The sequence below is a fragment of the Kribbella sp. WER1 genome (genome assembly GCF_054189145.1).
In genome coordinates, this window is record NZ_CM135186.1 from 6,116,759 (window position 1) to 6,228,488 (window position 111,730).

General features: G+C 69.7%; 111 protein-coding genes, 2 tRNA genes and 1 pseudogene (2 of these 114 cut by a window edge). 65 read left to right on the top strand and 49 right to left on the bottom strand.

Annotated elements, in window-relative coordinates; all coding sequences use genetic code 11:
* Positions 1 to 455, bottom strand: the 5' portion of a protein-coding gene (locus ACXJJ3_RS29805) for an SAF domain-containing protein (protein WP_458165160.1). 163 nt of this gene lie to the left of the window's left edge; only the first 455 of its 618 coding nucleotides appear in the window; it begins with the start codon at positions 453 to 455; its stop codon lies beyond the left edge, outside the window.
* A gap of 57 nt (positions 456 to 512) precedes the next feature.
* On the bottom strand, positions 513 to 866 hold the full coding sequence (locus ACXJJ3_RS29810; protein WP_458165161.1) for an FmdB family zinc ribbon protein: 354 nt from the start codon (positions 864 to 866) through the stop codon (positions 513 to 515).
* Between the two features lie 187 nt (positions 867 to 1,053).
* Between ACXJJ3_RS29810 and ACXJJ3_RS29815 the strand changes: the two genes are divergently transcribed.
* Positions 1,054 to 3,594, top strand: coding sequence for a penicillin acylase family protein (locus tag ACXJJ3_RS29815; RefSeq protein ID WP_458165162.1), 2,541 nt, complete (start codon positions 1,054 to 1,056; stop codon positions 3,592 to 3,594).
* 3 nt (positions 3,595 to 3,597) lie between these two features.
* On the opposite strand, the gene ACXJJ3_RS29820 is transcribed toward ACXJJ3_RS29815, so the two are convergent.
* From ACXJJ3_RS29820 to ACXJJ3_RS29830, 3 genes are read right to left on the bottom strand one after another with little or no spacing between them, the layout of a single operon-like run.
* Positions 3,598 to 4,656: a serine hydrolase domain-containing protein gene (locus ACXJJ3_RS29820; RefSeq protein ID WP_458165163.1), complete on the bottom strand. Its 1,059-nt coding sequence runs from the start codon at positions 4,654 to 4,656 to the stop codon at positions 3,598 to 3,600.
* Between the two features lie 22 nt (positions 4,657 to 4,678).
* Complete coding sequence (locus ACXJJ3_RS29825; RefSeq protein ID WP_458165164.1) at positions 4,679 to 5,554, bottom strand: aminoglycoside phosphotransferase family protein; 876 nt, start codon at positions 5,552 to 5,554, stop codon at positions 4,679 to 4,681.
* Positions 5,547 to 6,107 (bottom strand): 5-formyltetrahydrofolate cyclo-ligase, encoded by a 561-nt coding sequence (locus tag ACXJJ3_RS29830; RefSeq protein WP_458165165.1) that lies wholly within the window; start codon positions 6,105 to 6,107, stop codon positions 5,547 to 5,549. Before ACXJJ3_RS29830 ends, ACXJJ3_RS29825 begins: the two co-directional genes overlap by 8 nt.
* A gap of 65 nt (positions 6,108 to 6,172) precedes the next feature.
* On the opposite strand from ACXJJ3_RS29830, the gene ACXJJ3_RS29835 reads away from it, so the two are divergent.
* The 10 genes and pseudogenes from ACXJJ3_RS29835 to ACXJJ3_RS29880 all read left to right on the top strand — a co-directional run bounded on the left by ACXJJ3_RS29835 (position 6,173) and on the right by ACXJJ3_RS29880 (position 16,030).
* The gene (locus tag ACXJJ3_RS29835; RefSeq protein ID WP_458165166.1) at positions 6,173 to 7,558 is read left to right on the top strand and encodes a UTP--glucose-1-phosphate uridylyltransferase; all 1,386 of its coding nucleotides are present in this window, start codon (positions 6,173 to 6,175) and stop codon (positions 7,556 to 7,558) included.
* Positions 7,555 to 8,040 carry an N-acetyltransferase family protein gene (locus ACXJJ3_RS29840; protein WP_458165167.1) on the top strand — a complete coding sequence of 162 codons (486 nt, stop codon included), beginning with the start codon at positions 7,555 to 7,557 and terminating at the stop codon, positions 8,038 to 8,040. The genes ACXJJ3_RS29835 and ACXJJ3_RS29840 overlap by 4 nt, the downstream gene beginning before the upstream one ends.
* 57 nt (positions 8,041 to 8,097) lie before the next feature.
* On the top strand, positions 8,098 to 9,321 hold the full coding sequence (glp, locus tag ACXJJ3_RS29845; RefSeq protein WP_458165168.1) for a molybdotransferase-like divisome protein Glp: 1,224 nt from the start codon (positions 8,098 to 8,100) through the stop codon (positions 9,319 to 9,321).
* Positions 9,318 to 9,800, top strand: a complete 483-nt coding sequence (gene moaC, locus ACXJJ3_RS29850) for a cyclic pyranopterin monophosphate synthase MoaC (protein ID WP_458165169.1) — start codon at positions 9,318 to 9,320, stop codon at positions 9,798 to 9,800. The genes glp and moaC overlap by 4 nt, the downstream gene beginning before the upstream one ends.
* Positions 9,797 to 10,285, top strand: a complete 489-nt coding sequence (locus ACXJJ3_RS29855; protein WP_458165170.1) for a MogA/MoaB family molybdenum cofactor biosynthesis protein — start codon at positions 9,797 to 9,799, stop codon at positions 10,283 to 10,285. The genes moaC and ACXJJ3_RS29855 overlap by 4 nt, the downstream gene beginning before the upstream one ends.
* Positions 10,285 to 10,902, top strand: coding sequence for a GNAT family N-acetyltransferase (locus ACXJJ3_RS29860; protein ID WP_458165171.1), 618 nt, complete (start codon positions 10,285 to 10,287; stop codon positions 10,900 to 10,902). Before ACXJJ3_RS29855 ends, ACXJJ3_RS29860 begins: the two co-directional genes overlap by 1 nt.
* A 97-nt stretch (positions 10,903 to 10,999) precedes the next feature.
* On the top strand, positions 11,000 to 11,797 hold the full coding sequence (gene sepX, locus ACXJJ3_RS29865; RefSeq protein ID WP_458165173.1) for a divisome protein SepX/GlpR: 798 nt from the start codon (positions 11,000 to 11,002) through the stop codon (positions 11,795 to 11,797).
* A 73-nt stretch (positions 11,798 to 11,870) separates the two neighbouring features.
* Positions 11,871 to 11,943 (top strand) — tRNA-Ala (locus tag ACXJJ3_RS29870).
* A 919-nt stretch (positions 11,944 to 12,862) separates the two neighbouring features.
* Positions 12,863 to 13,045 (top strand): annotated as a pseudogene (locus ACXJJ3_RS29875) (helix-turn-helix domain-containing protein); the annotation flags it as partial.
* A 306-nt stretch (positions 13,046 to 13,351) separates the two neighbouring features.
* Entirely contained in the window at positions 13,352 to 16,030 is a 2,679-nt protein-coding gene (locus ACXJJ3_RS29880; RefSeq protein WP_458171963.1) for an ATP-binding protein, read from the top strand.
* On the opposite strand, the gene ACXJJ3_RS29885 is transcribed toward ACXJJ3_RS29880, so the two are convergent.
* The 3 genes from ACXJJ3_RS29885 to ACXJJ3_RS29895 form a co-directional block, all read right to left on the bottom strand.
* Positions 16,018 to 16,440: a hypothetical protein gene (locus ACXJJ3_RS29885; protein ID WP_458165174.1), complete on the bottom strand. Its 423-nt coding sequence runs from the start codon at positions 16,438 to 16,440 to the stop codon at positions 16,018 to 16,020. The two genes, ACXJJ3_RS29880 and ACXJJ3_RS29885, sit on opposite strands and share 13 nt — an antisense overlap.
* A gap of 106 nt (positions 16,441 to 16,546) precedes the next feature.
* A complete protein-coding gene (locus ACXJJ3_RS29890) occupies positions 16,547 to 18,094 on the bottom strand; it encodes a S53 family peptidase (RefSeq protein ID WP_458165175.1) in 1,548 nt (515 codons plus the stop codon).
* 73 nt (positions 18,095 to 18,167) lie between these two features.
* The gene (locus ACXJJ3_RS29895; protein WP_458165176.1) at positions 18,168 to 18,740 is read right to left on the bottom strand and encodes a TetR/AcrR family transcriptional regulator; all 573 of its coding nucleotides are present in this window, start codon (positions 18,738 to 18,740) and stop codon (positions 18,168 to 18,170) included.
* An 82-nt stretch (positions 18,741 to 18,822) separates the two neighbouring features.
* Between ACXJJ3_RS29895 and ACXJJ3_RS29900 the strand changes: the two genes are divergently transcribed.
* A complete protein-coding gene (locus tag ACXJJ3_RS29900; protein WP_458165177.1) occupies positions 18,823 to 19,704 on the top strand; it encodes an SDR family oxidoreductase in 882 nt (293 codons plus the stop codon).
* Here the strand turns inward: ACXJJ3_RS29900 and ACXJJ3_RS29905 are convergent.
* The gene (locus ACXJJ3_RS29905; RefSeq protein WP_458165178.1) at positions 19,694 to 20,275 is read right to left on the bottom strand and encodes a TetR/AcrR family transcriptional regulator; all 582 of its coding nucleotides are present in this window, start codon (positions 20,273 to 20,275) and stop codon (positions 19,694 to 19,696) included. The two genes, ACXJJ3_RS29900 and ACXJJ3_RS29905, sit on opposite strands and share 11 nt — an antisense overlap.
* Positions 20,276 to 20,394: 119 nt before the next feature.
* Here ACXJJ3_RS29905 and ACXJJ3_RS29910 point away from each other — a divergent pair, with 119 nt between their 5' ends.
* The 5 genes from ACXJJ3_RS29910 (at position 20,395) to ACXJJ3_RS29930 (ending at position 26,693) form a co-directional block, all read left to right on the top strand.
* A complete protein-coding gene (locus ACXJJ3_RS29910) occupies positions 20,395 to 21,087 on the top strand; it encodes a hypothetical protein (RefSeq protein WP_458165179.1) in 693 nt (230 codons plus the stop codon).
* Positions 21,088 to 21,231: 144 nt separating this feature from the next.
* The gene (locus ACXJJ3_RS29915) at positions 21,232 to 21,648 is read left to right on the top strand and encodes a Fur family transcriptional regulator (protein WP_458165180.1); all 417 of its coding nucleotides are present in this window, start codon (positions 21,232 to 21,234) and stop codon (positions 21,646 to 21,648) included.
* 39 nt (positions 21,649 to 21,687) lie between these two features.
* On the top strand, positions 21,688 to 23,901 hold the full coding sequence (gene katG / locus ACXJJ3_RS29920) for a catalase/peroxidase HPI (protein ID WP_458165181.1): 2,214 nt from the start codon (positions 21,688 to 21,690) through the stop codon (positions 23,899 to 23,901).
* Positions 23,902 to 24,012: 111 nt separating this feature from the next.
* Positions 24,013 to 25,452, top strand: a complete 1,440-nt coding sequence (locus ACXJJ3_RS29925; protein WP_458165182.1) for a GuaB1 family IMP dehydrogenase-related protein — start codon at positions 24,013 to 24,015, stop codon at positions 25,450 to 25,452.
* A 257-nt stretch (positions 25,453 to 25,709) separates the two neighbouring features.
* Positions 25,710 to 26,693 carry a LuxR C-terminal-related transcriptional regulator gene (locus ACXJJ3_RS29930; protein WP_458165183.1) on the top strand — a complete coding sequence of 328 codons (984 nt, stop codon included), beginning with the start codon at positions 25,710 to 25,712 and terminating at the stop codon, positions 26,691 to 26,693.
* Here the strand turns inward: ACXJJ3_RS29930 and proS are convergent.
* Positions 26,690 to 28,099: a proline--tRNA ligase gene (gene proS / locus ACXJJ3_RS29935; RefSeq protein ID WP_458165184.1), complete on the bottom strand. Its 1,410-nt coding sequence runs from the start codon at positions 28,097 to 28,099 to the stop codon at positions 26,690 to 26,692. The genes ACXJJ3_RS29930 and proS overlap by 4 nt on opposite strands.
* 133 nt (positions 28,100 to 28,232) lie before the next feature.
* Between proS and ACXJJ3_RS29940 the strand changes: the two genes are divergently transcribed.
* Positions 28,233 to 29,246, top strand: coding sequence for a metallophosphoesterase (locus ACXJJ3_RS29940; RefSeq protein WP_458165185.1), 1,014 nt, complete (start codon positions 28,233 to 28,235; stop codon positions 29,244 to 29,246).
* A gap of 48 nt (positions 29,247 to 29,294) precedes the next feature.
* Here the strand turns inward: ACXJJ3_RS29940 and ACXJJ3_RS29945 are convergent, their stop codons facing one another.
* From ACXJJ3_RS29945 to ACXJJ3_RS29965, 5 genes are all read right to left on the bottom strand, one after another.
* Positions 29,295 to 31,511: an NADP-dependent isocitrate dehydrogenase gene (locus tag ACXJJ3_RS29945; protein WP_458165186.1), complete on the bottom strand. Its 2,217-nt coding sequence runs from the start codon at positions 31,509 to 31,511 to the stop codon at positions 29,295 to 29,297.
* Between the two features lie 46 nt (positions 31,512 to 31,557).
* Positions 31,558 to 32,220, bottom strand: a complete 663-nt coding sequence (locus ACXJJ3_RS29950; RefSeq protein WP_458165187.1) for a pentapeptide repeat-containing protein — start codon at positions 32,218 to 32,220, stop codon at positions 31,558 to 31,560.
* Between the two features lie 193 nt (positions 32,221 to 32,413).
* Positions 32,414 to 33,250, bottom strand: a complete 837-nt coding sequence (locus tag ACXJJ3_RS29955) for an ROK family protein (protein ID WP_458165188.1) — start codon at positions 33,248 to 33,250, stop codon at positions 32,414 to 32,416.
* Positions 33,251 to 33,270: 20 nt separating this feature from the next.
* Positions 33,271 to 34,041 carry a hypothetical protein gene (locus ACXJJ3_RS29960; RefSeq protein ID WP_458165189.1) on the bottom strand — a complete coding sequence of 257 codons (771 nt, stop codon included), beginning with the start codon at positions 34,039 to 34,041 and terminating at the stop codon, positions 33,271 to 33,273.
* On the bottom strand, positions 34,038 to 34,562 hold the full coding sequence (locus tag ACXJJ3_RS29965) for a SigE family RNA polymerase sigma factor (RefSeq protein WP_458165190.1): 525 nt from the start codon (positions 34,560 to 34,562) through the stop codon (positions 34,038 to 34,040). Before ACXJJ3_RS29965 ends, ACXJJ3_RS29960 begins: the two co-directional genes overlap by 4 nt.
* 118 nt (positions 34,563 to 34,680) lie before the next feature.
* On the opposite strand from ACXJJ3_RS29965, the gene ACXJJ3_RS29970 reads away from it, so the two are divergent.
* From ACXJJ3_RS29970 to ACXJJ3_RS30030, 13 genes are all read left to right on the top strand, one after another.
* The gene (locus tag ACXJJ3_RS29970) at positions 34,681 to 35,199 is read left to right on the top strand and encodes a hypothetical protein (RefSeq protein ID WP_458165191.1); all 519 of its coding nucleotides are present in this window, start codon (positions 34,681 to 34,683) and stop codon (positions 35,197 to 35,199) included.
* A gap of 57 nt (positions 35,200 to 35,256) precedes the next feature.
* Entirely contained in the window at positions 35,257 to 35,943 is a 687-nt protein-coding gene (locus ACXJJ3_RS29975; RefSeq protein WP_458165192.1) for a YcnI family copper-binding membrane protein, read from the top strand.
* Positions 35,944 to 35,945: 2 nt separating this feature from the next.
* Positions 35,946 to 36,458: a copper resistance CopC family protein gene (locus tag ACXJJ3_RS29980; RefSeq protein ID WP_458165193.1), complete on the top strand. Its 513-nt coding sequence runs from the start codon at positions 35,946 to 35,948 to the stop codon at positions 36,456 to 36,458.
* Entirely contained in the window at positions 36,455 to 37,441 is a 987-nt protein-coding gene (locus ACXJJ3_RS29985) for a copper resistance D family protein (RefSeq protein ID WP_458165194.1), read from the top strand. Before ACXJJ3_RS29980 ends, ACXJJ3_RS29985 begins: the two co-directional genes overlap by 4 nt.
* Positions 37,442 to 37,471: 30 nt before the next feature.
* Entirely contained in the window at positions 37,472 to 37,948 is a 477-nt protein-coding gene (locus ACXJJ3_RS29990) for a MarR family winged helix-turn-helix transcriptional regulator (protein ID WP_458165195.1), read from the top strand.
* Between the two features lie 121 nt (positions 37,949 to 38,069).
* Complete coding sequence (locus tag ACXJJ3_RS29995; RefSeq protein WP_458171964.1) at positions 38,070 to 39,602, top strand: ABC transporter substrate-binding protein; 1,533 nt, start codon at positions 38,070 to 38,072, stop codon at positions 39,600 to 39,602.
* Positions 39,603 to 40,541 (top strand): ABC transporter permease, encoded by a 939-nt coding sequence (locus tag ACXJJ3_RS30000; protein WP_458165196.1) that lies wholly within the window; start codon positions 39,603 to 39,605, stop codon positions 40,539 to 40,541. It begins immediately after the preceding gene.
* Positions 40,538 to 41,311 carry an ABC transporter permease gene (locus ACXJJ3_RS30005; protein WP_458165197.1) on the top strand — a complete coding sequence of 258 codons (774 nt, stop codon included), beginning with the start codon at positions 40,538 to 40,540 and terminating at the stop codon, positions 41,309 to 41,311. Before ACXJJ3_RS30000 ends, ACXJJ3_RS30005 begins: the two co-directional genes overlap by 4 nt.
* The gene (locus ACXJJ3_RS30010; protein WP_458165198.1) at positions 41,308 to 42,804 is read left to right on the top strand and encodes an ABC transporter ATP-binding protein; all 1,497 of its coding nucleotides are present in this window, start codon (positions 41,308 to 41,310) and stop codon (positions 42,802 to 42,804) included. The genes ACXJJ3_RS30005 and ACXJJ3_RS30010 overlap by 4 nt, the downstream gene beginning before the upstream one ends.
* The gene (locus ACXJJ3_RS30015) at positions 42,801 to 43,844 is read left to right on the top strand and encodes a pyridoxal-phosphate dependent enzyme (protein ID WP_458165199.1); all 1,044 of its coding nucleotides are present in this window, start codon (positions 42,801 to 42,803) and stop codon (positions 43,842 to 43,844) included. Before ACXJJ3_RS30010 ends, ACXJJ3_RS30015 begins: the two co-directional genes overlap by 4 nt.
* 33 nt (positions 43,845 to 43,877) lie before the next feature.
* Entirely contained in the window at positions 43,878 to 44,678 is an 801-nt protein-coding gene (locus tag ACXJJ3_RS30020) for a Rossmann-like domain-containing protein (RefSeq protein ID WP_458165200.1), read from the top strand.
* Positions 44,675 to 45,874 (top strand): MFS transporter, encoded by a 1,200-nt coding sequence (locus ACXJJ3_RS30025; RefSeq protein ID WP_458165201.1) that lies wholly within the window; start codon positions 44,675 to 44,677, stop codon positions 45,872 to 45,874. The genes ACXJJ3_RS30020 and ACXJJ3_RS30025 overlap by 4 nt, the downstream gene beginning before the upstream one ends.
* 76 nt (positions 45,875 to 45,950) lie before the next feature.
* Positions 45,951 to 46,631 (top strand): DUF1707 SHOCT-like domain-containing protein, encoded by a 681-nt coding sequence (locus ACXJJ3_RS30030; RefSeq protein WP_458165202.1) that lies wholly within the window; start codon positions 45,951 to 45,953, stop codon positions 46,629 to 46,631.
* A gap of 16 nt (positions 46,632 to 46,647) precedes the next feature.
* Here the strand turns inward: ACXJJ3_RS30030 and ACXJJ3_RS30035 are convergent, their stop codons facing one another.
* Positions 46,648 to 48,198: a dolichyl-phosphate-mannose--protein mannosyltransferase gene (locus tag ACXJJ3_RS30035; protein ID WP_458171965.1), complete on the bottom strand. Its 1,551-nt coding sequence runs from the start codon at positions 48,196 to 48,198 to the stop codon at positions 46,648 to 46,650.
* 195 nt (positions 48,199 to 48,393) lie between these two features.
* Here ACXJJ3_RS30035 and rsmI point away from each other — a divergent pair, with 195 nt between their 5' ends.
* The 3 genes from rsmI (at position 48,394) to ACXJJ3_RS30050 (ending at position 51,821) form a co-directional block, all read left to right on the top strand.
* Positions 48,394 to 49,233 (top strand): 16S rRNA (cytidine(1402)-2'-O)-methyltransferase, encoded by an 840-nt coding sequence (gene rsmI, locus ACXJJ3_RS30040; RefSeq protein WP_458165203.1) that lies wholly within the window; start codon positions 48,394 to 48,396, stop codon positions 49,231 to 49,233.
* Positions 49,234 to 49,255: 22 nt separating this feature from the next.
* Positions 49,256 to 50,821 (top strand): methionine--tRNA ligase, encoded by a 1,566-nt coding sequence (gene metG, locus ACXJJ3_RS30045; protein ID WP_458165204.1) that lies wholly within the window; start codon positions 49,256 to 49,258, stop codon positions 50,819 to 50,821.
* 88 nt (positions 50,822 to 50,909) lie between these two features.
* Positions 50,910 to 51,821: an NADP-dependent oxidoreductase gene (locus ACXJJ3_RS30050; protein WP_458165205.1), complete on the top strand. Its 912-nt coding sequence runs from the start codon at positions 50,910 to 50,912 to the stop codon at positions 51,819 to 51,821.
* A 470-nt stretch (positions 51,822 to 52,291) separates the two neighbouring features.
* Here the strand turns inward: ACXJJ3_RS30050 and ACXJJ3_RS30055 are convergent, their stop codons facing one another.
* The 5 genes from ACXJJ3_RS30055 to ACXJJ3_RS30075 are packed head-to-tail and all read right to left on the bottom strand — an operon-like array spanning position 52,292 to position 57,517.
* Positions 52,292 to 53,203 (bottom strand): phytanoyl-CoA dioxygenase family protein, encoded by a 912-nt coding sequence (locus tag ACXJJ3_RS30055; protein ID WP_458165206.1) that lies wholly within the window; start codon positions 53,201 to 53,203, stop codon positions 52,292 to 52,294.
* The gene (locus tag ACXJJ3_RS30060) at positions 53,200 to 54,471 is read right to left on the bottom strand and encodes an ABC transporter substrate-binding protein (protein WP_458165207.1); all 1,272 of its coding nucleotides are present in this window, start codon (positions 54,469 to 54,471) and stop codon (positions 53,200 to 53,202) included. Before ACXJJ3_RS30060 ends, ACXJJ3_RS30055 begins: the two co-directional genes overlap by 4 nt.
* Before the next feature lie 13 nt (positions 54,472 to 54,484).
* Entirely contained in the window at positions 54,485 to 55,294 is an 810-nt protein-coding gene (locus tag ACXJJ3_RS30065; RefSeq protein ID WP_458165208.1) for a carbohydrate ABC transporter permease, read from the bottom strand.
* Positions 55,291 to 56,205, bottom strand: a complete 915-nt coding sequence (locus ACXJJ3_RS30070; protein WP_458165209.1) for a carbohydrate ABC transporter permease — start codon at positions 56,203 to 56,205, stop codon at positions 55,291 to 55,293. Before ACXJJ3_RS30070 ends, ACXJJ3_RS30065 begins: the two co-directional genes overlap by 4 nt.
* Complete coding sequence (locus ACXJJ3_RS30075) at positions 56,198 to 57,517, bottom strand: alpha-galactosidase (RefSeq protein WP_458165210.1); 1,320 nt, start codon at positions 57,515 to 57,517, stop codon at positions 56,198 to 56,200. The genes ACXJJ3_RS30070 and ACXJJ3_RS30075 overlap by 8 nt, the downstream gene beginning before the upstream one ends.
* A 77-nt stretch (positions 57,518 to 57,594) precedes the next feature.
* Here ACXJJ3_RS30075 and ACXJJ3_RS30080 point away from each other — a divergent pair, with 77 nt between their 5' ends.
* The gene (locus ACXJJ3_RS30080) at positions 57,595 to 58,512 is read left to right on the top strand and encodes a helix-turn-helix domain-containing protein (RefSeq protein WP_458165211.1); all 918 of its coding nucleotides are present in this window, start codon (positions 57,595 to 57,597) and stop codon (positions 58,510 to 58,512) included.
* Here the strand turns inward: ACXJJ3_RS30080 and ACXJJ3_RS30085 are convergent.
* Positions 58,484 to 60,640, bottom strand: coding sequence for a discoidin domain-containing protein (locus tag ACXJJ3_RS30085; RefSeq protein WP_458165212.1), 2,157 nt, complete (start codon positions 60,638 to 60,640; stop codon positions 58,484 to 58,486). The two genes, ACXJJ3_RS30080 and ACXJJ3_RS30085, sit on opposite strands and share 29 nt — an antisense overlap.
* Positions 60,641 to 60,789: 149 nt before the next feature.
* Here ACXJJ3_RS30085 and ACXJJ3_RS30090 point away from each other — a divergent pair, with 149 nt between their 5' ends.
* The 13 genes from ACXJJ3_RS30090 (at position 60,790) to ACXJJ3_RS30150 (ending at position 70,172) form a co-directional block, all read left to right on the top strand.
* Positions 60,790 to 61,203, top strand: a complete 414-nt coding sequence (locus ACXJJ3_RS30090; RefSeq protein WP_458165213.1) for an SRPBCC family protein — start codon at positions 60,790 to 60,792, stop codon at positions 61,201 to 61,203.
* A 10-nt stretch (positions 61,204 to 61,213) separates the two neighbouring features.
* On the top strand, positions 61,214 to 62,125 hold the full coding sequence (locus tag ACXJJ3_RS30095) for a TatD family hydrolase (RefSeq protein WP_458165214.1): 912 nt from the start codon (positions 61,214 to 61,216) through the stop codon (positions 62,123 to 62,125).
* A 23-nt stretch (positions 62,126 to 62,148) separates the two neighbouring features.
* Positions 62,149 to 62,571, top strand: a complete 423-nt coding sequence (locus ACXJJ3_RS30100) for a hypothetical protein (RefSeq protein ID WP_458165215.1) — start codon at positions 62,149 to 62,151, stop codon at positions 62,569 to 62,571.
* A gap of 2 nt (positions 62,572 to 62,573) precedes the next feature.
* Entirely contained in the window at positions 62,574 to 62,801 is a 228-nt protein-coding gene (locus ACXJJ3_RS30105) for a hypothetical protein (RefSeq protein WP_458165216.1), read from the top strand.
* A 58-nt stretch (positions 62,802 to 62,859) separates the two neighbouring features.
* Positions 62,860 to 63,321: a hypothetical protein gene (locus tag ACXJJ3_RS30110; RefSeq protein WP_458165217.1), complete on the top strand. Its 462-nt coding sequence runs from the start codon at positions 62,860 to 62,862 to the stop codon at positions 63,319 to 63,321.
* Complete coding sequence (locus tag ACXJJ3_RS30115; protein WP_458165218.1) at positions 63,321 to 63,629, top strand: hypothetical protein; 309 nt, start codon at positions 63,321 to 63,323, stop codon at positions 63,627 to 63,629. Before ACXJJ3_RS30110 ends, ACXJJ3_RS30115 begins: the two co-directional genes overlap by 1 nt.
* Positions 63,630 to 63,650: 21 nt before the next feature.
* Complete coding sequence (locus tag ACXJJ3_RS30120) at positions 63,651 to 64,265, top strand: nitroreductase family protein (RefSeq protein ID WP_458165219.1); 615 nt, start codon at positions 63,651 to 63,653, stop codon at positions 64,263 to 64,265.
* A gap of 217 nt (positions 64,266 to 64,482) precedes the next feature.
* Positions 64,483 to 65,622, top strand: a complete 1,140-nt coding sequence (locus tag ACXJJ3_RS30125) for a ubiquitin-like domain-containing protein (protein WP_458165220.1) — start codon at positions 64,483 to 64,485, stop codon at positions 65,620 to 65,622.
* Positions 65,623 to 65,698: 76 nt separating this feature from the next.
* Entirely contained in the window at positions 65,699 to 66,517 is an 819-nt protein-coding gene (gene rsmA / locus ACXJJ3_RS30130) for a 16S rRNA (adenine(1518)-N(6)/adenine(1519)-N(6))-dimethyltransferase RsmA (RefSeq protein ID WP_458165221.1), read from the top strand.
* Between the two features lie 10 nt (positions 66,518 to 66,527).
* The gene (locus ACXJJ3_RS30135; protein WP_458165222.1) at positions 66,528 to 67,460 is read left to right on the top strand and encodes a 4-(cytidine 5'-diphospho)-2-C-methyl-D-erythritol kinase; all 933 of its coding nucleotides are present in this window, start codon (positions 66,528 to 66,530) and stop codon (positions 67,458 to 67,460) included.
* A gap of 31 nt (positions 67,461 to 67,491) precedes the next feature.
* Positions 67,492 to 67,746, top strand: coding sequence for a type II toxin-antitoxin system Phd/YefM family antitoxin (locus ACXJJ3_RS30140; RefSeq protein WP_458165223.1), 255 nt, complete (start codon positions 67,492 to 67,494; stop codon positions 67,744 to 67,746).
* Complete coding sequence (locus ACXJJ3_RS30145) at positions 67,743 to 68,138, top strand: type II toxin-antitoxin system VapC family toxin (RefSeq protein WP_458165224.1); 396 nt, start codon at positions 67,743 to 67,745, stop codon at positions 68,136 to 68,138. Before ACXJJ3_RS30140 ends, ACXJJ3_RS30145 begins: the two co-directional genes overlap by 4 nt.
* Positions 68,139 to 68,288: 150 nt before the next feature.
* Positions 68,289 to 70,172: a GTP-binding protein gene (locus tag ACXJJ3_RS30150; RefSeq protein WP_458165225.1), complete on the top strand. Its 1,884-nt coding sequence runs from the start codon at positions 68,289 to 68,291 to the stop codon at positions 70,170 to 70,172.
* Here the strand turns inward: ACXJJ3_RS30150 and ACXJJ3_RS30155 are convergent.
* Positions 70,156 to 71,004, bottom strand: a complete 849-nt coding sequence (locus tag ACXJJ3_RS30155; RefSeq protein WP_458165226.1) for a fructosamine kinase family protein — start codon at positions 71,002 to 71,004, stop codon at positions 70,156 to 70,158. The two genes, ACXJJ3_RS30150 and ACXJJ3_RS30155, sit on opposite strands and share 17 nt — an antisense overlap.
* A 49-nt stretch (positions 71,005 to 71,053) precedes the next feature.
* Between ACXJJ3_RS30155 and ACXJJ3_RS30160 the strand changes: the two genes are divergently transcribed.
* Positions 71,054 to 72,874, top strand: coding sequence for an ABC-F family ATP-binding cassette domain-containing protein (locus tag ACXJJ3_RS30160; protein ID WP_458165227.1), 1,821 nt, complete (start codon positions 71,054 to 71,056; stop codon positions 72,872 to 72,874).
* Positions 72,875 to 73,236: 362 nt separating this feature from the next.
* Here ACXJJ3_RS30160 and ACXJJ3_RS30165 read toward each other — a convergent pair whose 3' ends face one another.
* Complete coding sequence (locus ACXJJ3_RS30165) at positions 73,237 to 73,722, bottom strand: MarR family winged helix-turn-helix transcriptional regulator (protein WP_458165228.1); 486 nt, start codon at positions 73,720 to 73,722, stop codon at positions 73,237 to 73,239.
* Positions 73,723 to 73,819: 97 nt separating this feature from the next.
* On the opposite strand from ACXJJ3_RS30165, the gene ACXJJ3_RS30170 reads away from it, so the two are divergent.
* A complete protein-coding gene (locus ACXJJ3_RS30170; RefSeq protein WP_458165229.1) occupies positions 73,820 to 74,599 on the top strand; it encodes a methyltransferase domain-containing protein in 780 nt (259 codons plus the stop codon).
* Between the two features lie 3 nt (positions 74,600 to 74,602).
* Positions 74,603 to 74,950, top strand: coding sequence for a VOC family protein (locus ACXJJ3_RS30175; protein ID WP_458165230.1), 348 nt, complete (start codon positions 74,603 to 74,605; stop codon positions 74,948 to 74,950).
* A gap of 56 nt (positions 74,951 to 75,006) precedes the next feature.
* On the opposite strand, the gene ACXJJ3_RS30180 is transcribed toward ACXJJ3_RS30175, so the two are convergent.
* From ACXJJ3_RS30180 to ACXJJ3_RS30205, 6 genes are all read right to left on the bottom strand, one after another.
* Positions 75,007 to 77,469 (bottom strand): ABC transporter permease, encoded by a 2,463-nt coding sequence (locus tag ACXJJ3_RS30180; protein ID WP_458165231.1) that lies wholly within the window; start codon positions 77,467 to 77,469, stop codon positions 75,007 to 75,009.
* Between the two features lies 1 nt (position 77,470).
* Positions 77,471 to 78,250: an ABC transporter ATP-binding protein gene (locus ACXJJ3_RS30185; RefSeq protein WP_458165232.1), complete on the bottom strand. Its 780-nt coding sequence runs from the start codon at positions 78,248 to 78,250 to the stop codon at positions 77,471 to 77,473.
* A gap of 99 nt (positions 78,251 to 78,349) precedes the next feature.
* Positions 78,350 to 79,018 carry a response regulator transcription factor gene (locus ACXJJ3_RS30190; RefSeq protein ID WP_458165233.1) on the bottom strand — a complete coding sequence of 223 codons (669 nt, stop codon included), beginning with the start codon at positions 79,016 to 79,018 and terminating at the stop codon, positions 78,350 to 78,352.
* On the bottom strand, positions 79,019 to 80,197 hold the full coding sequence (locus ACXJJ3_RS30195; protein WP_458165234.1) for a sensor histidine kinase: 1,179 nt from the start codon (positions 80,195 to 80,197) through the stop codon (positions 79,019 to 79,021).
* A 71-nt stretch (positions 80,198 to 80,268) separates the two neighbouring features.
* On the bottom strand, positions 80,269 to 80,910 hold the full coding sequence (locus tag ACXJJ3_RS30200; RefSeq protein WP_458165235.1) for a TetR/AcrR family transcriptional regulator: 642 nt from the start codon (positions 80,908 to 80,910) through the stop codon (positions 80,269 to 80,271).
* A 59-nt stretch (positions 80,911 to 80,969) separates the two neighbouring features.
* Positions 80,970 to 81,965 (bottom strand): acyl-CoA desaturase, encoded by a 996-nt coding sequence (locus ACXJJ3_RS30205; protein WP_458165236.1) that lies wholly within the window; start codon positions 81,963 to 81,965, stop codon positions 80,970 to 80,972.
* Between the two features lie 124 nt (positions 81,966 to 82,089).
* Here ACXJJ3_RS30205 and ACXJJ3_RS30210 point away from each other — a divergent pair.
* Positions 82,090 to 82,161 (top strand) — tRNA-Gln (locus ACXJJ3_RS30210).
* Between the two features lie 1,106 nt (positions 82,162 to 83,267).
* Here the strand turns inward: ACXJJ3_RS30210 and ACXJJ3_RS30215 are convergent.
* The 3 genes from ACXJJ3_RS30215 to ACXJJ3_RS30225 form a co-directional block, all read right to left on the bottom strand.
* Positions 83,268 to 83,639, bottom strand: a complete 372-nt coding sequence (locus ACXJJ3_RS30215) for a hypothetical protein (RefSeq protein ID WP_458165237.1) — start codon at positions 83,637 to 83,639, stop codon at positions 83,268 to 83,270.
* A gap of 1,156 nt (positions 83,640 to 84,795) precedes the next feature.
* Positions 84,796 to 85,050, bottom strand: coding sequence for a hypothetical protein (locus ACXJJ3_RS30220; RefSeq protein WP_458165238.1), 255 nt, complete (start codon positions 85,048 to 85,050; stop codon positions 84,796 to 84,798).
* 50 nt (positions 85,051 to 85,100) lie between these two features.
* Positions 85,101 to 85,556, bottom strand: coding sequence for a hypothetical protein (locus ACXJJ3_RS30225; protein ID WP_458165239.1), 456 nt, complete (start codon positions 85,554 to 85,556; stop codon positions 85,101 to 85,103).
* Between the two features lie 421 nt (positions 85,557 to 85,977).
* Here ACXJJ3_RS30225 and ACXJJ3_RS30230 point away from each other — a divergent pair, with 421 nt between their 5' ends.
* A complete protein-coding gene (locus ACXJJ3_RS30230; RefSeq protein ID WP_458165240.1) occupies positions 85,978 to 86,331 on the top strand; it encodes a hypothetical protein in 354 nt (117 codons plus the stop codon).
* Between the two features lie 6 nt (positions 86,332 to 86,337).
* On the opposite strand, the gene ACXJJ3_RS30235 is transcribed toward ACXJJ3_RS30230, so the two are convergent.
* Genes ACXJJ3_RS30235 through ACXJJ3_RS30245 form a run of 3 tightly spaced genes read right to left on the bottom strand, consistent with a single transcriptional unit; the run spans position 86,338 to position 87,489 of the window.
* Positions 86,338 to 86,727 carry a VOC family protein gene (locus tag ACXJJ3_RS30235; protein ID WP_458165241.1) on the bottom strand — a complete coding sequence of 130 codons (390 nt, stop codon included), beginning with the start codon at positions 86,725 to 86,727 and terminating at the stop codon, positions 86,338 to 86,340.
* 32 nt (positions 86,728 to 86,759) lie between these two features.
* A complete protein-coding gene (locus ACXJJ3_RS30240; RefSeq protein ID WP_458165242.1) occupies positions 86,760 to 87,065 on the bottom strand; it encodes a hypothetical protein in 306 nt (101 codons plus the stop codon).
* 16 nt (positions 87,066 to 87,081) lie between these two features.
* Positions 87,082 to 87,489: a hypothetical protein gene (locus ACXJJ3_RS30245; RefSeq protein ID WP_458165243.1), complete on the bottom strand. Its 408-nt coding sequence runs from the start codon at positions 87,487 to 87,489 to the stop codon at positions 87,082 to 87,084.
* Between ACXJJ3_RS30245 and ACXJJ3_RS30250 the strand changes: the two genes are divergently transcribed.
* Positions 87,415 to 87,963, top strand: coding sequence for a GNAT family N-acetyltransferase (locus ACXJJ3_RS30250; RefSeq protein ID WP_458165244.1), 549 nt, complete (start codon positions 87,415 to 87,417; stop codon positions 87,961 to 87,963). The two genes, ACXJJ3_RS30245 and ACXJJ3_RS30250, sit on opposite strands and share 75 nt — an antisense overlap.
* Entirely contained in the window at positions 87,960 to 88,466 is a 507-nt protein-coding gene (locus tag ACXJJ3_RS30255; protein ID WP_458165245.1) for an N-acetyltransferase family protein, read from the top strand. Before ACXJJ3_RS30250 ends, ACXJJ3_RS30255 begins: the two co-directional genes overlap by 4 nt.
* On the opposite strand, the gene ACXJJ3_RS30260 is transcribed toward ACXJJ3_RS30255, so the two are convergent.
* The 5 genes from ACXJJ3_RS30260 to ACXJJ3_RS30280 form a co-directional block, all read right to left on the bottom strand.
* Positions 88,407 to 88,868 (bottom strand): NUDIX hydrolase, encoded by a 462-nt coding sequence (locus ACXJJ3_RS30260; RefSeq protein WP_458165246.1) that lies wholly within the window; start codon positions 88,866 to 88,868, stop codon positions 88,407 to 88,409. The genes ACXJJ3_RS30255 and ACXJJ3_RS30260 overlap by 60 nt on opposite strands.
* Entirely contained in the window at positions 88,869 to 89,885 is a 1,017-nt protein-coding gene (locus ACXJJ3_RS30265) for a threonine ammonia-lyase (RefSeq protein ID WP_458165247.1), read from the bottom strand. It lies immediately after the preceding gene.
* Positions 89,886 to 90,088: 203 nt separating this feature from the next.
* Positions 90,089 to 92,152 carry a DUF222 domain-containing protein gene (locus ACXJJ3_RS30270; protein ID WP_458165248.1) on the bottom strand — a complete coding sequence of 688 codons (2,064 nt, stop codon included), beginning with the start codon at positions 92,150 to 92,152 and terminating at the stop codon, positions 90,089 to 90,091.
* 156 nt (positions 92,153 to 92,308) lie between these two features.
* Positions 92,309 to 92,884: a nucleotidyltransferase domain-containing protein gene (locus ACXJJ3_RS30275; protein WP_458165249.1), complete on the bottom strand. Its 576-nt coding sequence runs from the start codon at positions 92,882 to 92,884 to the stop codon at positions 92,309 to 92,311.
* Between the two features lie 166 nt (positions 92,885 to 93,050).
* Positions 93,051 to 93,842, bottom strand: a complete 792-nt coding sequence (locus tag ACXJJ3_RS30280) for an alpha/beta fold hydrolase (protein WP_458165250.1) — start codon at positions 93,840 to 93,842, stop codon at positions 93,051 to 93,053.
* A gap of 72 nt (positions 93,843 to 93,914) precedes the next feature.
* Between ACXJJ3_RS30280 and ACXJJ3_RS30285 the strand changes: the two genes are divergently transcribed.
* Positions 93,915 to 94,832 carry a phosphotransferase family protein gene (locus ACXJJ3_RS30285; RefSeq protein ID WP_458165251.1) on the top strand — a complete coding sequence of 306 codons (918 nt, stop codon included), beginning with the start codon at positions 93,915 to 93,917 and terminating at the stop codon, positions 94,830 to 94,832.
* Here the strand turns inward: ACXJJ3_RS30285 and ACXJJ3_RS30290 are convergent.
* The gene (locus ACXJJ3_RS30290; RefSeq protein ID WP_458165252.1) at positions 94,822 to 95,148 is read right to left on the bottom strand and encodes a VOC family protein; all 327 of its coding nucleotides are present in this window, start codon (positions 95,146 to 95,148) and stop codon (positions 94,822 to 94,824) included. The two genes, ACXJJ3_RS30285 and ACXJJ3_RS30290, sit on opposite strands and share 11 nt — an antisense overlap.
* A gap of 184 nt (positions 95,149 to 95,332) precedes the next feature.
* Positions 95,333 to 95,638 carry a hypothetical protein gene (locus ACXJJ3_RS30295; protein WP_458165253.1) on the bottom strand — a complete coding sequence of 102 codons (306 nt, stop codon included), beginning with the start codon at positions 95,636 to 95,638 and terminating at the stop codon, positions 95,333 to 95,335.
* A gap of 150 nt (positions 95,639 to 95,788) precedes the next feature.
* On the opposite strand from ACXJJ3_RS30295, the gene glmU reads away from it, so the two are divergent.
* Both glmU and ACXJJ3_RS30305 read left to right on the top strand, forming a co-directional pair.
* Positions 95,789 to 97,249, top strand: a complete 1,461-nt coding sequence (gene glmU / locus ACXJJ3_RS30300) for a bifunctional UDP-N-acetylglucosamine diphosphorylase/glucosamine-1-phosphate N-acetyltransferase GlmU (RefSeq protein ID WP_458165254.1) — start codon at positions 95,789 to 95,791, stop codon at positions 97,247 to 97,249.
* Positions 97,250 to 97,283: 34 nt separating this feature from the next.
* Positions 97,284 to 98,264: a ribose-phosphate diphosphokinase gene (locus tag ACXJJ3_RS30305; protein WP_325040853.1), complete on the top strand. Its 981-nt coding sequence runs from the start codon at positions 97,284 to 97,286 to the stop codon at positions 98,262 to 98,264.
* 48 nt (positions 98,265 to 98,312) lie between these two features.
* On the opposite strand, the gene ACXJJ3_RS30310 is transcribed toward ACXJJ3_RS30305, so the two are convergent.
* A complete protein-coding gene (locus ACXJJ3_RS30310) occupies positions 98,313 to 98,789 on the bottom strand; it encodes a hypothetical protein (protein WP_458165255.1) in 477 nt (158 codons plus the stop codon).
* Positions 98,790 to 98,889: 100 nt separating this feature from the next.
* Between ACXJJ3_RS30310 and ACXJJ3_RS30315 the strand changes: the two genes are divergently transcribed.
* A complete protein-coding gene (locus ACXJJ3_RS30315) occupies positions 98,890 to 99,684 on the top strand; it encodes a DUF1932 domain-containing protein (RefSeq protein WP_458165256.1) in 795 nt (264 codons plus the stop codon).
* Here the strand turns inward: ACXJJ3_RS30315 and ACXJJ3_RS30320 are convergent.
* Positions 99,677 to 100,282: a hypothetical protein gene (locus ACXJJ3_RS30320; protein WP_458165257.1), complete on the bottom strand. Its 606-nt coding sequence runs from the start codon at positions 100,280 to 100,282 to the stop codon at positions 99,677 to 99,679. The genes ACXJJ3_RS30315 and ACXJJ3_RS30320 overlap by 8 nt on opposite strands.
* Before the next feature lie 8 nt (positions 100,283 to 100,290).
* On the bottom strand, positions 100,291 to 100,959 hold the full coding sequence (locus tag ACXJJ3_RS30325; protein ID WP_458165258.1) for a hypothetical protein: 669 nt from the start codon (positions 100,957 to 100,959) through the stop codon (positions 100,291 to 100,293).
* A gap of 286 nt (positions 100,960 to 101,245) precedes the next feature.
* On the opposite strand from ACXJJ3_RS30325, the gene ACXJJ3_RS30330 reads away from it, so the two are divergent.
* The 5 genes from ACXJJ3_RS30330 to ACXJJ3_RS30350 are packed head-to-tail and all read left to right on the top strand — an operon-like array spanning position 101,246 to position 107,862.
* A complete protein-coding gene (locus ACXJJ3_RS30330; RefSeq protein ID WP_458165259.1) occupies positions 101,246 to 101,884 on the top strand; it encodes a 50S ribosomal protein L25/general stress protein Ctc in 639 nt (212 codons plus the stop codon).
* 48 nt (positions 101,885 to 101,932) lie between these two features.
* Positions 101,933 to 102,508: an aminoacyl-tRNA hydrolase gene (gene pth, locus ACXJJ3_RS30335; protein WP_458165260.1), complete on the top strand. Its 576-nt coding sequence runs from the start codon at positions 101,933 to 101,935 to the stop codon at positions 102,506 to 102,508.
* Positions 102,505 to 106,137 (top strand): transcription-repair coupling factor, encoded by a 3,633-nt coding sequence (gene mfd, locus ACXJJ3_RS30340; protein WP_458165261.1) that lies wholly within the window; start codon positions 102,505 to 102,507, stop codon positions 106,135 to 106,137. Before pth ends, mfd begins: the two co-directional genes overlap by 4 nt.
* A 29-nt stretch (positions 106,138 to 106,166) precedes the next feature.
* The gene (locus ACXJJ3_RS30345; RefSeq protein WP_458165262.1) at positions 106,167 to 106,802 is read left to right on the top strand and encodes a hypothetical protein; all 636 of its coding nucleotides are present in this window, start codon (positions 106,167 to 106,169) and stop codon (positions 106,800 to 106,802) included.
* A gap of 22 nt (positions 106,803 to 106,824) precedes the next feature.
* Positions 106,825 to 107,862, top strand: a complete 1,038-nt coding sequence (locus ACXJJ3_RS30350) for a MazG family protein (protein ID WP_458165263.1) — start codon at positions 106,825 to 106,827, stop codon at positions 107,860 to 107,862.
* On the opposite strand, the gene ACXJJ3_RS30355 is transcribed toward ACXJJ3_RS30350, so the two are convergent.
* Positions 107,859 to 108,446 (bottom strand): dihydrofolate reductase family protein, encoded by a 588-nt coding sequence (locus ACXJJ3_RS30355; protein WP_458165264.1) that lies wholly within the window; start codon positions 108,444 to 108,446, stop codon positions 107,859 to 107,861. The two genes, ACXJJ3_RS30350 and ACXJJ3_RS30355, sit on opposite strands and share 4 nt — an antisense overlap.
* 116 nt (positions 108,447 to 108,562) lie before the next feature.
* Between ACXJJ3_RS30355 and ACXJJ3_RS30360 the strand changes: the two genes are divergently transcribed.
* Positions 108,563 to 111,400, top strand: coding sequence for a helix-turn-helix transcriptional regulator (locus tag ACXJJ3_RS30360; protein ID WP_458165265.1), 2,838 nt, complete (start codon positions 108,563 to 108,565; stop codon positions 111,398 to 111,400).
* Position 111,401: 1 nt separating this feature from the next.
* On the opposite strand, the gene ACXJJ3_RS30365 is transcribed toward ACXJJ3_RS30360, so the two are convergent.
* Both ACXJJ3_RS30365 and ACXJJ3_RS30370 read right to left on the bottom strand, forming a co-directional pair.
* A complete protein-coding gene (locus ACXJJ3_RS30365) occupies positions 111,402 to 111,692 on the bottom strand; it encodes a transcriptional regulator (protein ID WP_458165266.1) in 291 nt (96 codons plus the stop codon).
* Positions 111,689 to 111,730, bottom strand: partial view of a hypothetical protein gene (locus tag ACXJJ3_RS30370; RefSeq protein ID WP_458165267.1) — the 3' end only. It continues 420 nt past the right edge of the window; 42 of the gene's 462 nt are visible here — the last part of the coding sequence; its start codon lies beyond the right edge, outside the window; it ends in the stop codon at positions 111,689 to 111,691. Before ACXJJ3_RS30370 ends, ACXJJ3_RS30365 begins: the two co-directional genes overlap by 4 nt.

A 111,730-nucleotide genomic window follows, 5' to 3' on the forward strand; every position in this document is an offset into this window, starting at 1 on the left:
TGCGCGGCATCGGCCGTCGTACTGGAGGCGGCGTAGAGATTCACGTGGTCGCCGACGCGGAGCAGCGTGGTGATGTCGGCGTCGTCGATGTGGAACGGATAGGCGACGGACCCGGACGGCACGGCCGGAGGCGCCAGGAAGCGGGCGTCGGTCAGCGGCTCACCGGCTCTGACCGGACCACTGAGCACGCGGGTGGTCAGCGCACTGTCAGGTCTGAGCGCCCCGGCCGGGACGGCGCCCGGAGGCAGCGCGACGGTCCGCAGATCGGCTTTCGTCGGCACGGCGCCGCCGGTGAGATCGCGCGCGGCGGCGAGCACCGCGACCGTCGGCGGTGGCGCGGGGGAGAGGGCGAGTAGTCCGAAGTACACGGCGGCTGCCGCGGTGGCGCCGGCCAGCAGCCGACGGTGCCACCGGGCGGCCCGGAGCAGGTCACGGAACAGCGAGGAGAAATTCATGCCGGAGAAGGTACGAGTTTCGCCGGCACCCGCCGTTCAGTTGTCCACAGGCAGCGGTCAGGCCGCGCTGGTCCCCGAGGAGGAGGAGCCGCTGGAGGACGAACCGGAGGACGAGGAGGAGCCCGACGTACCGGACGAGCCGGACGACGTGGAGGGGGAGCTCGACGAGTCCGAGGACTTGGAGCTGCTCGAGGAGGACGAGTCGGACTTCGCCGGCACCGAGCCGTTGCCGGAGGACCGGCTGTCGGTGCGGTAGAACCCGGAGCCCTTGAACACCACGCCCACGGCGTTGAAAACCTTGCGCAGGTTGCCCTGGCAGTTCGGGCACACGGTCAGCGCGTCGTCCGTGAAGCTCTGGCGCACCTCGAGCGCTTCGCCACAGTCGGTGCACTGGTACTGGTACGTCGGCACGGTCGGTTCCCTTCAAGCCGCTGGCACTCCTACTACCCGACTGCTAATAATGCGCCAGGCGACCGAAGTATTCCAAACCCACGCTTGCTTACCTCAACTCTGCGTCCCTGTCCAGCGAACGCAGAGCAACGCAAAGTTGTGAGGCACCCCATTTGGGGAGGACGCCCGCATTCTCTACGGTTGGTCCGTGCGTCGCCTGCTTCGAGTCGTCATCATCAGCGGAATCGCCCTCGCCACGGTCCTCCTGGTGATCGCCGGTACCGCCGTCTACGTCGTCCGCCACTCGTTCCCGACGTACGAAGGAACGATCGACCTGGAGGGGCTCGACGGTGACGTGAACGTGGTCCGGGACGCCAACGGCATCCCGCAGATCTACGCCGACAGCCCGGCCGACCTGTTCGCCGCGCAGGGCTACGTCGCCGCGCAGGACCGGTTCTTCGAGATGGACTTCCGCCGGCACGTGACGGCGGGCCGGCTGAGCGAGTTGTTCGGCAAGACCGCGCTCGAGACCGACAAGTTCGTCCGGACGCTCGGCTGGCGGCGCACCGCGGAGAAGGAGCTGCCGCTGCTCAGCCCGAGCACCCGGCAGTACCTCGACGACTACGCGCGCGGGGTCAACGCCTACCTGTCCACGCACAGCGGCTCCGGCCTCAGCCTGGAGTACGGCGTCCTCTCGCTGCAGCCGGGCGGTCCGAAGAACTACACGCCCGAGCCGTGGACCGCGACCGACTCGCTCGCCTGGCTGAAGGCGATGGCCTGGGACCTCGGCGGCAACCTGGACGAGGAGATCACCCGCACCAAGCTGCTCGCGGCGTTCCCGGCGCGCAACATCGAGAGCCTCTACCCGGAGTACCCGTACGACCGGAACCAGCCGATCATGTCGGCCGGCTCGGTCGGCAAGAACGGGAAGTTCAGCCTCTCCCCGGTCAGCCCGGAGCTTCGGCGGGGAATGCTGACCAAGGATCTGCTCAAGTCGCTCGACTCCGTGCAGAGCGTCGCCAAGGGCCTGCCCGAGCTGCTCGGCCAGGGTGACGGCGTCGGCTCGAACTCCTGGGTGGTGTCCGGAGACCACACGACCACCGGCAAGCCGCTGCTGGCGAACGACCCGCACCTGGGCGCGACCATGCCGGGCATCTGGACGCAAGTCGGCCTGCACTGCAACAACGTCGGCAAGGCCTGCCCGTTCGACGTCTCCGGCTTCAGTTTCTCCGGCCTCCCCGGCGTGGTGATCGGCCACAACAACAAGATCTCCTGGGGCTTCACCAACCTCGACCCCGACGTCCAGGACCTCTACCTGGAGCGTGTCGACGGCAACAACGTCCTCTACAACAACAAGTGGCGCGCGATGGCCACCCGTGAGGAGACGTTCAAGGTGGCCGGCGAGGACAAGCCGGTGAAGATCACCGTCCGCGAGACCCGGCACGGTCCGCTGATCTCGGACGTCGGCACGGACGAGCAGAAGGTCGGCGAGATCGCCGCCTCGCAGGCGAAGTACCCGAAGGCGTACGGCGTCGCCCTGCAGTGGACCGCGCTGAACCCGGGCAAGACCGCGGACGCGCTGTTCGCGATCAACACCGCCCAGAACTGGACCGAGTTCCGGGCCGCCGCGCAGCAGTTCCAGGTCCCCTCGCAGAACCTGGTGTACGCCGACACCGACGGCCACATCGGCTACCAGGCCCCCGGGCTGGTGCCGATCCGCTCGGTCGGCCGCGGTGACTGGCCGGTGCCGGGCTGGGACCCGAGGTACTACTGGAAGGGCTACATCCCGTTCGACGCACTGCCGACCGAGCTCGATCCACCGAGCGGCATCATCGTCACCGCGAACCAGGCCGTGGTCCCGAACACGTACTCGTACTACCTGACCAACTCCTGGGACTACGGGTACCGCGCGCAGCAGATCCTGGAGCGGATTAAGGCCGCCGGGAAGCTGGACGTGAACGCGATGGCGTCGATCCAGCTGGACACCAAGAACAAGGCCGCCGAGATGCTGGTGCCGTACCTGCTGCGGATCAGCATCAACGACGCGTTCGACCGGCAGGGCCAGGACACCCTGCGGAACTGGGACTTCACCCAGCCGCCGGACTCCGCGGCCGCGGCGTACTTCAACGTCGTCTGGCGCAACCTGCTCTCGCTGACCTTCCACGATCAGCTCCCCGAGGGCACCTGGCCGGACGGCGGTTCCCGCTGGTTCGAGGTGATCCACACGCTGCTCGGCCAGCCGAACAGCGGCTGGTGGGACGACATCCGGACGCCGCAGCGGGAGAGCCGCGACGACATCCTCCGCGAGGCGCTGGTGAACGCCCGTACCGAGATCACCCAGAAGATGGCCCGTGAGCCGGCCAACTGGCAGTGGGGCCGGCTGCACAAGCTGACGCTGACCAACCAGACGCTGGGCAAGTCCGGGATCGGCCTGGTCGAGCGGATCTTCAACCGCGGCCCGTACGAGCTCGGCGGCGGTACGTCGATCGTCGACGCCACCTCCTGGGACGCCTCCGAGGGGTACGGAGTGACGTCGACGCCGTCGATGCGGATGGTCGTCGACCTGTCCGACTTCGACAAGTCGCGCTGGATCAACCTGACCGGTGTCTCCGGGCACGCGTACTCGTCCAACTACACCGATCAGACGGAGCTGTGGGTCAAGGGCGAGACCCTGCCCTGGGCGTACACGAAGGGCGCGGTCGAGGCGGCCCGTAAGCACTCCCTGACCTTCACCAAGCCGGACAACTAGCGGCTACCACGCGGGCGCGCTGGCCTCGGCGAACAGTTCCTCCGGCCAGGTCCAGAGCGCCCGCTGGGTCAACAGGATCGAGATGGTCCCGTCGGCCGCGGTCGACCACAGCGAGCCGAGCCCGCCCGCCCAGCCGTACCGCCCGTCGTCGCCGACGGACACCCCGTACCCCCAGCCGGTGTCCGGCCCGAGGAAGTCACCGGCCCCGGCGCGCTGTTCCGGCGTGAGCTGGTCGGTGGTCATCTCGGCCACGGCCTCCCGCGACAGCAGGTCGCCGCTCTGCAGCATCCGGGTGAACGCGTGGAAATCGTCCACGGTCGAGATCAACCCACCCGCAGCGTCCGGGAACGGCGGCGGCGTCAGCCACTGGCTCTCGGCCGCCGTATCGAGCACGTCCTCTCCGACGTACGCCGTGGTGAGCCGTGCCGGGTCCGCCGCGGTGAACCCGGTGTCACGCATTCCCAGCGGTTCGAAGAGCCGCTCGCGCAGGAACTCCTCCAACGGCTGCCCTGACACCCGGGAGATGAGTACGCCGAGCACATGCGACCCCGTGGCGTACAACCAACGCTCACCCGGCTGGTACTGCAGCGGCAACGTCCCGAGCCGCCGCATCCACTCGTCCGGTTCCAGGTCCGTCCGCGGGATCGGGGGCCCGAACGTCCGTACGCCGAGCTCCTCCTCGCGCTGACGCAGCCCCGGGTTGTCGGACTCACCCAGGCCGAGCCGGAACGTCAGCAGGTCCCGTGTCGTGATCGCCCGCGCGGCCGGCATCGTGTCGTCGACCGGCCCGTCCGGCGTCCGCAGCACGACGGGATCGGCGAGCTCCGGCAGTACGTCGGGGACGGGCGCGTCCAGTGACAGTTGGAGGTCGTCGACGAGCAGCATGGTCGCGGCTGCCGTGATCGGCTTCGTGAACGACGACACCCGGAACAGGCTGTCCCGCTCGAGGTCCGGGCCGTCGTACGCGAGCCGGCCGTGGACCTCGAGGTGTGTCTCGTCGCCCCGGCTGACCAGGCTGATCAGACCGGGGACGGCGCCGTTCTCGACGTACGTGTTCAGCATCAGTCCAGTATCAGCCCAAATTTCAGCCGAGCCCGGCGGCGAACGGCATCGCTCGCCACTGGTCAGCGAACATCCGGATGCCGTCAGCGAGCGCCGGGAACTGCGGCACCAGCGGCGTACAGACCAGGACCTGCAGGGCCCGGGCCAGGTCCATCAGCTGCATGACCTGCGGGTCCAGCGGAGCGCCGTACGCGCGGCACATGTCCGGGCCGAACCCGGCCAGGTCCCACTCGCGCGGGCCGATGCACACATCCTCGAAGTCGGCCCACAGCGGACCGTCGACCGTGTTGATCAGGTTCCACGACGGGGCATCGCCGTGGATCGGCTGCAGGGCCACGGACGGGAAGGCCGCCTGGAAACCGGACCGGCTGGTCAGGATCGGCTCCAGCACCTTCCACTCGGCCTGCGCACGCTCCACGTCCTCCAGCTCGAGCAGACCCGGCACAGCCTCGGTTGATGCCAGGCCGGGACCGATCAGCCGCAGGGGCGTCATCCACGGCAGCTCACCGGGGTAACCCGCCAGCTGGGCGTGCAGCTCCGGTACACGTGCAGTCGCACCCGCGTAGTCCGGCTCAGCCGCCTGGTCCACTTCGACGTACTTCCAGAACGTCATGCACAGCCCGTCCTGCTCTACCGGCACCGGGTGGGCCGACTGCACGACAGGAACGCCCTGGGCGTCCAGCCAGGTCATAGCATCGATCTCGCGCTGCTGGCGACGTACGGCGGGCTCTGGCTCCTGTAGACCTGCAGGGAGGAGCATCGGGACTCGGGCGACCACAGGCGACGGCTTTAGATGCACCACCGTCGAGAAGGCTTCGTAGAGAACAGTTGGGTCGGTCACCGTCAGGCCGAGGGCACGTGCGGCTGTGGCTGCTGCTTGAACAGCGGTCTCAGTCATCCCCTGATCTTCGCAGGGCGATCAAACGATTAGGTGTGAGCGCTGCGTCCACCGGGCGGTCGTGTGCGTCGGATGGGAGCGTGTCGACGACCTCCGTGTCGTACACGGCGGCCCAGACCGGCGTACCGGAACGGACACGAGCCAGGGCGCGGTCGTACGAGCCACCGCCACGTCCCAGCCGTACGCCGTCGTGGGCGACCGCCAGGGCGGGGCAGATGACCAGATCGGCGGTAGCGATCGCGTCGGAGCCCAGGTCGATCGGTGGCTCCGACAGGCCGAGCCGGCCGGGCACCAGGTCCGCCGCGCCGGGGGCAACGCCCCAGCCGAGGTCGTTGTCGGCGTACAGGATCGGCAGCAGCACCTCCCGGTGCGTGGCGAGCAGCCAGTCGATCAGCGCGCCGGTCTGCGGCTCAGGACCCATGGACACGTACAGAGCGACCCGATAGACGTCGGGCAGCACCCGTTGGGCGCTCGCCAGCAGTCCCTCGGCGTGGTGCCGGGCACCCCGCGCCTCCAGGAACTGCTGCCGCGCCACGGCCTTCGCCAAGTTCACTCTCCGATCGTATGAGCGTGACGCGGGCAACACTGGGATTACCGGCCGTCCCCTAGGGTTGGTGCATGGGTGAGGTGGGTCTCAGACAAGCGCAGGAGAAGATGCGCGCGGCCGGTGCGGCCGACGTTGCAATACGCGTCTTCACGCACTATTACCGACTGCTCGAGTCCGGGCAGCAGGGCAAGATCCCTGAGCAGGACATCGAACCGGTCGGCGACCTGCCGCACCTGGACCATCTGGACACCGACCCGGACGCGCTCCGCGCCGCGCTCGCCGAGACGGTCGTCATCAAGCTCAACGGCGGCCTCGGCACGTCGATGGGCGTCACCGGCCCGAAGTCCGCGCTGCCGGTGAAGGACGGGCTGTCGTTCCTGGACATCATCGCCCGGCAGATCCTCGGCATCCGGCGCAAGTACGACGTACCGCTGCCGCTGGTGCTGATGAACTCGTTCCGCACCAAGACCGAGTCGCTGCGGATCCTCGGCGAGTACGACGGGCTGGCGATCGACGGCCTGCCGCTCGACTTCCTGCAGAACATGGAGCCGAAGCTGCTCGCCGACGACCTGACGCCGGCCGAGTGGGAGCCGGACCCGGAGCTCGCCTGGTGCCCGCCCGGGCACGGCGACCTGTTCACCGCGTTGGTTGCCTCCGGCACCCTCGACGCGCTCCGCGAGCACGGCTTCCGGCACGCGTTCATCTCGAACGCCGACAACCTCGGCGCGACCCCGGACCCGCGGATCGCCGCCTGGATGGCCGAGCACGACGTCCCGTTCGGGATGGAGGTCTGCCGGCGGACCCGGTCCGACCGCAAGGGCGGGCACGTCGCGGTCCGGAAGTCCGACGGGCGGCTGATCCTGCGGGACAGCGCCCAGGTCGCGGACGACGAGACGCAGTACTTCCAGGACATCTCCCGGCACAAGATGTTCAACACCAACAACCTGTGGATCGACCTGGACCGGCTGGCCGACCTGATGGCCGGGCACGACGGCGTCCTCGGTCTGCCGATCATGGTGAACCGCAAGACCGTCGACCCGGCCGACCCGACCTCGCCCAGGGTGATCCAGCTGGAGACCGGGATGGGCACCGCGATCGAGACCTTCGAGGGATCGCAGGCGGTGATCGTGGACCGCGGCCGGTTCAAGCCGGTGAAGACCACGAACGACCTGCTCGTGCTGCGCTCGGACGTCTACGAGCTGGACGAGGTCGGCGAGCTGACCACGAAGCACGAGGGCGACGAGCCGTACGTCGACCTGGACCCGGAGTACTTCAAGATCCTCGCCGACTTCGAGGCGCGGTTCCCGGCCGGGCCGCCGTCGCTGGTCGCCGCCGACCGGCTGGCGGTCCGCGGTGACGTTGCCTTCGGCAAGGACATCGCGGTGGTCGGGGACGTCGAGGTGACCGCACCGGCCGGCGAGCGCCGGGTGATCCCGGACGGAACCGAACTGCGTTGACCGACGACCTCCTGGTCCGTCCGCTGGAGCCGTCCGACACCGCCGAGGCCGCCGCCGTCTGGTGGCGGTCGCGGCACGCCGACGGGTCCCAGCTGCCGCCCGCGATCCACACCGCGGAGCAGGTGGCCGGCTGGTTCGCCGACGTCCTGCTGCCGGACGGGCAGACGTGGGTGGCGCTCGACGAGGACCGGATCGTCGCGGTCCTCACCCTGGACGGCGACGACCTCGACCAGCTGTACGTCGTACCGGAGGCGGCCGGGCGGGGGATCGGGGCGGTGCTGGTCGACCTGGCGAAGGACCTCCGGCCGGGTGGGCTGGCGCTGTGGACGTTCCAGACCAACCTGCGGGCGCAGTCGTTCTACCGGCGGCACGGCTTCCTGGAGGTACGCCGTACCGACGGCTCCGCGAACGAGGAGCACGCCCCGGACGTCCGGATGACGTGGGGGAATCACCCCGAATCGGAACCCGGCCGGACTTCTTGACGCACTCCTCCGGAACTATCGCCGGAAAGCCGCGAGCCGTCGATTAAGGTCGAGCTCGTGAGACGAAGTGTTGATGAGCATCTCGAGGACGTCCTCGGACGGGTGACGGCCCTGCCGGCGTTCGAGCAGCCGTTGATGGACACGGTCGGGCTGATGCTCTGCGAGGACATCGTCTCGGGGGTGAGCCTGCCGGGCTTCGACAACTCGGCCATGGACGGGTATGCGGTGCAGGCCGCGGACCTCGCCGGAGCCTCGGACGAGAACCCGATCGGGCTGCCGGTGGTCGGCGAGTTCCGGGCCGGGCGCAGCGAGCCGATCGTGGTCACCCCCGGGACCTGTGTGCGGATCATGACCGGCGCGCCGATGCCGCGCGGCGCGGACAGCGTCGTGCCGGTCGAGTGGACCGACGGCGGGACCGTCACGGTCCGGATCACCCAGCAGCCACCGGTCGGCGGTTCGGTGCGGTATGCGGGCGAGGACGTCACGGCCGGGACCAAGGTCCTCGACCAGGACACGGTCCTGGGGCCGCGGCAGATCGCCGTCCTGGCGGCGGTCGGGCGGTCCCGGGTGAAGGCGAGACCGCGGCCGCGGGTGGTGGTGATCTCGACCGGGGCCGAGCTGCGCGAGCCGGGCAGCCGGCTCGGCGACGGGCAGATCTACGACTCGAACAGCTACACCCTGGCGGCGTGCGCCCGCGACGCCGGCGCGGTGGTGTACCGGGTCGGCATCGTCGACGACGACCCGAAACGGATCATGGACACGCTGTCCGACCAGCTGGTCCGGGCCGACCTGGTGATCACCACGGGCGGCGTCAGCATGGGCGCGTACGACATCGTCAAGGAAGAGCTGTCCAAGCTCGGCACCGTCGACTTCCCGCAGGTCGCGATGCAGCCCGGGAAGCCACAGGGGTTCGGGGTGATCGGCGAGGACGAGGTGCCGATCTTCACGCTGCCCGGCAACCCGGTCTCGGCGTACATCTCGTTCGAGGTTTTCGTCCGGCCCGCGCTGCGCAAGATGATGGGGCAGATGCCGTACCGGCGGGCGCTGGTCCCGGGGGTGACGCTCGACGGGTTCAGCTCACCGGCGGGGCGTCGGCAGTTCGTCCGCGCCGCGGCCACCTCCGGCGACGAGGGCTGGATGGCCAGTACAGTCGGCGGGCACGGCTCGCACCTGCTGGGCGGCCTGAGCCGGGCGAACGCACTGATCGTGGTGCCGGAGGACGTGACGTCGGTCCGGTCCGGCGATCAGGTGGAGCTGATGCTGCTTGAGGAGACCGGATGACTGATCGGCCGACCGGCCTGACCCACGTCGACGAGACCGGGGCGGCGCGGATGGTGGACGTGTCCGCGAAGGACGTCGGCGCCCGGCGGGCCGTTGCCAGCGGCAAGGTTTTCGTGTCCGCCGAGGTGGTCGCCGCGCTCCGCGGTGACGGCGTACCGAAGGGCGACGCGCTCGGCGTCGCCCGGATCGCCGGGATCATGGGCGCCAAGCGGACCCCCGACCTGGTGCCGTTGTGCCACCCGATCGCGATCACCGGCGCCAAGGTCGACCTGGAGGTCGCCGACGACGCCGTCCTGATCCGCGCCCAGGTGAAGACCACCGACCGGACCGGCGTCGAGATGGAGGCGCTGACCGCCGTCGCCGTCGCCGGGCTCGCGGTCATCGACATGGTGAAGGCCCTCGACCCCGCGGCCGTGCTGTCCGACGTCCGGGTCGAGCTGAAAGAAGGCGGCAAGACCGGGCACTGGGAGCGGCCGTGAGAGCCCTCGTCGTCAGCGTCTCGAACCGCGCCGCCGCCGGGGTCTACACCGACACCACCGGCCCGCTGATCGCGTCCCGCCTGGCGGAATGGGGATTCGACGTGTCCGGCCCCGACGTCGTCCCGGACGGCGCGCCCGTCGGCGAGGCGTTACGAGCAGCCGTCGACGCGTCGTACGACGTCGTGCTGACCACCGGCGGTACCGGGATCTCGCCGACCGACGAGACCCCCGAGCAGACCGCGGCCGTGCTGACGAAGGTCGTGCCCGGGATCGCCGAAGCCATCCGGGCCTACGGCATCGCGAACGGCGTACCGACCGCGGCCTTGTCCCGAGGCCTGGCCGGAGTCGCCGGTACCACGGTCGTCGTCAACCTGCCCGGATCACGCGGCGGCGTGAAGGACGGCCTCGCCGTCCTCGAACCGCTGCTGCGGCACGCGGTCGAGCAGGTGCACGGCGGAGACCACGTGCGGACGGACACCGACTGATGGCGATCGTGCACTGGCCCGTGGAGCTCAAGCACGGGCAGGTCGGACTCCGGCCGCTGCGGACCGGCGACGGCAGCGAATGGGCCGCCGCCAGGCAACGCAACGTCAGCTGGCTCCGACCCTGGGACGCGACCCAACCGCCCGGCGCGGAAGACGGCGCGCGCACCTTCCGTGCCATGGCCCGCGACTGGAACCGGCAGGCCAGATTCGGGCGGATGCTCCCGTTCGTCATCACGTACGGCGGAGCCGCCGGCGCCGGCGCCCGGGCGAAATGGCCGCTCGTCGGCCAGCTCACCGTGTCCGGCATCACCTACGGCTCCGCGCGCTGGGCCAACCTCGGCTACTGGGTCGACGAGCAGTACGCCGGCCGCGGCATCGTGCCGACCGCCGTCGCGATGGCCGCCGACCACTGCTGGTTCACCCTCGGCCTGCACCGCATCGAAGTCGCGATTCGCCCCGAGAACAAGGCAAGTCTGCGCGTCGTCGAGAAACTCGGCTTCCGCTACGAAGGCGAGCGGCCGCGGTTCCTGCACATCGACGGCGACTGGCGCGACCACCGGATCTTTGCCCTCAACATCGAAGAGGTCGGACCCGGTCTCGTAGCGCGACTGACCTGACTACGCTGCGTGCTATTCACATCAGTCACACGAGTCTTCTTGCGACACACCGTGCCACGTACCTCATCTGGCCCCCGCCGCGCCTTAGCGTCGTCGCATGGGGACGACAGGTTTGATCTATGTGGCGATTGTCGCCGCGTGGGCTGCCTATCTCGTCCCGATGTGGCTCAAGCGCGGTGACGAAGCCCGGCGCAAGCCGGTCGTCCCGTCCTCCGACGAAGCGCGCGTGCTGTCCCGCGATCCCTCCCGGCCACGGTACGTCGTGCGCCCGGCCGGATCCGCCGCGGCCGACGACCCGTCACCGCCGAAGCGCTACATCCCGAACCGAGCCCGCCGGGTGGCCGCGATGCGCCGTCGGCGGGTGCTGTCGATCCTGACACTCTCGCTGCTGTCCGTCGTCGGCCTCGCCGGCCTCGCGATCGTCCCGTGGTGGAGCGTCGCGGTGCCCGGGGCAACGATCGGCGGATTCGTCGTCCTCACCCGGGTGCAGTTGCGCCGCCAGGCCCGCGACCGCGCCGCGGCCGCCGCCGAACGGCGTACCCGCGTCCGCGCCAAGCACGACCGCGGCCCGGCCGGCAAGCCCGCACCCACCCCCGACGAAGAGCTGACCATCGAGGTCAAGCTCCCCGCCGAACCCACCCCCGCTCCCGCGCCGGCCGCCAAGGAAGACAAGCCGGCCGCGGAAGGCCTGTGGGACCCGGTGCCGGTGACGCTGCCGACGTACGTGATGAAGGAAAAGGCCCCCGACCGCACGGTCCGGACCATCTCCCTCACCGACGACGCGGTGTTCTCCAGCGCCCGCACCACCGACCCCGCGGACAAGCCCGCCGCCACCGAAACCCCGGCCCCCCAGCCGGTCGTCGAGCCAGAGGTGAAGCGCGCCGTCGGCGACTGATATCCAGTTTTAGATCGCGGGCCTCCACGTGTTAGAGTTTCGCGGTCGCCAGGGAAACCCGGCGGACAAGCCTGGGGCTGTGGCGCAGTTGGTAGCGCGCTTCGTTCGCAACGAAGAGGCCAGGGGTTCGAATCCCCTCAGCTCCACGAAGGCGATAGGCGACTCGTGCCTGCGGAAAGCGCAGGGCGGGTCGCCTTCGTCGTGTTGTGCGGCTGCGCTTCGCTTGCCGCAAGCGGGGGCTCCGCCACCCGCACCCCCTAGGCCTTCGCTGCGCTCGGCCGCTGTGGCTGGCTTCGGCTCTTCACCGCCGGTGCGCCTTCGCTGCGCTCGGTTGCTGTGGCTGGCTTCGGCTCTTCACCGCCGGTGCGCCTTCGCTGCGCTCGGTTGCTGTGGCTGGCTTCGGCTCTTCACCGCCGGTGCGCCTTCGCTGCGCTCGGTTGCTGTGGCTGGCTTCGGCTCTTCACCGCCGGTGCGCCTTCGCTGCGCTCGGTTGCTGTGGCTGGCTTCGGCTCTTCACCGCCGGTGCGCCTTCGCTGCGCTCGGTTGCTGTGGCTGGCTTCGGCTCTTCACCGCCGGTGCGCCTTCGCTGCGCTCGGTTGCTGTGGCTGGCTTCGGCTCTTCACCGCCGGTGCGCCTTCGCTGCGCTCGGTTGCTGTGGCTGGCTTCGGCTCTTCACCGCCGGTGCGCCTTCGCTGCGCTCGGTTGCTGTGGCTGGCTTCGGCTCTTCACCGCCGGTGCGCCTTCGCTGCGCTCGGTTGCTGTGGCTGGCTTCGGCTCTTCACCGCCGGTGCGCCTTCGCTGCGCTCGGTTGCTGTGGCTGGCTTCGGCTCTTCACCGCCGGTGCGCCTTCGCTGCGCTCGGCTGCTGTGGGCGGGCTTCGGCTCTTCACCGCCGGTGCGCCTTCGCTGCGCTCGGCTGCTGTGGGCGGGCTGGGCGCTCCGCGGCGGGTGCGCCTCGCTTCGCTCGGCTGCTGGGGTTGGGTGGGTCGGTGACTTGCCTTCGCTGCTCGGCTGCTGGGGTTGTGTTGGGTGTGTGGGTGACTTGCTTGGCTCGTAGGATTTGGGGGTGCCCTTTGGTGAGTTGTTGCGGGGGTTTCGGCTTGATGGGGGATTGACGCAGCGGGAGTTGGCGTTGCGGGCGGGGATCAGCACGGGGGCTGTTCGGGATCTTGAGCAGGGGCGGACTCGGAGTCCTAAGCGGGAGTCGGTGGCGGCTTTGGCTGCTGCTTTGGGGCTTGGGGTTCGTGAGGTGGGGGAGTTGCAGGCGGCCGCGAGGGTTGGGCGGTTTGTGGCGGATGTTGGTGGTGGGCGGGTTTGGGTGGGGGTTCTGGGGCGGCTTGAGGTTCGGCGGGGGGAAGTTGCGGTTGGGGTGAAGTCCGCTGGGCAGCGTGCGTTGCTGGGGCGGCTGGCGGTGGCGGCGGGGGACGTTGTGGGGCAGGACGAGTTGGTGGGGGTGCTCTGGCCTCGGGAGGTTCCCGCGAATGCTGTGAGTTTGCTGCATTCTCGGGTGGCCCGGCTGCGGCGTTTGCTTGAGTCTGCGGGGGAGTCGGCTCCGGTGGTTGTTGCCGGCGGGGGTGGGTATCGGCTGGCGCTGGAGGAGCGGGACCTTGATCTGCTGACCTTCCGCGGGCTCGTGGCGCGGGCGGGGCGGGCTGAGCCGGAGGCAGCGTTGGGGATGCTGCTGGAGGCTGTGGGGTTGTGGCGGGGCGAGACCGACGTGGAGCAGCTTGCCGGTGATCCGGTGTACGTCGCGGTCTCGAACGAGTACGTCGACGCCGTACGGGCGCTGGCTGCGTTGGCGCGGGACCTCGGCGTGGCGGAGAAAGCCCTGGAACGTCTTCGTGCTTTGGCGGAGCGCTACGAGCTCGACGAGCCGCTACACGCCGAGCTGATCCGTACGCTCGCCGCAGCCGGCAGACAGGCGGAGGCGCTCGCCGGGTACGAGCGGGTCCGGTCCGCGCTGGCCGAGCAGTTGGGCGTCGACCCGGGGGAGCGGCTGCGCGCGGTTCATCTCGACGTACTGCGGCCGCCGGCCGAGCGGCACGTCGTACAACAGGTACCGTCCGCGCCGCCGGACTTCGTCGGACGGACCGACGAGCTGGCGGCGATCCGTACCGCGCTCGGACGGTCGGGTGCGCTGTCGTCCCGGGTCGTGCTGATCGACGGGATCCCCGGGGTCGGGAAGACAGCCCTGGCGCTGACGGCCGCGCATCGGCTCCGCGAGCAGTACCCGGACGGCCAGTTGTACGCCGACCTGCGCGGCAACGACACCGCCGCACCGGCACCGCTGCAGGTGCTGGGACGCTTCCTGCGGGCCCTGGGGGTACCGGGCCGTCGGATCGGTACGGACGTGACCGAGGCGGCCGCGCTGCTCCGGAGCGAGCTCGCCGACCGCCGGATGCTGCTCCTGCTGGACAACGCGCTCGACGCCGCGCAGATACGGCCCTTGCTGCCGGGGGCGGGGCGCAGCGACGTGATCGTGACGAGCAGACGGCGGCTGCCCGAGGTTCCGGCTGCCGGTGTGGTGAGCCTCGAGGCGCTCCCGCAGAAGGACGCGGTCACGCTGATCGTGTCCACGTCGAGGACGTCGGACACCGCGGACCTCGGCGCGCTCGCGGAGGCCTGTGCGCGGCTCCCGCTGGCGCTGCGGATCGCCGGCGCGCGGCTCGCGACCCGGCGGGTGTGGACGGTGGCCGATCTGACCCGCCGCCTGTCCGACGGCAACCGCCGGCTCACCGAGCTCAGCGTCGGCGAGTCCAGCGTCCTCAACAGCTTCCAGCTCAGCTACGCAGACCTCGCCCCGGACACCCAGCGCGCCTTCCGGCTGTGCAGCCTGCACCCCGGCGACGACTTCAGCACGGACAGTACGGCGATCCTCCTCGACGTCCCGTACGCCGCCGCCGACCGGATCCTGGAGGACCTCCTCGGCGCGAACATGTTGTTGCAGCAGGCAACGAACCGCTACCGGTTCCACGACCTGCTCGGCCTGTACTCCGAACGCCTACTGGCTGCGGACCCCGAACGCGAGCCCGCCCGTGCCAGGCTCCACTCGTGGTACGCCGACACCGCAACGGCCGCCGTCGACGTCATCCACCCGCAACTCGTCCGCCTGCCCCCGCACACCACTCCCGCCGGGGAACACAGCCGTCCCGCCGAGAAGGCAGCGCTCGGGTGGCTCGACGACGAGGTCCGGGCCCTCGTGGGGGTCGTGCAGGAGGCGGCGCTGCAGGGCGAACCGTCGCTCGCCTGGCGGATCGCCGACCAGCTCCGCGGGTACTTCCTGATCCGCCGGGACGCCGACGGATGGCTGCCGGCTGCTCAGGCCGGAATGGCCGCCGCCATCGACGCGGGTGACGAGGTCGCGCAGGTCGCGATGCTCATCAACCGCGGCCAGGCGCTGGGCGCCGTCGGACGGGACGAGGACGCGCTGGCCGACTGCCTGTCCGGACACGCACTCGCGGTAGCTGTCGGCAGACCCACCTCGGCTGCCTACCTCGCGCACCAGGTCGGCTGGCTCCAGCTGGAGCGTGGCCGGCTGGACGACGCCGAGCTGTGGATGAGCCGGGCGCTGGACCTGACCACCGCCGAGCCGGACGGACACGTGCGCGCGGTCGCGCTGAACGGCCTGGGCATGACCCGCCTGTACCAGGGTCAACTCGAGGAGGCCGCCCGGCTGTTCGAGTCCGCGTTGCAGCTCGACGGGAACGCCCTGGAGACGTCAGTACTCACGATCCGCGGCAACCTGGCGGCGGCGCTGCGCCAGTCGGGCGAGACCGAGCGCGCCGCCGTACTGCTGGGCGACCTCATGGCCGCGTACCAGCGTCGCGCCCAGTTCCGCGGCGAGCTGTCGACCCTGGACGAGTGGTCGCGGCTGCACAGCGGGCGTGGTGACGGGGAGGCCGCCTTGCAGGCCGCACTCCGCGCGCACCAGCTCGCACTCGTCGTCCGCGATCCGAAAGCCCAGGCGCAGACGGCGGCCACGGTGGCGCAGGCGCACCTCGCGATCGGCGACACCCCGGCCGCTGCTGAGTGGATCGAGACCTGCCTCGGCATCGCACGCAACACGTACCCGTACCTCGAAGCCGAGGCACTGCTCGCGCTGGCCGCTGCTCGGGCCGTTGCCGGCGATCAGAAGGCCGCGGATGCGGCCGCCGAGCAGGCTGCGGTGATCGCCGCAGCCTGCGGTTACCGGCGACTCGAGGCCGAGGCCAGAACCAGGTCTCAGGCCTTGTAGAGGCAGTACGAGTAGACGATGCGGCCGGTGATCGCGCTGTCGCCCCGCGGCTCGAACCACAGCATGGTCTCGCTGCTCCGGGGGTGGTAGCCGAGGTTCACGGTCTTGGTGACCTCGCGGCCCGAGTTCCCCTGCAGGGTGGTGAAGGTGCTGGACGTGCCCTGCCGGATCCGTACCCGAATCATCTTGGTGTTGCTCGCGGTCCGATAGGTGACCCGTACCTTGGCGGTCCCGCCCGGCCACTTGAGGTAGCCGAACCCGATGCCCGCGCTCACATGGAAGCTCTCGTTCCTGGAGCTGACACAGGTCACGGCCTCCGCCCGGCTCGCGGTCCGGACCGCAACGGCGGACGACATCAGCAGGACGAGCGCCGTCATCAGCACGGAGATTCTTCGCACGGACAGACCCACAACGACTCCTTCAGTGGTTGGACAGCCGCACGTACGGCGGCCTGACCCGAACCTAGGTGTCGCTGCCGCCGTCAGCCTGCCCGTACTACGCCCGTACCGGCTTTCGTTAGCTGGGTGGGGTTTGGAGGGCTTTGAGGAGCGCGGTGCCGTCGGGGGTGCCTAGCCCGGTGCACGCGTCCCAGCCCGGCGCTGCCTGGTATGCGCCGTTGCTTCCACTCGTGATGTCGCGGAAGCCCGGCTGTACGGCGCCCGGGCGGACGCCCTGGTACAGCTGGGTGTGTACCAGGCCCAGGCTTCGCCCGGTGCCCTGGGCGAGGCGGGTCAGCAGGGCGGCCCACAGCGGGGCGACGGCGCTGGTGCCTCCGACCACGATGCGCTGGCCGTCGACGAGGACGTTGTAGCCGGTTGCGGGATCGGCGTTGCCCGCCACGTCAGGCACGCCTCGTCCGGTGCCACCGCCGGCCGCCGTGGGTACTCCGGCGGTGGTCTGGAAGGCCGGCAGCGGGAATGTGTCGCTGACGCCGCCGCCGGTGGCACCACCGCCCGAGGTGTTCCAGACCGTCTCGGAGGTGATCGTGGGTGGGACACCCTCGAGGCGCGTACCGCCGCACGCGAGGGCGTGTGGGCTCGAGGCGGGGAAGTCCACGTGCTGTGCGCCGTCGGTCTGGCCGTCGGTACTGCCGTTGTCGCCGCTGGCCGCGCACACGGTCACGCCGAGCGCCGCGGCGTCGGCGAATGCCTGGTCCATCGCCGTCCGTGCCTGCGCCGTCCACTGGTCCTCGGACTGTCCCCAGCTGATGCTGACCACGGTCGGCGTCGGGGTGGCGTGCACCGCGGTGGTGACCGCGTCGAGGAAGCCCTGATCGGTGTTGGGCGCGAAGTAGACCAGCTGCTTGGCGCCCGGGGCGAGCGCCCCTGCGACCTCGATGTCGAGCAGCACCTCACCGTCGGCGGAGTTCGGGTCGCCGGTCGGGGCGTTCTTGCCGCCGTCGACCTCGACCGCGCTCACCTGGGGAGCCGGGATCTTCAAGCCGGCGAAGTAGGTGCTGAGTTCGGCCGGCTTGAACCCGCCGCCGAGCTCGATGATCGCGATCGTCTGTCCGGTCCCGTCGGTCTGGGCCGGGAAGTTGTAGAGGGCGCCGACCTGGTCCGGAGTGAACGCCTGCGCCGCCGCCGGAGCCGCATGCAGCCGGAACTGGGCGCGCGCCTGCGGGCGGTTGTCGAGACCGAGTACGGCGACGACGATCCCGTCGAGTTCGGCGGGCACCGACACCGCACCGGCACGGACGCGGAGGTCCACCGCGCTGTCTCGGCTGCGTACGACGGACAGTTCGGTGCCGAAGACCTCCGTCATTGCGGACGCGGGTCCCCGCACGGTCGCCCGCCGGGCACCGACGTGCGTGCCGACGACGGTCAGCCCCGCCCCGGTGAGCACTTCGTCCACCCGGGCGAGGTCGTCGTCGCGAGCTCCGAACCGCCGGGCGAACTCCTCCGCGGTCACGGTTCCGGGTCCGGTGACGAGGGCTTCGTCCAGCTCGGTACGACGACGCAGTACGAGCGTGACCGAAATCGAACTGTCGGGAGAGACCGGGCCGACTGTCTCGGCATCGGTGTACGCGCTTCGGGAGCTTCCGGGAAGGGGGATGTTCGACACGCGATACATGATGAACCACAAAAGGAGCTGCTAAACCACCGAATGTGCTTATGTCACTACGCTCAGCATTCTCTCAGCGAAGGTTGGCTGTTGCTGCCTTCAGGTCGTTGAGGGCGGCCAGTGCGTGCGGGGCAAGGTCTGAGTCGTCGTCTGTTGCCGTCCAGGATTCGTAGCCCTGTTTGAAGGCCAGAACGCCCAATTCCGCGGCTAGGTGGGCGACTGGGGTTGGTACCCCTCTTGCCTGGAGAGCTGCGGTCATGGCGCTCGCCAGGCCGACGGTTTTGAGGGCGTCACGTTCCTGGAGTTCGGTGCTTGCGGCGATTGCTGCCTTCAGTCGAGGCCCCAGTTCGCGGTTCACGGGACCCATGAAGCCCGAGGCTTTGGTGAGGCCTGCGGCTACTGCTTCCAAGGGTGTGGCTTCTTCTGAGGCCTCGGTGATTCCTTCGGACAAAAGGCGGCTCAGGACGTCTTGGCCGGCGACCAGGAGTTCTCGTTTGTCCGGGAAGTGGCGGAAGAAGGTGCTTTTGGTGACGCCGGCGCGCTCGGCGATCTGGGCGACCGTGGTGGCGTCGTAGCCGTGTTCGGCGAACAGGTCCACGGCGGCGAGGACCAGCCGTTCGCGGGCTCCGGGTTGCCATCTCGCCATACAGGCAAGTGTAGGTGATGGGACCTTTGTCCCGTCGGTGCTACCGTGATGGGACAAAGGTCTCATCACGGAGGAGTGTCCTATGAAGGTGTTCGTCACCGGCGGTACCGGGCTGATCGGGTCCGCGGTCGTCCGGGAGTTGCTCAGCAGTGGGCATGACGTCGTCGGGCTGGCGCGGTCCGAGGGGTCGGCGGCGGCGTTGCGGGAGGCCGGCGCCGGGGCGGTCCGGGGTGGGCTCGGCGACCTGGGCGTCGTACGGGCCGGTGCCGCGAGGGCCGACGGGGTGATTCATCTTGCCTTTAGCAACGATTTCAGCAGTCCGGAGGCGCTCGCCGCAGGGGTTGCCGAGGAAGGGGCCGCGCTGCAGGCCCTTGGGGACGAGCTGGTGGGGAGTGGGCGACCTCTCGTGACGGTGTCCGGTACGCCGTGGGTCGCGGGGCGCGCGTCCACCGAGGAGGATCCCGTGCCCACGGAAGGCCCGGTCGGCGGTCGCGGGCGTTCTGTCATGGCGGCTTTGGCGTTGGCGGAACGTGGGGTGCGGAGCGCTGCCGTACGGATGCCGCGGACTGTGCACAACCAGGGTGGCGGCGGATTCGCCGGCCTGCTCACGCAGATCGCCCGGCAGTCGGGGGTGTCGGGGTATCCGGGGGACGGGTCGCAGCGGTGGCCCGCGGTGCACGCGTTGGATGCGGCGGTGCTGTTCCGGTTGGTACTGGAGAATGCGCCGGCGGGTACGGCGTGGCACGCGGTCGACGACGAGGGGGACGCCGTACGCGATATCGCTGCCGTTATCGGCAGGCGTCTCGGCCTACCGGTGCAGCCGGTGCCCGAGGAGACGTACGGACCGCTCGGCCCGATCTTCGCGGCCGATCAGCCGTCCTCGAGTGCCCATACCCGTCAGGCGCTGAACTGGCGTCCGCAGCACCCGAAGCTGCTCGAGGACCTGGAGAACATCACGGCCTGATGCCGGACATGACCAGGCTGATGATGCTGTCCACCTGCTCCCTGCTGACCGGGGCGGTGTGCAGGAGCATCCGGTAGTACAGGGGGGCGTAGAGGAGTTCGACGACCGCGGCCAGGTCCACGTCGGCGCGGAGCTCTCCCGCCTGCTGGGCCTTGGCCAGGCGCTCGACACACAGCTGGACGCGCGGCCTGATCAGCGTGTCGAGGAGTGCGGCAGAAATCGCCTGATCGGTCTGGGCGGCGACGATCAGGCCTCTGCCGTAGGCGCCGAACATCTGGTCCGTGAACAGGCGGACCAACTCGTACATCTGGCTGCGGAGGTCCGCGAGCAGGTCGCCCGTGTCGGGGAAGTCGAGGCTTCGATCGGCCCGTTCGGTGATCGCCTCGAGCAGGATCGCGGCCTTCGACGGCCACCAGCGGTAGATCGTCTGCTTACCGACCCCGGCGCTCTTCGCGATGCCTTCCATGGTCAGGCCCGCGTACGTCTGCGTGCTGCACAGCTCCAGCGCGGCATCCAGGATCGCGCGCCGCGCGCGCTCGTTGCGGCGGTCGGGGTTCGGGGTCGTCGCCATACAGCCGGAGTCTACACAAGACGAGACGTTGTGTCTTGACAGTGATCCCGACGAGACCTACCGTCTCGTGATGAGACGAGACGTCTCGTCAACCGTCATTGCCAGGAAGGGAACGACCCGTGTCCGAAGCCTCGGTACGCCGCTACGCCGGCCTGTTCGGGATGATCGCCAGCGCTTTGATCGTGGTGCAGGTGCCGCTGTACTTCCTCTACTCCGGCGCCCCGCCGGACTGGAACATCCTGACCCGCAGCCTGATCGGGATCGTGGGCTGCGTCTTCTACATCCTGTTCTTCACCGGCCTGCGGCAACTGATCCATCAGGTCGACCTGGCGTCGGACTGGATCGCCGGCGTGATCCAGGCCGCCGGCCTGCTGTGGGTGGCGATGGTGTTCGTGCCGCAGTCGATGGAGGCCGGTGCCGCCATCTCGGTCGACCACGACATCGACACCACGCGCGAGGGGCCGTTCGCGGCTGCGCAGTACTTGATGCAGGGCCTGATCTCGCGCCTGCTGATGGCGCTGTTCCTGATCGCCCTCGGGATCGCCGTCACCCGCCTCCGGCTGCTGCCGAGGTGGGTCGGATGGTCCGCGTTCGTGCTCGCCGCGATCAACCTCGCGTTCGTCCCGGCGATCTACTCCAATGACGACCCGTCGAACTTCTACGCCGTCCAGGGCTGGGGCACGACGGCCAGCATGGGTGCGCTGTGGAGCATCTGGACGCTGGCCTTGAGTGTCAGTGTGTTCCGAAGCGCCCGCCGTGCCACTGCCGGTCCCGCCTCAAGGCATGTCGGCAGTCCTGCCACAGCCTCCTGACCGTTCGCCATGGTCGCCCGGAACGACCTGCGGCTGACGCTCGGCGTCCCCGCAGGCGGGCCGGGCGGCGGGAGTAGATCGGAAACGCCGCAGCTAATCTTGACTCATTCCAGAAAACGCGGAAGACTGCGGAACGTGCCGACGGTGGATGAGCTCCAGGGGTTGTTGCGTGGGGTCTCGCTGCGGGTGACGCGGCCGCGGCTGGCGGTGCTGGCCGCGGTGTACGGGAACCCGCATGCGGACACGGACTCCATTATCGGTGCCGTGCGCAACGAATTGCCCCAGACGTCGCACCAGGCCGTGTACGACTCGCTGCAGACGCTGACCGCGGCGGGCCTGGTGCGCCGGATCCAGCCGTTGGGATCGGTGGCGCGGTACGAGTCACGGGTCGGCGACAACCATCACCACGTCGTCTGCCGGTCGTGCGGTGCGATCGCCGACGTCGACTGTGCGGTCGGGCATGCGCCCTGCCTGACCGCGTCCGACGACCACGGGTTCGTCATCGACGAGGCCGAGGTCATCTATTGGGGCCGGTGCGCGGACTGCGCCCGGCTTACCTGAGCTCGAAGTGTGAAAACGTCCAGTCCTGGAAGGAATCCGATGTCCGAGAACCATGAGCCACTGCCCGGCGAGGCCTCCACGGAGAGCCGCGGCGCCGAGACCGGTGGCTGCCCGGTGAACCACGGTCAGGGCGTGCACCCGACCAGCGGGAACGCCAACCGTGAATGGTGGCCGAACCAGCTGAACCTGAAGATCCTGGCCAAGAACCCGGCCGTCGCGAACCCGCTCGGCGGGGAGTTCGACTACGCCGCCGAGTTCAAGACCCTGGACCTGGCCGCGGTCAAGGCCGACATCGCCGAGGTCCTGACCACCTCGCAGGACTGGTGGCCGGCCGACTTCGGGAACTACGGCCCGCTGATGATCCGGATGGCCTGGCACAGCGCCGGTACGTACCGGATCCACGACGGCCGCGGTGGCGCGGGCGCCGGTCAGCAGCGGTTCGCGCCGCTGAACAGCTGGCCGGACAACGGCAACCTGGACAAGGCCCGCCGGCTGCTCTGGCCGGTGAAGAAGAAGTACGGCCAGAAGCTGTCCTGGGCCGACCTGCTGATCCTCACCGGCAACGTCGCGCTGGAGACGATGGGCTTCAAGACCTTCGGGTACGCCGGTGGTCGCGAGGACGTGTGGGAGCCGGAGACCGACGTGTACTGGGGTCCGGAGACGACCTGGCTCGGCGACGAGCGGTACTCCGGTGACCGCGACCTGCAGCGCCCGCTCGGTGCGGTCCAGATGGGCCTCATCTACGTGAACCCGGAAGGCCCGAACGGCAACCCGGACCCGATCGCGGCGGCCCGCGACATCCGCGAGACCTTCGCCCGGATGGCGATGAACGACGAGGAGACCGTCGCGCTGATCGCCGGCGGCCACACGTTCGGCAAGACCCACGGTGCCGGCCCGGCCGAGAACGTCGGCGCGGAGCCCGAGGGCGCGCCGATCGAGCAGATGGGCCTCGGCTGGAAGAGCACGTACAACACCGGCAAGGGCAAGGACGCGATCACCAGCGGCCTCGAGGTCACCTGGACCACCAAGCCGACCCAGTGGACGAACGACTTCTTCGAGATCCTGTTCGGCCACGAGTGGGAGCTGTCGGCCAGCCCGGCCGGCGCCAACCAGTGGGTGGCGAAGAACGCCGAGGCGGTCATCCCGGACGCGCACGGCGGCCCGAACAAGCTGCCGACGATGCTGACCACCGACCTGTCGCTGCGCTTCGACCCGATCTACGAGCCGATCTCGCGCCGGTTCAAGGACAACCCGGAGGAGTTCGCGGACGCGTTCGCGCGCGCCTGGTTCAAGCTGACGCACCGCGACATGGGCCCGATCCAGCGGTACCTCGGCTCCGAGGTTCCGAGCGAGGTGCTGATCTGGCAGGACCCGGTACCGGCCGTCGACCACGAGTTGGTGTCGGACGCGGACGTGACCGCGCTGAAGGCCGCGATCGCCGCGTCCGGGCTGACCGTGTCGCAGCTGGTCTCGACCGCGTGGGCGTCGGCGTCGACGTTCCGCGGCAGTGACAAGCGCGGTGGCGCCAACGGTGCCCGCATCCGCCTGCAGCCGCAGAGCGGATGGGAGGTCAACAACCCGGACGAGCTCGCCCAGGTACTGCGTACCCTCGAGGGCATCCAGCAGTCCTTCGGCAAGCCGGTCTCGCTCGCCGACCTGATCGTGCTGGCCGGTGGCGTCGGCGTGGAGATCGCGGCGAAGAACGCCGGCGTCGACATCGTCGTACCGTTCACCCCCGGCCGCACGGACGCGACCGCGGAGCAGACGGACGCCGACTCGTTCGCCGCGCTCGAGCCGGTGGCCGACGGCTTCCGGAACTACTACGGCAAGGGCAACAAGCTCCCGGCCGAGTACCTGCTGCTCGACCGCGCGAACCTGCTCACGCTGAGCGCCCCCGAGCTGACCGTCCTGGTCGGCGGCCTCCGGGTCCTCGGCACCAACTACGACGGCTCCAAGCACGGCGTACTGACCGACAACCCCGGCACGCTGACGAACGACTACTACCTCAACCTGCTGGACCTCGGCACCGAGTGGCACGCCACCGACGACGGCCAGGAGACCTTCGAGGCCACCGTCGACGGCAAGGTCAAGTGGACCGGCACCCGCGCCGACCTCGTCTTCGGCTCGAACTCCGAACTCCGCGCCCTCGCCGAGGTCTACGCCAGCGACGACGCGAAGCAGAAGTTCGTCACCGAGTTCGTCGCCGCCTGGCACAAGGTGATGGAACTCGACCGCTTCGACCTCCACCGCTGACCCACCGAAACCGGCTCTCCCACCCAAGGGAGAGCCGGTTTCGTACGCCCGGCCACAGCGCGTGACGAGGGTAGGCTGGCGGGGTTTGGACACCGGCGGAAGGGGTCTGTCATGCGGTTTCATCAGGATCGGGAGCCGGCGGGTGACCTGACGTTCAGTGATGTGTTTCTGGTGCCCAATCGGTCGGCGGTGGCGTCGCGGCTGGACGTGGATCTGTCGACGGCGGACGGGACCGGGGCGTCGATCCCGGTGGTTGCGGCGAACATGACCGCGGTGTCCGGGCGCCGGATGGCCGAGACGATCGCGCGCTGCGGCGGGCTGGCGGTGATCCCGCAGGACATCCCGGTGGACGTGGTCGCCGAGGTCGTTGCCTGGATCAAGCAACGGGACCCGGTGCACGACACCGCGCTGACGCTGGCGCCGACCGGGACCGTCGGCGAGGCGCTGAACCTGCTGCCGAAGCGGAACCACGGTGCGGTGGTCGTCGTCGACCAGGGCCGGCCGGTCGGGGTGGTGACCGAGGCGGACTGCTCCGGTGTGGATCGGTTCACGCAGCTGGACGCGGTGATGTCCCGTGAGCTGCTGACCTTGCCGCAGGGCACGGACCCGGAGGCGGCGTTCGACCAGCTGCACGACGGGCGGCACCGGCTCGCACCTGTTGTCGACGGCAACGGTCAGATCGTCGGCATCCTGACCCGCCAGCGCGCCCTCCGCGCGACCCTGTACGACCCCGCACTCGATGCCAACGGCAAGCTTCGGGTGGCGGCGGCGATCGGGATGAACGGCGACGCCGAGCAGAAGGCGAAAGCCCTGCTGGACGTGGGAGTCGACACGCTGGTGCTCGACACCGCGCACGGTCACCAGGAGCGGATGCTCGAGGTCGTCGAACGGGTCCGCGCGCTCGGGCCCGACGTACCGATCGTGGCCGGCAACGTGGTGACGGCCGAGGGTGTGACCGACCTGGTGAACGCGGGCGCCGACATCGTCAAGGTCGGCGTCGGACCGGGCGCGATGTGCACCACCCGGATGCAGACCGCGGTCGGCCGGCCGCAGTTCTCCGCGGTCCTCGAATGCGCGACCCGGGCCCGGGAGCTCGGCAAGCACGTCTGGGCCGACGGCGGCGTCCGGTACCCGCGCGACGTCGCGCTGGCGCTCGCGGCTGGCGCGTCCAGCGTGATGATCGGGTCCTGGTTCGCCGGTACGTACGAGTCGCCCGGCGACCCGCACCGGGACAGTCAGGGCCGGATCTACAAGGAGAGCTTCGGGATGGCGTCGGCGCGCGCGGTGAAGTCCCGGACCGCCGAGGACTCGCCGTTCCAGCGGGCCCGGAAGAGCATCTTCGAGGAAGGCATCTCGACCGCCCGGATGTACCTGGACCCGGAGCGTCCGAGTGTCGAGGACCTGCTGGACTCGATCGTCTCCGGCATCCGCAGCTCCTGCACGTACGTCGGCGCCGCGAACCTGACCGAGTTCCAGGAGCGCGCCGTGGTCGGCCTGCAGACCGCCGCCGGGTACGCCGAGGGCAAGCCGCTGGACACCAGCTGGGGGTGAGCTCCTCACCCCGCGGGTGAGACCGGGCTCCGGCAAGTTCATGCCCAGGGCGATGGTCACGCACGGCGATCGGTGGCACTGTGTAGCCAACAGGGGGAGGAAGGGCACCGGGGGCGCACACAGTGCGGTGTCCTGCTCATGGGCGCGGATGGTGGCGACATCGTCCGCGCCCGCAGCAAACACATGCTTGATCAGCAGCGGGGTACAGCGGGATCATCGAAGCATCGAGACCGCAACGGTTGTGGGGAGCCGGCTCCGTGGATGGGGACAGGATCGCCCCGCTGCGGGTTGATGCGGAGACCGCGATCATCCTGCGTGAGGCGTACCACAAGATCGAGACGTTGTTCCGGTCCGACCACTACGGCCTGTACGACTACGTCCGGGTGGTGGCCGGGAAGGTGGCGCCTGTCGACGCGTTCTTCGTCGGTCTCCTGCAGGGCACCCACCGGGTCCGGTACCCGTACGGCTACCTCGACGGCCGGTACGTCGACCCGGCGACGCACAACTTCGGCCCGAACGGGCAGACCGCCTGGCTGCTCGAGCACCGGCGGACGTACCGGTTCGCGGACGACCGCGGGTCCGCGGCGCGGGCCGGCGTACCGGTCGGGGATCCGCGGCGTCGGCCTGCCGACGTGGTCACGGTCCCGATCTTCCGGCCGGCCAAGAACGGGCCCGACCAGCTGCTCGGCATGCTCTCGATGCAGAGCTACACGGCCAAGGCGTACGACGACAACGCGGTGCGTGCGTTCGAGTGGCTGTGCGAGGTGGTGGAGCGGGTGCTGACCCGCGAGGGCGAGGACCGGGACGCATTGCGCCGGCTGCCCGCGGGCGACGACGGCCCGACCACGCTGACCTCCGACCACGTGATGGAGTACCTGACGCACCGGGTCGCGTCGATCCGCGAGATTGCCGCCGAGGCGCTGGCCGAGACCGAGGTGAGCTCCGCCGTCCAGGCGCACCTGGAGCGGATCGTCGACGTCACCAAGCACATCCAGTCCGAGATGATCGAGATGCTGATGGACGCCGACGAGGCTCCCGAACGCCGGTTCACCGGGCTCACCAAGGCACAGCAGGGTGTCGCGCTGCTGCTCGCGGACGGCCTCGACAACGACCAGCTCGCGGCCGAGCTGGGAATCAGCCTGAACACGGTCAAGACCCACCTGAGCGCGATTCTCCGGAAGTACGAACTCCGGTCCCGCGCCCAGGTCGCCGAGGACGTCCGCCGCTATCTGGCCCGCTAGTACGACCGGGCGACGTACGCCGTCAGGTCCGGCTCGTTGTCCTCCACCGGGAGCGAGCCGTCCGCGCGTTGCAGGCAACGGACCGTGATGCCGGACGCGGCCAGCTGGTCCTCGCCGGCTTCGCCGACCGCGTCGTACGGGATGCTCGCCCAGCCGGACGCGGCCGCTTCGACGGCCTCGTCGATCGTGCTGACCGGGGTGATGCGCGCGGTCTGGCGGGCGGTTGCCTCCGCCAGCAGGTGGGCCTGGTCGTCGGCCAGGGCTGCCACCACGGTCGGCGTCAGCTCGGTCAGCGCGACGGCGGACTTGGTCGAGCGCAACCGGCGTACGACGGTGGCGACGCCGGCGGCCAGGTCGCGCGGGCCGACCTCGACCCGGACCGGGACGCCCTTCAGCTCCCAGTTCACCGCGCGCCGCCCGAACGGCTGGTCCGCGCGGTCGTCGACGGTCACCCGCACACCGGCCGCGGTCAGCTCGTCCGCGATCGTCCGCGCGGCGCCGATCGCCTCGTCCTTGACCGCGAGGACGACGACCTGCACCGGCGCGACCGCGGGCGGGACCCGGAGGCCGTTGTCGTCGCCGTGCACCATGATCAGGCCGCCGACCAGCCGCGTCGTACTGCCCCACGAGGTCGTCCAGGCGAGCTCACGACGGCCCTCGCCGGACAGGTAGCCGATGTCGAACGCGCGGGCGAAGTTCTGCCCGAGCTCGTGCGACGTCCCCATCTGCAACGCCTTGCCGTCGCCGGTCATCGCCTCGAGCGTCATCGTGTTCACGGCCCCGGCGAACCGCTCGCGGCGCGTCTTCCGGCCGGCGACGACCGGGATCGCGAGTACGTCGACCATGATGTCGCGGTAGACGTCGTACAGGATCTTCGTCGCGTAGGCGCGGGCGTCCTCGGCCGAGGCGTGCGCCGTATGGCCTTCCTGCCAAAGGAATTCGGTGGTGCGCAGGAACAAGCGGGGACGCAGCTCCCAGCGGACGACGTTCGCCCACTGGTTCAGCAGCAGCGGGAGATCGCGGTAGCTCTGGATCCACTTCGCCATGTACTCGCCGATCACGGTCTCCGACGTCGGCCGGATCACCGCGGGCTCCTCGAGCTGCTTCCCGCCGGCGTGCGTCACCACGGCGAGCTCGGGGCTGAACCCCTCGACGTGCTCGGCCTCGCGCTGCAGGTAGCTCTCCGGGATCAGCAGCGGGAAGTACGCGTTCGCCGCGCCGGTCGCCTTGATCCGCCGATTCATTGCCTCCTGCAACAGTTCCCAGATCGCGTACCCGTACGGTCGTACCACCATCGTCCCCCGCACCGGGCCGTTCTCGGCGAGCTCGGCTTTGGCGATCACATCCTGGAACCAACGGGGGAAGTCCGTGGCCTGCGCGGCAAGCACGGATCGGGTAGCTGTCATGACGGTCAGTGTAGGAAGGGCCCACGACCCGGTGCCACGCATTTCTCAGCCGGCAAAGTTCATGCGGGAGTGCCCGGCCGTTCACCACCGGGCCGAAAAGTTGGCGCGTACCCGCTCGGACTTGGAGGATTCAGTGAGAGTACGTCGTGCGCCCGCGATCACCGCGTGCCTGGCCCTGCTCGGCCTCGCGGTCGGCGTCCCGAACGCCGCCGCGGACCGGGGCCCGGACCCGTACACGTTCGCCGTGATCGGCGACATCCCCTACGGCCCGGCGCAGATCGCCCGGTTCCCGAAGGTGGTCGACCAGATCAACGCCGACAAGCCGGTCAAGCTGGTCACCCACCTCGGCGACATCAAGGACGGCTCGTCGGTCTGCAGCGACGAGTACTTCGCCCAGGTGAAGACGCAGTTCGACCGGTTCGCGGACCCGCTGGTCTACACCGTCGGCGACAACGAGTGGACCGACTGCCACCGTGCGAACAACGGCGGCTACAACCCGCTCGAGCGGCTGGCCAAGATCCGCCAGGTGTTCTTCCCGCAGCCCGGCCGGACCCTCGGGCAGCATCCGGCGAAGGTCGACAGCCAGGTCGCGCAGGGCATCCCGGAAGACGTCCGGTTCAGCCGCGCCGACGTTGCGTTCGCGGCCCTGCACATCGTTGGCAGCAACAACAGTATGGCGCCGTGGACCGGCAAGACCGCGGCGACGCCGGAGCAGACCGCCGAGGTACTGAACCGGACGTCGGCGGTCATGCAGAGCATCCACGACACGTTCGCGCAGGCGCGGGCCGACCGCGACAAGGCCGTCGTACTGCTGACCCAGGCCGACATGTTCGACCCGACCGTCGCGAACCCGTCGTACGCCGACTACTACGCGTTCCAGCCGATCGTGCAGCAGATCGCCCGCGAGTCGGCGAACTTCCGCGGGCCGGTGTACCTGTTCAACGGCGACAGCCACGTCTACAACAGCGACAAGCCGCTGGCGGCGAACTCGGCGTGGACCAAGTTCTACGGTGTGACGACGCCGGCCGGGAACCTGTCGCGGATCACCGTCGACGGTTCGACCGGCGACAACGACTACCTGCGGGTGACGATCGACCCGCGCAACCCGGCCGTCCTGAGCTGGACCCGGGTGCCGTTCACGTCCTGACGGCAACGCAAAGGGCGCCCGGGAGAACCCGGGCGCCCTTCGTCATGATCAGAGCGCGGCGAGCGCCTCGTTCCAGGTCTTGGACGGGCGCATGATCGCGGCCGCCTTCGCCGGGTCCGGCTGGTAGTAGCCGCCGAGGTCGGCCGGGCTGCCCTGGACCGCGAGCAGCTCGTCGACGATGGTCTGCTCGTTCGCGGCCAGCGTCTCGGCCAGCGGCGCGAACGCCTTGGCCAGCTCGGCGTCGTCGGTCTGCTTGGCCAGCTCCTGCGCCCAGTACAGCGACAGGTAGAAGTGGCTGCCGCGGTTGTCGATGCCGCCGACGCGACGGGTCGGGGACTTGTCCTCGTTCAGGAACGTCGCCGTCGCCCGGTCGAGGGTGTCGGCCAGGATCTGCGCCCGCGCGTTGCCGGTCGACTGGGCCAGGTGCTCGAAGCTCGCGGCCAGCGCGAAGAACTCGCCCAGGCTGTCCCAGCGCAGGTAGTTCTCCTTGACCAGCTGCTGCACGTGCTTCGGCGCCGAGCCGCCGGCACCGGTCTCGAACAGGCCGCCGCCGGCCATCAGCGGCACGATCGACAGCATCTTCGCGCTGGTGCCCAGCTCGAGGATCGGGAACAGGTCGGTCAGGTAGTCCCGCAGCACGTTGCCGGTCACCGAGATCGTGTTCTCGCCGCGGCGGATCCGCTCCAGCGACAGCTTGATCGCATCCACCGGCGCCAGGATCTTGAGGTCCAGGCCCTCGGTGTCGTGCTCCGGCAGGTACTCCTTCACCTTCGCGATGATCTGCGCGTCGTGGGCGCGGGTCTCGTCCAGCCAGAACACCGCCGGGTCGCCGGTCGCCCGGGCCCGGGTGACGGCCAGCTTCACCCAGTCGCGGATCGGCGCGTCCTTGGTCTGGCAGGCGCGGAAGATGTCACCCGGCTCGACGGCCTGCTCCAGGACGACGTTCCCGGCGGCGTCGACCAGCCGGACGGTGCCGGCGGCGCCGATCTCGAAGGTCTTGTCGTGCGAGCCGTACTCCTCGGCCTTCTGCGCCATCAGGCCGACGTTCGGCACCGAGCCCATGGTGGCCGGGTCGAACGCGCCGTGCGCGCGGCAGTCGTCGAGGACCGCCTGGTAGATGCCCGAGTAGCTGCTGTCCGGGAGCACCGCGAGCGTGTCGTGCTCCTCGCCGTCCGGCCCCCACATGTGGCCGGACGTCCGGATCATGGCCGGCATCGACGCGTCCACGATCACGTCCGACGGGACGTGCAGGTTCGTGATGCCCTTGTCCGAGTCGACCATCGCCAGCGCCGGGCCGGCGGCCAGCTCGGCGTCGAACGAGGCCTTGATCGCGGCGCCGTCCGGCAGGTCGGCCAGGCCGTTCAGGATCGAGCCGAGGCCGTTGTTCGGCGACAGGCCCGCCTGCGCCAGCGTCTCGCCGTACTGCTCGAAGGTCTTCGGGAAGAACGCGCGGACCGCGTGGCCGAAGATGATCGGGTCGGAGACCTTCATCATCGTGGCCTTCAGGTGGACCGACAGCAGTACGTCGTCGCCCTTGGCGCGGGCGACCTGCGCGGTGAGGAACTCGCGGAGCGCGGCGACGTGCAGGACCGAGGCGTCGACGACCTCACCGGCCAGCACCGGTACCGACTCGCGGAGCACGGTGGTCGTACCGTCGGCGGCGGCCAGCTCGATCCGGAGCGCGCCGTCGGCCGCGATCACCGCGGACTTCTCGGTGCTCCGGAAGTCGTCGGCGGCCATGGTCGCGACGTTCGTCCTGGAGTCGGCGGTCCAGGCGCCCATCCGGTGCGGGTGGGTCTTCGCGTAGTTCTTCACCGAGGCGGGGGCGCGGCGGTCCGAGTTGCCCTCGCGGAGCACCGGGTTCACCGCGGAGCCCTTGACCTTGTCGTAGCGGGCCTGGATCTCCCGCTCCGCGTCGGTCTTCGGCTCGTCCGGGTACTCCGGCAGCGCGTAGCCCTGGGACTGCAGCTCGGCGATCGCGGCCTTCAGCTGCGGGACCGAGGCGGACACGTTCGGCAGCTTGATGATGTTCGCGGCCGGCGTCTTGGCCAGCTCGCCGAGCTCGTGCAGCGCGTCCGCGATCCGCTGGTCCTCCTTCAGCTGCTCCGGGAACACCGCCAGGATCCGGCCCGCGAGTGAGATGTCCCGGGTCTCCACGCCGACACCGGCCTGGCCGGCGTACGCCTGGACGACAGGGAGGAACGAGTACGTGGCGAGCGCCGGAGCCTCGTCGGTGTGGGTGTAGATGATCGTCGAGTCAGTCACGGGCCCCACCTTATCCGGCGGACGGCGGACACCGGCGTGGGACGGATCACTCCAGATCGTCGGGGTGCGCGAGCGTGATTCCGGCCGCGACGGTGACCGCGCTGGTGAACGCGAGGGTGTCGATCGGGGACGCCGCGGCGACCGTCGAGCCGGCCAGCGAGGCGAGGCCCTTGGCGCCCTCCCAGGTGCAGTCGACGAACACCGCCTTGGCCGCCTTGACCTGGGAGAACTCGCCGCCGGACAGGTCGCAGCCGCGGAACACGGCGCCGGTCAGGTCGGCGGAGACGAAATCCGCGCTCTGCAGCCGGCAGTCGGTGAACTCCGCCTTCTGGAACTTCGCGAACCGGAACGAGGCGAAGTCCAGCACCGTGTCGCGGACCGTCACGTGCTGCAGGTTCGCGCCCGGGCCGGCGAAACCGATCATCCGGGAGCCGGTGATCGCGACCCGGGTGAGCGCCGCGTCCGCCCAGCGGGAGTTGGCGAGGTCACACTGGGTCAGCTCGGTGTCGACCAGGATCAGCTTCTCCAGCTCGGACCCGGCCAGCTTGCAGCGCGCCAGCCGGCATCCGCCGATCTCGACGTGCTCGGCCTCGACGTCGCTCAGGTCCACGTCGGCCAGCTCGAGGTCGAGCAGCCGCTCCTCGTCGTCGACCTCCTCGGGCGCGGCGGAGTCCAACTGGGCACGGAGGCGAGGCGCGGCGATCTTCACGGAACCGACCGTAGCCCGCCCCACCGACACTCCCCGGCGATGGGGTTGCCCCCTCGCCTGGGGGGTTGCCCCCTCGGATTTTGAGCGGGCAACCCCCCAGGTGGACGGGCGCCCGCCCAACTGGAGGGTTGTGCGAACGGGGCGGCGGGGTGGGGGGTCGGGCGGGGTGCGTGGGGCCGCGGGATGGGAGTGGTCAGGGGGTGCGGAGGTAGTGGGCGGCGGCGCCGATCAGGGCGGAGCGTTCGGTGTCCTGGGTGGCGGAGGCCGGGAAGGTGAGGGACGACCGGATCAGGTCGAAGGCGCCCGCGATCGATCCGCCCAGGACCGTTCGGGTGACTCCGAAGCGTTCCAGCCAGGGGGAGAGGGCGCGGTCCAGATCGGTGAAGCAGGCCTGGAGTACGTCGAGCGCGGCGGTGTCGCCGGCCCGCGCCTGGTCGGCGATCTCCTTGACGCCCGGCGCTTCCTTGCCGGTGCTCTCGGCGTACCGGCGCAGGATCGCGCGCGCGGAGATCGCGTCCTCCAACGGCTTCCCGTCGTACGTCGTCTTGTACAGCTCGCCGCCCGGCGGGACCGTGTCGCCCTCGAGCAGCACCCGGCCGTCGGCGAGGAACGCCGTACCGATGCCGGTGCCGATCGTGACGCCGACGCAGCGCCCGGCACCGCGGACCTCGCCCGCCGTCCACTCGCCGACCGCGAACGCCTCCGCGTCGTTCATGAACAGCAGCCGCTCGACCCCCAGTTCGTTGCCCAGGGCAGCGCCCAGGTCGAACCCGTACAGCTGGTCGAACTTTCCCTGGTCGCGGTACCAGGCGACCCCGGTGGCGAAGTCGAACGGCCCCGGCAGCGCCACCGCCAGACCGTTTGCCAGCGGCAACTTCCGCGCCGCGTCCGCCAGCTGACCGACCACCACTCCGGCCGCCGCCTGGGACTCCAGCGCGGCCCGATCCACCTCGGTCACCCGCCACGTGTCCGGCGCCACTACGGCCGCCGTCACATGACTTCCCCCGATCTCCAGCACTGCAACGTCCATCCGGACATCATCGCAGCAGCTCAGTACAGCTCCCGGAACACCTGCTTGCCCGAGGCGTCGAACATGGTGATGTACACCGGGTCCCTGTTGCCGTTGACGATGTTCCCGGTATAGATCCGGTGCGCCCAGTAGCCGTCCTTGATCGTCGCGTCCGCATGCTGCCCGAGTCCCGAGAACGCGATCCGGGTGACTCCCTCCGGCACCCGGCCCACATAGCTGTAGACGACGCCACGGCAGTTGAACGCGTCGCTCCGGTCGACCTTCTCGTTACCGCACGCCATGCTCCAGTACCGCTGGATCTGGTCCTGCCGGGTGACGATGCCCGTGTTCACCAGGGCCGCGCCGAACCCGCCCACAGGCTTCCCCTGGATCGGGACGCCGGCCACGCAATACGCGTACTGCGTGCCGTCCGGCGACCGGCGGACCGTCACCGCGCCGTCCGCGTCCGTCACCTCCAGGACCTTGTCGGTCCACGTCCGCACGACCTTCGCGCGCCACGGGTCGTCGTTGGCGGTCCGGAAGAAGTCGTCGGACTTCGCGCACAGGTCCGTGACCGCGACCGGACGCGTGACGGTCGGCGTGACCGCGGGTTGCGGTTCGCTGCGGGTGATCCGGAGCGGCCCGGTCAGCAGTACGGCGACCATCGCGCAGGCGGCGGCCGCGGCCGCGCCCAGCACGACCCGGCGTACGCGGGTCCGATGCCGGCCGGCTGCGACGAGTTCGCCGACGTCCGGCGTGAATGGCTCGCGGCGGTCGGTGGCCTGGTCCATCAGGGTCTTCAGGTCGGTCATGCCTTGGCTCCGATCAGTTCGGAGAGATCTGCCAGCGCCGGATGCGCGCGCAGTTTCTCCAGTGCGCGCAGGGTCTGGCTCTTCACGGTTCCGGGACGGCAGCCCAGGGCGGTCGCGGTCTCCTCGACGGACAGTTCGTCGAAGTACCGGAGGACGACGCAGGCCCGCTGCCGGGCCGGGAGCTCGGCGAGGGCGGCGGTGATCACCATCCGGCTCTCGACCACTCCGAGGGCGTCGGCGTCGGGCTCGTTGGCGAAGTGTTCGTTGCTCGTGACGACCTCCTGGCTGGACTTGCGCCGGAGGCCGTCGAGGGTGGTCGACACCACGACCTTGCGGGCGTACGCGGCGATCCGGCCCTTGTGCTGGATCCGGCCCCACACCCGGTACAGCCGGATCAGCGCCTCCTGGGTCGCGTCCTCGGCCCGGCGCCAGTCTCCGCACAGTAGGTAAGCGGTACGGCACAGAGAGTTCGCATGATGGGTCACGAACTCGGCGTAGTCCTGTTCCGTCTGTGCCTTCACCTGTATTGCTCCCTGGTCATGCCGGGTCCAACGTGCTGAGTCCCCCGGCAGGTTGCACGTGGACCGGGGGAACGTGGGCGTGCTGTTGTCCGTAGAGTGACACGAGCGAGGGGGTCGAATGGCGACCGAGAGCAGGACCACGTCCGCGGTCGCGGCGCTGAGCGTCGTGGTGGCGGTGTTCGGTCATGTCCTGGTCGGGGGTGGCGGCGTGCCGCTCGGGGTGCTTCCTCCGCTCGCGGCGTTGGCGGGGGTCTGCTGGCTGCTCGGTGAGTACCTGGCGGGGGAGCGGCTGCTGACAGGCCTCGTGCTGGCGGGCGTCCAGCTCTTCGTGCACGTCACGCTGGACTCGGCGACGATGCACCACATGATGTCGATCACCGGCAGTCTGGTGATGACCGCGACCCACCTGGGCGCCCTGCTCGCCGGCGTCCTCACGATCAGCCGGGCGCACCGCTGGCTCCAGCGGGTACGGCGGGTCTTCGCGCGGCTGCTCCCGGAGCTGCCGGTCCTGCGTCCCGTCCGGCTCGTCCGCGCGACGGCCGGCGTCTTCGCGTCCTGGACGCCGATCGGGTCGCCCCTCGGCACCAGCATCTCCGGACGCGGGCCTCCCGGCGTACGAGTGACTTCAGCTGTCTGAACCGGCGCTCGCGCCGGATTACTCGTATGCCCAGAGATAGGCCCTGAAAGGTTTCTCATGCCCAAGAGATATGTCCTGCGCGCTGCCGCGATCGTCGCGGCGTCCGCGCTGGTGGTGATCGGCGCCGCGACCTCCGCGTCGGCGCACGTCACGGTGTCGTCGCCGGATGCCAAGCCGGGCGGCTACGGCAAGATCGTGTTCCGGGTGCCGACCGAGTCGGACAACACCAGTACGACGAAGCTTGTCGTCACGCTGCCGAAGGACCACCCGTTCGCGTCGGTCGGCGCGCAGGTGATGCCCGGCTGGAAGGTGCAGAAGACGGAGGAGAAGCTGCCGGCGCCGGTGAAGGTCGGCGACGTGACGCTGACGAAGGCGATCACCACGGTCACCTGGACCGCCACCGCGGGCGGGATCCCGCCGAACGACTTCGACGAGTTCGCGCTGTCGGTCGGGAAACTGCCGGAAGGGGTGGACTCGCTGAGCTTCCCCGCCGTGCAGACGTACAGCGACGGTGAGGTGGTGAAGTGGACCGATCCGATGAAGGACGGCGCTGCCGAGCCCGAGCACCCGGCGCCGACGCTCAAGCTGACGGCCGCGGTCACCCCGGTCGCGGCGACCACCTCGTCGGAGGGGACGTCCGACACCCTGGCCCGGTGGCTCGGCGGTGGCGGCCTGCTGGTCGGGCTGCTCGGCGTGGCGTTCGGGCTGCGGCCGCGACGGGTCGCCGCGGAGACCGGGAAGTAGCCGTGCGCCGGTTGATCGCAGTACTGGTGGCGTCGCTGTTCCTGCTGGCGGGTACCGCCGGCGTGGCGGCGGCGCACGCCAAGCTCGAGTCGATGACGCCGACGGACGGATCGTCGATGGCCGCGCCGCCGACCAAGATCGTGCTGAGCTTCAACGAGCCGGTCGGATCGGACGGGACCCAGGTCCAGGTGAAGTCGCCGAGCGGGAAGGACGTCGCGAGCGGTGACGTCCAGGTGGTCGACAACACGGTCACGCAGCCGGTCGGCGCGATGGTCGAGCCCGGGAAGTACACGGTCGAGGCCCGGGTGATCTCCGCCGACGGGCACCCGGTCGAGATCTCCGGCGCGTTCACCGTGACGCACGCCGGGCATCCCGCGACCGAGCCGGCCGGGACGCCCGCGAGTTCGCAGTCCACGGGCGGGTCGAACACGGTCACGATCGTCGCGATGTGCCTGGTGATGCTGGTCGTGGTCGCGCTGGCCGTGGTGATCGTGCGCCGCCGTCCGGCGTCATGAGACACAAACTCGCGATCGCCGGATTGGTTGCTGTCGGCATCGTTGTGATGGTGCTGGCGCTGCTCGCCGCCGGCGGTGCGCCGCAGCGCGCCGCCGCCGGCCTGCTCGGCGCGGGGCTCGGGGTGTCGTGGGCGGTCCCGGTGCTGCGGATCCTCGCCGACGCGGCCGCGGTCGCGACCGGCGGGGCTGTGATCGCGGTGGTCCTGTTCCTGCCGGCCACCGACGGGAAGCTCGGTGAGAAGGCGCTGCGGGCCTGTCAGGACGCGGCGCTCGCCGCCGGGATCTGGGCGGTCGCGAGCATCGGCGGCCTGATCACGACCGCGACGGTCATCCTCGGCATCCCGCTGTCCCACCTGGCGGAGCATGCCGAGCCGGCCGGGCGGTTGAGCCAGGTGCGCGCACTGGCGGCCGCCGTCGTCCTCACCGCCGTACTCGCTGTGGTGCTGAGCGGGACCAAGACGCTGCGTGGCGCTCGGGTGGCCGCCGTACTGACCGTCGCGGCGTTGATCGGGCCGTTGCTCACCGGGCACGGCGCGATCGACGGCACGAACCTGTGGTCGGTGCTCGCGACGGTCTCGCTCGTCGTACACGTGGTCGCCGCGACCGCGTGGGTCGGCGGCCTCGGCGCCGTACTGCTTTATACGCGCTCGCGGCAGTCGGTCGAGCTGTTCAGCTCGCTCGCGTTGGTCTGTGCGGTGACGATGGGGATCACCGGTCTGGTCACCGCGGAGATCCACCTCGACGGACGGCAGGGCGGGTGGGGGCTGATCACGCAGTGGGTGACCAGCGGGTACGGCGTACTCGTGCTGGGGAAGGCGCTCGCGTTCACGGCGCTGGTGTTCATCGGCTGGCAGCACCGGCGGAGCAGCCTGCCGCGGCTGGCGAGCGGCGACCAGGCCGCGTTCCGGCAGCTCGCGATCCTCGAACTGGCGGTGATGGCGGGCACCATCGGCCTCGCCGTCGCACTCTCGCGTACTCCGTGACATGTCAACGTCCGTCCGTACAATGCAGGTATGACGGAGTGGCTCGACGAGCGTGAGGCGCGGCTCTGGCAGACGTACCGCGACACGCATCGCGAGCTGATGCGCGCCCTGGAGGCGCGGATGATCGGCAACTCCGGCCTGTCCGGCGCGGACTACGCGTTGCTGCACCCGCTGTCGGAGGCCCAGCACGGCGTACTGCGGACCCGCGACCTCGGCCGGTCCGTCGGGTGGGAGCGCAGCCGGCTGTCGCATCAGGTGAGCCGGATGGAGAAGCGCGGCCTGGTCTGCCGTGAGGAGTGCACGTCGGACGCGCGCGGCTCGATGGTCCGGCTCACCGAGCTCGGCCGCAAGGCGATCGACGCCGCCGCTCCGGACCACGTGCAGGCGGTCCGCGCGCTGTTCTTCGACCGTCTGACCCCCGCCGACCAGCTGGAACTCACCGCGCTGCTGGACCGCATCGCCGCCCACCTGCCGAACACCTGCACCCCGGCGGACTGCGCCGAGTAGCAATCCGCTCTTCCGTACGCAATGACACGCCGCTACGGAGAGCGATGCGTCCTGCCTGACGGACAGAATAATGGCGTCCGGATGCGCGCTGGATTTGACAATCGTTTTCACTAAGGTGAGGATGTGGCGCGTGTCCGAGGCATTGGGTAGGCGTGGGTTCCTGGGGATGGCCGGCGCTGCCGGGCTGGCGGCGATCGCCGGCTGCGGGACCGCGACTGCGGAACCGAAAGCGGGCGGGCGGTTGCGGGCCGTGTATGCGGGCGGCGGCGCGAAGGAAGTGCTGGATCCGCACGTACAGAGCCTGTTCGTGGATATCGCCCGGCACAAGGCGATCTACGAGAAGCTGGTCGAGCTCGGCCCCGACCTGAAGCCGGTTCCGCGGCTCGCGGCGAAGTGGGACCACGACGGTACGGCGACCACCTGGCGCTTCACGCTGCGGGACGCGACGTTCCACGACGGCGCCAAGCTGGTCGCCGACGACGTGCTGTACAGCCTGAGCCGGATCGCGGATCCCGCCGTACCGGACCGGGTCGCGCAGTCGTCGCTCGGCACGCTGGATCTCAAGCGCAGCAGGGCGATCGGCCCGTCGACGGTCGAGCTGTTCCTGACCGAACCGAACGCCGAGTTCCCCGCGCTGCTCGCCGGCATCGGCACGCAGATCGTCCGGAACGGGTTCAAGGATCCAGCGAAACCCGTCGGCACCGGCGCCTTCCGGTACGTCTCGTTCGAGGCCGGCCGGTCGATGGTCGCCTCCCGGTACGACGACTACTGGGACGGACCGGCGCGGATCGAGGAGCTGCACATCCTCTCCGCGGACTCCGACGCGCGGGCGAACGCGGTCCAGGGCGGTCAGGCCGAGTACGCGAACGACATGACTGCGACGTTCGCGCGCACCGCCGAGGCCGGGAAGACCGTCAGGATCGTGGCCGCGAAGGCGAGCACGATGCAGGCGTTCGTGATGAAGGTCGACCAGGCGCCGTTCGACAACCCCGACGTACGGCTCGCGTTCAAGCTGCTCGCGGATCGGCAGCGGCTCGTGGACGTTGTCCTCGCCGGGCGCGGCGAGGTGGGCAACGACCTGTTCGGCAAGGGATATCAGTACTACCCGACCGACCTGCCGCCTCGGGAACGGGACGTCGACCGGGCCAAGGCGTTGCTCGCGAAGGCCGGTCTGGTCGGCAAGCAGATCGAGATCTTCACCGCGGATGCGTCGGCCGGGTTCGTGGCGGCGGCGACGTTGTTCGCGGAGCAGGTGGCCGAGGCCGGCGTGCGGTTGAAGGTGACGACCGGGAGCCCGCAGACGTACGCGAAGGACCTGCTGACGAAGGGTGCTATCGGCAACCATCGGTCCGGCGCGATGCCGATCCCGCAGTACGTCACCGATCGGCTGCTGTCGCATTCGCCGTTCAACGTCACGCATTGGCGGCGGCCCGCGTTCGACGCGGCGTTCGCGGCCGCGCGGGCGGTGACGGACGAGGCGGAGCGCTCGCGGCGGTACGGCGTACTGCAGAAGACGTTGCGCGACCAGGGCGGGATCCTCGCGTGGGGGCTGCCGGACTACCTGGTGGCGGTGTCCGCGAAGGTGCAGGGGGTGCAGGCGGCGCCGCCGAACACGCTGGACCAGGGCCGGTTCGACAAGGTGTGGCTGGCCTGAATGCGGGCGTACGCCGTCCAGCGGGGGCTGCTCGCGGTGGGGCAGCTCGCCGTGCTCTCGGTGCTGGTGTTCGTGCTGACGTCGTTGCTGCCGGGGGATGCGGCCGACCTGCGGTTCACCGAGACGTTGACGCCGTCGCAGGTCGCGGCGCTGCGGGTCGAGCTCGGGCTGGACCGGCCGCCGGCCGAGCGGTTCGTGCACTGGCTCGGGAAGGCGCTGACGGGTGACCTCGGTACGTCGCTGATCAGCGGCGGACCGGTCGCGGACATCGTCCGGGGGGCGATCGGGGCGACGCTGGTCCTCACGGTCGCGACGCTCGCGGTCGTGGTACCGCTGGCCGTTGCCCTGGGCATCGTGATGGGGACGCGGGAGAACGGCCGGGTCGATCGCGCGATCACGTCGGTCACGGTGGGGCTGTCGGCGATCCCGGACTTCGTGATCGCGGTGCTGCTGGTGGCGGTGTTCGCGTTGAAGCTCGGATGGTTGCCGGCGACCTGGGTCGGCGGGGATCTGCTGGCCTCGCCGGCGTTGCTGGTGCTGCCGGTGGTGGTGCTGCTCGGTCGTACGGTCTGCTTGCTGTCGCGGCAGGTGCGGGCGGGGACGGTCGCGGCACTGCACGCGGATTACGTGGTGCAGGCTCGTCGGCTCGGGGTGCCGCGGCGACAGCTGCTGGTGCGGCACGTGCTGCCGAACGCGGCGGTGCCTGGCGTGCAGGAGCTGGCCCGGACCGGCGACACGTTGCTCGGCGGGGTGCTGGTGGTCGAGGCGATCTTCGCGATTCCCGGGTTCGCGACGGCGCTGGTCGACGGGGTGGAGACGCGCGATGTTCCCGTCGTACAAGGGCTCACGCTCGTCCTGGCGGTCGCCGCGTTGATGATCAACCTGGCGGCGGACCTCGTGTGCAATCGGCTGGTCCCGCGCTCGGAGCTGCTCCGGTGAGGCGCTTGGCGGTAGGGCTTGTTCTGGTGCCGGTGGTGGTTGCGCTGCTCGGGCCGTTCGTGCCGTACGACGTTCGTGAGGGATTGCCGTACTCGTCGGCGGGGCTGCTCGGGACGGACGGGTTGGGGCGGGACGTGTTCGGCCTGTTGCTGGTCGGCGGGCGGTCCGCGCTGGGGATGGCGCTCGGGGCGGTCGTGCTGGCGTACCTGGTCGGCGGGGCGATCGGGTTGACGGCCGCGTCGACCCGGCACCGCTGGTTGGACGAGGGATTGATGCGGCCCCTCGACGTACTGCTGCCGTTGCCGTCGCTGCTCGTGATCAGCGTGGTCGCGGTCGGCTGGCGGGCGTCGGCGGTCGCGATCACCTTGGCGGTCGCGATGATGAACGTACCGACCGTCGCCCGGCTGGTCCGTGCGGCCGCGCTGGATGCCGCCAGCAGTCCGGTGGTCGAGGCGTTGCGGATGCAGCGGGAGTCGTGGGTCCGGATCCACCTCGGGTACGTCGGCCGTTCGGTGCTCGGCCCGGTCGCGGCCGATCTCGGCACCCGGATCACGCTCGCGGTCTTCCTCGTTGCCTCGGTCAACTTCCTCGGACTCGGCCTCAGCCCGACCGCGCCGGACTGGGCCGTCACGGTCTCCCGTAACCGGGAGGGCCTGCTTCTGCAACCGTGGTCCGTACTGGCTCCCGCCCTGCTCCTCGTTTCTTTCACGCTCGGCTTCAACCTCCTCGCGAACCGACTGGTGCACAAGTCGCGGGAGGTGTCGGCATGACGCTTGTCCGGGTCGACGGACTGTCGGCGGTCGCCGGTGAGGTGGTGCTGGTGGACGGGGTTTCGTTCGAGGTCGTGGCGGGGGAGGCCACGGCGTTGGTAGGCGCTTCCGGCGCGGGGAAGACCACGGCGGCGCTGGCGTTGCTGGGGGAGTCCGGCGACGGGGTGCGGCTGACGGGACGGGTCGAGGTCGCCGGGGAAGTTGTTGTGGATGGCAACGGTGTGACCGGGGTGGACGTGCGCGGGCGGGTGGTCGCGTACATGCCGCAGCATCCGGGCAGCGCGCTCAACCCCGCCCGGCGGATCGGCGCGACGCTCCGCGAGCTGGGGAAGCTGCACGGCGGCGACCCGACTACCGCGCTGCGGGCCGCACAGCTGCCCACGGAACGCGCGACCCTCAAACGGTTCCCGCATCAGTTCTCCGGCGGGCAACGGCAGCGGGTCGCGTTGGCGCAGACACTGAGCTGCCGCCCACAGGTGCTCATCCTGGACGAACCGAGCACCGGGCTCGACTCGATCACCCGGCTGCACCTCGTGCGGGAGCTGCGCGAGCTGGCCGCGTCCGGCCTCGGCATCTTGCTGCTCAGTCACGATCTCGACCTGGTCCGCGCGCTCGCGACCCGGGTCGTCGTCCTCGACGCCGGCCGGGTGCTCACCGACGTCCTTCCCGAACCGGCCGGCCCGCCGGCCCTGGGAACCTCCGCACCTGGCCAACCGTTGCTCAGGGCAATGAAGCTGTCAGCCGCTCTGCGTCGTACCCCGGTCCTCCACGACGTCGACCTCACAGTCCGGGCCGGCAGCTGTCTCGGCATCGTCGGCCGCTCCGGCAGCGGCAAGACGACGCTCGCCCGCTGCCTCACCGGTCTGCACGAGCGCTACACCGGCAGCATTCACCTCGACGACGATCCGCTCCCGGTACTGCGCAAACGCACCCGCGAGCAGCACCGCCGGGTGCAGTACGTCTGGCAGGAGGTCCGCGGCTCGTTCGACGAGCGCCGCCCCGTCGACCAGCAGGTCGCCCGCACGGCGGAACGCCTGCGGGGCCTCGCCCCGGACCGCGCCCACGCCGAGGCCGTCGCCACCCTCGCCCGGCTCGGCGTCGCCGCGATCACCGCGGCCCGCCCGCCGAGCCGGCTGTCCGGCGGCGAACTCCAGCGCGCCGCTCTGGCCCGCGCGGTTCTCGCACACCCGGACGTGCTGATCTGCGACGAGATCACCACCGCCCTCGACGACCGCGGTACGGCGCTCGTCCTCGACCTGCTCGGCGAGCTGAAGGACCGCGGCACGGCGCTGCTCTGGATCGGCCACAACCTCGGACTGGTCGCCGCCGTCGCCGACGAGGTACTGGTCCTGGACGCCGGCCGCGTGGTCGAACAAGGCCCGCCGACCGCGCTGACGACCGACCCGCGGCACGCCCTGACCCGGCAGCTGGTTGCTGCCGCCCACCTGTCTCCGCCCGCATCCATCGACATGAGGAGCGAACCGCGCCGATGACGCGACTGCACGACCACCTGGCGGAGGCGATCAAGGATCCGGACCCGATCCGGGTGGACGACCTGATCTGCCTGCGGTTCGAGACCATGAAGGTGTACTCCGCGCTCGGCGCCGTTCGGCATCTGCTGGACACCGGCCGGGTCCGCCCGGGCGACACGCTGATCGACAGCTCCAGCGGGATCTACGCGCACGCGCTCGCGCTGGCCTGCCACCGGTACGGGATGAAGTGCCACATCGTCGGGTCCACCACGGTCGACCGGACGCTGAAGATCCAGCTCGAGATCCTCGGCGCGACCGTCGAACAGGTGCCGTCCTCGAACAACCTGCAGCTCGACCAGAACCTCCGGGTCCGCCGGATCGGCGAGATCCTGCGCGACAACCCGACGTACCACTGGATGCAGCAGTACCACGACGACATCCACTACCTCGGGTACCGGGCGGTCGCGGACCTGGTCGCGTCGCTGGTGCCGAGCGGGCCGCTGTGCCTGGTCGGCGGGGTCGGGACCGGCGCGTCCACCGGCGCGATCGCTGCGTACCTGCGGGAGAGCGGGCGGGACGTGAACCTGGTCGGCGTGCAGCCGTTCGGAAGTGTGACGTTCGGGGCCGGGCACACGCAGGACCCGCAGATGATCATCGCGGGGATCGGCAGCTCGATCGAGTTCCGGAACGTGCGGCACGAGCTGTACGACCGGCTGCACTGGGTGTCCTTCGAGTACGCGATGTCCGCGGCGGTGGACCTGCTCCGGACGTCCGGGGTGTTCGCGGGGCTGTCGGCGGGGGCGGCGTACCTGTCGGCGCTCTGGGAACACGGTTGCGACCGCGGGCGGAAACACGTCTTCCTGGCGGCGGACACCGGGACCCGGTACGTCGAGTCCGCGTTCGCCCGGCACGCCGAGGCGCGGCCGATGGCGTCGATGCGGCCGCGGGAGATCGACTCACTGGACGAGCTCGCGGTGCCGTGGTCGGCGATGTCCTGGGACCGCCGGGAGTCCGCGCAGATCAGCCACCAACAGTTTCCATCTGCGACTCCGTCGCATTAAGGTGTGTGCTGTACAACCCCGAAAGGCTGACCCATGACCGTTGCCGAGCTCACCGCCTCCGTGCTCGCCGGAACCCCTTCGCCCGCGGACTTCGACATCACCAGCGCGTTCTGGCTGCACCACGCCACCCGCCTCCCGGGCGCCGACGTCATCTACCGCAACCACTACGCCCTGCTGCGGGTCGGAGAGGTCTTCGGCGCCTGTTCGTTCGAGGCCGGCGAGCTCGATCCGGCATACTGCGCCGACACCTCCGGCCGGACCCTCGCCGACGTCCTCACCTCCGACGACGACCCGCTGCCGGTCCGGATCGCCGCCCTGGACGCGTACCTGGCCGCCGTCGAGCCGCACCACACCTCCCCGCACGCCGAGGAAATCGTCCTCCCCGCCGGTACGCCGGACGTCCGCGCGAAGGCCCGCGACGCCGCGGTGGCCGGCCTGCTGGACGTTGCCGAAGGCACCAAGGTCGCGCTGATCGGCGTTGTCAACCCGCTCGTCGACGCGATCACCGACCGCGGCGGCGTCTGCCTGCCCTGCGACTTCAACCTCCGCGAGACCGCCTCCGGTCTGCCGGTCGCCCGCGACATGACCGCGGTGGTCGACGCCGCGGACGCCGTCGTCGCCACCGGGATGACGTTGTCCAACGGCAGCTTCGACGTCCTCCTCGAAAGGTGTCGCGAGCAAGGAAAGCCGCTCGCGATCTACGCCCAGACCGGTAGCGCGGTGGCCCGTGCGTTCCTCGGCGCCGGTGTCACCGCGCTGTCGGCCGAACCGTTCCCCTTCTCCCAGTTCAGCTCCCGCCCGAGCAGCCTCTATCGCTACAGGACGGACACATGACCACCCAGCAGCTCACCGCCGCGGTACCCGGCGACCTCCGGATGGCCAAGCGGCTCTGGCCGTTCCTGCTCGCCTCGACCGTGAGCCTGATCCCGTTCACGGTCTTCGGGATGTACCTGGTGCCGATCTCCCACGCCGCCGGTGGCAGCGTCGCGGAGATCGGCGGCCTGCGCGGCCTCGGCGGGCTTGCGGCACTGGCGGTCGGCGTCACGCTGGCCCCGCTGATGGACCGGGTACCGCGGGAACTGGTCGCCGCCGGGGGGCTCGCGCTGCTCGGCGTCTCCGCCGCGTTGGGTGCCGTGGGCAACGTGTTTGCGCTGGCCGCGTTCTGCCTGCTGATCGGTGCGTCGACCTCGATCCTCGCGCCGTCGATCGGCGCCGCGGCCGCCGACCGGTTCCGCGCCCCCGCCGCGGCCGGACGGGCGGCGACCCTGGTCTCGGCGACGACCAGCGCGATGGCGATGCTCGCGGCCCCGGTCCTCGCCGTACCCGGGCTGATCTGGGGCTGGCGCGGCAACCTGCTCGCCGCGTCCGCGATCGCGCTGACCTTGTCGGCCGCGTTCTTCGTCCGGGGCCGCGGCCGTACGGCGCCCGTGACGGGCAAGCAGCGCGTCAGCTACCTGGCGACGTACCGCGAACTCGCGCGGATCCCGGGCGCCGTGCCGCTGCTCGCGGTGGCGATGCTTCGGACGGCGGCGTTCATGGGGTACCTCGCGTATCTCGCCGCGTTCTACGACGACAAGTTCGACCTCGCGCCGGGGTGGTTCGCGCTGGTCTGGTCGCTCAGCGGAGCCTCGTTCTTCCTCGGTAACCTGCTCGCCGGCCGGTACCTCGCGACCGGCCGCGCGTGGACCGAACGGCTGCTGCTGATCGGGATCGTCGTCGCGCTGGTCGCGGTGACGGCGTTCTACTTCTCGCCGAGCCTGCCGCTGACCCTCGTACTGACCGCGGTGATGGGCGCCAGCCATGCGACCGTCGCGGCCTGTGTCACCACGCTGCTGGTCCGGCGCAGCGGCGACCTCCGCGGCTCGGCGCTCGGCGTGAACGCGGCGGGCATGAGCCTCGGGACGTTCCTCGGCGCCGCGATCGGCGGCCTGGGGCTCGGCCTCGGCGGCTACCCCGGTACGGCGGTCACGTTCGCCGGGATCACGCTCGTCGCGACGCTGTGCGCGGTCCGGGTGCGGCACCGCGGCTGATCAGGGCAGCTAAGGGGCAGGTTCAGGGTCATCACGGTGGTTTCAAGGGCCCGTACTCGATATATCGTTCAGTTTTATGGAGAACCTGCCCGACAACCCGCATCCGCACGCGCATCTGCGGGCGTCCGACATCGATCGCGATCAGGTCGTCGACGTACTGCGGGATGCCCTGATGTCGGGGCGGTTGACGCAGGACGAGCACGCCGACCGGCTGGAGCAGACCCTGCAGGCCAAGACCCTCGGCGAGCTCGAGCCGATCACCCGGGACCTGGTCGCCCCGGGGCAGGCGGCGCCGGCCGCCCCGATGGCACAGCCGGCCGCGTCGACCAGCCTGGTCCCGATCGAGGAGCCGGCCGATCCGGCGGCCAGCGTCGACAACCTGGTGGCGATCTTCGGCGGCGGCGAGCGGAAGGGCCGCTGGCGGGTGAAGCGGCGGACGAACGCGCTCGCGGTGTTCGGCGGGCACGACCTGGACATGACCGACGCGGTGTTCGAGGGCCGCGAGGTGACGATCTACGCGGTCGCGGTGTTCGGCGGGATCGACATCACCGTGCCCGAGGGCGTGACCGTGCGGAACGAGGGCATCGGGATCTTCGGCGGGTTCGCCGCCCAGGGCTCCGACGACCCGGACCCGAACGCCCCGACAGTCGTGATCAAGGGCCTCGCGCTGTTCGGCGGCGTCGGCGGCCAGTCGTCCGCGAAGCGCCACGGCAAGCGCCAACGCAACCGCCACCGCAACCGCCACGAACTGCACTGACACAGCCCCTACGCGGTCAGATCCAGGACTTGAACCACATTCGGCTGAGCCAGTCCTGGTGTGGGAGCACCTTGTCGGTCAGGATCGGCCAGATGTAGGCGAAGTTCAGCACCACAAGTACGACGAACGCGCCGACCACCGCGCTGCCGATCAGCCGGCGTGGGGTCGCCGTACTGAGCGCTGTCCGGGCCGGGCCGAGGACCTTGCCGAGGACCAGTGCGAGCGCCATCACGGTGAACGGGATCATCGTCACCGCGTAGAAGAAGAAGATCGGTCTCTGGTCGTAGGCGAACCACGGTGCCCAACAGGTCACGAACCCGACGATCGGTACGCCGAACCGCCAGTCCCGGGTACTCACCCACAGCACCAGCGCCGCGATCAGCGCGAGCGCACCGCCCCACCACAGCAGCGGCGTCCCGAGGGCGGAGATCACCTGCAGACACGTCTGACCGGCCGGGACGTGGCACCCCGCCGTACCGGGCTTGATGTCGTTGACCGCGTCGAAACCGATCGGCCGGGCGATGATCGGCCAGCCCGCCGGGTTCGACTGGTACGGGTGGGTGGCGTGCTTGATGTAGTCGCCGGTGTGGAACGCGTAGACCTCTTTGTGGTACTCGAGCAGTGACCGGAAGTCGTCGGGCACCAGCTTCATCACGCCGTGTGCCGGATTGCTCGCCGCCCAGTTGTGGTCGTACGAGTTGTCGTGCAGCAGCCAGCCGGTCCAGGTCGCGACGTACGTGACCCCGGCCACCAGGACCAGGCTGACGAACGCCGGGATGCCGTCGACCAGCGCGGACTTCACGAACGCGAACCGGACGCCGAGGGACCGGCGGGCGCCGAAGTCCCACGCGAACACCAGAATGCCGAACGCGGCCAGCGTCCAGATCGCGGACCACTTGGTGCCGCAGGCGAGGCCGAAGCAGACCCCCGCCGCGATCCGCCACGGCCGGAACAGCAGCCAGCGGCCCATCGTCCGGCGGGCGCCGTCCTCGACCGGCTGGTCGAGCGTCTCGGCGTGCCGGCGGCGGGTCCAGTCCCGGTCGCAGATCAGGCAGGAGACGGCCGCCACCAGCCAGAACGCCAGGAAGATGTCGAGCAGCGCGACCCGGGACATCACGAAGTGCAGGCCGTCGACCGCGAGCAGCAGCCCGGCGATCGCGCCGATCAGCGTCGAGCGGGTCATCCGGCGGACCGTCCGGATCAGCAGCAGCACGGTGAGCGTGCCGAACAGCGCCGGCATGAACCGCCAGCCGAACGTGTTCATCCCGAACAGCTGCTCACCGGCGGCGATCATCCACTTGCCGACCTCGGGGTGTACGACGAGGCTCGGGGTGTCCTTGAAGACGTTCAGGTTGCCGGCCAGGATCGCCTTGTCGGCGGCCCCCTCCGGCTGGTCGATGAACTGCCGCGCGTAGCCGAACTTGAGCAGGCTGAACGCGTCCTTGGCGTAGTACGTCTCGTCGAAGACGAACTTCACCGGCGTACTCAGGTGCCAGAACCGCAGGATGCCGGCCACCAGCGTGATCGCCAGCGTCGCGATCCAGCCACCGTCGAAGTCCCGCGGCATCGGCGGGTACAACCGGTTCTTGAGCGGCGGCAGCTGTCTGCCGAGCACGTCCCGCCCGAGCATCTCGCGGTCGTCTTCAGCCTCGCTCCGCCGGACGGTCCCGTCCTCGATCACAGCTGCCACGCCCGCCATGCTACGGACCCCCCGGTTCGACCGCCTCCCCCCGTCGGCCGGAACGGCTGGGATGATGGCCCGATGACCGGGCGCTTGGTTCTCGCGGGGACCCCTATCGGGGACGTTTCGGATGCTTCGCCGCGGTTGGGCAGGGTGCTGGCCGAGGCGGACGTGGTGGCCGCGGAGGACACCCGGCGGCTGCGGCGGCTGACCGGGGAGCTGGCGATCCAGCTCGGCGGGCGGGTGGTCAGCTACTTCGAGGGCAACGAGCGGGAGCGGACGCCCGAGCTGCTGCAGGCGCTCACCGAGGGGCAGACCGTCGTGGTGGTGACCGACGCGGGCATGCCGAGCGTGTCGGATCCGGGGTACCGGCTGGTCGCGGCGGCGATCGAGGCCGACGTGGTCGTGACCGCCGTACCGGGGCCGTCGGCGGTGCTGACCGCGCTGGCCCTGAGCGGGCTGCCGGTGGACCGGTTCACGTTCGAGGGGTTCCTGCCGCGGAAACCGGGGGAGCGGGGGCGGCGGCTGGCCGAGTTGAAGGACGAGCCGCGGACGATGGTGTTCTTCGAGGCACCGCACCGGCTGACCGCGTCGCTGGAGGCGATGGCCGAGGCGTTCGGGGCGGATCGCCGTACGGCGGTGTGCCGGGAGCTCACGAAGACGTACGAAGAGGTCAAACGTGGGGCCGTGGGGGACCTGGTGACCTGGTCCGCGGACGGCGTCCGGGGCGAGATCACGGTCGTCGTCGCGGGCGCGAACCCGGACAAGGTGATGACGCCCGAGGACCTCGCCCGGGAGGTCGCGGTCGACGAGGAGGCGGGTACGCCGCGTAAGCAGGCGATCGCCGACGTGGCGAAGCGCTTCAACGTCCCGAAACGGACCGTGTACGACGCCGTACTGGCCGCGCGGAAACCCGGTTAACCGGGGCACTACTCTTTAAGGCATGTCCGAGAAGGCCTATTACGTCACCACCCCGATCTACTACGTCACCGCCGCGCCGCACATCGGCAGCGCGTACACGACGGTGGCCGGGGACGTCCTGACCCGCTGGCACGCCCAGCGCGGCGAGCGCAAGTGGTACCTGACCGGTACCGACGAGCACGGCGAGAAGGTGATGCGCAGCGCGCAGGCCCAGGGCATGACCCCGAAGGAGTGGACCGACAAGCTCGTCGAGGAGGCCTGGAAGCCGGCCTGGGTCGACGTCGACATCGCATACGACGACTTCATCCGGACGACCGAGGAGCGGCACACCGAGCGGGTCCGCGAGTTCTGGCAGAAGCTGTACGACAAGGGCGACGTCTACAAGGGCGAGTACGAGGGCCTGTACTGCGTGGGCTGCGAGGAGTTCAAGCTCCCCGCGGACATCCGCACCGACGAGGACGGCACCCAGCGGTGCATGATCCACGGCACCGAGCTCGAGACGGTCTCGGAGACGAACTACTTCTTCCGGCTCTCGGCGTACGCCGACAAGCTGCTCGAGCTGTACGACGCGCAGCCGGACTTCGTCGCGCCGTCGAGCGCGCGCAACGAGGTGATCGCGTTCGTCAAGCAAGGGCTGCAGGACCTGTCGATCACCCGGTCGACGTTCGACTGGGGCATCCCGGTCCCGTGGGACGAGGACCACGTCCTGTACGTGTGGATCGACGCGCTGCTGAACTACGTGACCGCCGCGGGCTACGGGACGGACCCGGAGCGGTTCGAGGAGCTGTGGCCGGTCGACGTGCACCTCGTCGGGAAGGACATCCTCCGGTTCCACGCGGTGATCTGGCCGGCGATGCTGATGGCCGCCGAGGTCGCCGTACCGCATCAGGTCTTCGCGCACGGCTGGCTGCTGGTCGGCGGCGAGAAGATGAGCAAGTCCAAGCTCACCGCGATCGCGCCGCACGAGATCACCGACCACTTCGGCTCGGACGCGTTCCGGTACTACTTCCTGCGCACGATCCAGTTCGGGTCGGACGGGTCGTTCTCGTGGGAGCACCTGAGCGCCGTCTACACCTCCGAGCTCGCGAACGGCCTCGGCAACCTGGCCAGCCGGATCGCGGCCATGGTCGGCAAGTACTTCGACGGCGTACTGCCCGAGCCGGCCGACCACGGTCCGGCCGAGCAGGCGCTCGCCGACAAGCTCGCGCAGACCGTCGCGACCGCGGACAAGGCGCTCGACACGCTCGCGTTCCAGGACGCGCTGGCCGCGATCAACGAGCTCGTCGGCGCGGTCAACGGGTACGTCACCGAGCAGGAGCCGTGGAAGGTCGCCAAGGACGAGTCCCAGCGGGACCGGCTCGCGACGATCCTGTACTCCGCGGCCGAGGTACTGCGGGCCGTCGCCGTACTGCACAACCCGACGATGCCGAAGTCGTCCGCCAGGCTGTGGGCGCTGCTCGGCGCCGAGGAGAAGCTCGGCGCGCTCACCGACCAGCGCGTGCAGGACGCCGGGACCTGGGGCCAGCTCCCCGCCGGGGCGGCCATCACCAAGGGCGACCCGCTGTTCCCGCGCCTCGAAGAGAACTGATCGCACCAAACTCACGCCGCCGCCCGGGAATGCCGGGCGGCGGCGTCGGCTTTCTTGTGGCAACAACCAATTCTTGGAGGCGGTTCGGATGCGTGCGGTGGTGTTCTCGGAGTACGGCGGTCCTGAGGTCCTCGAGGTGCAGGACGTGCCGGAGCCGCATGCAGGCCCCGGGCAGGTGCGGATCAAGGTCCGGGCCGCGGGGGTGAACCCGTACGACACCAAGATCCGGCGCGGCTTCACGAAGGACTTCGCGCCGGCGATCTTCCCGGCCGTGCCCGGGTTCGAGGTCGCGGGCGTAGTGGACGAGGCCGGTGACGGTGCGCCGTTCGCGGTCGGCGACGAGGTCGTCGGGTGGTCTTCCGGCGGTTCGTACGCCGAGTACGCGCTCGGCGGCAACGTGACGCGCAAGCCTGCGGGCCTCGGCTGGGAGCAAGCTGTCGGCGTACCAGTCGCCGGCGAGACCGCGCAGCGGGTGCTCGACCTGCTCGCCGTGAAGGCCGGCGAGACGATCCTGATCCACGGTGCCGCGGGCGCCGTCGGCTCGGTCGCCGTACAGCTGGCCGTCGCCGCAGGCCTGACGGTGATCGGCACGGCATCGGCCGCCAACCACGACTACCTGCGCTCGATCGGCGCGATCCCGGTGAACTACGGCGCTGGCCTCCTCGAGCACGTCCGCGAAGCCGCACCGCAAGGCGTCGACGCGGTGTTCGACACCGCCGGCAAGGGCGGCCTCCAGGAGTCGATCGAACTGCGCGGCGGCACCGACCGCATCATCACGATCGCCGACTTCGGCGCCACCGAACTCGGCATCCAGACGTCGTCCGGCGGCACCGGCACCCCCGAAGAGGTCCGCGCCGCCCTCGACGCCCAACTCCAGGCCGCCGCCGACGGCAAACTCACGATCCGTATCGCGGACACATTCGACCTCGCGCACGCAGCCAACGCCCAAGAACTGAGCGAATCCGGCCACGCCCGCGGAAAGATCGTCATCGTCCCGTAAACACCACCCCACACCACACAAACGACACCGCTTCGCGGCGGCTGTCTGGTTGGGGCCTTCGGCCCGTGTGGTCTCGGGCTGACGCTGCTTGTTCTACCGCCGGGGTACTCCGCCGGCGGGGGCCGGGCCGGTGCTGCTCGTGCGGTCGCCGGGCGCTGGTGTTCGGTGGGTGGGGGCGTCGGCTGGGGTAGAACTTCTGGCGGGCTGGATGCGGCTGTGCGGCGGCTGCTTGTTGTGGGGAAGGCGCCGCTGCGCGGCGGCTGTCGCTGGGCGCTTGGCGTGGGCGGGTCTTCCGCTTGATGCGACCCGCAGAGCGCCGCGTGGTTGGCGCGTGTCGAGCTGATGCGCGGGTTGGGTGGGGAACGTGTGGTGGGAACGCCGTTGTGGGAGTTGGTTTGCCGGGCGTTCGGCATGGGTGGTGCTGCTCGCGCCGGGTTCTGGCGGGCGAGCAGCCCACTGTGGGGACGGAGTTAGACGTACGCGAAGCGCGACGGCGGAGTAGGTATGTCGTCCACGCGAGGATCCCAGCGGTCCACGAAGTTCACGCCGGCGGGGATTTCGATGCAGTCGGTCGAGGTCCAGGATCGGGTGAGGGTGGGGAAGTCGGGGACATCCGGGTGGTAGTGCGGTTTGCCGGTGCCGAGGAGGTCTCGGGCCATGGGGGCGGTACGGGCCTGGTAGCGGAAGTCGGCCGACAGCCTCAGCCGGTTCGTCCGGTTCGGCATGGCGCCGTGGACGGTGAGGCTGCCGAACAGCAGCACGTCGCCGGGACGGTACGACGTGGTGCGCCACTCCGGGTGGTTCTCGTCCGCCTCGGCGCGCATCATCCCGGGGCCGTCGGACGCCCTCACCGGGAGTACGCCGAGCTTCGGTGAGCCGGCGTACACCCGGAGCCCGCCGATCTCCGGTGGCGCCTCGCTCAAGGGGAGCCAGGTGGTGAGGGTGTCGACGCAGCCCTGGATGAAGCGGTAGTCCTGATGGATCGGGGTCGGGTTCGCCCCGGGCGACGGCGGCGCGATCCGGCAGATGTGGGCGGGATGCGCGAACGCCTCCTCGCCCAGCAACCGCCCGGCCAGCGACAACAACTCGGGCCGTACGGCGAGCCGGTGGAACGCCTCGGTGCTCTGGATCGCCGTGTACGCCCCGAAGAACCCGGCCGACCCTTCCTCCACCGCCCGCCCCGACGCGACCAGCCGCACCGGATCCGCGTCCCGGTCCAACCAGTCGCTGTCGTACAGGATCCGCGCCAGCTGCTCGTGCACATCCCCCACCACGTCCACCGGCAACAGCCCGCGGAAAAACAGATACCCGTCACTCGCCAGCCGAGAACGCAGTACCTCCGCGTCGGAGACCACGTCGTACGAGTCGGTCAGTTCCTTCATTTGTCGTTGCCAATCTTGTCCATGGACTTGGCGATGTCGGCGACCGGGACCTTGTTCAGGTAGAGGTCGTTGACGGTCTTGTCGATCTCCGGGGACTTGGCGGTCCAGCCTTCGGCGATCGGGAGGTTGACGGTGCTGCCGGCGGCGGAGTCGATGAAGGGCTGGACGTCGATGTTCTTCTTCTTCCAGTACGCCTTGTACCCGGCACCGGCGTCGTTCAGCGCGGGGATGATGTAGCCGGCGTCGCCCATCAGCCGTTGGGCTTTCTCGGAGCCTAGGAACGTGACCAGTTTGCCGGCTTCGTCGGGGTGCTTGGTCTTCGCGAACATCGCCTCGGCGAGGCCGTTGATCACGACGGTCCGTCCGGACGGTCCGGCCGGCATCGACGTGACGCCGATCGGGAACTTCACCTCGGGTAGCGCGAACGGCAGCAGCGCGTTGTTCGCCGGGAACATCGCGACCTCGCCGCGGTAGAACATCTCGGTCGCCTGCCCGGTCGGCGGGTTCGTCCGGGTGCCGTCCGGCGACACCTTCCACTTGAACACCAGGTCGCGGGCGAACTGCAGCGCCTCGACGGACTTGTCGCCGCTGAAGTCGAAGCTGCCGTACGGCTTGTCCATCGCCTGGCCGCCGTTCGAGGCGATCCAGTTCAGCCACTGGGTCTGGCTGTGGTTCCAGGAGCAGAAGCCCCACTGCTTGTCGCCGGCCGTCAGCTTGCGGGCGACCTCGAGGAAGCTGCCGGACCCGTCCGGAGCCCAGGTCAGCTCGGCCGGCATCGTGATCCCGGCCTTCTCGACGAGCGTCTTGTTGTAGAGCAGCCCGACGATGCCCATGTCCTTCGGCATCCCGAGCTGCTTGTCCTCGAACTTGTACGACTTCACGACGTTCGGGTGGTACGCGTCGAGCTTCAGGCCGGCCTTGGAGATCAGGTCGTCGAGCGGTGCTAGCACGCCCTTGCTCGCGAAGTCCGGGAAGTAGTCGACGGTCAGCCAGAACACGTCCGGCGCCTTGCCGCTGGCGAGTTCGGTGGTGAGCTTGGTCCAGTACTGGTCCCACGGCAGCACCTCCATCCGGACGGTGATGTCCGGATTCTCGGCGGTGAACGCGGCGAACACTGCCTTGTACCCGACCTCCTGCTGCTCGTCCCAGAGCCGGTACACGAGCTCGACCTTGCCGCCGCTGCTCGCTTTGTCCTGCGACGAGCCGCAGCCCGCCAGCGCCAGCACACTGCCCGCGCCGATCAGAAATGTCCTCCTGGACAAAGACATGGGTACCTCCGGATCACTTGAGCCCGGTAACGGCGACCGAGCGGACGATGAAGCGCTGGAACACGATGAACAGCACGAGCAGCGGCGCCAGCGCGATCAGGCTGCCGGCCATCACGGCGTTGTAGTCGACGCCGATTTCCCCCTTGAACAAGGCGATCCCGACCGAGAGCAGCCGCTTGTCGTCGCTGCTGGTGATGATCAGCGGCCACAGGAAGCTGTTCCAGTTGGCCACCACGGCGAGCGTGGTGACGGTGACCAGGATCGGTTTCGACAGCGGCAGCACGATCGAGATCAGCGTGCGGACCCGCCCGGCGCCGTCGATGCGGGCCGCGTCCTCCAGGTCCGCGGGGATGCTGCGGAAGAACTGGCGGAGCAGGAAGATCGCGTACGGCGTCCCGAGCATCGTCGGCAGCATCAACCCGGCCCACGTGTCGACCAGTCCGAGCTTCTGCATCATGAGGTACAGCGGGATCATCGTGACCACCGGCGGCACCATCAGTGTCGACAAATACACCCAGAACAACGCGTCCCGGCCCGGGAACGTCAGCCGCGCGAACGCGTACGCCGCGAGGATCGCGAACACGACCTGCCCGAGGGTGATCCCGGCCGTGACGAGCGCGGTGTTCATCAGGTACCCGCCGAACCCGGACGCGAACAGCCGGTGGAACGCCGCCGTACTGGGCGGGATCCCGGGCTCCCACGGCATCGTCTCGGACAGTTGCCCCGGGCCCTTGAACGCGGTGAGCAGGGTGAGGAAGTACGGGAAGATCGAGAGCACGCAGCCGATCACGAGCACGGCGTACGGCAGGATGCGCAGCTTCATCCGGTCACCTCGTAGGTGGTACGGCGTTCGAAGTACACGAACTGGGAGATCGTCGCGACCAGCACGACCGCGAACAGCAGCACCGAGATCGTCGACGCGTAGCCGAAGTCGAACTTGTGGAACGCCTCGTCGTAGATCTGGTACGTCGTGACCTCGGTACTGTGACCCGGCCCGCCCTCGGTCATCACGAAGATCGTGTCGAACGCCTGGAACGACCCGATCACGTTGGTGATCAGCACGAACAGCATCGTCGGCCGCAGCAGCGGCAGCGTGATCGTGAAGAAGTGCGCGACCGGGGACGCGCCGTCCAGTGACGAGGCTTCCCGCAGCGAGGCCGGGATGTTCTGCAGGCCGGCCAGGAAGAACAGCATGTTGTACCCGGCGAACTGCCAGATGTGCACCGCCGCCACGCTCGGCATCGCCAGCACCGGCGACGACAGCCACGCCGGCCCGTGGATCCCGAACAGCCCGAGGAACTGGTTCAGCGCACCGCGGCCCGGGTCGAAGATCCAGCTCCACACCAGCCCGAGCGCCACCGGCGTCGCCATCCACGGGATCACCAGCAGGGCCCGGAAGTACTTCATCCCGCGCAGCTTGCGGTCCACGAGCAATGCGAGCAGCAAGGACAGGATCGTCGTACCGGGCACGCAGATCAGCACGTAGTACAGCGTGACCAGCAGCGAGTGCCAGACGTCGGAGTCCGCGAACAGCTTCCGGTAGTTGGCGAGTCCAATGAACTCCGGTGTCGAGAGCAACTTCCAGTCGAACAGGCTGAGCACCAGCACGATCAGCACCGGCGCCAGCAGGAACCCGAGTACGCCGATCAGACTCGGGGCCAGCAGCGCGTACGCCGCCGCCGTCTCGCGACCCTGCCGGCCGCTGCGGCGGGTCCGGGGCGCCGGCCTAAGCATCGGGATCCTTCAGTGGGTGCGGCCGCGGCGAGCTCGGGACGAGCAGCTCGCGGGTCCGGTCGATCGCCCACCGGTCGAGGACGCCGATCGGGTCGCTGGACATCCGCAGCCCGGGGCCGTCCGCGATGTGCTGCGCCCACGCCTCGCGCTGCTGGACGTCCGGCCGGACGATCAGGCAGTCCGAGTCGTTCGCCCACCAGCGGCCGTGCAGGAACTCGCGGGCCACCGACGTGGACCGGGCGCCGTGCTGACCCGGCTGGCTGATGTCGCCGGACGGTGGTTCGACCAACGGATCGGTGTCGGGGGAGATGCGCATGCAGTCGACCAGCCCGAGACTCGGCAGGATCGGCGCGCCGCATCCGTGCAGAATCCGGTTCGGGCCGACCGCCTCGCGGAGCAGCCGCATCCCGTGCCGGTACGCCGCGATGCCGTCGACCTGCTCGTGTCGCGGCCCGTCGATCGCGCCGGCGTACACGAAGTCGAGCTTGAAGTGGTCGTACCCCTGCCGGCAGAGCTCGGTGAACACGTCCTGGAGGTGCCGCGCGGCGCCCGGGTGGGTGACGTCGAGAACCAGTTGCTCTTCGCCCCAATTCGTACCGGCGCTGATCCCGGGGACCAGCCAGTCCGGGTGCTTGCGGGCCGTCTCGCTGCCGGCCGCGACGAGGAACGGCGCCACCCAGATCCCCGCGCGGCGCCCGCCGGCCCGGATGTCGGCGGCCAGCGTGACGGTCGAGCCGAAGTCCTCCCGGGGCGTCAGCCAGTCGCCGATCGCGGACTGGTACCCCTCGTCGAGCAGGACCAGGTCGACGCTCAGATTGTGCTGGTCGAACTGCCGGACGTCGGTCATCACGTCCCGCTCGGTGACCTTGCCCCAGTACGCGTACCAGCTGCACCAGGACGGGCCGAAGACGCGGACCGGCGGCGCACCGGCGCCGAACGTGTCCGCCCAGTCCGCGAGCGCCTGGTTCGGGTTGGTCTGGGTGCTGGTCTTCACGTCGACGTCGCCGTCGGCGCTGATCACCAGCTTGTCGCCGTGGACCTCGGCGCGGATCGACGGGACGACATCGGGCGAGGTCGCGGCGGCCACGACCACGTCGCCGCCGTTCGCGACCGCGAGCAGTCCCTCGCCCTGGAACCGCCGGACCGCGTCGACGCCCGGGCGGTACGCCATCACGTGATGGTTCGGGGCGGTCGGCCGGGGCGGCGACGCGGCCGGCCGGTACCAGCCGCTCGGGCTCCAGGACTGCCAGCCGTGCTCGAAGACCAGCGTGTTCGCATCGTGGCCGAGCTCGGCGACCGGGCGGAAGGGCACGGATCCCTCGATTCGCTAGAGGTGCAGGATCTTGCTGCTGTGCCGCTAATCTTGAGGCGCCGACGAGGAGATAGACCATGACGGAGCCTGCTGACTTCGAGCACGATCTTGCTACCCAGGTGCTGATCGAGCTGTACAGCGAGATCCCGCCGCCGAGCAAACTGGTGACCGGGCACTTCCACAGCGGCGGTGACTACCGCGTCGTCCGTCCGGACGGCGTGGGCAGTTGGTACCTGCTCTACACGGCCTCCGGGACCGGCCGGTACGTGCTCGGCGACAACAAGCTGATGCTGCGGCACGGGGACGTCGTCCTGGTCAGCCCCGGTACGCCGCACGACTACGGCACGGTCGGGACGTACTGGGAGTCGTGGTGGGCGCACTTCCAGCCGAGGCGGGAGTGGCACGGGTGGCTGTCGTTGCCGCAGGCAATGCCCGGGCTGTCGTACGTCCGGCTCACCCGGTCGTCGGAGACCGACCGGGTGGTGTCCGCGTTCGACCGCATGCACCGGGACGCGCAGCGCGCCGGTCTCTCGCCGACCGGCGACACCGAGCTGCATCTACTGGAGAAGAGCGTCGCGACCGAGCTGACCATGAACGGCATCGAGGAGGTGCTGCTGACCGCGGTCTCCAGCCTGCGCCGCGAGACGCAGCAGCTCGACGCACGCGTGCATCTGGTGCTCGAGGCAATCACCGCCGACCCGTCGAGACCGCACACGCTGACCTCGCTGGCCGGCCTCGCGCAGGTCTCGGTGTCCCGCCTCGCCCACCTCTTCAAGGAGCAGGTGGGCGACTCGATCATGAACGTCGTCCTGGCGCTCCGGCTGCAACGTGCGGCGGAGTTGCTCGGCGCCACCGACATGTCGGTCGCGCAGATCGCGGTCGCGGTCGGGTTCGACTCACCGCACTACCTGAGCCGCCAGTTCGGCCGCCGGTACGGCATGTCCCCGACGGCCCATCGCCGCGCGGTCAGGAACCCGGAGCTAGAGCTATATTGAGCTCGGTCGCCGCGGCGTAGTCCGCGCCGCCCGCCAGTCCGACGAGCCGCACGTAGCGTGCCGTCGTACCGGCCGGGAACCGTGCGATCTTAGCGTCCACGCTCCCGTCCCACGAACCCTTCACGGCCGACGTGAACGTGACGCCGTCGGTGCTCGTCTGGACGTCGTACGACAAGATCCGCCCGTTCGGTACGTCGGCGTCCTGGCGCGGGGTGTACACGAGCGCCTCCAGCGCCCGCGGCGTCTTCAGATCGAGCGTGATGTACTGCGGCAGCGGGGCGTGCGGGCTCCAGTTCGAGTGCCACATCGTCGCGCAGTCGCCGTCGATCGCCGCCGACGCGCCGTACGCCGATCCGCCCTGGCTGGTGGCGGTCGCCGTCATCTCGTTCTGCGGCAGGAAGTTCAACGGCCCGAACGGTCCGTCGGCCGGCGGCGGCGTACCCGGGATCGCGGTCACCCGGCCGAGAGCAGGTGCCTTGAGCAACGGATGGGTCCGCAGGTAGTTGAGGAACACCTCCTGTCCCATCCGCGGCGCCCGGGTCAGATCGGTCGGCTGCTCGAAGGCGGGATACCCGTACTGCGCGCCGTGCAGCGGCATCGCCGCGCTGGTCGTCACGCGGTACGTCCGGTCGAGCTGCAACGGCTTGCCGTCGATCAGCACCTTCGCCGGGTCGACCCGATCACCGACCGGCCGGCCGAGGTCGTACGTGTAGCGGAAGTTCGCGGAGGTGGCGAGCGTCGACAAGCGGGTGCAGCCGTACGCCGGCGGGATCCACTGCTGCTCCAGGACCGCCTTCACCGCGGATCCCCTCATCGACTGCGTGGTGATCGGCGAGATCCCGGCGACCGGCCACGCTTCGCCGTACGTCACCGTGCCCGCCTTCAGCCCGGCCGCGATCACATCGACGCCGAGGTCGGCCGGGACCAGCGCGAAGTCGCCGCCCGACTCGGACCGGTAGAGGTCCGCGACCAGGTTGCCCGTCCGGCTCTCCGCCTTCGGTGCGAAGTCGAGGTCCCGGTCGAGTTTCGTGAGCGGTTCCTGCTGCCGGGCGATCCACTTGTCCATCCAGTACTTCACGATCGTCTGGATGCCCGGGTCCGGCGTCACGTCCTTCGTCACCGCGTGGTTGGTCGCGGTCGTCGCGGACCGGATCACCTCGCCGGTCACCGGATCCAGCGACAGGTTCACCTCGCCGAGCACCCGCCCGTGGTTGCTTGCCTCCAGCACCGGCCGCGGTACGCCGTTCGGGTCCGGGATCATGCAGTTGAACGCGGTGTGCCAGTGCCCGCCGAGGATCACGTCGACGTCCGGCGAGATCGCCCGCGCGGCGTCGAAGATCGGACCGGTCGGGTTCTTGCACTCGTCGTACAGGCCGCCCTGCTGGCCGCCCTCGTGCATGCTCACCACGATCGCGTTCACGCCCTGCGCCTTCAGCTCCGCCGCGGCCCGGTTCGCCGCCTCGACGACGCCCTGGAACCCGTAGCCGGAGCCCGTGATCGACAGCGTCTCGGTCGGCGTCCCGGGGAAGCCCAGCCCGATGAACCCGATCCGCTGCGACCCCGCCTTCGCGATCCAGTACGGCGGGAGCACCGGCCGCTTGCTCTTCGGGTCGACGATGTTCGCCGCGTGGTACGCGTAGTCGGTGCCGTGGAAGTTCCGGCCGGTCGAGTCCTTGAAGCAGCTGTCGAACCCGGGCTTGCCGTAACACGCGCCGGTCGTCATCCGGCGCAGGAACGGGAACTCCCGGTCGAACTCGTGGTTCCCGGCCACGTCGAAGTCCATCCCGAGCGCGTTCAGCACCTCGATGGTCGGCTCGTTCGCGAACGCCTGCGTGTAGTCGGGCCAGCCGCTGAACTGGTCGCCGGAACCGATCAGGAAACTGTTCGGCTTCCGGAGCTGATCGAGGTGCGCCTTCAGGTACCCGGCACCGCCGACCTGCTGGGCGCCGGACGGGCCGGCGATCGTCAGGTTCTCGGTCTCGGACAGGTAGCCGTGCAGGTCGGTGAGGCTGAACAGCTGCACCGGGATCGGTGGTGGTGCGGCCTCGGTCGGTACGGCGGTCGCGGTGGCTCCCACCACCAGGCCGAGGACGGCGAGAACTGAGCTGATCCGGAACTTCCTGGGCATCGGCTGCTCCTGTCGGTCGGGGCGGAACCAGCACGAAAGCTAGTCGCCGCGACCGGCGCCGGGACATGGCCCCGAGTGCTGACTTCCTGCACGATCCGGCTGACGCTTTTCTACAAGCCAGGACGGAACGGCGGTCGTACTGTCGACGTATGACTGGTTATGTGGCAGTTGCCGAGATCGACATTGCGGCCTCTCCGGAGCGCGTCTGGGAAGTGCTGACCAAGCCGGAGGACCTGCCGGAGCTGTGGTTCGGGGCCACGGTGGAGACCGACTGGCAGGTCGGCAGCCCGATCACCTGGAGCGGCGAATGGCAGGGCAAGGCGTACCAGGACAAGGGCGAGATCCTGGCCGTCGAACCGGGGCGCTCGCTGAAGCTGACCCACTTCAGCCCGCTGACCGGGCAGCCCGACGTACCGGAGAACTACCACACGCTCACATACACGCTGACCGGCAGCACGCACCTGAAACTGGAACAGGACAACAACGGCAGCGAAGACGAGGCCAAGCACGCACAAGCCATGTGGGAAACACTCGTCACCAAGATCAAAGAGGCCGCTGAGTAATCTAGGCGGCATGTCTGATGGTGTTGAGGTGGACAGGCCGACGCGGGAGCGTGCGGCGGTCGGGGAGGACGGGCGGTCGCGGGACCGGAGCCGGCCGGCGGTGCCGGATCCGTTGCCGATCAGCGTCGTCGACGCGCACTGCCACCTCGACATCGCGGACGGCGAGGACGGCGCCTGGCTGAGCCCGGCCGAGGCGATCCGGCTCGCGGCCTCGGTCGGCGTGACCCGGATCGTGCAGGTCGGCTGCGACCTGCCCGGCGCCCAGTGGGCCGTCGAAGCGGCCACGCAGTACCCGAACCTGATCGCCGGCGTCGCCCTGCACCCGAACGAGGCCCCGAAGCTGAAGGAGACCGGCGAGCTGGACAGCGCGCTCGCCGAGATCGAACGGCTCGCATCCAGCTCCGACAAGGTCCGCGTGATCGGCGAGACCGGCCTCGACTACTTCCGCACCGGCGCCGACGGCCGGGCCGCGCAGCACGAGTCGTTCGCCGCCCACATCGACCTCGCCAAGCGCCTCGACAAGACGCTGATGATCCACGACCGCGACGCCCACGACGACGTACTGGGCATCCTCGACCGCGAAGGCGTCCCCGACCGCCTGGTCATGCACTGCTTCTCCGGCGACACCGAGTTCGCCCGCGAATGCGTCAACCGCGGCGCCTACCTGAGCTTCGCCGGCGTCGTCACCTTCAAGAACGCCCAATCCCTGCGCGACGCCCTCGCCGTCACCCCCCTAGACCACCTCCTCGTCGAAACCGACGCCCCCTACCTCACCCCGTCCCCGTACCGCGGCAAACCGAACGCGTCGTACCTCATCCCCCACACCGTCCGCCGCATGGCCGACGTCCTCAACATCTCCGTCCCCGAACTCTGCACAGCCCTCAACACCAACGCCAACAACGCTTTCGGAGGCACGTGGTAGCACGGCGCCGATATCCTGAGCCCGTGGACGAGGTGACCTACGAAGCCGTCAGCGCGGAGGTGAACTCCGTCGCCGACTCACTTCGCGGTGCCGACAAGGCCACGGTGGCCGCCGAGATGGGGCGCCTGGAGGCGCTGGCGGAGCGGATCCCGGACGAGGGTTCCCGCCGTACGGCGTTGATCCGGGTGCGCAAGCTGCCGACGCTCGTCGAAGGGCCGAAGGCACCGACGAGCCCCGAGTTCCGGCGCGCCGCCGCCCTGCAGGCCCAGGTGCTCGTGGACAAAGGAACGCCGGCCGAGCGGATCGCTCATGCCGAACGTGTGAAGCGCGAGATCGGGGAGCTGTCCAGACAGGCGCCGGTGCGCGAGTCCATGACGATCCTGCGGCTGAACTCCCTGCTTGTGCGACTGATCGAGCGCCTTCGCGACGAGAACCCCGGCACCTGATCGTGAACGGGTACGCCGAGGTCTCGCCGCAGTCCTGGGATGCCGAGCGGCCGCTGTCCGAGGACGAGGTCTGGCTGCTTCGCGACGCGATGAACACGGTGGCTCACGAGGCCACGCACCTGATGGCGCCGCTCGGCGACAAGACCGGCACCGGAGGCCTACCCGTACGACGATGCCGCGTCCGCGTTCGACGAGGGGCGCACCGAGTACTGGGCCGACGCCAACCTTGACGACATCGTCGAGGACGTCTTCCCGGAGGTCGGGCTGAGCCACCGGAAGGACGCGGTCGTGGCTGAATCGAGTTCGGTCGACATGGTCATCGACGAACAGCTCGCCAAGACAGGGCTGATGCCGGAGACCGACCGCGCGGCGGTCCGCAGGCAGTTGGTCGCTCCGTTGCGCGAGTCCTTCGGCAGGCTGGCCGCAGTCGAGACCGATGAATCCCTTGGGGACAACGAGAAGGCGGCGGCCGGCATCAAAGCCGCACAAGAATCGGTGGCAGGTCTCGACACCGAACTCGACCGCATCAGGACGCAGCAGGAGTTGTCCCCGGAGCTCAAGCGTTTGCAGGCCCTGACTGCGCCTCAGGCGCCTGCGGCCGGAGCAATCAGCCCGCGTGGGGAGGGCGAGCTTCGTGAGCGGGCGGGTGCGTCTGGTGAACCTTCTTCGAGACCGTTGCGGGGTGGGGCTCAGGGGAGCAGGCTGGGGGTGCCGGCCTCGGGTGGGGTCGGTCCTCGAGGGGAGGGGTAATGAGCGTTCTGATGACGATGCGGGTGACTGGGGATCCGACAGCGATCGAGAAGTTGGGCGCGGACAACGGCGCGCTCTTCCAGGGGGTGGTGGCGGATGCGTCGAGTCGCGGGCTGATCTCGCACCACTTCTACGGCAGTCAGACCGAGGTGCTCGTCGTCGACGAGTGGCCGGACGAGGGGGCGTTCCAGGCGTTCTTCGAGCACTCCGGGCCGCAGATTCAGCAGATCATGGCGCAGGCCGGTGTGACGGCGCAGCCGACGCCGGAGTTCTGGCGGCATCTGGAGGTCGGCGACGACGTCGGCTGACGCCGCTGGTAGACACACCTCATGGAGTTCAGTGAGGTGGTCCGCAAGCGGCGGATGGTCAGGAACTACGACCCGGACCGGGCGGTGCCGGAGGAGGTCCGGGAGCGGATCCTCGAGAACGGGCTTCGGGCGCCGTCCGGTGGGTTCAGCCAGGGCTGGGCGTTCCTGACGCTGGAGGGGGACGAACGGGAGCGGTACTGGCGGATCGCGGCCGAGGATCCGGACGAGAAGTATGTTGAATGGATCACAGGTCTGCGCCGGGCGCCGCTGCTGGTGCTGGCGTTCGCGCACAAGGACGCGTACCTCGATCGGTACACCGAACCGGACAAGGGCTGGACCGATCGCGACGAGCGCCACTGGACGGCGCCGTACTGGTTCGTCGACACCGGGATGGCCGTGCTGATGATGCTGCAGACGGTGGTCGACGAAGGCCTGGGAGCCTGCTTTTTCGGGCCTCCTGCAGAGAAAGTGGGCCGGTTGCTGTCCGAGTTCGGCGTACCGGACGGCTTCGAGCTGGTCGGGCTGTTGTCGGTCGGGTACCGGGCCCCGGACAAGCGGTCGCCGTCCCTCAAACGGGGCCGCCGGACGACCGCGGAAGTGGTGCACCGGGGCCACTGGGGCAATCACGCCGAGTAAGGGTGCCGTTACACCTTTTCGCGACACTCCGAACAGGGGATTGGCACTTCCGCGTCTTCTTCGTTATGGTCCCGTGATGTTGGCCGGGATCGGGGAAGTTCCCGGACGAGCACAACCCCTCGGCGGGGTCACCAAGTCTGGGCAGCCAGCCCAGCGGCGGAGGCCGGTGCCTGTGCTGTCCCACCCCGTGCCCGGGTAGCCCTACCTGGGAGCGTTAGTGCGTAAGTCCATCATCGTGGCCGTCGGTGCGGCGGCTGCGTTAGCCGTCGCGGGCGGCTCCGTGGCCTATGCCTCGAAGAGCAAGACCGTGAGCATCTCCGTCGACGGCCAGGTGCGGAAGGTGCACACCTTCGGCTCCACCGTGGCAGACGCGTTGAAGGCCGAGAAAGTTCAGGTCGGTGACCACGACAACGTCGCGCCGTCGCTGAACTCGAAGCTGAAGGACGGCCAGGAGATCGCCGTGCAGTACGGCCGCGAGCTGACCGTGAACGCCGACGGCACCAAGAAGGCCTACTGGACCACCGCCGGCAGCGTGAACGAGGCGCTCGCCGACCTGGGTCTGCGGTACGACGGCGCCCAGCTGTCCACCAGCCGGAGCGCGCCGCTGGGCCGCCAGGGGCTGGAGCTGACCGTCACCACGCCGAAGACCGTGCAGATCGTGCACCTCGGCAAGACCGTGACGATCAAGTCGCTGGCGAACACCGTCGGCCAGGCCCTCACGCAGGCGAAGATCCGCTGGGACGCCGACGACCGGATCACCCCGGCCGCCGCGACCCCGCTGAAGGTCGGCGTGAACACGATCGGGTACGTGCAGGTCCTGCAGAAGACCGTCACGAAGACCGAGGCGATCGCGCACGGCACCGCCAAGACCGACTCGGCGACGCTGCTCGAGGGCACCACGAAGACCACGACCAAGGGCACCGACGGCGCGAAGGCCGTCACGTACCTGTACACCTACCTGGACGGCAAGCTGTCGACCACGAAGGTCGTCGGGTCGAAGCTGGTGACCAAGGCCGTCGACGAGCAGGTCCTGGTCGGCACCAAGCCGAAGCCGGCCGAGCCGAAGACCACCACGACCACGACCACCGACAGCAAGCCCCCGGCGAGCTCGGGCGGCAGCGGTGCGTGGGACCGGATCGCCGCGTGTGAGTCGGGCGGCAACTGGGCCGCGAACACCGGCAACGGGTACTACGGCGGTCTGCAGTTCGACCACGGCACCTGGGCGGCCTACGGCGGTACGGCGTACGCGAACAACGCCAACGGCGCGTCGAAGGCGCAGCAGATCTCGATCGCGGAGAAGGTCAAGGCCGACCGCGGCGGGTACGGCGCGTGGCCGGTGTGCGGCAAGAAGGCGTGAGCCTGACACACTGGCTCGCGTGAGCTCGTCTGATTCATCCACATCAGCCGGACCGAGATTGCTCGGTCCGGCTGATGTGCGTTCACTGGCCGCCGCGCTCGGGGTCCGCCCGACCAAGCAGCGCGGCCAGAACTTCGTCATCGACCCGAACACGGTCCGCCGGATCGTCCGCGCCGCCGGCCTCACCGAGGGCGAGCACGTGCTGGAGATCGGCCCGGGCCTCGGTTCGCTGACGCTGGCGCTGCTCGCCGACGGGCATCCGGTGACGGCGGTCGAGATCGACCCGCTGCTCGCGCGGGCGCTCCCGTCGACGGTGGCGACGTACGCACCGGAGCAGGCGTCCAGCCTGACCGTGGTCGAGGCGGACGCGATGGAGGTCGGCCCGGAGCAGATCGGTACGCCGACCGCCTGCGTCGCGAACCTGCCGTACAACGTCGCCGTACCGGTGCTGCTGCACCTCCTGCAGGTGTCGGGCGACCTGCGGCACGGGCTGGTGATGGTGCAGGCCGAGGTCGCCGACCGGCTGGCGGCGCCGCCCGGCTCCCGGACGTACGGCGTACCGTCCGCGAAGGCCGCCTGGTACGCCGACGTGCGCCGGGCCGGTCCGATCGGGCGGAACGTGTTCTGGCCGGCGCCGAACGTGGACTCCGGGCTGGTCGCGTTCGAGCGCCGCGACCCGCCGGTGACCGCGGCGACCCGGGAGCAGACGTTCGCGGTGATCGAGGCGGCGTTCTCGCAGCGCCGCAAGACCGTCCGCTCGGCGCTGGCCCGCTGGATGCCGGACCGTGCGCGGCTGGACGAGGTGTTTGCCGCGACCGGGATCGACCCGCAGCTGAGAGGCGAGATGCTGGGGATCACAGAGTTCGCCGCCCTGGCTGGTGCGGCGAGGCACTAGCCTGTCCGACGTGCCACCTTCTGCTGAGGTCACGGTGCGGGCGCCGGCCAAGATCAATCTCGGTCTGTCGGTCGGTCCGCCGCGCCCGGACGGGTTCCACCCGGTCGCCACGGTGTACCAGGCCGTTGCCCTGTACGACGACGTGACCGCGGTGCTGCGGGACGACGACGGCGAGGTCTCGGTGGAGATCTCCGGCGACTTCGCGGACGACGTACCGACCGACGAGACGAATCTCGCGGTCCGGGCGGCGCAGCTGCTGCAGGCCGAGTACGACGTGGACGAGGGCGTCGACCTGACGATCCGCAAGACGATCCCGGTCGCGGGCGGGATGGCCGGCGGGTCGACCGACGCGGCGGCGACGCTGGTCGCGTGCAACCGGCTGTGGGGCCTGCAGCTGACCCAGACCGAGCTGCAGCACCACGCGGCCGAGCTGGGCAGCGACGTACCGTTCTGCCTGGTCGGCCACACCGCGCTCGGGCAGGGCCGCGGCGAGCAGGTCACCGAGGTGATGTCCCGCGGCACGTTCCACTGGGTGTTCGCGATCGCGGACGGCGGGCTGTCCACGCCGGAGGTGTACGGCCAGCTGGACACGATGCGCCCGCTGCGCCGGGTCGAGCCGCCGCAGGTCCGCCCGGAGCTGCTCTCGGCGCTGCTGTCCGGTAAGCCGGCCGCCCTCGCGGTTGCGCTCAGCAACGACCTCCAGGCGGCCGCGCTGGCGCTCCGCCCGGAGCTCGGCAACACCCTCCAGTTCGGCCTCGACCACGGCGCCCTGGCCGCGCAGATCTCCGGCTCCGGCCCGACCTGCCTGTTCCTGGCCGCCGACAGCCGCAGCGCGGTGGACCTCGCCGTCGACCTCGCCGAGTCCGGCCTCTGCCGGATGGTCCGCCAGGCCGAGGGCCCGGTCCCCGGCGCCCGGATCCTCCCGGCGATCGTCAGCCGGTAGTACGCTTAGCTAGGTGGACTAAGGAGGTCGGATGAGCGAGCCGGCTCAGCAGTACAACATTCATGAAGCCAAGACGCAGTTGTCCCGGATCCTCGAACGGGTCGAGCATGGCGAGGAGATCATTATCAGCCGTGCCGGCCACCCGATCGCAAAGGTCGTGCCACTGCCCACCTCACGCCACCGGACAGGCTGGGGGTCGCTGGCTGGGCAGATCAGCTACACCGACGACTGGGATTCGGACGAGACCAACGCGCAAATCGCCGACGACTTCGGTATGCCCTCGTGACGGACGTGCCTGGCGCCTCGCGCCTGCTGCTGGACACGCATGTACTGGTTTGGTGGCTGGCGGCCAGTCCTGAGCTGTCGGATCACCTGAGGGACCGGATCAACACAGATGCGGACGTCTGCGTGAGCTCGGTATCTTTCTGGGAGCTTTCGATCAAGAAGGCGGCCGGAAAAATCAAGCTTCCCGAGAACCTGCTTGGCTGGCTCGAGCGCGGTGGTGTGAGCGAGTTGCCGGTCCGGATGGCTCACGGTGACCTCGCGGGAATGCTGCCGATGATCCACCGGGATCCGTTCGACCGGATGCTTGTTGCGCAGGCGATGACTGAGCGACTGACGCTGGTAACGCGCGACCGGTTCATCCAGAAGTACGACGTACAGATCCTCGAGGCCTGAAAATCCGTTCGTCACCGGCGCCGGCCGGTGCTAGCTTCACACCGAGACCACCCATCGACTGACAGGAGACCGGGATGCGCCGCGGATCGATCTACCGCATCGGTATTGATCGTTTCGACGCATTCGCGAGGACTCTTGAATTCTCTGACGATGGGTATTGTGGCGCATGTCGACGCCGGTAAGACCAGCCTGACCGAGCGGCTGCTGTTCGCCGCCGGGGTCGTCGACCGGGTGGGCCGGGTCGACGACGGGAACACCCGGACCGACTCGATGGACCTCGAGCGGAAGCGTGGGATCACGATCCGCTCGGCGGTGGTGGCGTTCCGGCTCGGGGACCTGCCGGTGAACCTGATCGACACGCCCGGGCACTCGGACTTCATCGCCGAGGTGGAGCGGGCGCTGTCGGTGCTGGACGGTGCCGTGCTGGTGATCTCCGCGGTCGAGGGCGTGCAGCCGCAGACGCGGTTGCTGATGCGCACGCTCGGCCGGCTGCGGATCCCGACGCTGCTGTTCGTGAACAAGGTCGACCGGGTCGGCGCGCGGTACGACGACCTGCTCGCGGACATCGGCCGGCTGCTGACGCCGGGCGCCGTACCGATGCAGTCCGTCCCGGACCTCGGGACCCGGGCGGCCTCCGTCGTACCGCTCGACGTCCGGCGTGCCGAGCTCGGCGAGGTCCTTGCCGAGCGCAACGACGACTTCCTGGAGCGGTACCTGCAGGGCCCGGTGGACCAGGCGGCCGAGCTCCGCCGGCAGGTCGCGACCGGCGACGTGCACCCGGTGTACTTCGGGTCCGCGATGACCGGCGCCGGTATCGACGAACTGGTCCACGGCATCCGCAACTGGTTGCCGCGAGCAACCGGATTGCCGGCGGACGACCTGCAGGCAAGGGTTTTCAAGGTCGAGCGGGTCGAGGCCGGGCAGAAGATCGCGTCCGCGCGGATCCTCGGCGGCTCGCTCGCGGCCCGTACGCCGGTGCCGGTCCACCCGGTCGGCGGAGCGCCGTACCAGGCCCGCCCGAGCGGGATCGAGCTGTACGCCGACGGCGCCCGGCGGCCGGTGGACCGTGTCGAGGCCGGGCAGATCGTGGCGCTCCGCGGGCTGAAGAGCGTCCGGATCGGCGACCAGCTCGGCGTACCGGCGACGTACACGCAGCGGCTGTTCGCGCCGCCGACGCTGGAGACCGTGGTGAGTGCGCGGGACCGGGTGCGGCTGTTCCAGGCGCTCACCCAGCTCGCCGAACAGGACCCGCTGATCCGCGTCCGGAAGGCTCACAACACCGGCGACATCACGGTCAGCCTGTACGGCGAGGTCCAGAAGGAGGTGATCGCGTCCCTGCTCGCCGACGAGTACGGCGTGGACGTCACGTTCAGCGAGACGACGCCGATCCACGTCGAACGGCTGAACGGCATCGGCGCCGCGACCCGGACGATGGCCGAGAGCCAGTGGGTGTCCGGGGTCGGGTTCCGCGTCTCGCCGGTGGCCGAGGGCATCGAGTACCACCTGGAGGTGGAGCTCGGGGCGCTGACCCGGGCGTTCCACACCGCGATCGAGGAGACGGTCCGGCAGACGCTGCACCAGGGCCTGTACGGCTGGGACATCCCGAACATCCGGGTCGACCTCACGCACACCGAGTTCGACAACGCGACCAGTACCGCCGCCGACTTCCGCCGGCTGGTGCCGCTGGTGCTGATGCAGGCGATCGCCGAGGCCGGTACGACGGTCCTGGAGCCGGTGAACCACGTCGAGCTGGACGTCCCGCCGGACACCATCGCCCGGATCATGGCGCACCTCGCCGAGCACCGCGGGGTGGTCACGCAGGCGACCCAGACGCACCTCGAGGGCACGATCCCGGCGGCCGGGACGCACTCGTTCGAGTCGCAACTCCCGACCCTGACCCGCGGCGAGGGCGTGCTCGCGACCTCGTTCCACAGCTACAGCCCGGTGCCGGGCGCGCCGCCGAGCCGCGCGCGGACCGACGGCAACCCACTCAACGAGAAGCAGTACCTGCTACACCTCAGTCAAAGCTCTTGAGGATCGTATGGATCTCGCCGACGGTGTCGGAGACGTCGGGGGTGTGGGCGGTGATGCTGAGCAGCTCCCGCAGATGCAGGAGCGGGAGCCGCTCGCGCCAGCCGGGCGTCAGCGGGTGGATCTCCTCGTACGCCGTGAAGAACTCGTCGGAGAGGCGGCCGTAGATCAGCAGCGTCGACAGGTCCGCCTCCGGCCAGCCGTAGTACACCGCCGGGTCGATGAGGGCGGGTGTGCCGGTGGGTGCGGGCAGCAGGTTGCCGTGCCAGAGGTCGCCGTGCAGCAGCGCGGGGCCCTGGGGCGGGACGAGTTCGGGCAGGCGGTGAGCGACGCGTTCGAGGCGGCGGCGGTCCTCCTCGGGGAGCTGGCGGTGGCAGTTCGGCTCCTCGAGGTACCGCAGCAGCCGGTGCTCGGCGAAGAACGCGTGACCGTCCGTGGTCCACGGGTTCCGCTGCGGCAGTACGCCGAGGTAGTTGTCCCGGTCGTACCCGAACCGGTCCGCGGTCCGCGCGTGCTGCAGCGCCAGCGCCCGCCCGGCGTCCTCCCAGTACGTCGGCGACGGTCCCGACGTACCGAGGTCGGTCAGCACGATGAAGTCTGGCGTGACCCGCAACACTTCCGGTACGGCGAATCCGCCGGGCGTACGCAACGCGTCGAGGCCGTCCGCCTCCAGCGCGTACAGGTCCGGCGGCAGGTCGTCCTGGGTCTTCACGACCACCGAGCGGCCCCGCGACGTACGGACCCGGAACGTCCGGCTCGCGTACCCACCCTCCAGTGGTTCGGCGGCGATCGGGTCGCCCAACGAGAGGCCTTCGAGCCAGGCAGCAGTCAGCACTCGGACGATCCTGGCATCCCGTCGCGCGTCAGCTACCCTTGGGCCCGTTATGGCGGCACCTAACTTGGTCAATCTGGAAGCTGTTTCGAAGGGCTTCGGGACCCGCACACTGCTCGACTCGGTCAGTCTCGGCGTAGGCCGTGGTGAGCGGATCGGCGTGGTCGGGCGCAACGGCGACGGCAAGTCGACGCTCCTGCAGCTCCTGGCCCGGCGCGAGGAGCCGGACAGCGGCCGGATCACACACAACCGCGACCTGCGGCTCGGGTACCTCGGGCAGAGCGACGACCTCGACCCGGAGCAGACCGTGCTGCACGCGGTCCTCGGCGACGTCGAGACCTACACCTGGGCGGCGGACCCGAAGGCCCGCTCGGTGATGGAGCACCTGCTCGGCGAGGTCGACCACGAGGCACTGGTCGGCAGCCTGAGCGGTGGTGAACGGCGCCGCGCGTCGCTCGCCAGGCTGCTGCTCACCGAGGTCGACCTGCTGGTCCTCGACGAGCCCACGAACCACCTGGACATCGAGGCGGTCAGCTGGCTCGCCGAGCACGTCGTCGACCGTGCCGGCGCGCTGATCGTGGTCACCCACGACCGGTGGTTCCTGGACGCGGTCTGCACGGAGACCTGGGAGGTGCAGGGCGGCCGCGTCACGTCGTACGACGGTGGGTACGCCGCCTACGTGCTGACGAAGGCCGAGCGGGCCCGGAGCGCGCAGGTCAGCGAGGAGAAGCGGCAGAACCTGCTGCGCAAGGAGCTGGCGTGGTTGCGCCGCGGTGCCCCGGCCCGGTCCACGAAGCCGAAGTTCCGGATCGACGCGGCGAACGCCCTGATCGAGAACGAGCCGCCCCCGCGGGACAAGCTCGCGCTGTCCCAGCTGGCCACGTCGCGGCTCGGCAAGGACGTGTTCGACGCCGAGGACGTCAGCCTGAGCTTCGGCGACCGGAAGATGCTCGACCACGTGACGTTCCGGCTCGGCCCGGCGGACCGGATCGGGTTGCTCGGCCCGAACGGCGCCGGCAAGACGACGTTCCTCAAGGTGCTCACCGGGCAGCTCCCGCCGGACCATGGCCTGGTCAAGCAGGGCAAGACGGTCCGGGTCGCGAACCTCTCGCAGAACCTCGAGGAGATCGACGGCTCGGTCACGGTCCTCGACCACATCACCTCGATCCGGCGGACGGCGGCACTGGCCGGCCGCGGCGGGGAGCTGACGTCGTCGCAGCTGCTCGAGCGGTTCGGGTTCACCGGCGACAAGCTGACCACCCGGATCTCGGATCTGTCCGGTGGCGAGCGCCGCCGGCTGCAGCTGCTGCGGATCCTGCTGGACGAGCCGAACGTGCTGATCCTCGACGAGCCGACCAACGACCTGGACGTCGAGACGCTGACCGTGCTGGAGGACTTTCTCGACGGCTGGCCGGGCGTGGTGGTCACGGTGACCCACGACCGGTACTTCCTGGAGCGGGTCAGCGACATGGTTTACACGATCATGGGCGACGGCCGGGTCCGGCATCTGCCACGCGGTGTCGAGCAGTATCTCGACGAACTCGCGGCCGGAATTCCGCGGCGGGCGCCGTCGAATGTCTTGACACCGGCGGTGGAGGTGTCCACGGATTTGCCGGTCAGCGTTAATGCCGGGGTGGTTGAGCGTCCGACCGCTGACGCGGCAGCGGCCCGGGCGGCGAAGAAGGAGCTGAACCGGATCGAGCGGCAGCTCGCCAAGCTCACCGAGACCGAGGCGAAACTGCACGACCAGCTGGCCGCGAGTGCCAGCGACTACGAGCGGCTGGCCGAGCTGGACGCCGAACTGCGCAAGCTCGCGGATGAGCGCGGGGAACTGGAAACCGCCTGGTTCGAGGCCGCGGAACGCGCCGAATAACAAGGGTTTCGAGCCGCGGCGTCCCCTCCGATCCCCTGTGATTCGGAGGGGTACGCCGAGCTTCTGGGTGAGCGGGCCCCGTGCCGGCCGGCGTTGTTCGGGCCCCGAGCCCCGGACACCGCGCAGCCGCATTCGGCGGACCACCTCTTGCCGCCGAAGTCACCTTGTTTTGACATTTTGTAGTCGGTTCGCCACCGACGGTCATGACCCTAGTAGGGGTGTAGACCGGTGTCGATACGACAGCCTCTCGATCCTGTTGCAACTAGCAACGATTGGAACAGGGTAGGAGTGACGCACGGTCTTTTCGGATAATTCCGGCGCAATTCCCGAGGGGTTTTGTTGCCGCGGACAAGTCCCTTTGTTTATTCGAACGGGCGCACGAGCTCGCGCAGGACGCGGGCGATCTTCTGCTGGTCGCGTTCGCCGATCGAGCCGAGTAGGGTGCGCTCGTGGGCGAGCAGGTCCGCCATCGCGGCGTCGACCTTGTCCCGGCCGTCCGGGGTGAGCTGGACGAGCACCCCGCGCCGGTCGTTCGGGTCCGGCAGCCGCTCGACGAGGCCGCGGGCGGTCAGCCGGTCGACCCGGTTCGTCATCGTGCCCGAGGTGACCAGGGTTTCCTTCAGCAGCTTGCCGGGGGACAGCCGGTACGGCGTGCCGGCCCGGCGGAGGGCGGCGAGGACGTCGAACTCCCAGGACTCCAGGCCGTGTGTGTCGAAGGCCTGCCCGCGGGCGCGGTCCAGGTGCCGGGCGAGCCGGCTGACCCGGGACAGCACCTCCATCGGCGCCACGTCGAGGTCGGGGCGTTCCCGCCGCCAGGCCTCGATCAGCCGATCGACCTCGTCCTCCATGGCTCCGAGCGTACCGATCAAGACTCTTGACATCAAGACAAGTCCCGGGAGTAAAGTATCTCGACGTCAAGATAAAACCGAGGGGAAGGTGCAGTCGATGCGCAGGTCACCGGTGTGGAGTCCGGAGCAGTACGGCACGTACGCCGACGAGCGGGCCAGGCCGTTCCGGGACCTGGTGGAGCGGGTCCGGGCGGACGACGTACGGACCGTGGTTGACCTCGGCTGCGGACCCGGCGCGCTGACCGCGACGCTGCGGGACGTCTGGCCGGAGGCGACGATCCGCGGCGTCGACAGCTCGCCGCAGATGCTCGAGGCGGCCGCGCGGTACGCCGACGAGCGGCTGAGCTTCGAGCTCGGTGACGTCCGGGAGTGGACCGGGTCCGACCTCGACGTGATCGTCACGAACGCCACGCTGCAATGGGTCCCGGAGCAGCTCGACCTGCTGCCCGGGTTCGTCCGCGCGCTGCGGCCGGGCGGGTGGCTGGCGATCCAGATCCCCGGCAACGGCGACGCGCCGTCGCACGCGATCCTCCGCGAACTGGCGAACAACCCGCCGTACGCCGAGTACGCGAAGGACGCGTCGCTGCGCCCCGACGTACCGGGGCCGGCGGAGTACGTCGACGCACTGAGCGCCGAGGGGTGCGTGGTGGACGCGTGGGAGACGACGTACTTCCATCTGCTGGCGGGCGACAACGCCGTACTGGAATGGGTGAAGGGGACCGGGGCGCGGCCGGTGCTGCAGTCGTTGCCGGACGACGTGCGGCCGGCGTTCGAGGCCGAGTACGGGGCGCGGTTGGCGGAGGCTTATCCGCAGAAGGCCTACGGGACGTTGCTGCCGTTCCGGCGGATCTTTGCGGTTGCGCGGAAGAAAGGTTGATCGATGCGGCTTGATCATGTGCAGGTGTCGTGTCCGCCCGGTGGGGAGGACGTGGCGCGGGCGTTCTACCGGGACGCGCTCGGGATGACCGAGGTGGAGAAGCCGGAGCTGTTGAAGCCACGCGGCGGCTGCTGGTTCAAGGCCGGCGCGGCCGAGCTTCACGTCGGGGTGGAGCAGGATTTCAAGCCCGCGAAGAAAGCGCATCCGGCGCTCGCGGTGGACGACCTGGACGCACTGGCTGCCCGGCTTGAAAGCCTTGGGTTTCCGGTGACCTGGGACAACGAGACGATTCCCGGCCGTCGGCGTTTCCATACTGCCGACGGACACGGGAACCGCGTCGAGATCGTGTAGCTCGCCCGGCCCTCAAGCGGCTCGCCCCGCCCCCTCAAGCGGGGCGAGCCGCCGGCTTATTCGGTGGCGAGGGCGCCGGCCGGGGCGACCTTGGCGGCGCGGCGGGCCGGCAGGACCGAGGCGAGCAGGCCCGCGACCGCGGCGACCGCGGCGATCGCGATCAGCAGCGTCCCGGGGACGGCGTACTCGACACTGCCGCTGACCGTCTGACCGCCCATCAGCGCGCTCGTCCCGGTCCACCCGTAGATCAGGCCGAGGACGATCCCGAGCCCGGCCGCGACCACCGCCATCAGCAGTGACTCGACGGCGAGCATCCGGCGCAGCTGGCCACGGGACAGGCCCATCGCCCGGAGCAGCGCGTTCTCCCGGGTCCGCTCCAGCACCGACAGGCTGAGCGTGTTCCCGACGCCGACCAGCGCGATCAGCACCGACACCCCGAGCAGCCCGATCCCGACGATCAGCAGCACGTCGAAGATCTGCGTGTACGTCGCCCGCTTGGCCAGACCGCCCTCGACGGTCAGGTCCTTCACGCTCGGGATCGACTGCTGCACCGCGTCGATCACGTCCGGCGCGTTCGCCTTCGGGTCCGAGGCCAGCCAGTACCCGGTCACGTGCGCGTCCGGCGCCAGCTTCGCCAGGTCGGTCGAGGCGAGCGTGATCGGGTCCAGCCCGATCGACAGCTGCGCGGTCAGCGTGAGCTTGTGCTGCCCGGCGACGAGCGTGATCGGCTTGCCTTCTTCGACGTTCAGCCCGCGCATCGTCGAGTACGTGAGCAGCGCCGTACCGGGCTTGAGCTTCCCGGCCAGCTCCTGGTTGTGGATCACCGAACCGGCCTGGGCCGGGTCGATCCCGGTGGCCGACATCTCCTGACCGGCGGCCTTCACGTCCGCCGTACTGACCGGGACCACCTGGGTGATGCCCTTGATCTCGCGGAGCTGCTGCTGGGCGCCGGCCGGCATCTTCTCCTTCCACGCGGTCACGGTCAGGTCGACCGGGTACTGCCCGTTCATCGACACGTCGAACGTCTTCTGCACTGAGGCGATCCCGACGCAGGTCAGGCTGATCAGCGTGACGCCGATGAGCAGCGCGGACGTGGTCGCCGCGGTCCGCTTCGGGTTCCGTACGGCGTTCGCGACCGCGATCCGGGCCGGTACGCCGCCACCGCGGGCGGGCAGCGCGCCGATCAGCCGGATCAGCGCCGGTACCAGCAGCGAGCCGAGCGCGAGCACCCCGAGGAACGAGATCGCGCCACCGCCGGCCCCGATCACCACCTGGTGCATCGCGGCACCGGCCGCCAGCAGTACGCCGCCACCCGCGAGCAGCAGGAAGCCCAGGAGCAAGCGCAGTACGCCGGCCCTGGACGCGGCCGCCGGAGCAGCTTCCGGGCGAAGGGCGGCCAGCGGCGCCACCTTGGTAGCCCGCCGCGCCGGGACGACGGCCGCGATCAGCGTGGCCAGCGTGCCGAGCAGGAGCGGGACGAACACCGACGCCAGGTCGAGGTGCAGCGGCACCTTCGGGATACCCCAGTCGAACTCGCGGGACAGCGTCAGCGCCAGCGCGGACAGCGCGACGCCGAACACCACACCGACCGCGGACGCGGCCACACCGACCACGCTCGCCTCGGCGAGGACCGACGTGAACACCTGCCGGCGGGAGGCGCCGACGCAGCGCAGCAACGCCATCTCCCGGGTGCGCTGCGCGATCACGATCGTGAACGTGTTGCCGATCACCAGGCACGCGACGAACAACGCGATCAGCGCGAACATCCCGAACACGCCGCCGAGAACGTCGATGCCGTGCGTGTAGTCCTCGACCTCGTGCTGGATGAACTCCTCGCCGGTATAAACGGTCAGCTCGCCCGCGACCACGGCCCGGGCGGCGTCGGCGAGCTGCACCTGGGAGACGCCGGGCTTGGCGGCCAGCGCGATCCCGCGGACGAACGCGTCCGGCGAGATGATCTTCATCGCGGCGGGCGTGACGACCGCGGGCGCCGTACCGACCGACTTCTCGTCGTCGACCAGGCCGACCACGCGGAGCGTCCAGGACTTGCCGTCGTACGAGCCGATCCGCAGCTGGTCGCCGACGCCGAGCTTGTGCTTGGCCGCCTGCCGGGCCGCCAGGGCGATCTCGTTCGTTGCGGTGGGCAACCGGCCGGACGAGGTGCCGGGACCCGCGATCACGGTGCTGTCGTGCAGGGTGTCGATCTCGATGCCGCTCGGCCGGACCTGGTCCGGGAAGGCGGCGTTCAGGTACGCCGTGGTGAGCGTGACCACCGCGGCCGCCTGCTGGACCTGTTGCGCCTTGGTGATGTCGGCCGGGGAGATCGTCGCCCGCGACGGGTAGACGACCGCGTCGACACCCTTGTACTGCGCGCCGATCGTCTCGTCGATGCCGTGCGACGCCGACGAGTGCACGATCATCGCCAGCGAGCCGAACCCGACCCCGAGGACGATCGCCAGACAGGCGGCGACCAGGCGGCCCAGGTGGGCGCGCAGCGAGGAGAGGAGTGAACGTCGCACGTCAGGCCCCCAGCTGCCGCAGCGCGTCCAGGACGCTCTCCGGGGTGGGCTGCTGCAGCTCGCCGGCCAGCTTGCCGTCGGCAAGCATCACGACACGGTCGGCGTACGACGCGGCCAGCGGGTCGTGGGTCACCATCACCACGGTCTGGCCGAACTCGCGGACCGAACGGCGCAGGAACCCGAGCACCTCCGCCCCCGACCGGGAGTCCAGGTTGCCGGTCGGCTCGTCGGCGAACACCGCCTCCGGACGGCCGACCAGGGCCCGGGCCACCGCGACCCGCTGCTGCTGACCGCCGGACAGCTCCGACGGGCGGTGCGTCAGCCGGTCCTCCAGCCCCAGTACGTCGATCAGCGTGTCCAGCCACTGCTGATCCGGCTTGCGGTTGCCGAGCTCGAGCGGGAGCAGGATGTTGTCCTTCGCGGTCAGCATCGGCAGCAGGTTGAACGACTGGAACACGAACCCGATCCGGTCCCGGCGGATCTTGGTCAGTTCCGCGTCCGCCAGCCGGGTCAGCTCGGTCTCGCCGAGCAGCACCTGACCGCTGGTCGGCGTGTCCAGCCCGGCCAGGCAGTGCATCAGCGTCGACTTGCCGGACCCGGACGGGCCCATGATCGCGGTGAACCGGCCGACCCCGAAGTCCACCGAGACCCCGTCCAGGGCGGCCACCGCGGTGTCGCCCTGCCCGTACACCTTGCGCAGCTCGTGGGCGCGGATCGCGGTCCGCGGCGTACCGTCCTGCGGCAGCCGGCCGACCGCGGGCTGCGGTGTCTGCAAGCTCATGTCACTCCTCGACTCAAACTGAACGTTGGTCAAGAAGGTAGTGAGCGCGGCACCCGATCTCGTCGGACCGCAGACTGGAGTGTGTGTACGACCTGGGTATTACTTGGTCGGTTTCACCAGGCCGGTCTCGTACCCGAGGACCACCAGCGCGACCCGGTCCCGGAGGCCGGTCTTGGCCAGGATCCGGCCGATATGCGTCTTGACCGTTGCCTCGGACAACGTGAAGAGCTTGGCGATCTCGGTGTTCGACAGACCGCGGGCGACCTCGATCAGTACCTCGCGCTCGCGGGCCGTCAGGTCCTTCAGGTCCGGCCGTTCGGTGTCGGTGTCGGGCAGCGCCCCGGCGAAGTGCTCGAGCAGCCGTTTCGTCGTACTGGGGGAGACGACCGCGTCCCCGGAGTACACCTGGCGGATCGCGTTCAGCAGGTCCGCGGGCGGGGTGTTCTTGAGCAGGAAGCCGGCCGCGCCGGCCTTGATCGCGGCGAACGCGTACTCGTCCAGGTCGAAGGTGGTGAGCACGATCACTTTGGGTGCTTGCGGCAACGAGTTCACCTGCCGGGTGGCCTCGACACCGTCCAGGCGGGGCATCCGGACGTCCATCAGCACGACGTCGCAGGCCGTCACCTGGATCTTCTCGACCGCCTCGCCGCCGTCACCCGCCTGCCCGACCACCCGCATGTCGGGCTGCGAGTCCACCAGCATCGTGAACCCCGCTCTGACGAGCTCTTGGTCGTCGACAAGGAACACCCGGATGACTTCGTCGCTCACTTACGCTCCGCTCGGCAGGTTGTACGGCAGCCTGGCGATCACCTCGTACCCGCCGCCTGCCTTCGGTCCGGCGCTCACCGTACCGCCCGAGACCGAGACGCGCTGCCGCATCCCGACCAGGCCGTGCCCGGGATCCGCGCTCGGCGCGACCCCGGCACCGCGGCCGTCGTCGGTGACCACCACGGTCAGCATCTCGCGCCCGAAGTCCAGCGCGACGGAGGTGCGCGCTCCCGGCCCGGCGTGTTTCAGCGTGTTGGTCAGCCCCTCCTGCACGATCCGGTACGCCGTCAGCCCGAGCAGCGCGGGCAGCTCCCGCGGCTGACCGGTCACCGTGTACTCGACGGCGAGCCCGGCCTCGCGGACGTTCTCGATCAGCTCCGGGAGACTCGACACGCCCGGCTGCGGGCGCGGCTGGTGCGGGCCGAGGTCGGACTGCTCGTCCTGTTTCAGCAGGCCGAGCATCTTCCGCATCTCGGTCAGGCTCGCGCGGCCGGTGTCGCCGATCGTCGCGAGCGCCTTCTTCGCCGCCTCCGGGGACTGGTCCGCGGCGTAGAGCCCGCCGTCGGCCTGGACGATCATGATCGACAGGCCGTGCGCGACCACGTCGTGGATCTCCCGCGCGATCCGGGTCCGTTCGTTGCTGACCGCGAGTTTCGCCTCCCGGTCCCGGTCCCGCTCGAGCTGAGCGGCCCGCTCCTCGAGCTGGGCGACGTACAGACCGCGGGTCCGGCGGCGTTCGCCGACCGCCCAGACGCCGAAGACGACCGCGCCGAGCGCGAACATCATCGTGATCTGCTGCTTCCAGTCGGAGCTGGCCCAGTACCGGCTGGTCGCCATCAGCACGCCCATACCGCCGATGCCGAGCGCGATCCGGCTCAGCCGGACGTCGCCGAACACCGTGATCGAGTACAGCGCGACCAGCAGACCGACGTTCCCCAGCTGCAGCTCGACGCCGGTCAGCCACTGCAGCGTGGCCACCGAACAGACGGCGAAGAACACCAGCTCCGGGTGTGTGCGGCGCCAGATCAGCGGGACCAGCATGCCGAACGCCAGCAGACCGCCGAAATGCGCCTGCGCCAGCGACAGGAACCCGAAGACCATGCACAAGCCGCCGGCCAGGAACAAGTCGAACGCCTTGCTCCGGGCAGGCAACGGCCGCGCGGCGAAGATCCCCGTCATGCCCGCCAGGGTACGGGCTGGCGACTCGCGTCGGGTCATTCCAGGGGCTGAAGCGGGTGTACGACTGGGGTCTATTTGTGTGGCCGGGTCGAGAGCGTCGGCTTGGCTTCGAGGCCGCTGAGGCCGTTCCAGGCGAGGTTGACCAGGTGGGCGGCGACGTCCGGCTTCTTCGGCTTGCGCGCGTCCAGCCACCACTGCCCGGTCAGCGCGACCATCCCGACCAGCATCTGGGCGTACATCGGCGCGTTCTTCGGCTCCAGCCCGCGGCGCTTGAACTCCTCCGCGAGGATGTGCTCGACCCGGGTCGCGACATCGCTCAGGATCGAGATGAACGACCCGGTCGACGACCCGACCGGCGAGTCCCGGACCAGGATCCGGAAACCGTCGGAGTTGTTCTCGATGTAGTCCAGCAGCGCCAGCGCGGCCTGCTCGACCAGTTCGTGCGCCCGGCCGGCCGTCAGCGACTGCGTGACACCGTCGAGCAACGCCCGTACCTCGCGGTCCACGACCACGGCGTACAGACCTTCCTTGCCGCCGAAATGTTCGTAGACGACCGGCTTCGAGACCTCGGCGCGGGCCGCGATCTCCTCGACCGAGGTGCCCTCGTACCCCTTCTGCGCGAACAGGCCGCGGGCGATCGTGATGAGTTGCTCGCGACGCTCGGCACTGGTCATCCGGATCCGGCCGGACCGCCGCGGTTTGGGTTCCGTCACGTCGTGATCACGTCAGCATCATGCCGTACTTCGAGTCGTGCAGGGGCAGGTTTTCGCTCTCAGGCAGCTTTCAGCGTACGCCCCGAGGCGTCCACCCGGCGGGCCTCCAGCCGTTCCTTGACCGGCCAGCGGACATCCGACACCCAGCCGCGCTTCTCGAAGAACCAGATGCACCGCGCCGACGTGTCCAGTTGACCCTTCAGTACGCCGTGCCGGGCGCAGGTCGGGTCCGAGTGGTGCAGGTTGTGCCACGACTCGCCCTGGCTGAGGATCGCCAGCCACCACACGTTGCCCGACTTGTCCCGGCTCTTGAACGGCCGGTCGCCGATCGTGTGGCAGATCGAGTTGATCGACCAGGTGACGTGGTGCAGCAGCGCGATCCGGACCAGGCTCGCCCAGAAGAACGCGGTCAGCGCACCTGTCCAGGACCAGGACCAGAGACCGCCGATCACGGCCGGCGCGAGCAGGCTCACGGCCACCAGCAGCGGGAACATCCGGGACACCTTCACGACGTCCTTGTCCCGCAGCAGGTCCGGCGCGTACTGCCGCTGCGGGGTCTGCTCGGTGTCGAACAGCCAGCCGACGTGCGCGTGGAAGAAGCCCTTGGTCAGCGCGCCCAGCGTGTTCCCGTACTTCCACGGGCTGTGCGGGTCGCCGTCGCGGTCGGAGAACTTGTGGTGCTTGCGGTGGTCCGCCACCCACCGGATCACCGGCCCCTCGATCGCCAGCGACCCCGCGACCGCGAGCACGATCTTCAGCGCCCGGTTCGGCTTGAACGACTTGTGTGTGAACAACCGGTGGAAACCGATCGAAATCCCGTGCCCCGCGACCGTGTAGAACACCACCGCCAGCACGATGTCCCGCCACCCGAGAAACCCACCCCAGGCAATCGGCACCGCCGCCAGCACCGCCAGGAACGGCACGCCGATGAACAACCCCAGCGCCACCTGCTCCCAGGTCTTCTTCTGCTCACCACCGAGCGTCCCGGTATGAACGTCGTCGACGGCCGCGCTACGGGTGGGCGCGTCCGGCACAGTCGCAGTAGGTGGAGTCATGACGTGTTCTTCCCTCGGCTCCAGGGGTCGTTACCTACGCCACCGTAACCTACGGCCCCGTAGGTAAGGAACCCCTCAGCGTGTCATCCACCCCACTCATGGCAAACTGTCCCGGCAACCACGATCCCCCGTGGGGTAATCGGCAGCCCGCGAGACTTTGAATCTCGAAGACCAGGATCGAAACCTGGCGGGGGAGCAGCGCAAAACCCCGGCTCGAAGGTCTCTGAGCCGGGGTTTTGCTAACGGATCCGCTAACAGGCCACCGGGAACCGGGGGCGTCGGGGTTGTCATCGTCGGGGTCCGTGGCCGTCGCTTCGATGTCTCCGTCGACGGCAGCGGCGAAGGTGTCAGCAACCTCGTCCGCGTACTTGCGGATGACGTTCGCGTAGACGCGGAGGGTGACCCCCGGGTCGACGTGGCCCAGCCCGTTCCGCACAACGTGAACTGGCACACCGGCGGTCAGGAGCAGGCGGCGTGAAGGTGCCGCGTGCAGCCGAGCGTGAGGTAGCGGCTTCGGGGGCCGGGGGAGTTCCTGCCGCTCGGTACGCCGGGTGCCCGGGGATCGCAGACTCGTGGTACTGCCGAATGAGGACTGACCTCAGGTTGGTGACGCTGTCCGGCGGCACCGGTCGACCGAGCCCGGTCGTGACACGTAGTCACCGCCCTGCCAGGCGTCCCCGGCAATCTCCTGTTCTGCACGCTGACGACCACGATGCTCACGAAGGATCGCCAACGTCTCCTTGTCGAGACCGACCGTCCATTCCCGACCACTCTTGGGCCTGCCGCAGCCCTGCCGTCCTGCTCGGCTTCGACGGCCACGTCTGCTCCGTGTTCGCCGGATACCCGGCACCGCAGATCACCGACGAACTGCGCAGCCTCGGGCTCGACCAGGTCGGCCAGCTCCCGCCGGCTATGTCCGCGATCACCAGCCGCACGAATGCCTCAGCACAGCCGCCGAATCTTCCGAGCTTGGACGGTACGCCGAGGCAGCGCTACAGACCGCCGAGATCAAGGCCGTTGAGAGCGCCACACATAAACCTGGAGTAGAGGCCTTCCTGAACGCCGGGATGCTGGCCGACCGCTCGCGATCGTCAGCAACAACACGGTCGCATCGGTGGCGCCTACCTCAATCGAGTCGGGTTAGCCCGTCTCGTCAAGCATATAGAGGCCCGCAGCCCGTCCGAGCGACATACGGGGCCGCCGGAGGTGACGCCTTGATCACCCAGATCGACGAACTCACCCAGGCGATCCGCGCCGCCTGACGGCTACCTCTAGGTTGGCGGTCCAATTGAGCTGACTCAGTCAGCAACCGTTGGCATGGTATGTGATTCGCGCGCCGGTTGATCCGCGCAACTCGACTGAGCCGGGCTGGAACGTCGCCTCGATCGGGCCGTCTGGGAGTTCGAACGGGGTGGGGTACATCGTGCCGCATTGATCGTGCACATCGACAGAGACCCAGATGCGATCGACTGGACCAATCTGCAGTATGCGGGGGGCCTGCTCGCGGGTGATGCAGACCCTCCCGTCGGAGCTGCAGGCTTTCGAGGTTTCGTGCGTGGAGATCCGAGAGACGATCGAGGCGCCAGCCATGGTCAACAGGATGGCCAGCGCACCGGCGGCCATCCATGCAATGCGCGAGGAGGTTGCGACCGGAGGAGGCGCGGCTTCGTCCATGCTGATGATTCTGCCCTGTGGCGCGGGCAGGCCGAACGGCTTCACCTCAGCCGAGCGCTCAGCCGGATTTGGCGCTTATGGATCAAGGCGCGCCTTCGGCGCGGGCGTGCGCATGCGCCCCCGGCCGCTGGCCGCCCGCGCCGCACGCTTCGGGCATCTTCCGTGAACAGCCCCCAGGGGCTCCGCCCCCGGACCCCGACCTCACTCCGAGATGCCACCGAGCCGTCTTTCACCAGCAGGCGTGTTTTAGGGAGAATGGCGGTGTGAACGATCAGCCGAGGGGCCGCAGTTGGCTCGGCGGATATGGGACGAGTGGGACCGCGAGTTCTTCGTCACGCGATCGTTGCTTCTCCTGATGGCCGGACCGACTGGTGCGTTGCTCGGTGGAGCTGGCGCCGCAGCGGATGCGGGGGAAAACTGGTGGCCATGGTTGGCCGGTGGGATCGCATGGCTCGTGCTGTCGTCGCTCGGCTCCATAGCGATCTGGGCCGTCGTGTTCACCGGCCGCCCATCACACGCCCGTCGCCGGTAGCCGTGCTGTTGCTAACGGATTTGCTAACAGAACGTGTGGACTGCTGTAGACACGGCCCGCGATCGAGAGGTTGCAGGCTGAGGGGAGAGCGTCGGGGATGCCTACACAGACGCCTGTCGACGGTCGATTCAGCAACCTTGAATCTCGAAAGACCAGGATCGAAACCTGGCGGGGAGCAATCCAAACTCCGGCTCGGGACCCTCCCGAGTCGGGGTTCTGCTCGCCTGAGGAGTCCGGCGGCCAGCAGTCTTCGAGGATGCGTGCGACCGTGGCGTCCAGACTGTCGTCGGCCGTGATGATGCCTTTGTCCAGGTCCGCGATCGGCTGGAGGCCCCGGTACCACTGTCGCATCTCGGGCCCGCCCCAGCAGGTGTCTCGCCGCCAGGTCGATAAGCCCGATCGGGTGGCCTCCGGAGTTGTTCCCAGTCCCTAGGTGGTCACGTCTGATGACGTCCTGGCCGGGGATGGCATCCGTGCCGAACGGGCGCGCGGCATGGATAGCGGCGACCACCGACTGCCCGATCCGCTGTTGCCTCGCACCATGATCAGCCGTGTCGAACTCGAACCAACGGCGTCGTTCCCCACCCAGCACTCCTCTGATCCCCGGATGATGCGTGGCGATCGTCAGTCATCGTTATCTGCTCGGAACGCGTCGACGGCCCGCTCCCGCAACATGTCCAGCTGGACGGTGAGGATGCCGATGACCTCTTCGACGTTCATGCCTTCGGTCTCGCGGAATGCCCAGCTGGGACGGCCTTCATCGTCCAGGCACTTGACCAGGATGATGCCTTCCAGGGCGGTCCAGCCCGGCAGCAGCGGTGGGACCCGGAAGCCGTCGCCGATGACCTGGGCAAGCGGTTGTCCGTACTCACTCGACATGACCAGCATGCTCTCAGGTGATCGCGGTCGGGTGCCACGACGGATCGGCCTCACCAGCCTGAGGCAGGGCCGTGATAGGTCACGCCGTACCGTCGGCACGCGTCCGCCAGGGCTCGATCGGCTGTTCGGAGGTCGGCCCGATCGATGATCATGACCTCGGCGAAATGCCGGAAGCCTGACGGCGGCGGATCGGCACGCGAGTCCACAAGTATGTAAGGGAACGGTCCACCCGAGTTCGGGCCGATCGCCCAGACGAGCTGACGCGACCACCGTTGGAACACCACGTGACGCAGGTCGGACCAGGCAACGGCTTCACGGCGTTCGCCCCGGTACATCCACACCAGATGCTTGCCGTCGTCGACGAGCTGACTTGTCGCGCACACCTTGGACCACCACCACGCCCGGAGGACCCCGGCGAGCACGGCCACGACACCGAAGATCGCCACACCAATCGTCTCGAGCGCGATCCCGGCTCCGACGAACACAAGCCCGACCGCGGAGAGCATCACGGCTCCTCGCCAGGTCCCCCGTTCGGAAGCGCTGACAAGAACCACCGCAGATCCGGCGTCATCAGGTGGATGCCCCACGGCGGCGTCAGGTCGTGACAAGGAGCGCCGAGGCGCCGGTAAACGCGGACATTGATTCAGGTGCCATGTCTCCCTCACCGTCCGAACCGGGAGTAGACATCCTATGAACGTTCCTGTGGTGGACCACGATGCGGCGGACCGCAAACAGCGTACGGTTCGCGGGTGGAGCGCGTGTTGTTGGATCGGGTGGTTCAGACGGACTACGGGCAGTTCGATCTTGTGTGGGACGGTGGTGTCGGCTTCGACGGGCACGCGGATCGGTTCTTCGCGGGGCAGGTCAACGGCCTCGCCGGTGCTGCGCATGGCGGTGGGGTCTACCTGCATTTCGCGCGGCGCTCCGGTGGGGTCGCCGCTGCGGATCGTGCTGATGGAGACGGCGCCGTCCGAGCCGGAGGATTCTTGGGAGGACGTCGTCGAGGTGTCGATCGACGTACCGGCCGGAGCCGACGCCGGGTGGTCGTCGTGGGCCGGCGAGTCCGGAGGCCGCCTCGAAGGGTTGGCGGCGGGCAGCTACCGGCTGCGGTTGAGCGCCCGAGGACGCGATGCGGGGCGGGACGGGGAGTTCGAGGAGGGGCTGGTCGACGCGTACTCATCCAGTTGTGGCCGGCCCATGCCGCGCCTGACGCGATCCTGGCGCGTAGGCAGCCACGATGACGTGTATTGGCACGACGCCTGGGGGAACCGTCGTACCTGATGCGCTCTATGCGTCGGGTTCGGGGACCCAGCACAGGCAGAACGGGTGGCCGGCCGGGTCGGCGTAAACCTGGACTCCGCGGGCGGTGGTACGGTCTTCGGCGGGTTTGAGGAGGCGGGCGCCGAGGTTGACGGCTCGTTCGTGGGCGGCGTCGTGGGCGGCGAGGCCCTCGAAGTACAGGTCGAGGTGGATCTGCTGCGGCGTACCGTCGGGCCAGTCCGGGGGTACGTGGTCAGGTACGAGCTGTACGCCGAGCGCCCACCCGCCGTCGACCCAGATCGCCCGCCACGTGCTGCCCCACTCCTCGACCCGCCCGTCCAGGAACGCGCCCCAGAATGCGCTCTCCGCATCGATGTCGGCAGCGTCGAACACGATCATCCGGTGCTTGATGTCCATGGCAGGCAGTCTGCCGCCCGAGCTGCGAGAAGTCAGCGGTGGCGTGGTGGTGGTTGGGGGCGGCGGTGGGCGTGCACTACTGCGGCGGTCCAGGCGGCCAGCGCGATGAGTAGGCCGATTGTCGCGCCGATTGTGGGGGCGTTGGCGAGGCTGCCGAGGGTGGCGCCGGCCGTGGTCAGTGGTAGTGCGGCGGCGATCAGTAGTCCGAAGGCGTCGCCTGGGGTGCCGAGGTCCTGGAGGCGTTTGGTCAGGGGACGGCGGGGGCGCATGGTTAGTAGCAGTTGGGCGCTTACGACGATCGCGACTGCCAGCGCTAGTAGATACGGCACGGTCCCCACGGGAGCATTCTCGCTGTTAGGGGAGGTTCTTCTTGAAGAATACGGCCGAGTCTTTGTAATCGAGGGCTTGGTAGAACGGGCCGGCTCGACGGCTCGCCAGGGACAGGTAGGCGACGGGACCGTTTGCCAGGAAGGTGAGGTGGGTGCTGGCGAGGAGGTAGCCGACGATCTTGCCTTCGGCTGTTTCGGCGACCAGTAGGAGGGTTCCTGGTACGTCGACCAGTTGGGGCCAGGTGGTGTTGAAGGCTGCGCGTTCGGGGGTGAAGGAGGTGGCGAACGCGTGCCCGCGTAGGCGATTCCCGCAGCAAACCCGGTGCGGGGAGTGCGGAGGGTCTCTATCCTCGCGGCCATGGAACTTCGCGATGAGCGGGCGGGTGATCGGCAGGCGGTGCGGGACGTTCACCTGCAGGCGTTCGGTGATCACGGGCTTGTGGTGGCTGAGCTTGTCGAGAGTTTGCGGGACACCATCGCGTCGGACGGCGGCTTGTCGTTGGTTGCCGAGCGGGACGGGCGGGTGGTCGGGCATGTCATGTTCACCCGGAGTCTGCTGGATGCGCCGCGGCGGTTGGTCGACGTACAAGTCCTCAGTCCGTTGGGTGTGCTGCCTGACGTGCAGCGAAGTGGAGTTGGATCGGCCTTGGTACGGCGCGGGCTCGAGGTTCTTGGCGAGCGGCGCGTTCCGCTGGTGTTCTTGGAGGGGGATCCGGGGTACTACTCGCGGTTCGGCTTCACGCCGGGTGGAGAGGGTGGGTTTCGGAAGCCGTCGTTGCGTATCCCGGACGGAGCGTTTCAGGTGTTCAGGCTTCCGGCGTACGAGCCGTGGATGACCGGAACGTTGGTCTATTCGGAGACGTTCTGGCGGCATGACGCGGTGGGCCTCCGGGCTCCCGGCGCATGATCATCCGGCGGGTGTGTACGGCGGACGTCGCGAGTCTCCACGAGAATCGCCTGTGTGGGTTGACGATCGGGGAGACCGCGGAGTTGGTGCGGTCGGCGGTGGAGCGGGAGGCGGGGGAGGAGTTCCGTTTCCTGGTTGCTGTTGACGGGCGGGGCGTGGCGGGGATGACGACCGTACGGAGGCTGGAGCACCGGATGCGGCGGCATCGGGCGGAGCTCGGTGGATTCGTGATCGTGCCGGCGGCGCGGGGGACGGGGCTGGCGCGGCGGATCGTCGGGGCGGCCGGGGAGGAGGCTGCGCGGTGGGGGTGCTCGGTACTGGAGGTGAGCTGCCGGGGTGGGACCGATGCGGAGCTGGCGTATCGCGGGCTCGGGTTCGAGGAGTGGGCGAGGTTGCCGGGCGGGCTGCGGGATCGGGGAGACCTGGTGTACGACGAGGTGCGGTTATGGATGGATGTCGACGGGGGTGCGAGGGATGCCGTCGGTGAGCAGGGCGGTCAGTAGGCGGCCGAGGTTGGGCGGGTAGACCGTGTCCTGCGTGGCTTCGAGTTCGTGGGCGTGCCACCAGCCGAAGGTGAGGATGGTGCGGGATTCGTACGGCGTCAGCTCGGCGGGCGCCGGCTCGAAGTGGTTGACACGGTGCAGCAGCCACTCCTCGTGTACGTCGTACCGCTGGTCCTCGTACTCGTATGTGTGATCCCGCCACCAGACGTGTACGCCTGTGGGGAGATCGCGCAGGCCCGTTTCCTCGTAGGCCTCCCGGGCGGCCGCCTGCTGGAGGGATTCGCCGGGCTCGATGCCGCCGCCGACCGGGTACCAGTAGGTGGCGTCGGCGTTGCGCGACTGGATGAGGAGGAGCCGGTCGTCGGGGTCGAGCAGGAGGAGTTTGACTGCTTGGCGGAGCATTCAGATCCAGCTCCGGTACTTCGTCGGGTCGACGTTGCTGCCGCAGATGATCGTGGTCACCGGGCGCCCGGCGAAGCGGGCCGGGTCTTCCAGGATCGCGGCAATGCCGAGGGCGGCGGACGGTTCGACGACCAGACCGGCCTGGTCGTGGAGCAGGCCGATCGCGGTGACGATGGTGGATTCCTGGACGAGTACGGCGTCGTCGGCGACCTGGAGGAGATCGTCGAGTACTTCGGGGATGGGGTGGCGGCCGGCGACGCCGTCGGCGATCGTGTCGGCCGTTTCGGTGCTGATGACGCGGCGCGCGTGCCACGAGCGGGTCAGCGCGGGAGCGCCGTGCGGTTGCACGCAGACGACTTCGACGTACGGCGTGAGCGTCTTCAGCACGTACCCGATCCCGGTCGCCATCGCGCCTCCGCCGAGCGCCACCAATACGACTGGCAGGTCGGCGGCCGCTTGCTCCATGACGCGGTCGTCCGGCGGGGCTGATCGCGACGGATCGGTGTACCGCAGGAAGGAGTCCACCAGCTCGAGGCCGATGGTGGCCGCGCCTTCGCAGGTTTCCAGGTCCAGGCTGTCCTCCAGCAGGCGGATGCCGTCGTACTGCGCGATCGCGGCGGCGCGTTCGCGGGCGAGTTCGTGGTCGCCGTCGACGAGTTCGAGCTTGGCACCGAGGGCACGGATGCGGTCGAGTTTGGCTGGGGTCGCGTGCCGGGACGCGACGACGGTGACGTCGAGGTCGCGGTGCCGGCCGGACCAGGCGAGAGCCTGGCCGAGGTTGCCGGCGCTCGCGCACACCACGGCGCGGGAATTGCTGCGGGCGAGTCGATCGGCGACGACCTCGGTGCCGCGTCCTTTGAAGCTGCGGACCGGGTTCGCGGTTTCGAGCTTGATGTCGAGCGAACATCCGAGGACAGGCTCGAGCGCCTCACACCGGTAGAGGGGGCTGGCCAGAAACACCGGGTCGATCACCCGTCGCGCCGCTCGAATCCGCTCCATATCGAGCCGTGTCTGCATGACGGCAGCCTAGGTGCCAGGGGCGGCGCTCGGTGGCCAGGACTCCGCGTGAGACTCCAACCTGAAACTGCTCCAGTTGCGTCCATCAGAGTGGGGCACGGCGGCCCTAGTCGGGGTGGAAGGCGACTGGGTGCACGGGCAGGCCAGGATGTCTGTCCGGTGGCTGGCGCGTATCTCGCTGCGGGTGTCGCAGCGTGTTCGTGTCAGAAGGGTGGAGGGTCGCCCGATGCGGGCTCGCCTGTTGGTGGGGGTGGTTGTTGGGTGATGGGGCCGCGGGCGGGTGGGACGGTTGTGTATCTGTGGCCGGTGGGTGCGGTCAGCGTGACCGAGCCGTCGGGATGGTTCGTGCAGGTCCAGCCCCAGGCTTTGGTGTCTTTGATGACGTGGTGGTATTCGCAGAACGGCGCGAGTCCGGTCAGGCTGGTGGTTCCGGTTTGTGCGAAGGGGGTGCCGTGGTCGCGGTCGCATTCGCGGGAGGTGCGGTTGCAGCCGGGCCAGGCGCAGACGGGGTGCCGGGCGAGGAGGGTCTCGCTCACGAGTGTGCCGGGGTCGTGGCGGGTGGTGGAGGCTTCGAGCACGGTGCCGTTGACCGGGTCGGTGAGCAGGCGTCGCCAGGTGCCGTCGGTGGCGATGGCGCGGGCCATCTCGGCGGGGATGGGCCCGTAGCCCGCGAGTTCGCAGGGGTCATCGTCCGTTCCGACCAGGGTGGTGATCGGGACGGTGATTTCGATGTGGGGCCGTCTGCGGTGCTGGTCGGGGAGTCGGCGGCCGAGCCAGTCCAGGCCGTTGTGGAGCATGTGGTCGAACAGGTCGGCGATGACGTCGGCGCGCCGTTGCGGCGCGATCCGTTCGTCGCGTGCCGGACGAGAAGGATCGGCCGGTGCGGCCGGTGCGGCCGGTGCGGTCGATGCGGCGCGTCCGGGAGGTTGTGGTCGCCGGGCTTCGCTGGTGGACTCGGTTCCGGTCCCGGCTTCGGTCCCGGTCCCGGCCTGGGTCGCGGTGGGCGAAGCGGCGGCTCGGGTGGATGACGCGCGGCCGCCGATGCTGGTGCCGCTGCTGGTGTTGGGGCGCTGAGCGGGTGCACTGCCACGCACGCCGCCACGCACACCGGACGCGCCGTCCGGCGTGCTGTCTGGTGCGCGGTCCGGGGTGGTGGTTGTGGTGGTGTCGGTTGTGGTGGGGCGTTTGGCGAGGTCGGCTATGGCTTGGATGACGATCCAGATTTGCTGGATTTTGTCGGCGGTGTGGACGACCCACAGGCCGGCCATCCCGTCGGGCAGGGGGACGATTTTGCAGGTCCGCTCACGCGCCGCCTCGCGGTGCCGGTCGGTGTCTTCGGCGGTGGTGTGTTTGGCGACCTGGCGGCGCAGGGAGGCGTTCAGGTTGGCGTGGGTCTGGCCCGGGGCCCGTTTCAGGACGTGGGCTTCGACGGCTTGGGCGGCCGACGCCGGGAGTGCGCGGGTGGCTTCGGAGATGGCCAGGGCTTTGGAGAATGAGATGGCGCCGCAGCGTAGGGCGGTGTGGGTGGCGGTCAGGGTGCCGGTGAGGTGCAGGGCGGTGTCGATGTGGCGTGCGGCGGTGGTGGGAGACAGGTGCAGGGCGGCGCCGATCTCGGCGGTCCAGGACCGTTCGGGGTCGATCGGGCGGCCCGAGGAGTCGATGTGGGTCGGGCGCGGGGTCCCGAACGGGCCGGCGAGTTGGGCCGTGCGTTGCCGCACGAACGAGGCCATCGAATCGGTCTTGATCGCGGCGGCCCAGGCTTCGAGGCGGGCGGCGGCTTTCATGGCCTCGATCAGCGCGACCGGTGACTCGCACTGTGGCCGCAGCTTCTCCAGTTCCGCGGCGAGTTCGGCGCCCGGCGGCAGGAACACCCACGCCGGTGCCTTCAACTCGAGCATGGCGCGTTCGGCCTCGTCCTGCTCGACCCCGGCCCACTCCAGCCAGTCGAGTTGCTCGACCCGCGACATCGGCGGCAGGTCGCCGTACAGGACATCTTCCTCGTCCAGGTACCGCGGCACGCCACAACCGTCCACGTCGTACAGACCGTCCAGGAAGTCGGCGTCATACGCCTCATCAGGCGGCGCCTCGGGCGGGCACCGATCCGGCGGCAACGGGTCGGCCAGCAGATCCCCAGCCAGCGGATCGATAGACGGCAGATCGATAGACGGCAGAACTGAAGACGCCGGGCGGGCCGGCGCGCCCGGAGAAGTCTGCTGCGGGGCAGTCTCCGGCCGGGCGGCGCGGGGGCCGATCAGCGCTACAGTCATGTGTCTATATTAGAACAAATGTTCGATCAAGGCAATTCTGGTCGTTGCTGAGAGCAACTGTAGTCATGCAAGGCCGTGCGAGTCCGAGGGGTTCCCGTGCGCAGGCTGTTGTCGCGCTGCGTCTCGTGGTGGCGCCGCCACCCCCGGCGTAGGTGACTACTTCAGGCGGGCGAGCCAGGCGTGGTCGGGGTAGCGGGGCTCGATGTGGTTGTGGAGCCAGGTGCGGCGGGGTGCGTCGAGGAGGGCGGCGACGTCGTGGAAGTCGGCGGTGTCCTTGACACGGTCGGAGCGGGACTTGAACAGCAGCGCGATCTCCGGGGCCAGGTACGGGAGGCCGGTGGCGGTTTTCAGCGTGATGGCGTCGAGTGGTTTGCGGATGGTGCCGCGGCCGCGGTGGTAGACCCAGTCGTCGCCGTCGGAGGCCGCGAGGATGATGCGGACCGGGGCCGGGAACAGGTCGTCGGGGAACGCGAGTACGTCGGGCCCGGGGGTGAGTGTCTCGCCCACAACCCATGGGCGCTGGGCGCCGGTCTTCGGATTCTCGACGGTTGGGCGCGGGTCGGGGAAGGCGGCGGTCACGAGGTCGAGGTCGCGGGCCAGGACGAGTACGTCGACGTCGGTGTGCGGCCGGCGGACCCGGTCCGCGAACAGGTCGAGTGCCCACCCGCCGGCGATCCAGTAGCGGCCGGGGTAGTCGGCGAAGTACTGGTGGACGGCATTCAGAGAATGCATTACGGGACTCCCTCGGATGAGGTCGGATGCGGTGAGCCCCGGTGAGAGAGTCAGAGCCGCCGAGGTTTTCGAGGCGGCACCGCGCATGGTCTGCGCATGGGAACCACCTCCTTCTCGCTCTGACACTCGACCCACGATGGTAGCTGTGCCATGGCTCACCCCGATGTCAGCCCGCGAGGAAGTTCCGGATGTGGCCGGACCAGGTCTCGGGCTGTTCGAAGTGGCACATATGGGCGGTGCCGGGGAGCACCTGGAGCCGACTTGGCACGGCGTTGTGGAGGCGGTGGGCGAGTTGGACGGGGAAGCCCATGTCCTTTTCGCCGTGCAGGATCAGGATCGGGTGCCCGAATTCGGTGAGGATCTGTTCCGGGTCCCGGGTGATCCATTGCTTGGTGCCGTCCTCGGACCAGTCGCCCAGGTCGGAGCCCAGTAACTGCAGGAACTCGGGGGCGCGGTCGAGGTCCCAGACGAAGATCGTGGAGTTGCGGAGGGCGCCGTTCGCCGCGTCCTCGAGGCGTTTCCGCCGGTGGTACTCCGGCCAGTCCGCCAAGTAGGGCGCAGCGTCCGCCGACGGGTACGCCGACGTCGACGCGAGCACCAGCCGCCGTACCTGCTCCGGATGGACGTCGACGAACTGGATCGCGGCGCGCCCGCCCGTCGAGAACCCGACCAGATCGACCAGGCCGAGCCCGAGCCGGTCGATCAGCCGGGATATGTCGCGTACGACGTACTCGGGCTGCAGTTGGTCCACCGCCAACCCGCGGCTGCTCCGGCCGCAGCCGCGGAAGTCGAACAGCACCACATGATGATCCTGCGCCAACGGCTCGAACCCCGGCACCAGATACCCGTGCCCGACATCCGGCCCACCGTGGATCACCACCACAGAAGGCCTCTCGCTGCGCCGCCCGAGCTCCCGCAGGAACAACGTCACGTCCCCGAGATCCACCAACTCACCCATCCACGAACCCTTCCAGCCCGCACCGACAGAAATCGGGGGACAGCCAGGCGGAGGCTGGCTAAGGTCGCGGGCATGTCGTATGCCGAACCGCTGCAGGAGCTTGGCTACCGGGCGCCGGAGGAGCTGGCGACCGGGATGCAAGGGGCGGTGTACCGACTCGGCGCGGGGAAGATCGCGAAGGTCTGGTTCCACGCCGGGGAGCGGGAGCTTCGGACACTCCGGGAGTTCTACGACGCGATCGACGGGCAGTTGGCCTACCGGACGCCGCGGATCCTCGAGCTTCATCGGCCAGGGCCGTATTGCGTGACGATTGAGGAAGAGCTTCCCGGCGTACCGCTGCACACCGTCGCTCCGGCGTACGGAGAGCCGGGGTGGGAGCGGGCGCGGGACTGTGTGGTGGACGTGGTGGAGGCGCTGGCACAGGTCGAGGCGCCGGACGTGCTTCGGCGTACGGCGGTGCTGGACGAGACCGATCCGTTCCGGCCCGACGGCGTGTCGTGGCGCGAGGCGTTGACGGGGCTGCTGCGGAGGCGGGTCGCGAGGTTCGGGGATCAGCTCGCGGAGGTGATCGACGACTTCGAGGCGAAGTTCGATTCGTTGCTGCGACAGTTGGCCGACGAGCCCGGGACCCGGCTCGTCCACGGTGATGTGACGGCCGGCAACATCCTGGTCGACGAGGACCTGCGGCCTGTCACGCTGCTGGACTTCGGGCTGTCCACGATGGCGGGTGACCCGGTGTTCGAGGCGGCCTCGGCGGCGAGTGTGATCGACCTGTGGTCGCCGAGGGTCCGCGAGATCGAGGCGGCGTACGACGCGGCGTTCACCGACAGGCTCGGGTACGGCGCCGGACAGCTGCTCGTCTACCGCTGCGCGTACTCCCTGATCATCGCGAACGCCCACGATGACGACCCGTACGGCCGCGACAGCCACCTTCCGCTGACCGCGAAGCTCTTCAACGGCCCCGAGGTCACCGCGCTGCTCACGAGATGACGCAGAACACCGTCCCGTCGGGCGCTTTCAGTACGACGAAATCGGCGTCCGGCGGGTAGGTCCAGTCGATCCGCTCGGCGCCGAGTGAGATGAGCCGCTCCACCTCGGCCTCCTGCGTCGAGCCGTCGACCCACAGGTCGAGGTGCGTACGGTCGGTCTCGTCGAGGTGGAGCCGGGTCGGCCGCGCGTTCGCGGGCGGGAGCAGGAAGTCGGGGTTGCCGGCCTGCCCGGTGAAGCCGAGCGCTTCCCGCCAGAACTCGGCCGCCGGACCGTTGGCCGGGACATTCAGGACGATTGCTCCGAGAGTGAGTGCCATGCTCCCCAGGTTGGCAGAGATCCGGGGGCGGCGGACTTCCGTACGCCGGACCCCGACACGGTGCTCCTCCTGAGGCGCTGGACCACTCAGGCTGGGACGCGAACCGGGGCTTGGCAACACGCGCCGGGGCCGGTGAACAAGCAATAAGCCTGTTCACCGACTGTCTCGTAGGGGGCGATCGCGGTCAGTCGGTCAGCAGTTGCCGGCGGTGGACGACGAACTCGGTGCGGCCCTCGGCGGTTGAGACGCCGCAGGGGCGCTCCGTGGTGATCCGGACCCGGTCCGCGTCCACCGCGACGACTTCGCAAGTCACCAGGACGTCGATCGGGTACTCCGCGTCCCGCACGAGCCGCTCGTGGCTGCCGAAGATCGGTGGTTTGTCCGCCAGGACGTGGCGGAGCCCGTCGGCGTCCTCGAACTCGACCTCGACCCAGCCGGGGAACGGCTCGTCGGAGACCCAGCGCACCGCGCTTGCCCTCAGGTTCTGCACGGGACAAGCCTGGCAGGGGCGTGAGATCGCTCTCGTCCGGGGCGGCGGAAGGCAGTTCCGGCGAGCAAGTAGGCTTGCGCGGGCGCTGTTTCGGGTGCCTGTGTTGATACTGGTTGAAAGAACTCGCAGGGAACTCGAGGAGAAGACCGAGTGACTTCCCATCGCCCCGCGGCGGTCGTGATCATGGCCGCCGGTCTCGGAACCCGGATGAAATCGGCGACCCCGAAGGTGCTGCACGAGATCGGCGGGCGCAGTCTCGTCGGCCATGCCGTGCTCACCGCCCGGGCGCTCACCCCCGAACACCTCGTGGTCGTGGTCGGCAACGGCCGCGAACTGGTCGAGGAGCACCTCAAGAACGTCGACCCCGAGGCCCGGACCGCTGTCCAGGAGCAGCAGTTGGGCACCGGCGACGCCGTCCGCGCCGGGCTGACCGCCGTACCGGAGAGCTTCGACGGGTCGGTGATCGTCACGTCGGGTGACGTCCCGCTGCTCGAGGCGGAGACGCTGCACGACCTGGTCGCGGCGCACGACAAGGACGGGAACGCCGTCACCGTGCTGACCGCGCGGGTCCCGGACCCCACCGGCTACGGCCGGATCGTGCTCAGCCAGGACGGTACGGTCGCCGCGATCGTCGAGCACAAGGACGCGACCCCGGAGCAGCGGGCGATCGACGAGATCAACGCCGGCATCTACGCCTTCGATGCGGCTACGCTCCGTGACGGTCTGAGCCGGCTGACCACGGACAACGCGCAGGGCGAGCTGTACCTGACCGACGTCCTCGGCATCGCCCGGAACGACGGCAAGCGGGTCGGCTCGCACGTCACCGACGACGCGATGCAGACCGAGGGCGTCAACGACCGCGTCCAGCTCGCCACGCTCCGTGCCGAGCTGAACCGCCGGACGCTCGTCAAGCACATGCGCGAGGGCGTCACGATCGTCGACCCGAACACCACCTGGATCGACCGGACCGTCGACCTGGCCCGCGACGTCACGCTGCTCCCGAACACCCAGCTGCACGGCGCGACCGTGGTCGGCAGCGGTACGACGATCGGCCCGGACACCACGCTCACCGACGTCGAGGTCGGCGAGGGCGCGACGATCATCCGGACGCACGGATCACTCGCGGTGATCGGCGACGGCGCGAGCGTCGGCCCGTTCGCGTACCTGCGGCCGGGCACCAAGCTCGGCGTCAAGGGCAAGATCGGCACCTTCGTCGAGACCAAGAACTCGACCATCGGCGACGGCGCCAAGGTCCCGCACCTCACGTACGCCGGCGACGCGACGATCGGCGAGGGCGCGAACATCGGCGCCGGCACGATCTTCGCGAACTACGACGGCGTCTCGAAGTACCCGACGCACGTCGGCAAGTACTCGTTCATCGGCAGCAACTCGGTGCTGGTCGCCCCGCGGACGATCGCGGACGGCGCGTACCTGGCGGCCGGTACGGCGCTCACCGAGGACGTCGGCCCGGGTGAGATCGCGGTCGCCCGCGGGCGGCAGCGCAACATCAAGGGCTGGGTCCAGCGCAAGCGGGCCGGTACCAAGACCGCCGCGGCGGCCGAGGCAGCGCTCGAACAGCAGGACGCCAAGCCTGACGAGCAGCAGGCCTGAGCGGGACACGCGAGGACAACGGGAGGCGCGGGCGATGAGCGGGATGAAACGAACCACCGAGAAGAACCTGATGGTTTTCTCCGGCCGGGCCCATCCCGGTCTCGCCGAGGAGGTGGCCACCGAGCTCGGGTCCGGCCTGGTCCCGACCCAGGCGTACGACTTCGCCAACGGCGAGATCTACGTCCGGTTCGAGGAGTCGGTGCGGGGCAGCGACGCGTTCGTGATCCAGAGCCACACGTCGCCGATCAACGAGTGGATCATGGAGCAGCTGATCATGGTCGACGCGCTGAAGCGGGCGTCGGCCAAGCGGATCACCGTGGTGCTGCCGTTCTACGGGTACGCCCGGCAGGACAAGAAGCACCGCGGCCGGGAACCGATCTCGGCCCGGCTGATGGCCGACCTGTTCAAGACCGCGGGCGCGAACCGGCTGATCTGCGTGGACCTGCACACCTCGCAGATCCAGGGCTTCTTCGACGGGCCGGTCGACCACCTGATGGCGCTGCCGATCCTCAGCGGCTACGTGGCCGAGAAGTACGGCGACCAGCAGCTGGCCGTGGTGTCGCCGGACGCCGGCCGGATCAAGGTGGCCGAGCAGTGGTCCGCCCGGCTGAACGGCGCACCGCTGGCGTTCATCCACAAGACCCGCGACATCGACCGCCCGAACGAGACCGTCGCGAACCGGGTCGTCGGTGAGGTCAAGGGCCGGGTCTGCATCCTGGTCGACGACATGATCGACACCGCCGGGACGATCACGAAGGCCGCGGACGCGCTGTACGCCGAGGGCGCCGCGGGCGTGGTGATCGCGGCCACGCACGCGATCCTGTCCGGGCCCGCGGTGGACCGGCTGAAGAACTGCCAGGCCAGCGAGGTGATCGTCACGAACACGCTGCCGATCGCCGAGGACCGCCGTTTCGACAAGCTCACCGAGCTGTCGATCGCGCCGCTGATCAGCCGCGCGATCCGCGAGGTCTTCGAGGACGGCTCGGTCACCAGCCTGTTCGACGGCCGCGCCTGACCACTCACCCGGCGCCGGTCCGACCGTCGCCGGGTGAGCTGTACCCCGTCAGGCGGTGATCCGGCGGCCGCTGACCGTACCGGTGCCGGAGTCGATGACCTGGGTCGTGCTCATCGGGGCGTACACGGTGACCTGGTACTTCGCGGTCAGCTGCCCGTGCGCCACCGAGCCCCACGCCCGGACCCGGATCGTCGGCCCGACCGACGTCGGCCCCTGGTTGCCGGCCTGCCCGGTCCACATGGTCAGCCGGAACGACTTCCCCTGCGACGACCAGGCCCCGGTGAACGGCGCACTGGCCGGGCTGATGTCGTGTGACACCACCACGCCACCGCCGGCGAAACTCAGCACGAGCCGGATCTTGTCGGGCGACCCGGTGTCCTGCCGTACGCACATCCAGCTGCCTTGCAGCCCGTCGCCACTGTCCGCCAGCGCCGGCGTAGCAGCCAGACCGGCGACCGCCACGCCTCCTGCCGCGATCCCCGCACCCCTCAGCGCCTGGCGCCGCCCGATTGCGTTCTCACTCATGGAACCCTCCCCCTGAGAGCCGCTGTTGGTTCCACGCTGCACACGGATCCGGCGGGTTGGCAACGGTTCGGCGCGAACGATCACTGACATAGGTTTGGCGGTGACTGACCGGATCGAACGATCGGACGCCCGCATGCGGATCGCTGTGTTCCACCCCGGAGCGATGGGTTCGAAGCTCGCCGCGCAACTGGTTGCGGCCGGCCACGAGGTGCACTGGGTCCCGGACGGCCGCAGCGACGCCTCGAAGGCGCGCGCGGACGCGGCCGGTCTGATCGGTACGCCGTTCGCCGACGCGATCGCGCTCGCCGACGCCGTCCTGTGTTCGTGCGCCCCGCAAGGCGCGGTGGACATCGCGCGGCAGGTCGGCCGGGCCGGGTTCCACGGCGTGTACGTCGAGGCGAATCCGCTGTCGCCGACATCGCTCCGCGCGGCTCGGTCCGCCGTACCCGAGGCGACGTTCGTCGACGCCGGCGTGATCGGCCCGCCGCCGGCCGGGGGACCGAGCCCGACCCACCTGATGCTGTCCGGTACGGCGGCGGACCAGGTCGCCGGCTGGTGGACCGGTACAGCCGTCACGCCGATGGTGGTGGGTACCGAACCGGGCGCGGCCAGTGCGGCGAAGTCGTCGTACGCGCTCTACAACAAGGGCAAGGCGGCGCTCGCCGTGCTGGCGTTCCAGCTGGCCGCGAAGCACGGCGTGACCGATGCGCTGGTCGCCCAGCAGACCCGCGCGGACGGCGGCTCGCTGAAGGACCCGGACCTGCCCGACCAGCTCCGCGCGGTCGCCTGGCGCTGGGGCCCGGAGTTCGACGAACTCGCCGAAACCCTCGACGACGCGGGCCTCGAAGGCGATGCGGCCCGCGCACTACGCCAGGTCTGGACCGGCCTCACCTGATCCCGTAGTCCTCGAAGACGAACGGCGGAATCAGCTCGACGACCTGCTCGAACAGGTACTTCGCCTCGAACACGACCGGTGTCGTCCAGTACCCGGAGCCCCACGTGACCAGCGTCCGCCCCTCGATCCGCCAGGACCAATGCTCGTACTCGTCCACGAGTATCGCCATCATCCGTGGGTTGAGCACCGCGCTCGCGTACCGCGGATCGCCCGACTCGACCGTGAACTGCTGGTTGAAGCGCGCGCTCTCGAACTCCTGGCTCGGCACCAGCGGGTTCTTCGGCCCGACCGTGAGCGGCGGCAGCGCGTACGGCAGGTCGTACGCGATCACGTGGCACTTCGCGGCGGTCGACGTACTCGTCGTGGAGTAGGTGAAGTCGAGCGCCCGGATGCGGCGGCCGGCGATCATCCGTTCGGCTGTGCCCTGTGGGGAGTAGAGCTGCGCGGCGACCTTCGCCAGCCACGGATCGGTCGGCGCCGGGTACCACCCGAGCTCGGCGGCCTCCCGGACGCGGCGGTCGAAGAAGGTACGGCGACGGCGTACGGACCGCACGTACAGCAGCAGGAGCCCGACCGCGATCAGGGCCAGAACGACCACCGTCGTGATCACTGGTAGACCGGCCCGCCGTAGTCCTGCAGTACGAACGGTGGGATGAGGGCCACCAGTTGCGTCATCGCCTGCAGCCGGGCGAAGACGTCCTGCACCTCGAAGCTCCCGGTCGCCCAGGACACGAACGCGTTGCCGGCGATCTGCCACTCCAGACCCGGGTTGCTCAGTTGACACTCCATCATCCGCGGGTGCATCACGGCCGAACCGTACCGGTCGTCGGCGCACTCGACCCGGAACCGCTCGTTGAACTGCTCGTTCTCGAGTTCGAGATCGCCGCCGCGCAGCATCCGCCGCAGGCCGTTCTCGCGCAGCACGGTGACCGGCGGCAGTGCGACCGGCAGGGTCAGGGCGACAAGGTTGACCCGGTGCGTCTGTGTCGTCTTGCCGTTGCTGGTGACGTAGCTGTAGTCGAGAACGCACAATCCGCGACCGTTGTACTCGCCCGCGTACGACTCACCGGGGGTGCCGTCCCGGAACAGGTTCGCGGCGATCTGCGCCAGCCACGGGTTCGGCGGGACCGGGTACCAGCCGACGGACTGCACCTGCGCGAACCGCTGCAGCTGCCGGGCGCGCACCCGGCGGTTGGTCCAGATGACGAGCCAGATCAGCCCCGCCAGCAACGCCAGCGGAAGCAGCAGACTCAGGCCGAGATACATCCCCATCACCCTGGCAACGTACCGAAGTCGCGGTCCGGAATCCGCTCACGTCGACGGGAGCTGAACGGGGAGCAAAGTGCCGTGGTCGGACGGATTTCCCGTCTGGCCGCGCTCGTGGGTAGACTGTTTTGGTTGCCTCGGCGAGGGACGCCCCCCGAGAACTGTTGGGCGCGGCTCCGTGATCGACGCGGTGGTTCGTTGCCTGACGCCTTCTCCGGGGTCAGCAGGCGCCCGCTGAGGCCGCAGCCGAGTTATCCAGACAACAGATCACCGCAACGCTTTGAGGAGTTCAGTCGTGGCCGAGGTCAAGATCCAAGCCGAATCGCGGACGGAGTTCGGCAAGGGTGCTGCCCGCCGAATCCGCCGGGACAACAAGGTTCCCGCGGTCCTCTACGGCCACGGCAGTGACCCGGTGCACATCACGCTGCCCGGTCACGACACCATGCTGGCCCTGAAGACCGCCAACGCCCTGCTGATGATCGAGGTCGAGGGCGGCGAGTCGCACCTCGCGCTGCCGAAGCAGGTCCAGCGCGACCCGCTGAAGGGCTTCATCGAGCACGTCGACCTGGTCATCGTCAAGCGTGGCGAGAAGGTCCAGGTCGAGGTCGCCGTGCACCTCGACGGCGAGGCCGTCTCGGACGCGCTGGTCGTCACCGAGCACGCGTCGGTCCTGGTCGAGGCCGAGGCCACGCACATCCCGGAGAGCATCACGGTCTCGATCGAGGGCCTCGAGATCGGCGCCCAGATCCACGCCTCCGACCTGACCCTGCCGGCCGGCGCGACGCTGGCGATCGAGCCGGACACGCTGATCGTGAACGTCACCGCGCAGCCGACCGCCGAGCAGGTCGAGGGCGAGCTGGCCGAGGCCGAGGCCGAGGCGGGGATCGAGAAGGACGAGCCCGCCGCGGAGCCGGTGGCCGCCGCCGCCGAGTAGTCTGCAGCTCGGTAGCAGCACAGCAGAACTTCAGGAGGGCCGGGATCCGTGGCGGACGACGTGTGGTTGGTCGTCGGACTGGGGAATCCCGGCCCTTCCTATGCCCGCACCCGGCACAACATCGGGCATCTGGTCGCCGACGAGCTGGCCGCCCGGACCGGGGCGAAGTGGAAGCAGAGCAAGCAGGTCAAGGCCGAGGTGATCGAGACCCGGATCAGTGGCCTGCGGACGGTGCTCGCGAAGCCCCGGTCGTACATGAACGAGTCCGGCGGCCCGGTGTCCGGGCTGCTCAAGTTCTTCAAGCTGGACCCGGCCAACCTGGTCGTCGTGCACGACGAGCTGGACATCGACTTCGGCGTCCTGCGCTGCAAGTTCGGCGGCGGCGACAACGGTCACAACGGGCTGAAATCGGTGCGCAAATCGCTTGGCACCGGTGAGTACTATCGAGTCCGGTTCGGTGTGGGTCGTCCGCCGGGCCGGCAGGCGCCCGCCGACTTCGTCCTCAACGAGTTCTCCGCGGCCGAACGCAAGGACCTTCCGTTCGCCGTCGACCGGACCGCGGACGCCGTCGAGTCCCTGCTCACCGACGGCCTCGAAGATACTCAAGGGAAGTACAACTCGTGAAACTCCACGGTCTGGTCGACACCCTGATCACCGATCCGGTGGTGTCCGAGGCCGTCCGTGACGCCCGTGCCGAAGGCGCCACGACGCTCGACCTGAGCGCGCCGATGCCGGTGCGCCCGGTCCTGCTGGCCGCGATCGCCGCGGCGCAGAACGGCGCGGACCGGCCGGTGCTCGCGGTCACCGCGACGTTCCGCGAGGCCGAGGAGCTCACCGAGTCCCTGCAGTGCCTCGTCGAGGAGCCCGGCACGGTCGCGTACTACCCGGCCTGGGAGACGCTGCCGCACGAGCGGCTGAGCCCGCGGTCGGACACCGTCGGCCGGCGGCTCGCCGTGCTGCGGCGGCTCGTGCACCCGGATCCGTCCGACGAGACGACCGGGCCGATCAAGATCCTGGTCGCGCCGGTCCGGTCGGTCCTGCAGCCGCAGGTCGCGGGCCTCGCGGATCTGAAGCCGGTGCAGCTGCACGCCGGCGACAGCGCCGAGCTCGAGGACGTCGTCGAGCGGCTGGCCGGGGCGGCGTACCACCGGGTCGACCTGGTCGAGCGGCGCGGCGAGTTCGCGGTCCGCGGCGGCATCATCGACGTGTTCCCGCCGACCGAGGAGCACCCGCTGCGGGTGGACTTCTTCGGCGACGACGTCGAGGAGATCCGGTACTTCGCGGTCGCCGACCAGCGGTCCCTGGAGATCGCCGAGCACGGCCTGTGGGCGCCGCCCTGCCGCGAGCTGCTGCTCACCGACGAGGTCCGCGCGCGGGCCGGCGTACTGGCCAAGGAACATCCCGAGCTGGCCGAGCTGTTCGAGAAGCTCGCCGAGGGCCACGCGGTCGAGGGCATGGAGTCGCTGGCGCCGGTGCTGGTCGACCACATGGAGCTTCTGGTCGACCTGATGCCGGCCGGAACGCACGTGGTCGTCAGCGACCCGGAGCGGGTCCGGGCGCGCGCGCACGACCTGGTCGCGACCAGCCAGGAGTTCCTGGAGGCGTCGTGGGCCGCGGCCGCTGGTGGTGGCGAGGCCCCGATCGACCTCGGCGCGGCGGCGTACATGTCGCTCGGCGACGTCCGGTCGCAGGCGCTGGGCAAGGGGCTCGCGTGGTGGAGCCTGTCGCCGTTCGCGGCGGCGCCGACCGACGACGGCCCGGAGCTGCGGGATTCGATGGGCGAGCGGATCGCGTTCGACATCGACACCGAGTCCGGCGCGGTCACCAGCAGGATCCTCGCGGTCCGCGAGGTCGACCCGTACCGCGGCGAGACCGGCGCGGCGGCCGAGGACATCCGCGGCTGGCTGCGGGACGGCTGGCGGGTCGTCTGCGTCACCGAAGGACACGGTCCCGCGCAGCGGCTGGCCGAGGTGTTCTCCGAGGCGGAGCTCCCGGCCCGGGCGGTCGAGGGCATCGACGGCGTCCCGGAACCGGGCGTCGTACTGATCTCGCAGGGCCAGCTGGAGCACGGGTTCATTGCCGAGGGCATCAAGTTCGCGGTCCTCACCGAGAACGACCTGGCCGGGCAGCGGTCGGCGGCCGAACGCCGATCCCAGCAACGGATGCCGTCGCGCCGGAAGAAGACGATCGACCCGCTGGAGCTGCAGCCCGGCGACCACGTCGTCCACGAGCAGCACGGCGTCGGCCGGTACGTCGAGATGATGCAGCGCACCGTCGGCACCGGGAACCAGAAGGCCACCCGCGAGTACGTCGTGATCGAGTTCGCGGCCAGCAAGCGCGGCCAGCCGGGCGACCGGTTGTACGTCCCGACCGACCAGCTCGACCAGGTCACGCGATACGTCGGCGGCGAGCAGCCGACCCTGGACAAGATGGGCGGCGGCGACTGGGCCAAGCGCAAGGGCCGCGCCCGCAAGGCCGTCCGGCAGATCGCGGGCGAGCTGATCAAGCTGTACGCCGCGCGCCAGGCGACCAAGGGGCACGCGTTCGCGAAGGACACGCCCTGGCAGCGGGAGCTGGAGGACGCGTTCCCGTTCGTCGAGACGCCGGACCAGTTGGCGACGATCGACGACGTGAAGCACGACATGGAACGCGTCATGCCGATGGACCGGATCGTCTGCGGCGACGTCGGGTACGGCAAGACCGAGATCGCCGTCCGGGCCGCGTTCAAGGCGGTGCAGGACGGCAAGCAGGTCGCCGTACTCGTGCCGACGACACTGCTCGTGCAGCAGCACTACGCGACTTTCGCCGAGCGGTACGCCGCGTTCCCGGTGAACGTCGCGCCGCTGTCGCGGTTCCAGACCGACAAGGAGTCGAAGGCCGCGATGGACGGCCTGGCGGACGGGTCGATCGACGTCGTGATCGGTACCCACCGGCTGCTGTCCGGTGAGGTGCAGTTCAAGGACCTCGGGCTGGTGATCGTCGACGAGGAGCAGCGGTTCGGCGTCGAGCACAAGGAGCAGCTGAAGCGGCTGCGGACCGCGGTCGACGTACTGACGATGTCCGCGACGCCGATCCCGCGGACGCTGGAGATGTCGATCACCGGCATCCGGGAGATGTCCACGATCGCCACCCCGCCGGAGGAACGGCACCCGGTGCTGACCTTCGTCGGCGCGTACGACGAGCACCAGGTGACCGCCGCGATCCGCCGCGAACTGCTCCGCGAGGGCCAGGTCTTCGTCGTCCACAACCGGGTGAACACGATCGAGAAGGCGGCCGCCCGGATCCGTCAGCTGGTGCCCGAGGCGCGGGTCACGGTCGCGCACGGGCAGATGAACGAGCACACCCTGGAGAACGTGATCCAGGGCTTCTGGGAGAAGCAGTCCGACGTGATCGTGTGTACGACGATCGTCGAGTCCGGGATCGACATCTCGAACGCGAACACGATGATCGTCGAGCGCTCCGACCTGCTCGGGCTCTCGCAGCTGCACCAGCTCCGCGGGCGGGTCGGCCGTGGTCGCGAGCGGGCGTACGCGTACTTCTTCTTCCCGCCGGAGAAGCCGCTCACCGAGACCGCGCACGACCGGCTGGCCACGATCGCGCAGCACGCCGACCTCGGCGGCGGTATGGCGGTCGCGATGAAGGACCTGGAGATCCGCGGCGCCGGCAACCTGCTCGGCGGCGAACAGTCCGGGCACATCGCGGACGTCGGCTTCGACCTGTACGTCCGGCTCGTCGGCGAGGCGGTCGCGGAGTACCGCGGCGACACCCAGGCCGAGGAGCCCGAGGTCAAGATCGAGCTGCCGATCGACGCGCACCTGCCGCACGACTACATCCCGTCGCAGCGGCTGCGGCTGGAGATGTACCAGCGGCTGGCCGCCGTCCGGGACGAGGACGGGATCGCGGAGCTGGTCGAGGAGTTGCACGACCGGTACGGCGAGATCCCGCAGGCCGTGCTGAACCTGATCGAGGTGGCGAAGTTCCGCAACCACGCCCGCCGGGCGGGGCTGCACGACGTCACGCTGCAGGGCAACATGATCCGGTTCGGCCCGGTCGAGCTGCCGGATTCGAAGGTGCTGCGGCTGAACAGGCTGTACCCGAAGAGTCTGGTGAAGCCGCAGTTGCATACCATTCTGGTGCCGCGACCGGCGACCAGGCAGATCGGCGGGCAGCCGCTCCGTGACCAGGAGCTGCTGCAGTGGTGCACCCGGTTGATCGACGACGTCATCGCCGAGCCTATTGTGGTGCCGGCGTGAGACCAACAGTTGCGATACGAGGAGATTCGGTGAGCACACGGCTTCGGGCTCTCGGTGCGGTGGCGGCGATCGTGCTGCTGACCGGCGGTTGCGCGGCGGGTACCCACCCGGGCGCGGCGGCGGTGGTCGGCAAGACCGAGATCAGCGTCAGCGACGTCGACAACACCTCGCGCGCGGTCACCACGGCGCTCGGACAGGACTTCAACACGGTCGCGGCGCTGAACATCCTGGTGAGCAACGCGCTGGTCTCCGAGATCGGGCAGCAGAAGTCGATCACGGTCACCCCGGCCGAGACCGCCGCCGCGGCGCTCAGCTCGGTCGGCGAGGACGAGACGATGTACCAGAAGTTCCAGGGCTCCGCGGAGACCCGCGACTTCCTGAACTCGGTCGGGACCGCGTCGGTGATCACGGTCAAGCTGGCCGGTGGCACCATCAAGGACCTGCAGAACCAGGCCAAGCTGCAGCAGGGCGTGCTGGCGGTCCGCGACGCCTCGAAGAACATCGACGTCACGGTCGCGCCGCGGTTCGGCAAGTGGAGCGACGGCACCCTCGACAACACGATCTCCGGATCGCTGTCGAAGGAGTCCGCCCAGACCGCCGCCCAGCGCAAGGCCGCCCAGAACGCCGCCCAGCAGGCGCAGGGCCAAGGCCAGGGCCAGGGCTGATCCCGACCTGGTTGTCGATGTGGTGACCGACGGGGTGGTCGACGGGCGGCCGGTGGGCCGGATCACGGTTCTGGTGACCAGCCCGCGGGTGGCGCCGGGCCTGCTGACCCGCGCCGCCTGGCAGTCCCTCGAGGCCGCTGACGCCATCGGCGCCGCCGGGTCGTTCCCAGCCGGCGCAGCCTCCTCTTCCGGCCCCGCAGGGGCCGTGCGGGCGGATGTTCAGGCGGTGGTCGGGTCCGGGTTGGTGGTCACTCAGGTGGAGGGTGGCGCCGCCGAGCACTGGAGCTGGCTGTCGTCCGCGGCCGAGGCCGGCCGTGACGTCGCGTGGATCGTCGGCGACGACGGCGAGCCGGAGCTGCTGCACGTGGTCGCCGAGCAGGTCGCCCGCGACCCGCGCCCGCCGTACGCCGTCGAGATCCTGCACGGGTCGTACGACGTACCGGGCGCCCGGCTGATCGACCTGGTCCGGGTGATGGACCGGATCCGCCGGGACTGCCCGTGGACCCAGCAGGAGACCCACGAGAGCCTCGCGAAGTACCTGCTCGAAGAAACGTACGAGACCCTCGAGGCCCTCGACACCGGCGACCGCGCCCACCTCCGCGAGGAACTCGGCGACCTGCTCCTCCAGGTCGCCCTGAACTCCCGGATCGCCGAGGAGGACCCGGACGAAGGTTTCACGATCGACGACGTCGCCGGCGGCATCGTCGAGAAACTGGTCCGCCGCCACCCGCACGTCTTCGCCGCGGTCGACGCCGCCGACGTCGCCACCGTCGAAGCCAACTGGGAAGCCATCAAAGCCACCGAAAAACAACGCTCCTCAGTCCTCGAAGGCATCCCGCTGGCCCTCCCCGCCCTGGCCCTCGCCGACAAGGTCCTGGGCCGCGCCGCAAAACTCCTCCCCACGGACACGACCGACCCCACCAACGACGCGGAGCGAGTCGGGCAGGAGCTCCTGTCCATCGTCCGCGAAGCTCGCGCGCTGGGCGTCGACGCGGAGCAGGCGCTCCGCATCGCCGTCGCCACGCTCGCCGACCACATCCGCGCCGCCGAGAAGTCTTAAACGGCCCGGTCGTACAGCAAGCACAGCGCGCCGCTCTCCGTCGGCGTGCAGTCGGTGAGACTCCACGACGAAGCCGCCGTCGTCTCGTCGAACAGCGACACCCCACCGCCCACCAGTTCCGGGCACAACGTGACCGACAGCCGATCCAGCTCCCCGGCCGCGAGCAGCTCCCGGATCACACTCGAGCTCGCCAGCACGACGATGTCCCCGCCCTCCTCCTGCCGCAGCTCCTTCACGGTGGCAACCGGGTCTGCGACGGCGATCCGGCTGTGCTGCCACGGCGCCTCCTCCAGCGTCGTCGAGAACACCACCTTCTCGACCCCGTCGAGCCAGCGCGAGAACGCCCGGCTCTCCGCCGGCGCGTTCTCGTCGTCCGCGACCGTCGGCCAGTACCCGCCGAAGCCCTGGTAGTTCTTCCGCCCGAGCAGCGCGGTCGTCGCCGGCGACGTCACCCGGATCATGTGCGCCAGCGACCCGGCTGTGACGGCGTGCGGCGCGATCCACCCCATGTCGTAGTCCCCGCCGGGACCGTTGACGCGGCCGTCGAGGGACAGCGAGATGTTGCCGACCACAGTGCGATTCATGATGTTCTCCTCGGTAGTTGGTCTGTGCTCCACAGTCTGTCCGTCGACACCGGTCCGGGTCGTCACCAGATCTGACGACATCTCGTCCGGGGCCCGAGGGATGCGAAGATGACCGGATGGGGGCCAGTCCGGTACTGATCAGCCGCAGATCCGAACTCGCGGCCCTGCGCGCCGCCTACGACCGGGCCCGCACCGGCGAACCGGTCACGGTGCTCGTCTCGGGCGAAGCGGGCATCGGAAAGTCCCGCCTGGTGACGACCGCCGTCGCCGGATTCGACGGCGAGCCTCTCGTGCTGACCGGCGGCTGTCTCGAACTCGGCGCGGACGGTACGCCGTGGGTCCCGTTCCTCGCGATCCTGCGCGACCTGCTGCGCGCGTGGGGTCCGGAGCGGCTGACCGAGGCGCTGCCGTCCGGCGGTACGGCGCTCGCCGGGTGGCTGCCGGAGCTGTCGCTGCCGGAGGGGCCGGCGGGTCATGTCCGGCTGTTCGGCGAGGTCCTCGGCCTGCTCCACCAGGCGGCCGCCGAACGCCCGCTCGTCCTGGTGGTGGAGGACCTGCACTGGGCGGACGCGTCCAGCCGCGAGCTGCTCGTGTATTTGATGCGCACTCTCGGCGCCGCCGTACTGCTGATCGTCACCCTCCGGACCGGGGAGCTGCCCGCCGGACACCCCACCCGCAAGCTGCTGTCCGAGCTGGCCCGCCGCGCCGAGGTGGTCCGGCTCGAGCTGGCGCCACTCGGCCGGCAGGAGGTCGGCGAACTGCTCGCCGCACTCGACGGGCGTACTCCGCATGCCCTGACCAGCAGCGAGATCCACCGCCGCAGCAGCGGCAACCCGCTCTTCGTGGAGGCGCTGTACGCGGCCGGCTCGGACTCGTCGGACGGCCTGAACGAACTGCTCCTCGGCCGAATCGCCGATCTCTCACCGCCCGCCCGCCAGATCCTCGCCACAATCGCAGTCGCCGGCGGCACCGTCCCGGACGACCTCCTCGCGGCGGTCACGGGTGAAGCGGTCGACGACGCCGTGCGGGAGTTGGTCGAGCGGGATCAGGTGTTCGTGCGGGGAAGCGAGTACGTGATCCGGCACGACCTGATCCGGGAGGCGGCGTACGGCGCGCTGCTGCCCGGCGAGCGGCGGCGGCTGCATGCGCGGTTCGCGTCCGCGATCGAGGCGGGGCCCGGATCGGCGGCACCCTTGGCCGAGCACTGGGCGGCGGCCCTGGCCGAACACTGGACAGTGGCGGGGGAGCCGACCAAGGCGCTGGCGGCGGCGTGGCGCGCGGCCGCGACGGCCGAGCGGCAGTTCGCGTACGACGAGCAGCTGAACATGCTCAACCGCGTCCTCGAGCTGTGGTCCGGTACCGACGTGATCGACGTCGATCAGACGACCGTCCAGGAACTGGCAGCCGCCGCGGCGTACGCAACCGGCCGCTCCCAGCCCGGCGTCGAACACGCGACCGCCGCCCTGGCAACCCTCGACCCCCACACCGAACCGCAACGAGTAGCCCAGCTCCTACGCCTCCGCGGCCTACTCCACTGCCGGCTCGACGGCACGGGCACCAACGACCTCCTGCACGCAGTGGAGCTGATGCGCGGGGTGGAGCCGGCTCCGACGGGTGCCGACGACGTGCTGCGTAGCCGGTTGTTGTCCGGGCTTGCATTTACTGAACTGGTTGGTGCGCCCGGGCCGGAGATGAGCCGGCATGCGGCGCAGGCGCTCGAACTGGCGGAGCGTGTGGGTGACAACCAGGCGCTCGCCGACGCGCGGCTGGTCAGTGGCGGTGTCGCGTTGCACACCGATGGCGGGTCCGTCGCGGTGCGGCGGTTGCTGCAGGACGCGCGGCGGGCTGCGGAAGCGTGCGGAGACCAGCACACGTACCTGACGTCGCTGCAGTGGGAGGGCCGGGCGCTGAGCGACGCCGGGCATCCTGAGGAGGCGGTGGTTCTCCTCGCGGAGGCCTCGCAGCAGGCCGAGCGGTGGGGCCGGATGCGGGCGAGAGGCTCGATGCTGGCGCAGCTCCGGGCGGAGGCGCTGATCTCGCTCGGCCGCTGGGACGAGGCCCTGGAACTGGTCGAGAACGCCCTCGTCGACGGACCTCCACCCTGGTACGACGCGGCGCTCCGCCTCGAGATCGCGGTCGTCGCCGTACAACGCGGCCAGTACGACGACGCAGCCGAACAGCTCGCGCACCTCGCCGTACCGCCGGGCGGCCCGATCAGCGAGGTCGGCCTGTCCCGTCTCCCGGTCCACCTGGCGCTGGCGATCGGCCAGAACGACGTGGCGGCAGCCGATCGGATGCTCGCCGAGGCCGTCGACGCCCTGCCCGACTGGCCGGCCGCGGACGCCGTCGTCATGGCGCGGCTGTACGTCGCGGCGCTCCGGCTCGAACGCACCGCGACCGGCCGCCGCCGACAGATCCCCGCGCGATCAAAGGCACTCCGAAAGGCCCTGCCCGCCCCGGACCGCTGGCCGATCGTCGAGGCCGCCGCGCGGACCGGAGACGCCTACGACCTCGGCACCACCGCCGCCTGGGACACTGCGGCCGACGCCTGGCGCGTGGCCCACGACGTCCACGAGCTCGCGCTCGCCCTCATCGGGGGCGCTGCCGCCGCTCTGCGGTCGAACAACAAGCCGGGCGCCCGTCACCGCCTCGACGAAGCACGCGAGCTGGCCACCGGTCTGGCGGCGGCGCCCCTGCTCGCGGAGATCGACGACCTCACCCGCCGCGCCGGAATGTCCACAGCCCGCGAAGAACCCGCCGCCCACGGCCTGACCGAGCGCGAACTCGTCGTACTGCGAACCCTCGCCCGCGGCTTGTCCAACGCCGAGATCGCCCGCGAACTGTTCGTCTCGCCGAACACCGTCGCCACCCACGTCGCCCGCATCCTCCGCAAACTCGGCGTCGCCACCCGCACCGAAGCCGCGGCCGTTGCCCACCGCAACGGTTTGGTGTGAGCTACTGCGGGCCGTCCAGCAGCGTCCGGAGCGCGGTCCGGTGCGCGGTGTAGGCGCGCTCGCCGGCCTTCGTCATCCGGTACGTCGTGGTCGCGCCGCGGCCGTGGCCGGACTTGGTGGTGGTGACGTAGCCGGCCGCCTCCAAGGCGGACATGTGCTTGGAGAGGTCGGAGTCGGCGACCTCCAGGTAGTCCTTGAGGAAGCGGAACGTCACGGTGGTCGCGTTCGCCAGCACCGCCATCGCGGCCAGCCGTTTCGGGGCGTGGATGACCGGGTCGAGTCCGTCGATCACCCGAGACGCTCCCGGACCTGTGCGGCGGCGACGGCGTA

What these genes read in the sequence shown, in the direction of transcription:
- ACXJJ3_RS29820 (WP_458165163.1), bottom strand. Translation starts at nt 4,656, where the DNA reads ATGCTGAACACGTACGTCGAGAACGGCGCCGTCCCCGGTCTGATCAGC.
- ACXJJ3_RS29825 (WP_458165164.1), bottom strand. Translation starts at nt 5,554, where the DNA reads ATGACTGAGACCGCTGTTCAAGCAGCAGCCACAGCCGCACGTGCCCTC.
- ACXJJ3_RS29835 (WP_458165166.1), top strand. Translation starts at nt 6,173, where the DNA reads ATGGGTGAGGTGGGTCTCAGACAAGCGCAGGAGAAGATGCGCGCGGCC.
- moaC (WP_458165169.1), top strand. Translation starts at nt 9,318, where the DNA reads ATGACTGATCGGCCGACCGGCCTGACCCACGTCGACGAGACCGGGGCG.
- ACXJJ3_RS29860 (WP_458165171.1), top strand. Translation starts at nt 10,285, where the DNA reads ATGGCGATCGTGCACTGGCCCGTGGAGCTCAAGCACGGGCAGGTCGGA.
- sepX (WP_458165173.1), top strand. Translation starts at nt 11,000, where the DNA reads ATGGGGACGACAGGTTTGATCTATGTGGCGATTGTCGCCGCGTGGGCT.
- ACXJJ3_RS29895 (WP_458165176.1), bottom strand. Translation starts at nt 18,740, where the DNA reads ATGGCGAGATGGCAACCCGGAGCCCGCGAACGGCTGGTCCTCGCCGCC.
- ACXJJ3_RS29900 (WP_458165177.1), top strand. Translation starts at nt 18,823, where the DNA reads ATGAAGGTGTTCGTCACCGGCGGTACCGGGCTGATCGGGTCCGCGGTC.
- ACXJJ3_RS29905 (WP_458165178.1), bottom strand. Translation starts at nt 20,275, where the DNA reads ATGGCGACGACCCCGAACCCCGACCGCCGCAACGAGCGCGCGCGGCGC.
- katG (WP_458165181.1), top strand. Translation starts at nt 21,688, where the DNA reads ATGTCCGAGAACCATGAGCCACTGCCCGGCGAGGCCTCCACGGAGAGC.
- ACXJJ3_RS29925 (WP_458165182.1), top strand. Translation starts at nt 24,013, where the DNA reads ATGCGGTTTCATCAGGATCGGGAGCCGGCGGGTGACCTGACGTTCAGT.
- proS (WP_458165184.1), bottom strand. Translation starts at nt 28,099, where the DNA reads ATGACAGCTACCCGATCCGTGCTTGCCGCGCAGGCCACGGACTTCCCC.
- ACXJJ3_RS29955 (WP_458165188.1), bottom strand. Translation starts at nt 33,250, where the DNA reads ATGGACGTTGCAGTGCTGGAGATCGGGGGAAGTCATGTGACGGCGGCC.
- ACXJJ3_RS29960 (WP_458165189.1), bottom strand. Translation starts at nt 34,041, where the DNA reads ATGACCGACCTGAAGACCCTGATGGACCAGGCCACCGACCGCCGCGAG.
- ACXJJ3_RS29970 (WP_458165191.1), top strand. Translation starts at nt 34,681, where the DNA reads ATGGCGACCGAGAGCAGGACCACGTCCGCGGTCGCGGCGCTGAGCGTC.
- ACXJJ3_RS29975 (WP_458165192.1), top strand. Translation starts at nt 35,257, where the DNA reads ATGCCCAAGAGATATGTCCTGCGCGCTGCCGCGATCGTCGCGGCGTCC.
- ACXJJ3_RS29985 (WP_458165194.1), top strand. Translation starts at nt 36,455, where the DNA reads ATGAGACACAAACTCGCGATCGCCGGATTGGTTGCTGTCGGCATCGTT.
- ACXJJ3_RS29990 (WP_458165195.1), top strand. Translation starts at nt 37,472, where the DNA reads ATGACGGAGTGGCTCGACGAGCGTGAGGCGCGGCTCTGGCAGACGTAC.
- ACXJJ3_RS29995 (WP_458171964.1), top strand. Translation starts at nt 38,070, where the DNA reads ATGTGGCGCGTGTCCGAGGCATTGGGTAGGCGTGGGTTCCTGGGGATG.
- ACXJJ3_RS30000 (WP_458165196.1), top strand. Translation starts at nt 39,603, where the DNA reads ATGCGGGCGTACGCCGTCCAGCGGGGGCTGCTCGCGGTGGGGCAGCTC.
- ACXJJ3_RS30010 (WP_458165198.1), top strand. Translation starts at nt 41,308, where the DNA reads ATGACGCTTGTCCGGGTCGACGGACTGTCGGCGGTCGCCGGTGAGGTG.
- ACXJJ3_RS30015 (WP_458165199.1), top strand. Translation starts at nt 42,801, where the DNA reads ATGACGCGACTGCACGACCACCTGGCGGAGGCGATCAAGGATCCGGAC.
- ACXJJ3_RS30020 (WP_458165200.1), top strand. Translation starts at nt 43,878, where the DNA reads ATGACCGTTGCCGAGCTCACCGCCTCCGTGCTCGCCGGAACCCCTTCG.
- ACXJJ3_RS30025 (WP_458165201.1), top strand. Translation starts at nt 44,675, where the DNA reads ATGACCACCCAGCAGCTCACCGCCGCGGTACCCGGCGACCTCCGGATG.
- ACXJJ3_RS30030 (WP_458165202.1), top strand. Translation starts at nt 45,951, where the DNA reads ATGGAGAACCTGCCCGACAACCCGCATCCGCACGCGCATCTGCGGGCG.
- ACXJJ3_RS30035 (WP_458171965.1), bottom strand. Translation starts at nt 48,198, where the DNA reads ATGCCGCGGGACTTCGACGGTGGCTGGATCGCGACGCTGGCGATCACG.
- rsmI (WP_458165203.1), top strand. Translation starts at nt 48,394, where the DNA reads ATGACCGGGCGCTTGGTTCTCGCGGGGACCCCTATCGGGGACGTTTCG.
- metG (WP_458165204.1), top strand. Translation starts at nt 49,256, where the DNA reads ATGTCCGAGAAGGCCTATTACGTCACCACCCCGATCTACTACGTCACC.
- ACXJJ3_RS30050 (WP_458165205.1), top strand. Translation starts at nt 50,910, where the DNA reads ATGCGTGCGGTGGTGTTCTCGGAGTACGGCGGTCCTGAGGTCCTCGAG.
- ACXJJ3_RS30055 (WP_458165206.1), bottom strand. Translation starts at nt 53,203, where the DNA reads ATGAAGGAACTGACCGACTCGTACGACGTGGTCTCCGACGCGGAGGTA.
- ACXJJ3_RS30060 (WP_458165207.1), bottom strand. Translation starts at nt 54,471, where the DNA reads ATGTCTTTGTCCAGGAGGACATTTCTGATCGGCGCGGGCAGTGTGCTG.
- ACXJJ3_RS30065 (WP_458165208.1), bottom strand. Translation starts at nt 55,294, where the DNA reads ATGAAGCTGCGCATCCTGCCGTACGCCGTGCTCGTGATCGGCTGCGTG.
- ACXJJ3_RS30070 (WP_458165209.1), bottom strand. Translation starts at nt 56,205, where the DNA reads ATGCTTAGGCCGGCGCCCCGGACCCGCCGCAGCGGCCGGCAGGGTCGC.
- ACXJJ3_RS30080 (WP_458165211.1), top strand. Translation starts at nt 57,595, where the DNA reads ATGACGGAGCCTGCTGACTTCGAGCACGATCTTGCTACCCAGGTGCTG.
- ACXJJ3_RS30085 (WP_458165212.1), bottom strand. Translation starts at nt 60,640, where the DNA reads ATGCCCAGGAAGTTCCGGATCAGCTCAGTTCTCGCCGTCCTCGGCCTG.
- ACXJJ3_RS30090 (WP_458165213.1), top strand. Translation starts at nt 60,790, where the DNA reads ATGACTGGTTATGTGGCAGTTGCCGAGATCGACATTGCGGCCTCTCCG.
- ACXJJ3_RS30095 (WP_458165214.1), top strand. Translation starts at nt 61,214, where the DNA reads ATGTCTGATGGTGTTGAGGTGGACAGGCCGACGCGGGAGCGTGCGGCG.
- ACXJJ3_RS30115 (WP_458165218.1), top strand. Translation starts at nt 63,321, where the DNA reads ATGAGCGTTCTGATGACGATGCGGGTGACTGGGGATCCGACAGCGATC.
- ACXJJ3_RS30120 (WP_458165219.1), top strand. Translation starts at nt 63,651, where the DNA reads ATGGAGTTCAGTGAGGTGGTCCGCAAGCGGCGGATGGTCAGGAACTAC.
- ACXJJ3_RS30140 (WP_458165223.1), top strand. Translation starts at nt 67,492, where the DNA reads ATGAGCGAGCCGGCTCAGCAGTACAACATTCATGAAGCCAAGACGCAG.
- ACXJJ3_RS30150 (WP_458165225.1), top strand. Translation starts at nt 68,289, where the DNA reads ATGGGTATTGTGGCGCATGTCGACGCCGGTAAGACCAGCCTGACCGAG.
- ACXJJ3_RS30160 (WP_458165227.1), top strand. Translation starts at nt 71,054, where the DNA reads ATGGCGGCACCTAACTTGGTCAATCTGGAAGCTGTTTCGAAGGGCTTC.
- ACXJJ3_RS30165 (WP_458165228.1), bottom strand. Translation starts at nt 73,722, where the DNA reads ATGGAGGACGAGGTCGATCGGCTGATCGAGGCCTGGCGGCGGGAACGC.
- ACXJJ3_RS30170 (WP_458165229.1), top strand. Translation starts at nt 73,820, where the DNA reads ATGCGCAGGTCACCGGTGTGGAGTCCGGAGCAGTACGGCACGTACGCC.
- ACXJJ3_RS30175 (WP_458165230.1), top strand. Translation starts at nt 74,603, where the DNA reads ATGCGGCTTGATCATGTGCAGGTGTCGTGTCCGCCCGGTGGGGAGGAC.
- ACXJJ3_RS30185 (WP_458165232.1), bottom strand. Translation starts at nt 78,250, where the DNA reads ATGAGCTTGCAGACACCGCAGCCCGCGGTCGGCCGGCTGCCGCAGGAC.
- ACXJJ3_RS30195 (WP_458165234.1), bottom strand. Translation starts at nt 80,197, where the DNA reads ATGACGGGGATCTTCGCCGCGCGGCCGTTGCCTGCCCGGAGCAAGGCG.
- ACXJJ3_RS30205 (WP_458165236.1), bottom strand. Translation starts at nt 81,965, where the DNA reads ATGACTCCACCTACTGCGACTGTGCCGGACGCGCCCACCCGTAGCGCG.
- ACXJJ3_RS30215 (WP_458165237.1), bottom strand. Translation starts at nt 83,639, where the DNA reads ATGGACGAAGCCGCGCCTCCTCCGGTCGCAACCTCCTCGCGCATTGCA.
- ACXJJ3_RS30220 (WP_458165238.1), bottom strand. Translation starts at nt 85,050, where the DNA reads ATGTCGAGTGAGTACGGACAACCGCTTGCCCAGGTCATCGGCGACGGC.
- ACXJJ3_RS30225 (WP_458165239.1), bottom strand. Translation starts at nt 85,556, where the DNA reads ATGCTCTCCGCGGTCGGGCTTGTGTTCGTCGGAGCCGGGATCGCGCTC.
- ACXJJ3_RS30235 (WP_458165241.1), bottom strand. Translation starts at nt 86,727, where the DNA reads ATGGACATCAAGCACCGGATGATCGTGTTCGACGCTGCCGACATCGAT.
- ACXJJ3_RS30250 (WP_458165244.1), top strand. Translation starts at nt 87,415, where the DNA reads ATGGAACTTCGCGATGAGCGGGCGGGTGATCGGCAGGCGGTGCGGGAC.
- ACXJJ3_RS30255 (WP_458165245.1), top strand. Translation starts at nt 87,960, where the DNA reads ATGATCATCCGGCGGGTGTGTACGGCGGACGTCGCGAGTCTCCACGAG.
- ACXJJ3_RS30260 (WP_458165246.1), bottom strand. Translation starts at nt 88,868, where the DNA reads ATGCTCCGCCAAGCAGTCAAACTCCTCCTGCTCGACCCCGACGACCGG.
- ACXJJ3_RS30265 (WP_458165247.1), bottom strand. Translation starts at nt 89,885, where the DNA reads ATGCAGACACGGCTCGATATGGAGCGGATTCGAGCGGCGCGACGGGTG.
- ACXJJ3_RS30270 (WP_458165248.1), bottom strand. Translation starts at nt 92,152, where the DNA reads ATGACTGTAGCGCTGATCGGCCCCCGCGCCGCCCGGCCGGAGACTGCC.
- ACXJJ3_RS30275 (WP_458165249.1), bottom strand. Translation starts at nt 92,884, where the DNA reads ATGCATTCTCTGAATGCCGTCCACCAGTACTTCGCCGACTACCCCGGC.
- ACXJJ3_RS30280 (WP_458165250.1), bottom strand. Translation starts at nt 93,842, where the DNA reads ATGGGTGAGTTGGTGGATCTCGGGGACGTGACGTTGTTCCTGCGGGAG.
- ACXJJ3_RS30285 (WP_458165251.1), top strand. Translation starts at nt 93,915, where the DNA reads ATGTCGTATGCCGAACCGCTGCAGGAGCTTGGCTACCGGGCGCCGGAG.
- ACXJJ3_RS30290 (WP_458165252.1), bottom strand. Translation starts at nt 95,148, where the DNA reads ATGGCACTCACTCTCGGAGCAATCGTCCTGAATGTCCCGGCCAACGGT.
- ACXJJ3_RS30305 (WP_325040853.1), top strand. Translation starts at nt 97,284, where the DNA reads ATGAGCGGGATGAAACGAACCACCGAGAAGAACCTGATGGTTTTCTCC.
- ACXJJ3_RS30310 (WP_458165255.1), bottom strand. Translation starts at nt 98,789, where the DNA reads ATGAGTGAGAACGCAATCGGGCGGCGCCAGGCGCTGAGGGGTGCGGGG.
- ACXJJ3_RS30355 (WP_458165264.1), bottom strand. Translation starts at nt 108,446, where the DNA reads ATGAATCGCACTGTGGTCGGCAACATCTCGCTGTCCCTCGACGGCCGC.
- ACXJJ3_RS30360 (WP_458165265.1), top strand. Translation starts at nt 108,563, where the DNA reads ATGGGGGCCAGTCCGGTACTGATCAGCCGCAGATCCGAACTCGCGGCC.